Genomic DNA, 85956 nt, shown 5'->3' on the forward strand with positions numbered 1-85956 from the left:
ACAAAAAGATTGATGAATCATTAATCTGTCCACTCTCCTATTATATCAGAATAAGTTACTTGTCGCTTGCCTGCAATCATTTCAATTTTTCAGGTAAGCCGCAAGTGCAGGATATATCTTAACAGTCTGGAAAGGCAGACAAGATGAAGTTTAACGCTACTGAGCGCGAGCGCACATATAGCAGTCCTTGCAGGAGTCGTAAAGTTTTTTACCCCACCCCAACCCTCCCCTTATTAAGGGGAGGGAGTAAGAAATTCACAAATGATTTAGGATTGCTATAGCTGGGATAAAATCAGCTTCAACTGTGGAATCTGGATGCAGAGATGGTGTAAAATCGAGCTGCACCAGCATATATTACCAAAACAATTGTGCAAACACCTAATTTTTCAGAATTCAACCATCCTGTGGTCAAATCCCTGTTCCATCACACCGATCGCGAATTATTGACCCTGTTTCAAAATCATCCCGATCAGGGTAAGTTCTTTACCGCAATTTTTTGCCGCTACGCTCAAATAGTACATTCCCTAATTCGCCATTCTGTGCGATCGCCAGTCCAAGGAGATTACCTATTCGCCCACACTTGGCTGCACATCTATCACGAACTCCGAGGCCTCGATTTGCGCCGGGAAATCCCAGAGTCTGATGGCGACAATCTCAGTCTGCAAAACTGGCTCATTAATGTCACCGCTATCTGCATAAATCAAGCCGAATTGCCTCCTGTTGAGACTATTCATTATTCTTTACAATCCGCTTCACCCCCTCTCTGGTGTTACCTCAAACAAGCCTTAGAATTGTTAGCACCCCTACCACGTTTAGTTGTGTTGATGGCTCAGACTTTCCGCTGGAGCGAAACCAGAATTGCTGCTTATTTACAAGCAGAAGGTGAAGCTATTTCGCCCGCTCAGGTAAGGGCTTTACTGCAAAAAGGATATCAAACTCTGGAATCAAATTTGCCGGATGATATTCGAGCTATTTATCTCGATGAAAATCTCGACTATCAACAGGCACTTGTTTAGATATAGACATTTACTGTCGTAAAATTAACACCATCATAAACCTGCCTTTTCTAGTTGTCCGGGCGGGTTTTACCCGAAATTTTTGCTAAGACTAACAGCATACTCAACCAGCCCCTTCGCGAATACAGAGAAAAAATGGCAGTTTATCAAGTTCGGTTGGTAAATCAGGAACTGGCGCTCGATCGCACGATCGCCGTACCAGATGACCAGTATATCTTAGATATGGCAGAAGATGCCGGCATTCGCTTGCCCAGTGGATGCAAGCAAGGAGAGTGTTCTGCCTGCGTTGTCAAGCTGCTTGGTGGCGAAATCGACCAAAGCGAACAAAAGTTTTTGAAGTCCTCAGAATTGCAAGCTGGCTATGCTGTTACTTGTGTAGCTTACCCGCTTTCTGACTGCACTTTGTTAACTCATCAAGAACAAGTTTTGTATCAAACATCTCTTTATTTGAAGTAATATCGTTGACCGTTGGATCGGAATGATTTAACCTTACTAGAACGCAGAGAACACAGAGGGAGATAACAGAGATAAATAATTCCCCTGCTACCGGATTTGATATAAGGGGGGTAGGCACCGGGGCACTACCCTTACAGAATCATCGTTTTCTGGAGAATGAAACACCCCTACCCCCAAGGGAGGATGAGGGATATTCAGGAAGAATTCAACTGTCAACGTTCCAGCAATTGTAGCAGCCGCTGAAGCGGAACTTCTACCCAATCGACGCGGTAATTAAGTTCATACACTAACTCAGCAACCGTTTTTTCTAAGATGTAAGCATCGAGTAAAACTTGTATTTCCTGGATTGATTTTGGCAAGAAATTTGCATCCGCTGATTTCTGCAAATAACTCTTCAGAAAAGTCAGGCTAACCCAACGATCCCAAACCTTTGCCCACTGCTGCATCTCCGATAAATTTTGAGGACTAATCATCCCGCTTTCTACTTCATTGCGGAGTCCCAAAGTAACAGCATAGTTGAAAGATTGTAGCATTCCCGCTACATCTCGCAGGGGCGATCGCTTCATCCGCCTCTCGCTTAAGGGTCGATTTCTTTCTCCTCCAAAGTTAATAATCACAAACTCTTTGCCTGTATACAGAACTTTTCCTAAATGAAAGTCCCCATGGCAACGAATGCGCTCTGCCGTGATTTTCAAGTTCAAAATAGATTTGAAACGTTCCATCAGCAAGTCTTCCCGATTTAGCAGAATTTGTCCCAACTTTTGGGTTTCCGGTGGCAGTTGAGACAGCCGTTTTTTCAGTAGCAGCAAAGTTCTTCCTGCTAAATTTCTCATCTGTTGATAGATGGAACGTTGGTAAAATGAAGTGAAATTTTCTGGGGCAAAATCTGGATTTTGTGTATCGGAAGCTAATGCTAGGTGAAGTTCGGCTGTCCGCTGTCCTAAAAGTTCGGCGGAGGCTAAATAGGAACCGATTAGTTCGCGAGCTAATTCGGGAACTGCTAGGGATAAATCGGATACTAACGAGTTTGAATGCCGCTGCATTGGTGCAGTGCTGGCATGGGGTAAATAATTTTCGGGGTCCGTAGATAGGTTGTCTGCTGCATACTTGGCTTCTACTGCCATTACTTGCTCGAAATAGTCGCGCAATGTGTCTAAGGTATAGGACCAGGCATCCCTGCTATCGGGGACAAATTTTTGCAGGATACCCATTGTCATTACTGGTTTCCCTTCGGCCTGATATTCTAAATATCCGGCAATGGGAGCAAAGTGTTGAATCAAGTTGCGATCGGTTAAAAAGCGTCCGATTTCTAATTCTGGGTTGATACCTTCTTCAACTTTTCGCAATAGTTTAAACGCGAAGCGATCGCCATAACCTGCGGATGTATTCCTATGTTCTTTTTTGAATACATGAGGTTCTAGCTTTGACAAATCTGGTTCTGAGGCGAGTGCATTGTCGGGAATTCCTAGCACTTTACCAGCGACACCTTTGTAATTGCCAGAATGGGCGATCGTCTCTAGCAGAACACTGAGAAAAGCTTTGTCCGTGGCTGCATCAAATAGTACCCCAACTTCATTTTTTTCTAAAAATTGAATCCTAGCGATCGCCCGTTCGTCTACATCACCTTGAATCTCTTCCCAACCTACAGGTAAAATGTAACTTTCTGCCATCCCTTCAGTATAATTTAACTGCAAGAGTAAAATGTATACTGTTGATTCTAATCCCGAAGATTTTTTACATTCAACTGGCACAATTTCATCTATTTGCAAAGATTGAATCGTCCTATCCCTACCGATAAACCAAGGACTAGAACGCAAGTAATCCGGCAAAATAGGAACCAGTCCCTCTCTCAATTTACTGGTAGCAAAAGCAGTTTTCCAGTTGCCTGGGATACCTAATGTCGGCAGTTCCGTTTGAGGTAAGTGTAGGGAAAATTCTTCGGTTTTGACAGTAAGGGTAAACCAATAAAATGAGTGAGGACTCAAACTCAAAAAGTAAGCCGAATCGCCCACAGCCGGAAACTCTGTACGACCAAAAATCTCCACCGGAATAGCACCTTTGAAGGGCGAAAGGTCTAATTCTGCGGTCTGTACGAAGCGGGACAAATTCGCTACTACTAAAACGTGTTCGTCTTGATAAGTACGCACAAAAGCTAAAACTTTGCGGTTTTCTGGGTAAAGAAATTCGCAAGTTCCACGACCGAATGCTTGGAAGCGTTGGCGAATAGCTATGAGGCGTTTCATCCACCACCAAAGAGAATTTGGATTAGATCGTTGCGCCTCCACATTTACAGATTCGTAGTGATATTCAGGGTCAACAATTGGCGGTGCGTAGAGCCGTTGCTGGTTAGCGCGACTGAAACCGGCATTGCGATCGCCACTCCACTGCATGGGAGTTCTCACCCCGTTGCGATCGCCCAAATAAATATTGTCACCCATCCCAATTTCATCGCCATAGTAAAGCACAGGCGTACCCGGAAGAGAAAGCAGCAAAGCATTCATCAACTCAATCCGGCGGCGATTATTTCCCATCAGTGGAGCCAAGCGACGGCGGATACCCAAATTAATCCTCGCCTGGGTATCTTGAGCGTAAACTCGGTACATATAATCTCGGTCTTCATCGCTGACCATTTCTAGCGTCAGTTCGTCATGATTTCGCAAAAACAATGCCCACTGACAGTTATTAGGAATCTGGGGAGTTTGCTGGAGAATATCAATAATCGGGAAGCTATCTTCCATGTGTACAGACATGAACAAGCGCGGCATCAGCGGGAAATGAAAATTCATGTGACATTCATCCCCCTCAGCGTAATATTCAACCGCATCCTCCGGCCACTGATTCGCCTCAGCTAGCAGCATTCGGTTGGGGAATTTTTCATCTACGTGCTTCCGCAACTGTTTCAGAAATAAGTGAGTTTCTGACAAGTTTTCACAGTTAGTACCTTCGCGTTCGTACAAGTAAGGCACCGCATCCATTCGCAGTCCATCCACTCCCATTGCTAACCAAAAATTCACCACATCTAATATGGCGAGACGCACCGCTGGATTGTCATAATTCAAGTCTGGTTGGTGGGAATAAAAACGATGCCAATAATAAGCTTTTGCTACGGCATCCCAAGCCCAATTAGAAGTTTCAAAATCCTGGAAAATAATCCGAGCATCTTGATATTTTTCTGGCGTATCGCTCCATACATAAAATTCTCTTTCTTTGCTACCTTTAGGAGCACGTCGCGCTTTCTGAAACCAAGCGTGTTGGTCTGAAGTGTGGTTGACAATTAACTCAATAATAACTCTAATTCCCCGCAGGTGGGCTTCTTCTAAAAGATGTTTAAAGTCTTCTAAAGTGCCATAAATCGGGTTGACACTCATATAATCGGAAGTATCGTAGCCATCATCTCGGAGCGGGGAGGGAAAAAAGGGCAGTACCCAAATTGCTGTTACTCCCAAGTTTTTCAGGTAATCCAGCTTTTCAGTTAGCCCACGAAAGTCGCCGATACCATCACCATTGCTGTCGGCAAAAGCGCGAATGGGTACTTCGTAAATGATCGCATCTTTGAACCACAAAGGGTCGTCATTTAAGATTGAGTTTTGCATAATTATCCTGGGGAAGAAGGAAGAGGGTAGAAGGAATGGTGATAGCAATCTGATTTCATTGGCGATCGAGATTTTTTGGTTTCAGGAACCGCTCAGACACTGATGCGGGCTCAAATCGATCGACAGGTTGATAAATCCTGTAATCCTTGCTATTTTTCAAATCCAAACTTGTTGATTATAGCTCATAACACCCTAGCAATTTCTCATACTAAAGGCTGAGTCGTTCACGATGGTTTATGAAGACAAAACTTATAAATTATTAACAAAAAACTTGGCTAATCTGCGATATATCCTATCCTGAAATCAAGTCCTAATCTGTTTGCTGGTAACTTTTCCTTCGGCATCAATATTCTCAATAATCGAAATGCCTACTGCTAGTTATAGCTATTTTCTCCCCGTTTCCCTCCGTCTCTCTCCATCTGAAATTACTAGAACTCGGCAGTGGGAAGCATCAGGTGTGGCATTCCCTACCTACTGGACGGTTGGCACGACAATACACTATCTTGACATCCTCCGCAAACATTTGTTACATTTATTTACATAAAGCAACAAAACTTAAGGAAAAGCCGCCATGACTATCGTAATCGCCCTTTTAATCGTCGGTTGGGTAGCAGCCTCAGTAATTGGCACTCAAGCATACTTCCTGGGCGAACAGTCCAAGCCCATCCACGATCGCAATTGGAACTCAGAATCTTTTGAAAAATTGGCTGTAGCCGTCACCGGAACAGAGATTGATTACAGCCTTCGCGTTCCCGCCTACAGCCTGGATGCCTATGGTAGCAGCACCATGTCCAATTCCTAATTTGAACCATTTTCAATAATAGGTAATAGGTAATAGGTAATAGGTAATTGGTAATTGGTAATTGGTAATACCCTATACCCTATTCCCATCCCCCCTAGGGGGGGTTCCCATTACCTAATACCCACCTAACTGAGAAAGGCTAGAGAAACCGGGTTTGTAAGTCGTGAAATCATTTGGGGAACAGGCTTTTTTGCCTGTTCCTAACCAAGCTACAAACTGTTACCAACTAAGGCGGGACGAGACTCTATTTTGCGAAATTGCAAACTATTATTTTCACAATCGATCGCAATTGTATCACCCTCCACAAACGCATTTTCCAGAATCTTATTAGCCAGCGGGTTTTCCAACTCCCGCTGAATAGCCCGTTTTAAAGGACGAGCACCATAAACTGGGTCGTAACCAACATCTGTGATATGGTTTTTGGCAGCATCCGACAGTTCCAAGGTAATCTTTTGTTCCGCCAACAACCGTTCAATTCGCTTGACTTGAATAGTGACAATTTGGCGGAGTTCAGTTTTGCTCAAAGTGTGGAACAAAATTGTCTCATCCACCCGATTTAGAAATTCCGGCCGGAAGTGCGATCGCAACGCATTCATTACCCGTTTTAACATTTGTTCGTACTCTTCATCAGTCTCCCGTTCAGAAATAGGTAAACTTTCCGATTCCTGAGCACTGGGAGGATTCGCAACATCAGAAACTGGCGAAGCCGAAATTTCTACCGTACCATCATCATCAACTTTATAGTTGGTCTTTTGACTGGAAAAATCAGGGACTTCCTGCTTGCGAACGGTAGTTTTTTTAGCGGTTTTTCCCTTCTTAGAAAACACTTCTAAAATGTGGTCGCTACCGATATTGCTAGTCATCACAATCACGGTATTTCTAAAGTCCACCAATCGACCCTGAGAATCTGTAATTCTGCCATCATCCAACACTTGCAGCAAAATGTTAAATATATCCGGGTGTGCCTTTTCCACTTCATCAAATAACACCACCGAATAAGGATGTCTGCGCACTGCTTCCGAAAGTTGTCCCCCTTCATCGTAACCGACATATCCGGGGGGAGCTCCTACTAACCGAGAAACGTTTTGCTTCTCCATATATTCGGACATATCAATGCGGACGATCGCGTCATCGCTATCAAATAAAAACTCCGCCAAAGCCCGCGCCAACTCAGTTTTGCCGACACCTGTCGGGCCCATGAACAAGAAAGAGCCGATCGGCCTTCCGGGGTCTTTCATCCCCGCACGAGCTCGCCGAATTGCCGCAGCAACGGCTGTCACAGCCTCCTGTTGACCGATTACCCGGTGGTGCAAATGCTTCTCCAATTGCAGCAATTTTTGGCGTTCCGATTCCAGCAACCTGTTGACAGGAATCCCAGTCCATTTGGCAACAATTTCCGCAATATCACCCTCAGTAACTTTTTCCCTCAGTAGGGAAGAACCTTGAGATTGTTGTTTCAAAAGTTCGGCTTCTTTGGCTTCCCGATCGCGCACCGCAGTTTCCAATTTGCCGTACTTTAACTGGGCGGCTTTATTCAAATCGTAAGCCCTTTCTGCCTGTTCTATTTGCACTCGCAATTGGTCTTCTTCTGCTTTCAATTTATTGATGGCATCCAACAACTGCTTTTCGCCAGACCACTGAGAAGACAATTTTTCCTGTTTGACTTTCAAAATGTCAATCTCAGTTTTGATGCGTTCGATGCGGGGACCAATTCCCAAGGCTTGAGTACCTTTTCCCTCACCTTCGATGGACAATTTTTCCATTTCTAACTGCATCACCCGGCGGTCGATCGCCTCCAATTCCACAGGTTTAGAAGTAATTTCCATTTTCAAGTGGGCGGCGGCTTCATCTACCAGGTCGATCGCCTTATCGGGCAAAAAGCGATCGGAAATATAGCGAAAAGACAAAGTTGCAGCAGCCACCAAGGCCGAATCAGTGATTTTTACCCCGTGGTGGCGTTCGTAACGGTCTTTCAATCCGCGCAAAATCGAAATAGTATCTTCAACGCTGGGCTCGCCGACAAATACTTGTTGAAAACGGCGTTCCAAAGCCGGGTCTTTTTCGATATGCTTGCGGAATTCGTCGAGAGTTGTAGCGCCGATACAGCGCAATTCGCCGCGGGCTAACATGGGTTTCAACAAATTGCCCGCATCCATTCCTGAACCGGAACTACCGCCGCCGCCAGTACCGACAACGGTGTGCAATTCGTCAATAAATAGGACTATTTGCCCGTCGGAATCGATGACTTCTCGTAGGACCGATCGCAGTCGTTCTTCAAATTCGCCCCGGAATTTTGCCCCAGCAATTAAACTGCCCATGTCAAGGCTAAATAGTTGGCGATTTTTCAAAGATTCGGGGACGTCACCGTTAACAATGCGCTGGGCCAAACCTTCGGCGATCGCCGTTTTGCCGACTCCGGGATCGCCAATTAACACCGGATTGTTTTTTTGGCGGCGGGAAAGAACTTGGACTACCCGCCGAATTTCTTCATCGCGGCCGATTACGGGGTCAAGTTTGCCTGCTTTTGCAGCTTCGGTTAAATCGCGGCCGTATTTACTCAGGGCGTCGGAGTTAGCTTCCCCATCTCGATCGGGAGTTTTAGGGTTGCGGAGGCTGGATTTGTTGGTTTCGGAATTTTTTTCTGGGACTTTTGCAGTAGCGCGGACAGATTTGATGGCTTCTTCGAGTTTTGGGCGATCGATCGTACCGGGTGCCGGTCTGCGATCGTAACCAGGGCGTCCCGGCGGCCCATCGCCCCTAGTCAGCAAACGCCTACCAACTCGTTCATCTTCTATTAAGCCAATTAATAAATGTTCAATGGCGATAAAATTATCTTGCCAAGTCACTCTGGTGGCCTCGGCAACATCTAACATCACATCTAAGCCACGACCGAGGTAGAGTTGTTCAGCGTTGGCAACTCTCGGCTGTCGTTTGGCAAAGGCTTCTAACTGTTGCCCAAAGCGGGTGACATCTATTCCGGCCAGGCTGAGAATCGTGTTTGCTAAACCAAGCTGTTCTAGAATGGCGATCGCTAAATGTTCAACCTCTAGCTGCTGATTGGCAAAACGGCGCGCTACATCCTGGGATTTGACAATGGATTCCCAGGCTTCATCGGTAAATTTGCTAGGGTCTGTTGGCTGCACTTTGGTTCCTCGCAATCACAGGGATTTTTACTATTATAAATAGCTTCTTCTTCTTTTGAAAATATTAAGTTCACCCAAATGTTTATTATTTACTGACAATCATGCTATTTCCCACTTACCAATTTTTAGTTTTTTTTCTAATTCTCTTTAGTGCGATCGTCTCTTTAAAACACCAAGTGGACTTATATAAAATTGTCCTCCTACTTTCCAGTTTATTATTTTATTCCTTTTGGAGCTTCGATTTTTTATTTTTACTAATTTTAGCTACTACCTACAATTATATCATTCTCCGGGCTGTTTGCCACGGAAAACACAAAAAACTTGCTTTAATATCCGGTCTAATTTTCAACATTGCCAACCTCGGCATCTTTAAATATTGCAACTTTTTCGTAACTTCTTTATTTGACATCCTCAACCAACTCAAAATCTCCGCCAGTTTTCAAGTATTGCAAATTCTCATCCCCGTCGGTGTCTCATTCTACACATTTAGAATGATTTCCCATTTAATCGACTGCTACCAGAAAAAAATCTCCTGTCCCAAGTTTATAGACTACGCCACCTACATCACCTACTTCCCCCAAATTGCCTCCGGGCCCATATCGCGAGCTCCAGAATTTTACTCCCAGCTCAATTCTCCCCAAAAATACGACTATAAAATCGAAGAAGTTATAGTTTTAATTTTGTCAGGACTGTTTAAAAAATATACTTTATCCAGCTTTTTGTTTAACTTCACTCAACTGCCCTTCAAAGTTCCACAACAGTATAGTAGCATTGATTTAATTCTCGCCGTAATTTCCTATTCCTGTTTGATTTATGTAGATTTCAGCGGCTACTCAGATTTAGCCAACGGTATCTCCTGTTTGCTAGGTTTTAAACCTATTGTCAATTTTAATATGCCTTACCAATCCTTAAGCCTCCAAGAATTTTGGAAAAGGTGGCACATCAGTCTTTCCGAGTGGCTGAGAGATTACGTTTACATCCCGTTAGGTGGCAACAAACACGGCAAATTGAGAAAATATGTGAATTTATTGTGCACAATGGCGATCGGTGGATTTTGGCACGGTGCTGGTTTAAACTTTATTGTCTGGGGAGCTATTCATGGCTTAGGATTAGTTGTCAACCATTTATGCAGAGATCTACCTCAAGCTATCCACTTCAAAATAGACTATTTATATCCGAAAACAGCGAAATTTTTGAGTTGGTTATTTACCTTTAGTTTTGTCAGTGGTAGCTGGATATTTTTCGGGACACCCAACTGGGAAACAGCCATCCATGTGTTCCAAGGAATTATTCATTCTGCCGTCAAGAGTTTTCAATTTAACTTTTGGCAATTATATTTAGTCATTGCAGTTATTGGGGCTATTAATTTTTGGGGCGATCGCATCGCCCAAATATTGCTGATCGTATTTTCATTAAAAAACATTTTTTTTCGGGTTGTCTTAGTTTCCCTGTTCGTGTATGCTATTTTGATGCTGGGACCCAGTACCGTTCCGCCTTTTATATACTTTAATTTCTAAGAAATATGAGAGACAGGGAAATTCTGCTAATCGCTACTTCGGTAATTCTAACTTTAATATTTACCAACCTCTCCTTATTTCTCAAAAGTTTTTCCTCAACCCCTTTTGCTAGCCCAGAAATAAAACAAGCAGCAAGGCAGATCGAACTCGAAGGTTTTAGGAAATCGGAGCAAGATTTTTGGAGCAAAATCAAAGATATTAACTTAGATAGCCTCCCAGTCAAGTCAGCAAAAAATCGGGTTGAAACAGCCCAAAAAACTGCCCTACAACCCAAAAAAATAACTACAAAATCACCTAAAAAAAACACCCCAGCCAAACCAAAACTGACCAGACCTTATCGTAAATTTTTATTTATTGGAGATTCCGTAATGCTCGACTTAGGGACTCAACTTCAGTACAGTCTCAAGCAAAAGTATAATATTGCCGATACCAAAATTGACTACAAAGTATCCAGTGGCTTAAATCGGATAGATTATTATGACTGGTATGCCAGAACCAGTCAAATTATTAAGGATTATCAGCCCGATGTCGTGATTGTTTTATTTGGAGGGAATGACACTCAAGATATCGCTGATTTTCAAGGAAAATACAGGGTAATTTTGACTAAAGAATGGCAAAAAGCCTATCAAGAAAGAGTAGACAAATATGCCAAATTATTAAATAATTCCTCCGTGCGGAAAGTGTACTGGGTTGGTCAATCTAACTCTAACAAATCGGGGTACATTCAGGCTTTTCCAATTATGAACAATATTTATAAAAATGCGATGAAAATTTCCCCGAAAATCACTTTCATTTCAACTTGGGAAACTTTTGCAGAAAGTGGTAAATTTACTCCGGTAGTTGCTAACAAATCGGGGAAGCGAGGCTATGTAAAAGTGAATGATGGTTTGCACTTTACCTCCCACGGAGCTCAGATTATCAGCGACTTAATTGTTGACAAAATGGTGGCGGATCGAGTCTTACAAATTCCTAAAAAGCAACTGTAAATCCGATTATCTAAATTGTGAAGGAGCAAGGCCGAGCAGTCTGGGTTCCCAGGCTCAGCCTGGGAACTAGGAAACAGCTAGAACGCGAGCATTTTCCTATTTAGCTACTGTTGTACCTACTTTGCTAGCGATCGCTGCTAAAGCGTTGCGGTTGCATTGAGATGCACCCAACCCGGTTTCTAGTCGCATCTATTTTTCAGTTGCACTAATTCAACTTTATATCCATCGGGGTCTTCCACAAAGGCAATGACAGTTGAACCGTGTTTCATCGGGCCTGGTTCGCGACTAACTTTGCCGCCGCGAGCTCTAATCTCTTCGCAGGTACCGTAAATGTCGTCAACCCCGATCGCAATATGACCGTAAGCATTGCCTAAATTATACTCTTCAACGCCCCAGTTGTATGTTAATTCCAAAACTGTATGGTCAGACTCATCACCGTAGCCGACAAAAGCCAGAGTAAATTTACCGTCTGGATAGTCTTTTTGCCGCAGCTTTTTCATGCCCAGCACTTCGGTGTAAAATTTGAGGGACTCTTCTAAGTTTCCGACTCGGAGCATGGTGTGTAATAATTGCATTTAGCTCACTCCAAATTTTTTAAGCTAGATCCAATTTTACCCATTTCTGGCGAAAAAAACTCGCGCGGGGAACTTCACAATTGCCGCAAGTTGATAACTATCTATTAGCTTTACTGAATAAAAACCACCACAACTCCAAACCAATTAAAGTCAATCCACCTAGGGTGACACCGACTTTTAAACCTAAAGGCTGTTCAATAGTTTGAAATTGAGTGGTGGAATGAGTAGGTTCGATAGACATTTTAGCAGCTTGCACTCCCGATGCCATTGCGATCGCCATTCCTGCACTCGCGAGAGTTACCCCAATTTGACGAAGGTGCAACATTTTTTTGATTACTCCTAATTTAGGTGATATATTTGGGTTGAAAATTACGCAACCGCAAAGCATTAGTCAGGACGGAAACTGAACTAAAAGCCATGGCACCTCCGGCGATGATTGGACTTAGTAGCCAGCCAAAAATCGGATATAAAATACCTGCTGCGATCGGAATTCCAGCGATGTTGTAAATAAAGGCAAAAAACAGATTTTCGCGGATGTTGCGCATGGTGGCGCGCGACAGTTGAATGGCTGTAACTATGCCTTGCAAGTCTCCAGAAATTAGGGTTATGTCGCTCGCGGCGATCGCCACATCTGTCCCGGTGCCGATCGCAATTCCCACATCCGAAGCGGCCAAAGCTGGAGCATCATTAATTCCATCTCCCACCATCGCTACAATTTTACCTTGTGCTTGCAGTGCTTGGATTTTAGCTACTTTTTGGTCTGGTCTAACTTCTGCAAAAATGCGATCGATCCCAACAGCATGGGCGATGGACTCCGCAGTCGCGCGGTTGTCCCCTGTCAGCATCGCCACTTCTAAACCGAGTTTTTGCAGTGCTTTCACCACCCGCGCTGACGATGGTTTGAGGGCATCGGCAATACCCAGAATCCCCTCAATTTTGCCCTCCACAGCCATCCAAACCACGGTTTTACTAGCAGATTCCCAAGCTCTGGCGCGCAGTTCCAAATATTCAGTGTCAAAGCCTAATTCCTGCATCCATCTGAGTGTTCCCAGGGCGATCGACTTTCCCTCCACCACCCCCCGGACGCCACTTCCTGCGATCGCCTCAAAATCCTTAACATCTGTTAAACTTACCTCTTGAAATGCAGCATATCTCACCACAGCTTCACCCACAGGATGCTCGGAATTTCGCTCCACAGACGCTGCCAATTTCAGCAATTTTAGCTCATTGCTGTTAGCGATTCCTTTCATTGTCACAAAATCAGTGACAGTCGGCTTGCCTTCCGTGAGAGTCCCAGTTTTATCTAACACAATGACTTGAATTTTATGAGCCAGTTCTAAACTCTCAGCTCCTTTAATTAAAACTCCATTTTCTGCACCTTTGCCAGTCCCCACCATCACCGCCGTCGGAGTTGCCAAACCCAAAGCACAAGGACAGGCAATAATCAGCACTTCCACCATCGTAACGGTTGCCAAAGTCAAGTTTCCCGTAGCATTAAACCAGATGATAAAAGTAGCTAAAGCAACGGCTATTACGGCGGGAACAAACCAACCAGTCACCTCATCTGCCAACTTTTGAATAGGTGCTTTAGACCCCTGGGCATCCTGCACCATCTTGACAATTTGAGCTAAAAACGTATCCTGACCAATCCTAGTAGTGCGAAACTTAAAGCTGCCAGTTTTGTTAATTGTCGAGCCGATAACTTCGTCACCGACTTGCTTTTTGACGGGCAAACTTTCCCCTGTTACCATTGCTTCATCTATTGTGGAATAGCCTTCAATCATCTCTCCGTCTACGGGAATTTGTTCCCCTGGCCGCACCTGTACGATATCCCCAATTTCCACTTGGGCTAATGGCACTTCCAACTCTTGCCCGTTGCGAACAATCCGAGCCGTTTTCGCTTGCAAACCCATGAGTTTCCGAATCGCCTCCGAAGTCTCTCCCTTCGCCCGATTTTCTAGGGTTTTACCAAGCAAAATAAGAGCAATCACACTCGCTGCAACTTCATAATAAACGCTGGTTATCAAACCCTGAGCTAGGAAAAATCCGGGAAAAACTGTTACACATACAGAATAAAAGTAAGCAGAACTGGTTCCCAAAGCAATCAGGGTATCCATTGTAGCTAGGCGGCGTTTTAGCGATTTCCATGCTCCTCTATAAAATGAGTCACCACACCAGAATTGTACTGGTGCTGTCAGCACTAATTGCAGCCAAAAATTGTGCAACCATCCGGGAATAAATGGCAAATGCCAACCAGTCATAGCTGGAATGGAACCTGTAAATAGTAACAGGCTAATCAGACCTGCTGTCCACAATTTACGTTGCAAAACTTGAGATTCAGCTTGACGAGTTGCTTGCTCGGTGTCATCCTCGCCCTGGGTCATTTCTGGAAGCGGAAAAGCTTTGTACCCCGCCGCATCAACAGTTGCTTGAATTGTGGCTAAGCTAGTTTTTTGGGAGTCGTATTGGATGCTTGCTTGTTCCATGCCAAAGTTGACATTGCACTCAATGACACCAGGAACAGATTTAATTGCTTGTTCAATGGAAGAAGCACAGGAGGCACAACTCATGCCTTGGAGTTTGACTGTGAGATTATCCATATATCCACTCTCGAATTGGGAAGAGGAAATTGGCCGTTGCTAATACCATTTCTCTAAAATCGTGCAACAATCTTTGACCCCCTCTAACCCCCCCTTATAAAGGGGAGGGACAAGACTATTGTTGCATTCTTTTTTAAAATTGGTATAAGATTCTGCTGTCAAAGGGCTGGATAACCAACAGATGCGATGGCTTTTCTCACTTCATTTTCTGGCTTCACGCTTTGAATTGTCACCACTTTCGTTTTAATATCTGCCTCAACAACTGCGGCTGGATCGACGGTTTTGACTGCTTGTGCGATCGTATTGGCACAAGCTGAACAAGCGATTTTTGGAACTTTTAACTGTAGAGTCATAATTTCAACCTCACCATAAAATACTCTGCTCGTTCTCTTAATTAATTTCATTATACAGTCTCCTGTTAGCAGAAAAGTAAAGTTAATTTGAGATTTTAAATTTGTGAACAGCTCAAATTTCATCCTAATTTCATAGGCTCGTGATAAATTTAAAATAAACACCAGTTTTAACACTCTAAAATTTATGAAACCAATGCCATTAAAAACAGGATTGACAGCCCTGATATTCACCTGCACAGCAGCCCTAAGCAGTGGAGTGCTGGGGGCTTGCTCCAAAGACCCTGTAAGTCAAACTCAAGCCCCAAATATTACCACAGCAACCCCAGCCAGCAGCAAACAAGACGTGGCCCAGGACCACAAAATGGGTGGCATGAATCACAGTATGTCCATGGATTTAGGGCCTGCTGATGCCGACTACGATTTGCGATTTATTGATGGGATGACAGTGCATCATCAAGGTGCTGTAAACATGGCGAAAGAGGTGTTGAATAAATCCAAACGCCCGGAAATGAAAAAAATAGCAAATCAGATGATTGTCGCTCAAGAACGCGAAATTAATCAAATGAAAGAGTGGCGAAAAACTTGGTATCCTAAAGCTAGCAATACGCCCATGGCTTATCACGCTCCCATGGGTCACATGATGGCCATGACTCCCGAACAGATGCAAAGCATGATGATGAGCATGGATTTAGGTGCTGCGGACGCTCAATTTGATTTGCGGTTTCTGAATGCGATGATTCCCCACCACGAAGGAGCTTTGGTGATGGCCCAAGATGCTTTGAAAAAGTCGAAGCGGCCAGAAATGCAGAAATTATCCCAAGAAATTCTGACTTCACAAAAGCAAGAAATCGAGCAAATGAAAGAGTGGCGTAAAGCGTGGTACAAACAGTAACATAATTCCCTAAATTATCAAGTAAAAAAGCCTGAACGCGAATAGCATTAATCACACTATGTCTATTGTTCAGGAAAATCTTACTGGGCAAAATCGGGCAATTGAGGCAATCAAAAAGTGGCGCAAAGTGTTGTATTAATAATCACTTAAATCTATGATTCCGGTCACAACCTGTTTAGATACAGCTAAGTCGATATTTTTACGTAGAAATACTGTAGACAATTTAAAACGCATCCCTCTAAAGTATGAAAGTAACTAAAAATCTCTGATGACAGGGGAATAATTAATGATCTTGAACAGCTTGGAATTAAACACTACTCATCAATCTAAAGAAATGGTAGAAGACTTAGTGAGCGCCTTGACCAAGGAAATTGAAGCGAAATCAGGAACAGAAAAAAAATTACACCACCAACGGTTCAAACTAGGCAAAACTTATATTGATATTTTAGAAGCCGGCGGGCATCTGGGTTGCTGAGGTGAAATTTCATCCTAATTTCATGGGACTGTGAAAGACTAGGTTGAGGAGAGTATGTTTAGCTCTTGGTCATTGCTTAGCGATCGCTTCTGGGAAAACTCTAATAAGTAGATCTGGTTAATTCAGTTTACTTACTTAGTTGGGAAAAATACTAATCGCTAAACCGGTGGCACTCAACCCTATTTCAAGGACAATGCCAACGATGATATTTCACAAATATGCTCAATCTGCCGCAATTATTAGCAGTGGTTCTGCAACTTTATTCAGCCTGATTTTGCTAAGTTCTCCGGCCGCTGTTTTCGCCCACGCGGGACACGGAGATGAATTTCACCAAAGTGGCGAAACAACTCAAATTCCTACTGCTATTTCTGTCGATACTGAAACCTCGAAGCGAATTGGAATTAAAGTTGAGCCTGTGAAAGCTCAGCGCTTGTCTGTCGGGATTAAAACTACCGGACAAATTGAAAATCTGCCAAACCAAAAAGTAGAAGTTCGGGCTCCCGTTAGCGGCACTGTGGTTGAGTTGCTCGTCAAACCGGGGGACAAAGTATCAAAAGGTCAACCTGTTGTTGTTTTATCGAGTTCGGAATTAGGCCAATTGCGCGTGGATTCGATCGCCAAACGAGCCGAAGCTGAAGGCGATTTGCAGCAGGCGCAGGCTCAGTTTAAATTAGCTCAACAAAATTACGATCGCCAACTGCAAATATCCTCCGCAGAAATCGCCCAAGCCAAAAGCCAACTGACAGCAGCAACTCAGCAATACGAAAGAGAGCAAGAATTGGTAAACAACCGCTCTGTAGTGAAAGTTGCTCAAGAAAACTATCAGCGCCAACTACAAATAGCCCAGGCAGAAATAGCCCAGGCAGAAACCGAATTAACAGTGGCTAAAGAACAGTTTGAACGAGACAAAGAATTGGTAGCAGCAGGGGCGATCGCGCGACGGACAATGCTGGAATCGCAAGCTCATTTCGCCGAAGCCAAAGCCAATGTTGCCAAAGCAAAAAGCCGTCCCGAAGTTATCAAAGCCGAAACCGAAATTAAACAAGCCCAAGTAGACCTGCCGATGCGCGAATTGCGAGATGCTGAAGGCAAAGTTGCAGAAGTAAAAGCTCAACTTACCAAAGCTTTGAGTCGGCGGGAAGTTCTAGAAGCCGAGGCTCAACTCAAGGGGGCTAAAGCTGCTTTAGAAGTAGCTCAGTCCCGCGTTCGCCTCAGCAGTTCAGCCTATCAAGCGCGGCTGCAACAATTAGGAACTATTGCCAACGATCGAGGACTTGTGACTGTTATCGCTCCCATTGCCGGCACTGTAGCCGATCGCGAAATCACCCCAGGGGAATCAGTCAACTCGGCGGAAAAACCCTTGATGAGTATATTAAATGATAGCAGCGTTTTTGCCACGGCAAATATTTACGAAAAAGACCTAAATCAAGTAAAGCAGGGTCAGGAATTGACTGTAAAAATTGCTAGTTTTCCCAACCGCAATTTCCGGGGCAAAATTAGCTTGATTGGCTCGACAGTAGAAGGGGAAAGTCGGGCTGTGCCAGTGAAAGCTTTATTAGATAATTCTGAAGGAATTTTGAAGCCAGGGATGTTTGCCGAGTTGGAGATTTTTACTGAAAAAACAGCAGCAAATCTTTTAGCAATTCCGGTTTCAGCAGTAGTAGAAGCCAACGGCAAACAGTTAGTTTATGTCAAAAATGGCGATGCGTTTCAAGCTATGGAAGTCACAATCGGTAAAACTTCCGGGGATTTAGTAGAAATTAAGAGCGGTTTGTTTGACGGAGATTTAATTGTCACCCAGCGCGCACCTCAACTTTATGCACAATCGTTACGTGGCGGTAGCAAACACTCAAAAACTGAGGAAAAGAAGGAAGTTAAACCAACCAATTTTAATAGTTTTTCCGTGCCTTTGTGGGCGGGAATTGGCGGAGGTATGGCGATCGCCTCTGGGACTTTTGCAGCCGGTGCATTCTGGGGAAATCGGCGCAAATTGCCAGCAGTAGCAGCGGATTCTGGAAAAAATGGTTTTTCCATCTCCTCGGCAGCACTAAATGCGATTACAGTAGATGAATTGTCACAGGATGACAATCACCGCGTTAAAACTCAGGAGGCAGAAGCCAAAATTTCTCAGTAAAAATTTTGTTTAATCGAGCAGTTATAAATATATAAAATAACTTAAAAAGGCTCAATAGTAGATGGTAAACCAACTCGCATAAATAAACGTGCAAATGCCTGAGAAAAGTGTTCGAGGTATGGAGATTTTAACCGCCAGCGATCCTTTAAATTACTAGCGTGTTTCAAAACATATTCGTAAGGTAAGGTTTGGATATCTCTAAAATCTACAACCAGTGATTCTTTGTTATTAGCTGGGTTCGTTGGTGATGCCAGTAGATGCAAACCTTCTATTCTCCCTCTTAAAACTTCATTCCATTTTCCTTTTTTCTTAAATGCTTCGTTATTTTCCTCAAAATCTGAAATATGGTAAATTGCACAAAGCACTACCTGAGCTACTTTTTTATTATCCAAATCGCAGCTTTGGGTGAGAACAATTAAATCTAGTTCATTGAGTTCTATTTGTACGTCTTGAATTTCACTATTTTTTCCAAAAATTGTTGGATCGAATACTGGTATTGGTACGAGACACCCAGGCAGGTAATCACCTTGCCTGAGAGTTGGTTCTGATTCATTTACCTGCACCCAGAAAGGCTCTACCATCATTCTTCATCAAAAATATACGGCAGAGGTTTTTTACGCCCTTTAAACTGAGCGCGCATAATTACTCGTTCCGATCGCTTCGGCGGTACAGAATTGTAGTCTATTTCGCCAATGCTTTCTAGAGTTTGTAAGTATTGTTTTACAACTGTTAAATTCTGCAATAATTTATCGGTTAGGGCTGCAATTTCTCGTCCTTCAGGACTTTGTAATTGAGCTGTGGCTTTTGGCTCTAACACCAGTAATCTTGGTGACGATAAAACGCCATTAGGACGTAGGGGGGTAATTGTAGCCATTAGTTAATCAACTCCCTTATGCGTTCTGTAATACAAGCTTCAAAAGCTATGTTTTTTTGTTCGTGCATTTGTTCTAAAATATGCCAAAGCTCTATTTCATTAGAAGGAATATCTCCTTCCTTAAATAAATCTAAATCCAATATTATAGAAACAAAATCAGGTGTGGGAGGTGGAACTATTGCTTGATTGATAACCAGCATTGTTCCCAAGTCTTCTTGTGGGATTTGTAGCTGCATAAAGTAGCCACTTAATCCTTGCGGCAAATCAGGGGAAACTTCCGGAAATGTCCTCAAATACTCTTTGAGATCGCCAATCGGCAAAGGAATATCTAGCCTGTTAATATACCTGAGTGCTAAACGAACAATTGCTTCTGGATGTATCAGCGACTGATAGATATTCCACAGTCGCTTTGCTTCATCCCGAAAATTTTCCCAACAGTCGTAAGGGGCAAGCCGACTGAATGCGAAAGCATCTAAACGCAGTTGAAGAATCTGTTTTGGGTCGTCGCGGGAGGCTATATAGCCAATTGGAGATTGGCTCGCTGTTGCCCCAACACTAGCACCTGCCATAATTTGTCCCTGAAAAAGTAACACTTCTTCACGCTGAGGATACTCAGCTTGAATGCTTGAGTATACCTGCGCCAAGTTGTCAAGTTTAACTCCTGGTAAAAGTTTAACTTGTATATCAATCAAGGCTTCGGTGATTGGGGCGCGTGAGTAGTGTTTTGGTGCTTGCATACCAACTATTGTAAACTGCTTTGTCAAAAAGAGCAACACGGGTTATATTATTTGAGATTTCCCACTTTAGATGAATTATTAATCAACGTTGAAAGTTAACATATTTCATCCTAATTTCATTTTAGGGTGTCAATCTAAATTGAATAGCTATTTAACATCGATCGCCAAACGGTCGTTGGTAGTTATCGCCTCTATAAAATTCTAAAATGTTCAGCACTATTCTCAGATGGGTAATCAACCGCCGCTGGCTAGTCGTTCTCGCCACTATTATTATTAGTCTTTGGACATTATATATCATCCCCAAAATGCCGCTCGATGTCTTCCCGCCTTTCGCACCGCCACAGGTGGAAATCCAAACGGAAGCACCGGGTTTAGCGCCGGAAGAAATTGAGTCTTTGGTAACATTGCCGATCGAGAGCGCGATTAACGGCACTCCGGGGGTGACAGCAGTGCGCTCTTCCTCTGCTGTGGGTGTTTCTGTGGTTAAAGTTATCTTTGATTGGGGAACCGAAATTTATCAAGCGCGGCAGTTGATTACAGAAAGGTTGCAGCAAGCTCAAAGCCAGCTTCCTGCAGGAGTAGAAGCACCGCAAATTTCTCCGACAACTTCTCCGGTAGGCACTGTGATTACCTATGCTTTTACTTCAGAAACTACTCCGCTGATGGAAGTGCGCCGTCTGGTTGATTGGCAAGTTACCAATCGCCTGTTAGCAGTGAATGGTGTGGCTCAAGTGGTAGTTTATGGCGGTGAACAAAGGCAGTATCAAGTATTAGTTGAACCTGCGAAATTGAAAGCTTTTAATGTATCTTTGCAGCAAGTATCCGAAGCTGCGGCGGCGGCAAATGTCAACGCGCCTGGTGGCTATTTAATTACGCCGGATAAAGAAACTTTGATTCGGGGTGTGGGGCGGATTGAATCGGTGGTAGATTTGCAGCAATCTGCGATCGCCTCTCGCCAAGGAAGCGTCGTCAGAATTGGGGATGTCGCTGATGTCAAAATTGGTGCTGCTATCAAGCGGGGCGATGGCAGTTTTAACGGCAAAAAAGCTGTGATTGTGATGGTAAACAGGCAGCCGGTTGCTGATACTCCGACGGTAACTCAAGCTGTGGAAGTGGCAATGGCCCAGGTGCAGCAAGCTTTGCCCAAAGATATTAAAGTTACTGTTACTTTCCGCCAGGAAGAGTATATCAATTCTTCGGTGGAAAATGTGCGATCGGCTTTAGTGGAAGGCAGCATCATTGTCACTATTATTTTGATCCCGTTTTTGATGAATTGGCGCACTCTGGCGGTTGTTTTGCTGGATTTCTTTCTGACTTGGCTGTTGGCGCTGCTGGCAATGTATTGGCTGGGATTGGGGCTGAATACGATGACTTTGGGGGGGTTGTCGGTGGCGATCGGCACTGCGATCGATGATGCGATCGTCTATGCCGAAAATACCTACCGCAACTTGAGAGAAAATACATCATCTCCTCACCCTCGCCCGGTGATGGATGTGATTTTTGATGGCAGTCAGGAGGTTCGCGATTCGTTAATTGGAGCAACGGTAATTGGGATTGTGGTGTTTTCACCAATTTTTACTTTACCGGGTGTAGAAGGGCGAATTTTTACGCCGATGGGGATTACTTATCTGGTAGTTGTTGTGATTTCTAGCCTGGAATCGCTGTTCATATCTCCGGCACTTTGCGCTATTTTATTGCCTAACAAAAACATGAGTGGTGCGGAACCTTGGTTGCCGAGATTTTGCAAAAAGATCTATCATTTCTTTCTAAAATTGTCAATGCGCTATTCGGCGATTATTTTAACTATAGCTGCTGCGAGCATGGTGGCAACACTAATTATTTTGCCTTCTTTTGGACGAGTGTTTTTGCCGGAGTTTCAGGAGCAAACTTTGGTGAATACAATTCTACTGTATCCGGGGATGTCTTTGGAGGCGACAAATAGTGCGGCTTTTGCGATGGAAGATGCTCTTAAGGATGATACCAGATTTGCTTACGTGCAAGTGCGATCGGGCAGAGCTCCCGGTGATGCTGATGCTGCGGGTGTCAATCTGGCTCACATCGACATCGGTTTGAGCGAGGAGGGCATGAAAAATCGGCAGAAAACTTTGGAATCATTGCGGCAGGAATTTGGGAAATTGCCGGGAGTTGCACCCAATATCGGCGGTTTTATTTCTCACCGGATGGATGAGGTTTTATCCGGTGTCAGAAGTCAGATTGCTGTCAAAATCTTTGGCCCGGATTTAAACGAACTTCGCACCATCGGCGCTCAAGTAGAAGAGCAAATGAAAACTGTTGCAGGAATTGTAGACTTGCAACTGGAACCGCAAGTGCCGGTGCAGCAAATTCAAATTAAGTTTAACCGCCAAGCGGCAGGGAGATACGGTTTGAAAGTGGGAGAACTTTCGGAAATAATTGAGACAGCTTTAAACGGCAAAGTTGTGTCTCAAGTTTTGGAATTGCAGCAAACTTTTGATTTAGTTGTCTGGTTGCAGCCTGAAGCCCGAAATAACTTAGAAACTATTCAAAATTTGTTGGTTGATACCCCCCCTCTTTCCGCCCCTGATAAAGGGGGGGATGAAAGGGGGGGTAAAATTCCCCTCGCCCAAGTTGCGACTGTTAAATACGGTACGGGCCCAAATACGATTAACCGCGAGAATGTTTCTCGGTTGATTGTGGTGGCGGCAAATGCGAAAGGTCGAGATTTGCGATCGGTTGTGAATGAAATTCAAGCTAAAGTTAAACGAGAGGTGCAGTTACCGTTTGGTTATTTTATCCAGTACGGCGGTCAATTTGAGGCGGAACAAAGGGCTTCGCAGAATATTATGGTGTTTAGTGCGATCGCCTTTGTGGTCATTACAGTATTAATGTACCTTTCCGTCAAGTCAATTCCTTCAACTGCTATGATTATGATTAATTTGCCGATCGGATTAGTGGGAGGTGTAATTTCGGTAGCTTTGACTGGGGGCATCATCTCTGTAGCTTCTTTAGTTGGTTTTGTCACTTTATTTGGTGTTGCTACTCGCAACGGCTTGTTATTAGTAGACAACTACAATACTAAATTTGCGGAAGGAATGCCTTTTAATGAAGTAATTATTAAAGGCTCGATGGAACGGCTCAATGCTATTTTGATGACGGCTGCCACTTCAGCTTTAGGTTTAGCACCCTTAGTTTTAGAAGGCGGGGCTGGCAAGGAAATTCTGCAACCGCTGTCTGTAGTAGTTTTAGGAGGATTGTTTACTTCTACAGCACTGACTCTGTTAGTTTTACCAGCTTTGTATGTTCAATTTAGTAAATATTTATTAACATAAACTAATCACCCCTAAAATATAGTCTTTCTCAGTTAGGTGAGGTGAGCGTGTAATGGGTAATGGGTAATGAGGCACTTGTGCTGAGCATAGTCGAAGTATCGATAGTGTAAGTCCTGATAATTTCATTGTTGTGCGTGCTAATCTATAACCATAGTACGCAAACATTAAATCAAATGAAAGCGCTCAAATCAAACTTAGTTATTCTAGGCAGTGTCGGATTGTTGTTTGTAGGAGCTTGCAGTAAAGGCGACGAAGCCAGCGCTCCCAATAGCAGCCAAACACCCTCTCCTGTAGCCTCTGCACCTGCGTCTTCAGCTCCCAAGGCTGCTCCTGCGGGTAGTGCGACAACAAACCATCCTCAAGTATCTAAAGGGGGTCAAGTTGTCGAGTCTGGAGCCTACCACTTAGAACTTTTAACTCAAAAAGAAGCTACCGGAACTCACTTAGATCTTTATTTGCAAAAAGGTGATAACCACGAACCAATTCCCAATGCAAAAGTGTCAGCTCAAGTGCAATTACCAAATGGAAAACAGCAAACTCTAACCCTAAAATACGATCCTGATGGCAAACATTATGCTGTTGTTTTTCCCGGCAAAAATCCAGGCAGTTATCCACTCAAGGTGACGGCGGATGTTAACGGAAAAAAAGTAGACGCTCGTTTTACTTTTAATCAATAGACATCTCCCATAATTACTGTGTAACAGGCTCTCCAGCCTGTTTTTTACAATATTTTTGTGTAAATTAGAATTATGAGAGTTTTGCTAGTTGAAGATGAGCCTGATTTAGGGAAGGCGATCGATCGCACTTTGAAGCAGGAAAGATATATAGTGGACTGGGCCCAGGATGGCCAAGAAGCTTGGGGTTATCTGGAAAATCAGTGCATGGAATATACCCTGGCTATTTTTGACTGGTTGCTCCCAGGATTGTCAGGATTAGAACTGCTGCGTAGATTGCGTGGGAAAAATAGCGCTCTGCCAGTATTAATGCTCACAGCAAAAGACCGGATGGAAGATAAAGTAGCGGGACTAGATGCCGGGGCTGACGATTATTTAGTTAAACCCTTTGGGATGGCGGAACTGTTAGCAAGATTGCGGGCTTTGCAAAGGCGATCGCCCCAAATTCAGCCCCAACAATTAGAAGTAGGGAATCTCATTTTAGACTGCGGAAATCGCACAGTTTTTCGGCAGGATTCCAGGGGCAAAAATCAGACAGTTTTCTTGACAAACAAAGAATTTCAACTACTAGAATACTTCATGAAACATCCCAACCAAATTGTGGCCACAGAACAAATTCGGAATCAGCTATGGGAGGTTAGTGCAGATACTTTTAGCAATGTGGTAGCGGCTCAAGTGCGCTTGCTGCGGCGCAAACTGGAATTAGCAGGCTGCGCAAACTTAATTGAAACTGTACATGGTGTTGGCTACCGGATGAGAAATTAAATTAAGGCGGGCAAGATGCCCACCCCACAATAAAATTTAATGATTAAACCGCAGAGGGCGCAGAGAACGCAGATTGAGAGAAGAGAGAGATGAATAATTCCGATGCTAATGGATTTGCTATCATTAGATAAAACCGTTTCTCTCTTTTCTCCTCCTCTGCGTTCTCTGCGTTCTCTGCGGTAAAAAAAATCTCATGCCCAAGCAATTACCAATTACTAAAAAATGATAAAACGTGAATCAAAATAAATTATTTAACCGAACCCGATCGCAATTAGCCATTTCCTATGCCGCTGTAATGGGTTTGATTTTAAGCTTGTTGGGATTTGGCGTATACAAGGCGATCGCCCACGCTCATTGGGTAGCCATAGATCGCGAATTAGAATCCGTAGCCGGGACGCTGCACGACAGTCTAGAACTCAAATTGCAGCATCCAGGACGCTTGGAACCCATCGTAAATGAACTTTTGCCTAACCTCCGCGTAATTGGAATTAACGGCATTAAACAACCAATTCGCCCTCGGCATATTTTAAGCGCTATCAACCAAGGCTATTACTATATTCGTTTATTTGATGCTTCCGGGAAATTGATTGCTACAGCCGGGGCAGTTCCTGATGAATTACCCCCAGAATTTAATTCTAAATATTGGCAAACCGTGACTGATAGGCAAGGCAATCTCTATCATCAAGTTTCGGTATTTTTACATACAAAAGACCAGGAAGATTGGGGCTATTTTCAATTGGGTCGCAGTCTGCAAGACTTCAATGATTATCTCACTACAGTGAAATTGGTTTTAAAATTAGGATTACCGACAGCATTAATGTTGGTGGGTTTTTCTAGTTGGTGGCTGGCAGGATTGGCGATGAAACCAATTTACTCTTCCTACCGACAAATTCAACAGTTTACAGCGGATGCTGCCCACGAATTACGCACGCCTTTAGCTGCTTCTCAGGCGACAGTTGAATCGGCGCTGTTGATGCCTCAATTGGATGAAAAAGAGGCGCGGGAAATTTTGCGGACGATCGATCGCCAAAACCGACGATTGACTCAGTTAGTTGCCGATTTGTTGTTGTTGGCTCGCATGGATAATCAACCGATACCTCCTCGCCCTCAATGGTGTTGTTTAAATGACTTGGTGAACGATTTGGTGGAGGAATTAGCCGCCATGGCGATCGCTAGCGGGGTAGCCCTAACATCGGAATTGCGCGTACAGCAGCAATTAAATGTTGTCGGCGATTCCGACCAACTTTATCGCCTGGTTGCTAATTTAATTGTGAATGGGATTCAATACACTCCGGCTGGGGGAAAAGTAACAGTTATTGTAGATTGCAGTCACACTGAGGCGATAATTCAGGTGCAGGATACCGGGATTGGGATTGGGACGACTGAACAAGGGCGAATTTTCGATCGCTTCTACCGAGTAAATAGCGATCGATCGCGCCATACCGGCGGTTCGGGATTGGGATTGGCGATCGCCCAAACCATAGCCCGCGCCCATCGCGGTAGCCTCACCGCCCGCAGCGAATTGGGGCGCGGTACCACTTTTCTGCTGCGGCTGCCCCTGTAAGCTATGATGTGGGGGAAACCGAATCATTTTTTTGTGGTAATCCCTTTGGCAAAAGGTAGCGCGATCGCCCAAAATCATTAAATAGTCATTAGTCAGTTGACAGTTGACAGTTGACAGTTGACAGTTGACAGTTGACTCCGAAAGCAGTTGTTATTTGTTACTTGTTGTTTGTTATTTGTTGGACATAGCAACTAATAACTAATGACTAATAACTAATGACTAAAGACCAATGACTACTGACTCCTAACAATTACCTAGGGTAAAATTATGACAGTTTTAGAACAGGGAACAATCTCAATCCATACCGAAAATATTTTCCCGATTATCAAGAAGTCGCTATACACTGACCATGAAGTCTTCTTGCGGGAACTAATTTCTAACGGCGTAGATGCAATTGCTAAACTCAAAATGGTTTCCCGTTCCGGCGAATACAGCGGCGACATTGGCGAACCAGAAATCACCATTGCGATCGACAAAGAAAACAAAACACTCTCGATCACCGACAACGGCATCGGCATGACAGCCGATGAAGTTAGAAAATACATTAACCAAGTCGCTTTTTCCAGCGCTGAAGAATTTATTCAAAAATATCAAGGCAGTGGCGACGACGCCATTATCGGTCACTTCGGACTCGGTTTCTACTCTTCTTTCATGGTCGCTCAAAAAGTAGATATCGAAACCCTTTCTTACCAAGAAGGGGCCCAAGCCGTACACTGGTCCTGCGACGGTTCACCCGCTTTTGAACTATCAGAATCTACCCGCACCCAACGCGGCACTACAATTACCCTCACTCTCCAAGAAGAAGAACAAGAATATCTAGAACCAAGCCGCATTAAGCAGTTAATCAAAACTTACTGCGATTTCATGCCAGTTCCCATCAAATTTGAGGGAGAAGAACTCAACAAACACAAGGCTATTTGGCGGGAATCAGCCAGCAATTTACAAAAAGAAGACTACTTAGAACTATACCGCCACCTTTATCCGTTCCAAGAAGAGCCGCTGCTGTGGGTACACCTGAATACCGATTATCCTTTTATTGTCAACGGCATTCTTTATTTTCCCAAACTGCGCCCTGATGTCGATGTCACCCAAGGCAACATTAAGCTCTTCTGCAATCAGGTTTTTGTCAGCGAACATTGCGAAGAAATTATTCCGAAATTCTTGATGCCACTGCGGGGAGTCATTGACAGTACCGACATTCCGCTGAACGTGTCTCGCAGTTCGCTGCAAAGCAATCGCACGGTGCGGAGAATAGCTGATTATATCGCCAAAAAAGTGGGCGATCGCCTCAAGGAACTTTACCGGGACGATCGCAACGAGTACATCCGTTGCTGGCAAGATATCGGCACTTTTGTCAAGTTCGGAGCACTCAACGATGACAAGTTCAAAAAGCAAATTGAAGATATCTTAATCTATCGCAGCACCTACGAACCAACAGCCGTCAAGCCAGAAAGCGAGACACCAGAAGTGCAAGTGCAAGCCGAGGAAGGAGATTTGTGGCAAGATGTGACTCCCAAGTCCGAAACTTCCGGTTCAACCCAGCCTTACACCACCCTGAAAGAGTATTTAGAACGCAATCAAAAACGTCACGAAAATCGTGTATTTTACTGTACAGAGCCGGCATCACAAGCAACTTACGTTGCACTGCACAAAAGCCAAGGTTTAGAAGTGTTGTTCATGGATTCTTTCATTGACACCCACTTCATTAGTTTCCTCGAACGAGAATATTCCGATGTCAAATTCTCGCGAGTGGATTCCGACTTAGATGATACGCTAATTGACAAAGAAAAAGAAGCGGAAATTGTCGATCCGACTACCAATAAAACTCGCAGCGAACAAGTTAAAGAATTGTTCCAAAAAGCTCTGAATAAGCCAAAAGTGAATATCCGCACAGAAGCTTTAAAGTCAGACGCTGCGGAGGCGACACCCCCTGCGATCGTCCTGTTACCCGAAGCTTTGCGCCGGATGCGCGACATGACGGCTCTATTGCAGCAGCAAGCGGCCGAATTCCCCGAAGAGCACGTTTTGCTGGTGAATACAGCCCACCCGTTGATTCAAAATCTGGCTAATTTGAGTCAAGGTTCGATTATTCAAGGCGGTGGCGAGTCTCCCTCGGCCCAATTGGCGAGCATGATTTGTCACCACGTTTACGACTTGGCCCTGATGGCTCAGAAGGGTTTTGATGCTGAGGGGATGAAGGAGTTTGTGGAGCGATCGAATCAAGTATTGACAAAATTGACCGAACGTGCACTCTAATTAACCCCCCAACCCTCCCTTGCTAAAGTGGGGAACCAGAGGAAGGAGCAAGAATTTATTTCCACTGAAAAAGGGATAAATCAAGGCTTCTTCCTTCTTCCTTCTTCCTTCTTCCTTCGGCTATAATGAAAGGCTGCACGCAAAAAACACTAATCTGGAGGGCAATATGTCACGGAAATGTCAGCTAACGGGGAAGAAAGCGAATAATGGTTTTGCAGTTTCTCACTCACACCACCGCACTCACAAGTTGCAAGAAGCAAATTTACAGTGGAAGCGGGTTTGGTGGCCACAGGAGAAACGCTGGGTGAAACTTCACCTTTCCACAAAGGCCATTAAAACCTTGCAACACAAGGGTTTGGAAATTATGGCGAAGGAAGCTGGAATTAACCTCTACAAAATGTAAGACTAAGAAAGGACTAAAGTCCTTACTACAAACCTGTTGTTTAGGTTGGTAGTAAGGACTTTAGTGCTTAATACTGATTTCTACTTTTTAATAAATAAGTATCCATCACACCTTTACCTTTAACTTCGATTGCACGACGAATTTCAAATATATACTTTTCCTGCAATTGATGATAGGTTGTGGATGTCACCTGAATGGACCCCGGTAAGCCGTGGGATTCCATGCGGGAAGCGGTATTAACAGTGTCTCCCCACAAATCATAGATGAATTTTTTAATCCCAATCACTCCCGCCACCACCGGACCTGTGTTGATGCCGATTCTGATGCTAAAAAGTTGATTGTGCTGCTTACTAAATTCGGTAATTGCCTGTTGCATATCTATGGCCATTTTGGCGATTCGTTCTGCATGATCTAAGCAAGGAATTGGCAGTCCTCCTACTACCATGTAAGCATCACCAATGGTCTTAATTTTTTCCAAACCATGTCTTTCAGCTAGGTGATCGAAGGTGGAAAAAATTTCATTTAACAAGGAAACTAATTCCGTTGGAGAAACTCTCGCACTGAGTTGGGTAAAACCTACGATGTCGGCAAATAAAACAGTAACCTCAGCAAAAGTATCGGCGATGGTACTGTCTCCTTGCTTTAAACGCTCGGCTATTTGTTCTGGTAAAATATTCAATAACAACCGTTCTGATTGTTCCTGTTGCACTCGCAGTGCACTTAAAGTATCATTCAGAGCATTAGTCCGTTCTTTCACTCTAAATTCTAACTCTTCATTCAGCTTGTAAAGCTCCATTTCTGCCCGCCTGCGGTCCGTGATATCCGTACCGATTGCCAGCATTCCTGCGAACTTTCCGGCCTCGTCAAACAGCGGTTTATTTGCCCAGGATACCCAAACGCGATCGCCACTGCGCCGGATACTTTCATTTTCATTGCGCGTGTACTTTTCGGGATTTTGTAAAATATCTCTTAATTTTACTGTCAAGTCGTTTCCTATGGTATCTGTAGGGGGGATAATTGTTCCTACTGCATTTTTACCTAGTATTTCTTCTTCTTCATAACCAAAAAAATCCTGGGCAAATTCGTTAAAAAAGGTAATATTTCCTACCCGGTCTAATTTTAAAATAATACTATTAGCATTTTCCACTAATTCCCGATACTTAATTTCGCTTTGTCGCAGTGCATTTTCCGCTGAAGCACGTTCCGCTACAGTTGCGGCCAACAGCAGAGAGGTAATCACAATTACGCTCATAAAAGCCTGCAAAAATAAGATTGCTTGATTGATAGTTTGTGCTTTAGCAATAAAAGGACCAGCACCCTGAGAACCCCCCCAAATCGCGATGCTGGATACTAGGAAAGATGAGACGACAGCACCCCGTTGACCGAATTGAATTGTCGCCCAAATTACTAAGGGAAATGGCAAGTATTCCAGGGGATACCCGGAAAAGGTAGGGGTTGCTTTGGAACTATATACTACCCAACTGACTGCGATTAATGACATCAGGCCTATTCCTGCCCAGATGCGATTGATGCTGCTAATTTCGCGATCGGCTCTTGCTGGTTTTTGGTATAAAATCAACAACAGGGGAGCAAAAATCAAAACTCCTAACGTATCTCCCAGATACCAATTCCACCTAATTTCCCAATATTCTCTCCAGTCAACTAGACCAGTTAAACATAAGCGTATTGTCCCCAGAGTGCAGTTGATTTGAGTAGCAACTACAGCACCACAAAAAATTAAATTGACAACATCTATCAGCCGCTCCAGTGACTGGCGAAACTTTAATTTATTTAGTAAAAAAAAGGCGCACAAAGCTTGCAAACAAGCACAACAAGCAGAGACTAATGACAGGATTAAGGAGACATTCATGTCGATTTTTTCAAAAAAGAAAACCCCTAACGCTACTCCTGGCAAAAAGCGCCACCCAAACAATAAAAGTGCAGCTTGCGCAATTCCTGCGGGGGGCCAGACGCAGGTAGCTAATTTATTGATACCGGGAATAGAAACTGCCAGTTTTGCTCCTAAAATATAAACAAGGGCAATGGCAGCTACTTTGCCTAAATATTGCCAATTTATAGATTGAATAAATCGACTCAACTGACTATTGTTTGGGTTCATACTTAGTTGGATAATTTAAATTAATTCATTTGATGCCATTGATTAAATAAGTGTTCATCTTACCTTTGCCTTTCACTTCAATTATCCCTCGACTTTCTAATAAATACTTTTCTTGCAATATATCATAAGTTGCAGGTGTCACCTGAATACGTCCTGGCAACCCATGGGATTCCATGCGGGAAGCGGTATTAACAGTGTCTCCCCACAAATCATAAATGAATTTTTTGATACCAATGACTCCGGCGACAACGGGGCCACTGTTGATGCCAATTCTGATGCTGAAATTTTGGCTGTGGCTATGGCTGAATTGGGCAATTGCTTGCTGCATATCGAGGGCCATTTGGGCGATCGCCTCCGCATGATCGCTACGGGGCATTGGCAGTCCTCCCACTACCATATAAGCGTCACCAATGGTCTTAATTTTTTCCAAACCATGCTTTTCTGCTAGCTGATCGAAGGTAGAAAAAATCTCATTCAGCAACGAAACTAATTCCGTGGGAGAAATTTGGGAGCTAATTTGGGTAAAACCGACGATATCTGCAAATAAAACAGTAACATCAGTATATGTCTCGGCAATGATACTTTGGTCTTGTTTGAGCCTTTCGGCGATCGGCTGGGGCAGAATATTTAGCAACAGGCGATCGGATTTTTCTTGTTCTAAACGTAGGGCTGCTTCAGCTTGTTTGCGAGTGGTGATATCTTGAACAGTGCCTTCGTAATAGAGTAAATTTCCATAGCTATCGCAAACCGTATAAGTATTTTCAGAAATCCAAATAATGCTGCCATCTCGGCGGTAAATCTGAGATTCAAAATCTGATACTTTGCCTTGTTTTTCTATTAAACGGATAACTTCGGCGTGGCGATCGGGGTCAACATAAAGTTGTTGGCTAACATTAGTTAATGTACCAACTAATTCGGAGTGGGAACTGTTACCATAAATCCGAAGCAAAGCAGGATTAGCGCTGAGATATTCCCCATCTGGGGTAGTTTGAAAAATGCCGACGATCGCATTTTCAAAGATACTGCGATATTTTTCTTCCGCTTGTCGCAGTGCTTCTTCTGCTCGCTGGCGTTGTCGCGCTTCCACCGCAAAAGTCACGGAATCTGCTAAAGAAACAGCAAAACTTTGTTCTTCAATAGTCCAATAGCGCGTGTTTCCTACCTGTTCCAAACAGACAACTCCGGCGGTTTTTCCATCTATTTGAATCGGCGTATCTAGCATAGAAGTGATGCCGAAAGGAATCAAGTAAGAGTCGGTAAACTCTCTAGTTCTAAAATCATGACGCGCATCAACCGCAGCAATAGCCCGTTCTTCTCCCAGTGCTTGAAAATAGGCTGGATAGTATGCTTCCGCTAGTTCTAAACCCTCTGAATGGGAATTAGTTTTTTTATCGAATAGATCCAGACATTGAATTTTTGAGCGTTTTTCATCGTAGAGCCATATGCTGGAACGAGCAACTTCTAAAGTATTGCTAGCAGTTTCTGTAATCTTTCGTAGTGCTGTTTTAAAATCGCCATGGTTCAGGGCTTTATTTTTAGCCAATTCTATTAATGCCGACTTATGTTTCTGGAGCTGTATTTCGCTTTGTTGTAGAGCTATTGTGCGTTCTTTAACTCTGAGTTCTAACTCTTCATTCAGCTTATGTAGTGCTATTTCTGCTCGCCTTCTTTTACTAATATCCGTGCCGATGCAGAGAATTCCTACCAGTTTTCCCCCCTCATCAACCAGGGGTTTGTTTGCCCAAGCTACCCACACTCGTTCCCCGTTGCGCCGGATATTTTCATTTTCGTAACTGGTAAAGCGATCGGGATTTTCCAAAAGCTCTTGATAAATTAATTCTAAATTATTGCCTTGCATATCTATGTGAGGCAGAATTGTGCCTAGTGCATTTTTGCCGAGAATTTCTTCTACTTGATAACCAAAGAATTTTTCGGCAAACTCGTTAAAAAAAGTAATTTTTCCCTCACAGTCCAATTTCAAAATAATGCTGTTGGCATTTTCCACCAATTCTCGATATTTTATTTCGCTCTCTCGCAGAGATTTTTCGGCTGAGGCTCGTTCCGCTACTGTCGCTGCCAATAACAGCGAAGTAATCGTAACTACTGCCATAAAAGCTTGCAAAAATAAGATAGCCTGACTGATATTTGTCGCTTTAGTAATAAAAGGGCCTCCGCCTTGGGAACTCCCCCAAATAGAAATACTAGATACTATAAATGATGCCAAAACAGTACCGCGTTGACGGAATTGGATAGCACCCCAAATCACTAAAGGAAAAGGCAAGTATTCAATAGGATATCTCGAAATAAACACCTCATTTTTAAAGCCAAATACTAACCAAGTAACTCCGCTCAAGACAATCAACCATATCCCCTGATTAATTAAATACTTAGGATTCATCTTTAATTGTCTTTTCAGGGAATCAACTGCTGCTGCTGATAAAGGAGATAGTAGAATCAGTGGAGTTAAAATTAAAACGCCCATGGTGTCTCCCAGCCACCAATTCCAACGAACGTCCCAAAATTGTTTTCCATCTATTTTACCTGCTAAATATAGAGACAGAGAACCCAGCGTGCAACTAATTTGAGTAGCAATCATGCCTCCAAATAACACTAGGTTAACGACATCTTTGAGACGATCTAAAGAACGACGAAAACCAAATCGTTGCAACAAAGTTACGGCAACAACAGCTTGCAAAATAGCTCCTATGTTTCCTCCCAACCAAACCAGGAATATTTTTTCTGCTGGATTAACCAAATTCAGCAAATATACACCTAAAATGATGGCTGGCCAGACTCTGATCCCAAATAATAAGAGTCCAGCTTGTGCAATTCCTGCGGGCGGCCATACGGAGGCTGCAAAGGGACTAACACCTTGAATAGAGTATGCCAGTCTAGCCCCCACGGCGTAAGTAACAGCAACTAAAGCTACTTGAAGTAAGTATCGTCCAACTCCAGATTGAAGGAATCGCAGAAACTGATTTAAGTTCAGGTTCATATCGAGATTTAATTTTGAGTAGGTTGATATTTTTTTAAATCATAATAAGATAAAAAAACATCCTTTGTAGTGAGGACTTTAGTCCTATCCATGCTAACAGGAAACAACTGAAGTCCTTACTACTAACCTTAGCCCCGATGAAAATATCGTTTGTAGTGAGGACTATAGTCCTGTCCATCCTAACACGAACGGACTGAAGTCTTGACTACGAACCTTAGCCCTGATGAAAATATCGTTTGTAGTGAGGACTTTATTGCTTTAATTTTTCACAGTAAAGGAAAGGAATGAAGTCCTTACTACAAACCTTAAATTCCCGGAAAATATTTCATTGAATAGCTTCCTTAATCCATTGTTTTAAGGTTGAGTTTACTTCTTCAATGATAATTTCTTGGGATTTGTGAGTCGATCTTTCAACTACTTCAACTTTACCAGACTTGAGGGAACGACCGGGAACAATCCGATAGGGAATGCCAATTAAATCCGCATCTTTGAATTTAACTCCTGCACGTTCATCGCGGTCATCTAACAGAGTTTCAATGCCAGATTGATTGAGTTCTGCGTAGAGTTTTTCGGCGACTTCCATTTGTTGAGTGTCGGAAATATTGGGGATGCTGATGATAACGTGATAGGGGGCGATCGCCACTGGCCAAATTATCCCGTCTTTGTCGTAGGATTGTTCTACGGCAGATTGAGCTAACCGCGACACACCAACGCCGTAACAACCCATAACTAAGGGCATTTCTTCGCCTTGTTCGTTGGTGTAGGTAGCGCCCATTGCTTGAGAATATTTGGTCCCTAATTGAAAGATGTGGCCGACTTCGATGCCTCTGGCGGTTTGCAGTGTTTGTTCGGGATTGTGCACAGCCCGATCGCCTTTTTTGGCCTTCCTGACATCTACTGCTAAATTCGGTAGGTCAAATTCTTTGCCCCAATTTGCTCCCACAACGTGGTATCCTGATTCGTTCGAGCCAGTGACAAAGTTTGTCAAGTCAACTGCGGTGCGATCGACTAAACGCAAAAACTTGGGAGATACCCCCCCTTGCCCCCCCTTACCAAGGGGGGGATTTGAGTCTTGTTGCCCCCCCTTACCAAGGGGGGAATTTGAGTCTTGTTGCCCCCCCTTACCAAGGGGGGGATTTGAGTCTTGTTGCCCCCCCTTACCAAGGGGGGAATTTGAGTCTTGTTGCCCCCCGTTACCAAGGGGGGGATTTGAGTCTTGTTGCCCCCCCTTACCAAGGGGGGGATTTGAGTCTTGTTGCCCCCCCTTACCAAGGGGGGGTTGGGGGGGGTTCGAGGCAATGTAATCATCAGCAACATCGGGAGCCATATAACCAAGAGGCAAAGATTTAGCGGCCCATTTTTGCTGAGCTTCCGCATCTGGAACAGTCAAAAATAGGATAGTTTTTGCTTGATAATTTCCCGCTAATTTGGTTAATTCATTCAGCAATTTTACCTGATTAACATCTTGGTCTCCACGAAGGCTGACCAGTACCAATACAGTCATACCGCTGTCATAAACTGCCTCATAAAGTACATTTTTGACAACTTGAGTAGGAGAACACTTGAGAAACTTACAGAGTTTTTCAATGGTTTCAGTTCCCGGTGTTTCCCGCTTTTCAAAAGTTGTAAAAGACGAGGGTTCCGCATCAGCAGGTATAGACACAGCCTTTTCTAAATTAGCAGCATACTGACCATCTTCGGTGTAGAGAACTTCATCTTCCCCAGCTTCCGCCAACACCATAAACTCTTGGGAACCAGAGCCTCCAATGGCTCCAGAATCAGCATCTACTGCTCGGAATTGCAAGCCCGATCGCCGTAGCATATTGCTGTAAGCTTGAGCCATATCCTGATAAGTTTTTTTCAGGCTTTCTTCGCTAGTGTGGAAAGAATAGCCATCCTTCATAATAAATTCACGACCGCGCATCAAGCCAAAACGCGGGCGAATTTCATCACGAAATTTAGTTTGAATTTGATACAGATGTGTAGGCAATTGCCGATAAGAACGAATCATATCCTTAGCAACTGTAGTAATTACTTCTTCGTGAGTTGGACCCAATCCCAATTCTGTATCGCGACGGTCTGTGAGAGCAAACATGATACCTTCAGCTTGAGTATAGGTATCCCAGCGCCCCGATTCCCGCCACAAATCGGCCGGTTGGAGTTGTGGTAAGAGGCATTCTTGAGCGCCTGTAGCGTCCATTTCTTCCCGCACAATTTGGGAGACTTTTTTGAGTACACGCCACATCAAAGGCAGATAAGCGTAAATCCCGCTACCGATGCGGCGGATGTATCCCGCACGGAGTAATAGTTTGTGGCTGGGAATTTCTGCTTCTGCTGGGTCTTCCCGGAGGGTGACAAAAAGCATTTGAGAGAGTCGCATCGGTGATTTCCTTTAATGACTGAATGATTTTAATCTCACATTAACTTCTGATATTATCAGAGGTAAGGCAGATTTGATTAGACCTTTCCCATAATTATTGTGGAACCAGGGTACTACCTGTTCTCGAAAGTCTTTTTAGGAGATGTCTCTTAGATATTTAGCAGATATATATTAGATATATGAATAATTATTTGCCAAACTATCAATAGTAATCCTCCGTCCCACCCTACTGATTATACAGATCCAACGCTCCCCATTACTAGGTAATTTTCACCATCATCATCAAACAAAATCATAAGTTGATAGCGCACTCTACGATATTTACTGTAGGCTGTGGCGTAGTTTACTAATATTTATAATTGGTGGCGATCGCCTTCGGCATTGGATTTGCTGCTTTTAAACGAACTCTGCTTACTAAATTATTTTAAAACTAATTTCAGACTTTAGATGGATTAATTTATAAACCCAAGTTGCCATGATAAATGTATAGAACCATCGCCCTAAAAAACGATAATTTTGGATTGCTGAGTTACTAAGCATCTCTACTGATGTATGGCCTAAACGGGAAACTGCTACTGAGCAGTAACTAACTCATGATTCAAAAAATTTGAAAGTGGCAACAACCATCTAAAGATGGCAATATCCCCTTGCAAATATGGGGGATAGATTTCACTATGCCTAATTAGGCTGAAAATTTAGGAGGTAAATTATGTTAGAAAATGTACCATTAGACCACCCAGATATCGGAGGGCTAATGTTTTTAAGCCCACAATTCTTTGTAGCATTAATCGCCGGAGTCATTATGGCTTTTGGCTTCCAGTTTTTGTTAACCAACTTTTCGATTGCAGCCAAAATATCTAATTGGGATGAGGCTTTACCCGATGACGATGACGAGTCAGAAAGTTTAGGCACGAAATTTCGTAAAACAGAAAGTCTAGTAGGCGGTTGGATTTTAGTAACAGTCAACATAGCCTTATTTTTGGCTTGTTTTCTCGCAGTCAAACTAACTTCTATTGCTAGCGTAGATGGAGCGGCAATTATTGGTGTTGTTATCTGGGCTGCCTACTTTTTAACTCTGGTTTGGCTGGGTTCTAGCGCCGTCGGTTCCTTGATTGGTTCCTTGATGAAAACAGCATTTTCCGGCGTTCAAGGTGTCATGGGTACTGCCGGTGCAGCCATGAGCGGGAAGATGGCTAGCGACCAAATGGTAAATACTGTAGAGGCATCTGTAGCCGCTGTCCGCCGCGAATTGAGTTCGGCGGTAGACCCGGATAGCATTCGCGAAACGGTACAAGATTATGTTGGTTCTTTGCAGCTACCGAAGCTAGATGTCAAAGAAATTCGCGGTCAATTTGAAAAGTTGCTGGGCGATGCGGATATCAAATCTTTGGCGGGAAGCGATGTTCTGAAAAATGTTAACCGCCAGACTTTTGTAGATTTAGTTAGCAGTCGCACTGATTTTTCCAAAGATGAAATAAATCAAGTAGCAGACCAACTTGAAGGCGTGTGGAAGCAAGCATTCGGTCAGCAACAACAGCCACAAGACCCGAAGTTAGAGTTGGTTAACTTTCTTAAGTCGGCGGCACCGGATTTGCTGAAGTCTGATGAACTGAATGCCAAATTATCTCAAGTTTTGGCAACTACAGAAAACAAATCTGAGTCTAGCAATGGCATGAACCGAGCGATGCAGTTGGGTGTGGAAGCTCTAGTCGGAACTTTGCTGTCGCGGACGGATTTGTCGGATGTAGATGTGGAAAAAATTTCGGGTAAGTTACAGGAATTCACCGCTAAAGGAACGGAAAAAGCTAAATCTTTGGGGTCTAAGGTGGCGGATAAATTCCCTGCATTTTCTTTCCATACGGTTAAAGCTGATGTGGAGAATTATTTGCTAAATTCTCAGCCTTGGCATTTAAACAGAGAGACTATTAAGCAGGAATTTAGGGATGTTATTTACGACCCCGATGCTGCTCCTGGTGCTATTTTACACCAATTAGAAGTGTTGAATCCAGAGTATTTTGTCGGGATTCTCGGTCGCCGAGAAGGCTTTACTGAGGAACAGACAAAGGAAATTGCTGAACAGCTTGAAAGTGTCCGCCAGGAAGTGCTGGAAATTGTGCAACCTGCTGCTTCTGAGGAACAGTCTCAAGATTTGCGGAGTCGGATTGAAGATTATTTGCGATCGACTGGTAAGGAAGAATTGAATCCTGAAGGTATCGAGAAGGATTTTCAAGCGCTTTTGGAAGACCGGGATGCTGGTTTTGAGGCTTTGCGCGATCGCCTATCGCAATTCGATCGCGATACTTTGGTACAGTTGCTAGGTCAGCGGGAAGATTTCAGCCCGGAAGAAGCCGACCAATTAATCGGTCGCCTCGAAAGTTCGCGCGATCGAGTGATTTCTCAAGCTCAGGAATTGCAAGAGCAAGCGAAATCGAAAGCGCAAGAATTGCGCCAAAAGGTAGAAGAATACCTCCGCAATACTAACAAGGAAGAACTCAATCCTGAAGGTATCGAGCGCGAGTTTCAAACTTTGTTTGAAGACCCGCAAGCAGGCTTTAAGGCACTGAGGGAACGCTTATCTCAATTCGATCGCGATACCCTGGTGCAGTTGCTGTCACAGCGCCAAGACCTCAGCGAAGAACAGGTAAATCAGGCGATCGACCGGATTGAATCTGTGCGCGATAACATGATCAACGCGCCACAAATAGTTGCAGATAAAGCTAAGCAGCAGTACGAAGAAGTTACTGCTAAGATTGGCGAGTACCTGCGGAATACTAACTTGGAAGAACTCGATCCAGAAGGTATCAAGCAAGATTTGACCAAACTGTTTGAGAATCCGAAAGAGGGTGCTTTGGCTTTGCGGGAAAGACTTTCTCAGGTCGATCGCGAAACTTTGGTGAAGTTGCTTTCACAACGGGAAGATTTGAGCGAAGAACAAATAAATCGGACGATCGATCGCGTCCAGGATTCGCTCCGCAGCATTGTTAAATCTCCACGCCGCTTGGCATCTCGCGCTCAAGCAACGGTGCGGGATTTCCAAGGGAATTTGGAAAATTACTTGCGGAATACTAACAAGGAAGAACTCAATCCTGAAAGTATTAAACGGGATTTACAATTGTTGTTTAGCGAACCCGGAATGGGGATGCAGAATTTGGGCGATCGCCTCCAGCATTTCGATCGTTCGACTCTGGTAGCCTTGCTGTCACAGCGGGAGGATATTTCGGAAGAAGAAGCTAACAAAATTGCCGACCAAATTGAAACCGTTCGCAACCAATTTGTCGAACAAGTTCAAATGGTTCAGGACAAATTTCAATCAGCACTAGACGGTATTTTCGGGAAAATTCGGGATTATCTCAATTCCCTGGAGCGCCCAGAACTTAATTATGAAGGTATCAAGCGCGATTTCCGCAAAGTATTTGACGATCCCCAGGCAGGATTTGAGGCGATTAAGGAACGTGTAAGTCAGTTCGATCGGGAAACTTTAGTTGCTGTAATTAGCTCTCGTCCCGATATTTCCGAAGCTAATGCTAACAAGATTATCGACCAGATTGAAGGAGCACGGGACACGGTTCTGTCGCGCTCAGAACGCCTGCAAGAGTCCGCGAAAAAACGCATCAAACAACTTAAGGAGAAGGCTAAACACCAAGCAGAAGAAGCGCGGGAAGCTGCTGCAAGTGCTGCTTGGTGGTTGTTCGGTACGGCTCTCACTTCTGTAGCTGTTTCGGCTTTAGCAGGTGCGATCGCCGTCGGCGGCATTTCAGGTTTGCTTAGCTAAAGTTTAAAAGAGTTTGATCTACAATTCTCCTGATTATAGGCTAGCCAAAAGCTAGCCTTTTTTTGGACAGCCGATGCGTCAGCTTTAGATCCCAGCCTTCTTCAAAAAGTCTGGGCTTTATTTGTTGAGGTCCGATCGATCTACTAAACAATCTTAATCAGTCGCAGGTACAACAATGTTGTCCAATCCGCCTCATTCTTTGGTGGCAATTTTTTCAGTTTTGGGCTAATTTACTGCCATAAATTACGTTGGGGATCATCTCTGTCTTAAGCAAGATTCTAGGTGGAGTGTTTATTCGCTAACTTTTATTAAGAACTAAAAACAGTTTTCCAAATTAATCAGAGAACTGAGCAATAAATTACCTTTTGGAGGCTCGAATGACATTTACCACCACCAGCGCTTACGACCAAGGAAAAGCAGACATCAAGACCTTGAGTGTAGACGACCAATTAGGTTTACTGTGGTTTGTTTACACAGAAATGGGCAAATCTATTACCCCTGCTGCTCCCGGTGCTGCTGGTTCCGAAATCGCTCAGGGTTTGTTCGATCGCGTCAAGGAATTGCCCCACGAAGAACAACTGCAAGTGATGCGCGATATTGCTTCAAAAGCGAATACTGAGATTAGTCGCATTTATGGCTCCCTTAGTCCAGAAACTAAGCTGGCTTTTTGGTATTTCTTAGCAGTCGGAATGGACGAAGGAACTATTATTCCCGTACCTCCCGACTATCAGTTACCAGAAGCAGGAAAAGCTTTATTAGGCAAGATTGAAACCATGGATTTTCAGCAGCAAATTGATTTTCTGCGCGGTACTGTTTTAGAAATGGGTGCAGAAGCTGCTCCGGGCGCTGGCATTTAAAAAAATTAGCAATTTTTACATAATTTGTGCTCTCAGAACCCCTAATTATTTAATAATTAGGGGTTCTGAGTTTGATTTTGATTTTAGCAGTTGCTTAGTTAATAGCTGAACTCAACTGCTCTGTTGCCGACAACTTCCGGCCCATTTGCGATTAAATGTAGCTCTTCGCAGGCAACAGTTAGCAAAGGCTGACCTAAGTTGAACCGGGCAAAAGGGCTCTCTGGAGGTATTTCTAATTCGCCTCGAATCAATCCGGTGCGACATTGAAACTGTCCTTGAAAAAATAGCAAATTATTGCTGTTGGCACTGAAAACATTGCCACTCAAAGACAGCGGTAACGCCCAACCTTGTTGACTGTAACTGAGACTGCAAAGTTGACAGTTTCCTTGACGCACAGTGATGCGGTATCCCAGGGATGATGCTGGGATCGAATCGCTGCCTTCCCAACTAAATTGAGCTATTTCTTTAGGTAGTGCCCAAATCTCGCGCCCGCCTGCTACAGAGTTAGGATTGTCTACGTAAATGTGGGAAATCCAAGCGCCCCATTTGCCACCATAATTAACTATCCCACTAACTATAATTAATTCGTTATATTCCATTACGGAACCTAACCCATAGGAGGATATATAAATGCCACCCAGGGTTTTGCCGGGAAACACAGAGATGATTTCTAACTCCGAAGGAACCAGGGGGCGCACGAGTTCAACATCTACTAATTGTAAAGTGGCGATCGCGTACCCTTGCAACTTCCAAGGTGCAGGTGGATATATCATTTTAAATGCTTTTAAACTTCAGATTTTATATTTATTTTAGCTTAGGGTCTAATCAGAAATTAGATGAATATCTAAATTCTGTAGGAACGGGTTTCACCAACAATACATGGCTATAACTAAAGATTAAAACAAACCCGCCCCCACCAAGCAGTAAATCATCATGTAAATTCTTTGAATTAGTGGTGTGGGGGCAGGTTGATTGAAGGTGGGAATTAGATATTTTTCGTAAAACCCGCCCCTAATATCCGCGTTAATCTGCGGTTAAAAACCTCACAATCTACTTAGTAGCGTAACCAGTATTTACCAAAAACTCGCGCAACTTGCCAAAAAACTCAGTGCGATCGCGCCCTTGATACACTCTTTCCAATAACAGCCAACTTTCCACCTGCTGTCCCAGTACATACTGGTTCGCCATATAAGCAGCGAAAACCCCTTTAGCCTCCTTATTTTCACTTAAACGCTTGTTAGATTCCAACCAAAGTTCACAGGAGTTGGTATAGACTTCCACCGGATACTGCTTAGTTACATCCTGCATTTTACCTTGACGGTATTGCCAAATTTGCAGTGGTAGCCGCGAATCAGCATAACTTGTAAAAGCCTCGGCAAATCGCCCGTCTAGACTTTTGAACTCTGGGATATCATTTTTGCCAAAATCGACAATTTCATAGCTCACATTGCCCCAGAAATGCTTGATATGAGTGTATTTTTTGGTCGCCGAGTCGTAGCGATAAATAAACGAATAATTGCAGCAGTTAGAGCCGCTCTTGGTGGAGACCAACTCTGCCAACACTTCCGGTTCCTTGTCCCCATCAAAATCCCTGACTCGCAGCGATAAAAACCGCCCTTCAGAAACTTCTTCGCTGGTTTTTTGGTCCGGGTTGTCTACTAGGGAACGAGTCGGAATTAGCACAGGTTCGTCTAATAAAGTTTGACCATCACGGATAATTTTAATTCGCATATTTTTAGCGTTTTCCGCTTCTTTCACAAAGGAAAATTCCGCCCGAACTTTCTCAAATTCCGAGGTTTCTGTGGTTCTAGGCGGCCCCACATTCGGCGGAACTTGGGCGACATATTGGGAGGGAACTAAGGCTGTTTGTCCTGGTTTCGCAATTGCTTGACACAGGAAAGTTGCTACTTCGGCGCGAGTTGCGTTGCGAGTTGGTTCTAGTTGTTTGACAGCGGGATAATTGACCACCAGTTGTTTTTCGGCAGCGGCGGCGATCGCATTTCTTACCGGTTCTGGAATTTCCCGCACATCCTCAAAAGTTGCATCCAAAATTTCAGCCGCAGGTCCAGTGGGTGTATATTTCAATCCGCTGGTTAAAGCCACTAAAACTTGCCACCTAGAAATATTCAAAGTTGGGTTAAAAATACTGCCACTGTAACCAGACATAAAGCCTGTTTGATAAGCTTCTCGAATAGCTTGAAAAGCCCAATAATTCGTGGGAATATCTACAAAACTAATGGGATTACGGACAGTTTTTGCATCAGGAAAAGCCTTGCGAAGCATCGCCGCAAATTCAGCGCGACTGACAGGGCGATTTGGTCGAAAAGTGCCGTCTTCGTAGTAGCCGGTAATTATTTTTTTATCGGCTAAATCTTCGATACAAGCTTGAGCCCAATGGTCTTTCACATCCTTGAATTTAGCTTGAGCAAATGCCGGACTTAGATTTGTGCCCGGAAGCAACAAATTTCCCAGGATTATTCCCAAAGCTACCAGCAAAGCAATGAATGCTTGACTTTTGTGCGATCGAACCATACAGCATCCTCCTTTGTCACCACATTTGCGATCGAAACTTACGCAAGGTTTACATAGTATTAGGTATTCTACCCTGATTTAGCACTTATTGAGAATCTAAAGTAATCTCCATCGCCAATTGAGTTTTTATGGTCGATTCTTGAGGACTACCAGCACTTTTAACACTCATTTCGCTATTTGAATTCATAGAAACAGCAGAGCGAACAGGCATTAATTTATCCAACCGGATTGTGGATTCTCCCCTACCTTGAGAAGCCAAAGATTGGAGATTTATATTAGAGCCGGCCGGAAGTTGGGGCGAGTTGACACTTTGGGGTTTTGCTTGCTGTTCTAAACCTATATTCAAAACTGCAACTCCCTCTTGAAAACTCATCAATTCATAGGTAGCAATATTGTTGACATTAATTCCGTTAGAATTTAGCGGAAAATCCAATCTCCATTTAGCTCCTTTGCCGACTGCTTCTGCTGGCAGTTGCACTGAAAGTTGCTCTATAGATTGAGACATTTGTCTAATTATTTGCTTGAAGTTATTGTCAGCTCCTTCTGGCACAATAAAGTCACCTCCTTTACTGAAGCCGCGACTGTCCATGATGAAAGAGCCTTTCAATCCTACCAGTTTTTTGATGGAGGAACGCATACTTTCCAGGGCAGAAGGGGGAGCATTTGTATTATCGCTAGTGACATCTGCCTTAGTGTAAGAAAACTGATAGTGAATATCCCCATTGGCATCAATCTTAGTAGCTTCTGTTTCCATAGTCACCACGGATGTGGGAACTTTTATTTCCTGGGTAGACTGACCGCCAGCAGATATTTTCATGCCCATTTTGATAGTCATCAAGGTTGTTTGCTTGACATTCAGAGCGGGTTTTAAACGCATTTGCTGTCGCGGTTCTGCTCCCAGGTTGATGATTTGGATTTGAGGGGGTTGGGAGGTGCGAATGGGTATGGAGTTCTCCCTGGCTGGCTGCTGTGCTACAATTGGAGGCTGTGCAATAACGACAGTCGGCATCAGCTCGATCGCCCTTCCGGCACTCAAAAAACCAATAGATGCTATAAACAGTGCTTTTTTCATGAATTAATGCTGAAATGAGTTAATTTTTGACCTGTTGCCAAAGTTGTTCTATGCTAACAAAATTGTAACCTCTTGCCAAAAGCAAGGGAATAATTTTTGCCGCAGCCGCCGCCACATCCTCGCCACCGCAATAACCGTCATGCAGTACAATAATTGAACCGTTTCCAGTTTGCTCCATGACGCGGTTGACAACTGTCAAAACCCCCGGCCGCACCCAATCTTCCGGGACAACACTCCACATCACAGGGCGATATTCCCACTGTTTTAATAACTGGAGTGTTTGAGGGGTAAAAAAGCCATTGGGAGGCCGCACATCGCGGATTAATTTGGGGTCTAAATTGCAAGCTTGGGAAATTGCTTTTTGCGTATCTTCTAAACTTTGCTTTAATTCCTGTGGTTTGAGTTTGGGAAAGGATACGTGTTGGTAGCCGTGGAGACCGATCCAGTGTCCGCGATCGCAAACTTGTTTAGCCACTTCGGGGTGTCTGTCCACGCAAAAACCCAGCCAGAAAAAACTAGCTGTAATGTTATATTTGTCTAAAACTTTTAACAGTTGAGGCGTGTGCTGTCGGTGCGGTCCGTCATCAAAAGTTAGGGCAATTTTGCGACTGTTGGCATCTCCCGTCCACAAGCATCCGGGAAAAGCTGTTTTGAGAATCGGGTGAACAACTGGAAATAAAGGTGCTAGCTGCATTAATTAACCTATAAAAATTGAGTTAGTCTACCATATAAATCTTCCGAAAAACCCCGCTCAGACAGGTTTAATCAGCTTAATTAAATTTTAACTCCTTTGATAGAGTGCCTAGAGAAATACTACCTAGAGACCTCTATCTCAAGGTCGATGCGATTAGCCTACGATGTAATCATATACTAAAAATCGTAACTAATCAACCAAAACTGAAGGTCTTAAAAATGACAGAAGCATATTTAGCAGAACGTACAGTGTCAGCCGTATTTAAAGAAGAAGAACAACTAGACGGTGTGATTAGACGCTTGCTCGATCGCGGTGTCTCCCGCGACCACATTTCAGTAATGGGGAAAAATTTTCAGTCCAAAACTAAAATTGCTGGGTTTCTGACTAAAAAAGATGTAATTTTAGGTGGCTTGCGCAGTGGGGCGATTTTTGGTTCGTTATTTGGTTCTTTTTTGGGTTTGCTAACAGGTGTTGGCGTGTTGTTTATTCCCTTTGTCGGTGCTGTAGTATCGGCGGGTCCCTTGGGTGCTGTATTGTTGGGTGCAGCTAGCGGGGCGATCGCCGGTTCTGCGGGTGCTGGTTTAGTCTCGGCTTTAGTTGCTTTGGGAATGCCCGAAGACAAAGCAACTATTTATCAAACCCGCGTGGAAGCAGGAGAATTTCTGGTAATGGCAGAAGTTCCGGCCGACAGAAGTGGCGAATTTCAACTATTATTAGAAAGTGCGGGTGGCGAAGAAATAGCTATTAGTGAAATGACACTGCCACGAGCTTGCACAGGTCGTTGTAATAGTCCGGCAGATTTGTCTCCAGAAGTGCGATCGCACCTGTCGGAAGCAGCTCAAAAAACATTTATAGAATCCTACAACGCCGCCTTTGACGAAAGCAAAGACTCTATACAAGCGGAACACACCGCATGGGAAACTATTCATCAGCAGTACGAAGAAGACGAACATGGCGTTTGGACAAAGCCTTTAGTCAAAGTCTAGTTCCCAGAAAGTGGTAAATTAATAAAAGATAGAGTTTAGCCTCTAGAACTTCGGTTCTGGGGGCTTGTGCAATTTTAGATGGTAGATTGGGAAAAACAGAATGTGTAATAGTTGAAAACTTGCCTAAAGAAGGGTGCTATGGGAAAATCATACCATTTATCTAAAATCGTGTAACAATCTTTGACCCCCCCTAACCCCCCCCTTATAAAGGGGAGGGACAAGACTACTGTTGCATTCTTTTTTAAAATTGGTATCATTATAATACTAATGTTACTTTGTCAAGTACAATATAGATATTTACCAGCTCAAACTCAGTGGCTCAATGCAAAAATACCTCTGTACAATTTGCAATTACGTCTATGACCCAGAAGTCGGCGACCCGGAATCGGGAATAGCTCCCGGTACTGCCTTTGAGGATATCCCCGATGATTGGGTTTGTCCCACTTGCGGGGCACAAAAATCCGATTTTGAACCAGAATAAGCGAGAAAAGAATTGTCAAATCGAAGCCTTAAAATTACAGTGGTCGGTGGCGGTGCTGCGGGTTTTTTTAGTGCAATTACTTGTGCTAAAATGTACCCCCAAGCCCGCGTCACTTTATTAGAAGCTGGGAGGCAACTCCTGGCAAAAGTTCGCATCTCTGGTGGGGGCCGCTGCAACGCAACTCATGCTTGTTTTGACCCCGCTATTTTAGTACAGAATTACCCCAGAGGAGGGAAAGCTCTACGCGGTGCATTTACTCGATTTCAACCTCGCGATACTGTCGAATGGTTTGCTAGTCATTCTGTTACATTGAAAACTGAAGCAGATGGGCGAATGTTTCCCGTGACAGATGATTCGGCGACAATTGTTAATTGTTTGATCCGGGCCGCTGAGGATGCTGGGGTGCAAATTCGCACTGGTGATGCGGTAGTTTTAGTCAAGCAATTAACCTGGGATATCGGGGAGGACGGGCACGCACCGTCCACGGCCCCTAGGTTTGAAATTGAGTTGAAGTCGGGGGAGAAATTAAAGTGCGATCGCCTGCTTCTGGCTACTGGTAGCAATCCCTCTGGTTTCAAGTGGGCAAAAGATTTAGGCCACACCATCGAACTGCCTGTTCCTTCTCTATTTACTTTTAACATTTCTGATAGCCGAATTCAAGATTTAGCTGGCGTTTCTGTTGCTAATGCTAAGGTAAAATTGCCAGGAGCCAAATTAGAACAAAGCGGGCCTTTGTTAATTACTCACTGGGGTTTGAGTGGGCCTGCTGTACTCAAACTTTCGGCTTGGGGTGCGAGATTTTTGCACGATCGCCATTATCGAGCTCCTGTGTTAATAAATTGGCTTCCCCAATACAACCCAGAAGTTTTGCGACAGCAATTGTTAGGGGTGAAGTCCCAGTTGTCCCACCGATTAGTTGTCTCTAGTTGTCCGTTTCCGATTCCGCGCCGCCTGTGGGAACGTTTGACAAGTGCGATCGGCATTGACGAGCCAAAACGCTGGGCTGATATCTCCAATAAAACCCTCGACAAACTCCTCCAAGAGCTCGTCCAAGGCGAATATCAGATAACAGGAAAAGGCGCATTTAAGGAAGAATTCGTCACCTGTGGGGGCGTTAACTTAAAAGAAGTCGATTTCAAAACTATGGAAAGTCGTCGCTGTCGGGGACTTTACTTTGCTGGGGAAATCTTGGATATCGACGGCGTAACAGGTGGTTTCAACTTCCAAAGTGCTTGGACTACGGCGTGGCTGGCTGGAAGTGCGATCGGCACATGAACAGGCGAATTACTGGCAAATATTAAAATTTGTGTTAATTTCTAGATGAAACGGATAAATTGTGCGTCCTGTTCAGCCTGTAAAAAAAATTCGCAGTTTTGCCTAGTCAACATCGGGTCAAACACATGAAAAACTTAAAGCTGAAAACCCCAGAAGTCGATCGCAACTTGGAATGCCATTTTGACTCACCTTTCATCGAAACAAATGGCTTACTGGAACTCAACCCAGAATTTACAACTCCTGAATTTTTAACCAACTGGAATTTTGAGACAAACCTCTACGAACAACCTGTTTGGATCGACCACTTTGTCATCACATTTCCCAGTCGCACAGCCTTAGAAAAATACGCCCAATCTTTCCGCCCCTTCGGCGCAAAAACAGTCGAAGGACCAGACTTATTTCCCATTAACTTTTGTGCGGAAAACATCAATATTCCCTCGGATTTGTGGCTGCATTTAATGACCTTATTAATGCCAGCCGGCGGCTTAGTCGTATTAGATGCACCCCACGCAGCAGGCGACCAAACATACCGCTTCCAGCAACAAAGAGGATTAGAAGCAGTTCACCACGTCGCGATTCGAGTTGAAAACGTGCAAAATGCTGCTATAATATGGCACAAGAAAAACTTCAAACCCCTATCCCAGCAGCCTCTAAATTCCAGCTCCTTAACTCAGTGGTTCCTGCAAAACCCCGCCGGACAAATCATCGAATTAATCGAACGCCACCCCGGCAACAACGCCACCTTTGACTGCAAAAACATCGCAGGTTTACGCCTCAGCGAAGAAGTTCGGCAAGGGATTATGTAAGGAATGTAACGGATGGAAAGAAGTCCGAGGGCAGAAAGAAGAAAATTCCCAAGGCCCAATTCCCGATGCCCAATCCCCCATTTTCCATTACCAATCACAAAATATATGGTTGCAATCAAAGTTCCCAAAGTCACAATTCAACCCCCAACCTTCAACTCAATAGAAGCCGAACGCAGCCACCGCAAACAGCGTCTAGCAGCAGCATTTCGATTATTTGCCCGCTTCGGATTCAGCGAAGGAATTGCCGGACATATTACCGTCCGCGATCCCGAACACCTAGACCATTTTTGGGTCAACTCCTTTGGAATGCACTTCAGTTTAATTCGAGTCAGCGACCTAATTTTAGTCAATCATAAAGGCGAAGTTGTCGAAGGAAATAAACCCGTAAACGAAGCCGCTTTTGCCATTCATTCCCAAGTCCATAGCGCGCGGCCCGACGTAATTGCCGCAGCCCACGCCCATTCTCCCTACGGTAAAAGTTGGTCGAGTTTGGGTCGCCTCCTAGACCCCCTAACGCAAGATGCTTGTTCTTTTTACCAAGACCACGCTTTATTTGACGATTACACCGGAGTTGTTTTGGAAATCGAAGAAGCTAAACGCATTGCCAAAAGTTTAGGTGAGAAAAAAGCGATTATTCTCCAAAATCACGGACTGTTAACAGTGGGTGAAACAGTAGATGAAGCGGCTTGGTGGTTTATTGCCATGGAACGTTGTTGTCAAGCGCAATTAATGGCAGAAGCAGCGGGAAAACCGATTTTAATCCAACCAGAATACGCGCATTTAACTCAGCAGCAAGTGGGCTCGCATCGTATGGGATGGTTTAGCTTTCAACCGCTTTACGATATGATAGTGCGTCGAGAACCTGACTTGTTAGATTAGCATTAGGACTTATACCAGTTTTTTATGAGGCTGCATAGAATCTGATCCCCCCTAACCCCCCTTAATAAGGGGGGAACAAGATTCTCCTCAAAGTCCCCCTTATTAAGGGGGATGCGAGGGGGATCGAGATATATGCAACTTCACATTAAATTGGTATTATCCAAAATCTGAGGGGAGCATCCTTTTTTATCAGAAAAGTGGGTTTAAAACCCCGTTGTTCTAGAACTGCTTTTCTTGTTCGCGGAAGCGGGTGGTGAGTAGATCAATCTAGGCTTCAATACCTGGTACTTTGCGATAGATATCTGGCAGGGTTAACTCACAATCAACACTAGGCAAATAGAGAAACTGCGATCGTTCTACCCCTACTCTATCTGTCACTTCATGTCGCAGCCATAGACCATCCTTAAGGGTGTAATGAACAATCTGTTGCTCAGTCTGGCTGACTAACACATAGTCTTCTAATGTGGAACAGGTTTGGTAATCGGCAAACTTTTCCGTACTATCAAAATTTGCCGTAGATTTTGATAATACTTCAATAATCAGTTTAGGGTAGCGGATAAAATCCTCGGTGGTCGTGATGTCCTCTGGATGGCAAGTTACAACAACATCGGGGTAATAGTAACAGTCTGCTGTTTCTAGCCTCACCTTAATATCCGATGCCATGACAAGACACGGCTGCTCTTTCAGATGAACATTGAGCAGTGACGATAGATTGCCAGCAATCACCACATGGGGTTTTTTAGCCCCAGCCATGGCGTAGACACGCCCCCGACGGTACTCGTGCTTGATGGGGCTGACACGCTCAGCTTCTAGGTAGTCTTCGGGGGAGATGTAGAAGTGTTGGGCAACCATAGAATGTGAAGATGACTGAGAAGGGCTATAGTGTTTTATTGTACTAATTATTTCAAAAATTTCCTTCCATTTCCAAGTCTTCAATTATCTGCAAACCGCGCGGATCGCCGACTCGCAACAGCGAAGATTTAGCATCTTCTCGCACGCCCATATCTTCGTCTTCTTCTAAAGATTCAATCAAAGCATCGATCGCCCCGGCATACACTACATTATTCGGCAATTCGCGGGCTAGTTGCCCGATCGCCCAAGCAGAGTTACTTCGCACAGCAGACACAGCATCTCGGCGCAGCGATTGAATCAACGGCGGAATCGCAGCAATCACCACATAGTAACCAACCTTTGCCATCTGACCTAGGGAACTGGCAGCCCACAAACGCACCGCTGAAATATCAGTTTTCAAAGCATCAATTAAAGGTACTAAAGCGCGATGATCCCGGCAATTGCCCAGAGCCCAAACTACTCCTTTGCGAACGTAACCGTTCCAATCCCGGTTTAGTTGGTCAATCAGGGGTTCCACAGCATCGGGACTCGGATTTCTGCCCAAGGCATAGGCTGCGCTCACCCGCACTAAGGGGCAGCCGTCTCTCAACAAAATAATTAAATGTGGAATTGCTCGCTCCTCTTGCAATTCGCAAAAAGCCCGCGCCGCCATCATTCGGTGCTGAGCTTCTGGAGATTCGAGTAAAGGCAGCATTTCCTCTGGATCTGGCAGCGGGGGTTCGGATTCTTCGAGTTGATCCAAATAGCTTTCCAGTTCCAAGTCGGTATCAATGGCGATCGGGTAGTCGTTATTGTGCATAAAAAAACTTTACTGCACTGAGGATGCTCCTGGGCAACTCAGTCGGTTGGCTGTTGTCGGTTGGCTGTCGTCGGTTGGCTGTTATCTGTTGTCTGTTGTCTGCCCCCAATCAGGAATAACGAATAACAACTAACCAATTATAAAGATTTTATCATCGAGAGGGAATGACTTTTATATCCTAATTTTTGATACAGATTCAATGCGGGCTGATTACTCATAAATACTTGCAAACCAATTTGTCGATCGCCCCTTTTTCTTACCCAATTTTCCGCATGATTAACTAAGGACTTACCGATTCCCAAACGGCGGTGTTCCCGCGATACATACAGCAGAAAAATGTGAGAGTAGCGTTCTCCGGTGCATTGGTCGATCGCATTTCCCAACCACAAACATCCCACAGCCGATTTGAGATTTTGAACTTGAGATTTCGGCTTTGGTTGAGAAGATGGAAGTGCCGATAAATTTGCTTCCTCTTCCCCCATGTTGTTCTGACACTCCACCAACCAAAGCGGTGTCTGCTTGGAAAAATATTGCTCAACTGTTTGAGCCAAATGTCCCAATTCCCCATCTGGGTAAAGCTCTCCATAGGTCCGGTGCATAAACTTTACCAAAATTGCCCGATCGAGTCCAGAACCCGATCGCAGCCCATAGCCCGGTATCAGATCCCCAGACATCTGATTAGCCAACACAGTTCGGGGAATAGTTGAAGCCCAACAAAATCTGATGCACCGAGGTCGCTTGCTTTTGTTGACTCACTTCCTCAATCGGTGCTGGGGCAGCCATGTCGGCTGGCAAAAAGATGCGAGCGCTCACTGCTACGAGGGCAGCGAAAAATACTAATACTGCTATCAATGGAGCAATGTATTGACGAATGATAGTCATAAGCGCAAAAATCTTAATTGGGAAGTTGATAATTTAAAGTATACCATATAAAGGCGAGCGGTTATAATTAATTTAAATGCACAATTAGGTCGCTGACTGGGCGGTCCTCAATACCAACAAACACCAAACATAATATTATGAGTTCCTCCCCTGCGGTTTATGAAGCTCTAGCCAAATCAATTGTTTATTTGAACGATCGACCAGACTCGCAAAATCTAGTTGCCCGTTTTCTAGACACTAACGGCTACTATATCGATCGCATCTTCGACGATACCCAAACGGGTCTGTATGCGATCGGCTTCGGTGCAGTAGATCCCAAAACCCCCCCCGTTCTGGTATTTCGGGGCACCGACTTTATCGGCGACGATGCTATATTTTCCGACTCGCCCAACATTGGTTTTGCCGAATTTGAAAACAACAAAGATGCGATCGAAAACTGGCTCCAAGAAATCAGGGAAAATACATCTCAAAATCCCAATCAGTTATTACCGGATACCATCGGTCACAGTGTAGGTGGTGCTATAGCTCAAATAGTCGCCACCGAATTTAGTTCGATTACTGGCGATATATTTACTTTCAACTCTCCCGGAGTCTCAAAAACTACAGTAAACGCATTTAAGAAAAACCTGACCAGAATTGGCAATAAAAATGTTAATCACTACATTGTCAGCGGAGATATCATCAGCCTGTTTGGCGAAGAATTTTTACCAGGAAAAGTATTTTTTCAAACTTTTACAGACCCCAATATTGAACCACTAACTGTCTTAGCCAAGCATCGCTCAGAAAAGCTGCTCACTAATCCCCCACCAGGTTTTTTCCAAAGGCAAATTGCTGTAGAAGACTTGAACAGTCCAGAATTGACCTATAACAACGACTCCGATTTTAATGAATTTATAGCGGCGATGAACTTTGCCCTACCAGAAGTGTCAATAGCAATCAGAACCAGAGCAGGTGCAGAAAGTTTAAGAACATCTCCAGAATTCTCTTTACTGGAACTCATCAAAGAAATTCAAATTGGTTTAGCTCCCCTACAACCAAACTATTTATTAGGAGACGATCGCAACAATGCAGCCACCGGGGGCAGTGGAGATGATACGATTATCGGCAACGGCGGTAACGATACTCTCAGGGGCAATAGAGGTAACGACAGTATCACTGGCGGTGGCGGAGACGACTTCTTATACGGCGGCAGAAATAACGATTATTTAAACGGAGGCGACGGAGACGATTTGATTGCCGGCGAGTTGGGCAACGATGTTTTAATTGGTGGCAGTGGACGCGATCGTTTTGTATTAGAATCCGGTGGAGGCTCAGATACGATCGTAGACTTTGAAGACTCTCAAGATTTAATTGCACTGTCACGGGGTCTAACTTTTGCTCAAATTAAAATTACTCAAGGTAATGACGGAGTTTTAATTAGTCTCCTGAATAATGGCTCCATTCTTGCTAATATTACTGGCGTATCTGCCAGTCAGATTTCGCGACCAGATTTTGTCCAGATTTAGATAATTTCTGATTCCTGTGAAGATTTTAGTCATCATCGGGAGCGATAATCACTAAAGTCCTGAATCACATGAAAATTGTACATAAGTAAATCTACTTAATTAAAGGCAAAATAGAGGTGACTAAAAAGCTTGCTGTCTGAACATTGTTCCTTATTGCTTTTTTATTCTACTTAAACGATCGCTAGTGTAAACTTAATTAAGTAGCTGAAACAGCAATCCCAAATCAACATAAAGGAAATAACAAAAATATGGCTTCTTCCCCCGCAGTTTACGAAAATATAGCCAAGCGATTAGTTTATATAGATGACAACCCCCAGTTACAACCTGTTGTTCAAGGTGGTTTAACCGCCGCCGGCTATCGAATCGATCGCACCTTCGACGATCCAACCACCGGATTTCACGCGATCGGCTTAATCTCCACCACCCCAGACAAACCGCCAGTTTTAGTATTTCGTGGCGGTGATACGGCGATCGACGATGTTGCATTCGGAGACAGGCGAGGTGTGGGTTTCAACCAATTTGAAGCCAACAAACAAGCATTAGAAAATTGGCTGACACAAATCAGTCAAGATACCACAAAAAACCCCAACCGCTTACCACCAGACGTTCTCGGCCACAGCTTGGGCGGTGCTTTAACCCAGCTAGCAGCCACCGAATTCACATCCGCGATCGGAGATGTTGTCACTTTCAATTCCCCCGGAATTGCTCGAAATACAGTCAATACATTTACCCAAAAAGCCGGCGCAGGCAAGAATGTAACTCACTACATTGTCAGCGGAGACTTTGTGAGTTTGGGTGGAGAAGCTTTTCTACCCGGACAAGTTATTTTACAAACATTTACCGATCCGGTTATCAATCCACTCTTAGTCCTAGATAAACATACTCAATCAGGCCTATTAACAACTCCCCCTCTAGGTTTAATTCAGACAGAAATCTCGGTCAACCAGTTGAGCAGCCCTGACTTTACTTTCACAGATTCCGACTATTTAGAGCTATTAGCTGGCTTAGATTTTGCCTTACCAGCACAGGGAGCAGCACTGAAATCACGCAGCACCACAGAGCAATTGAGAACCACACCTGGAGCCTCTTTTTTTGGAGTTATAACTCAAATCCAAGGTGCTCTAGCGCTGTCTCAACCTAATAACTTAGTAGGCGACGATGCCAACAATACAGCCTCCGGTTTTGCCGGGGACGATGTGATTGTTGGCAACGGGGGAAACGATACTCTCACTGGCAATCGTAACAATGATATCATTAGTGGTGGTAGTGGTAATGACCAGCTATTCGGCGGCAAAGGAGATGATAATTTAAACGGGGATACAGGGGACGATACCCTCGTTGGGGGAGTCGGTTCAGATCTGTTAATTGGCGGCGCGGGACGCGACGTGTTCGTGTTAGGAATAGGGGCAGGTAATGACACCATAATCGACTTTCAACAGGGTGAAGATTTAATCGGTTTGACCAAAGGTCTTACCTTTAACCAACTCACAATTAATGCCAGCGATTTTTCAACTCTGCTCCAATTTACCAGCACTGGTGAAGTTCTTGCCAGTTTCATTGGTCCTCAAGCAAACACTCTGACAGCTAGGGATTTCATCTCCATTTAATAGAAATCTACCCCAAATATTGATTGTGTGGCAGGCAACCAGCCTGCCCTTTACTGATTAATCTGGATCGTCCAGTCCAGGTCTGGGCATAGATGCTAATTTTGATTCATCTTCTAGTGGCAAAAAGAAGATTGTCATCATACCTGGAATCACAGCCAGTGCACTCATCAAGAAATAATTTTGATAGCCCAGATTCGCCTGCAAATAGCCACTAAAAACCCCAGGAATTAGCACTCCGGCGGCCATGAAGGCTGTGGTAATTGCATAATGGGAGGCTTCATATTCCGGGCGGACAGTCCGCATCAGGAACACTGTATAAGCAGCTACGCCCAGCCCATAGGTAAATTGCTCGATCGAATTTACGACATAAGCCCATTCAATCCCCGGTTGATTGATTGCCAACAGCCAATACAGCACGTTAGTAGAGTTTTGCAAAATAGCCGTCGGCCACATCCATTTTTTCAGTCCTTGTTTCGCAATTAAATAGCCCCCTAACAGCCCTCCAATTAACAGAAACATTACCCCTAAAGTACCCGATAACAAGCCCATATCCGAGGTAGAAACCGCTAATCCTCCTTTTTCCACTTTATCCATTAAAAATGGAGGAGCCATTTTAAAAGTCAAGGCATCTCCCAATCTAAAAATCAAGACATAAGTTACAATCCAACCAATTTTATCTTGCTGAAAATAGGTGATAAATGACTCCAAAAAAGTGGTGGTTTGCCGAGGTGTACCCGCTTCCTCCGCATAATTTCTAGGATAGGGCAGATACCACCGTTGAAAGAGATAAATCAGCACAAACATAATGGCACAAATGCCAAAAGCTGTCGCCCATCCGTAGCTAAGGGCAGTCACGTTAAAAGACGAACCCAAAAAAGACAACTGAATGTCTTGATATACTTTGGTATCGCTACCATTTCCCGTCACTAAATACTGTTCTGCTAGTTTACCAGCCAAAAAAACCAAGACACCGCTACCGACAATGACAGCACCTCTATAAGCCGTGTTGCGCACCCCGACAAATAGTGCTTGTTGGTCTTTATTAAGCGTGTTTAAATAAAATCCGTCAATGGCGATGTCGTGAGTAGCCGAAACAAAGGCAATGGCCGTAAAAATGACCAGCGATATCATAATAGGATGGGGTGTTAACACACCAAAAGCTAGGAAAGCGAACAAAAAAGCACAAAGGATTTCCATGTTTAAAATCCACTTACGCTTAGTTGAATACAAATCAACTACGGGGCCCCACAAACCTTTTAACACCCAAGGAAAAGACAAAAGACTTGTCAATCCGATCAGTTCGTTGCTGGTTCCCAAACCTTTCAAAAAAATCACCGACATTAAATTAACGACGGTGTAAGGGAGACCTTGGGCGAAGTATAATACTGATACCCACAATCCAGCGTTATGTTTTTTTTCCATTGCCAAGATATTTTACCTAGTTACTTATGAGATTTACTGAGTGCGATCGGCATTTTCCGGGATGTCAAACTGCTTGCATCACAGTATATGGCATTGCGATACCAACGGCCGCAATATAAGCTTTGTATCTTAGCATCATTACACCTCAGAAATGCTTTGATTTGTCGATTGACACTCTCAGGTCTAAAGACGCTGAGATTCTTAAGAAATTTCGTTCTTAATATCCTGATTGCTCAGGTTCCCAAACTCACCACGTTTGCCTGTCCGGCGTGGTGATATCTTTTGGGCGTTTAGGTGTTGAACACCAGGTTTCGCGGAGTCCCCGCGTACCATTTTCAAAGCTCGATCTCCAATCGTTTTTGCAGCGCCAATATCGGCGTGTTCGTGATATCCACATTCTACACAGATGAATTTTTCACCATCTCTATTTGATTTGTCGATCTGACCGCAATTCCTGCATTCTTGACTAGAATGTTTGGGATTAACTTTGATTACGATTTTTCCTTGCTTTGCAGCTAGATACTCAATCTTTAATCCCAAATCTCCCCAACTTGCATCGGAGATAGCACGATTCAATCCCTTTTTTCTGGATTGCCCGTTCTTCAGAAACCTTCCAGTTTTCTCATCACTTTTTACCTTGCATCGACGCATCATCCCAGAGATATTTAAATCTTCTATGGCAATCACATCGACGTTACGAGATACTATTAAATTCGCAGCTTTCCATATTGCTGCTTCATAAAGTCCATGATTGGTGTTATTCCCAGCAGTGGAGATTTTGCCAAATCCCATGATTCTGCTGGCTTGATCTCCAGCAAAGCAAGCAGGGTTAAGGCTGAACGTTCGTTAAGCTGCCCTTTTGGAAAGCCAAGTGCTGCAAGTATTTCTAAAGCTTCATTGATGTGATTTTCGCTAGTCATTTGGTGATTTTATAACTAATTTATTGCGTTCAGTAGTTGTTTTTCGACAAGTTCGTCAATTTGGCATTGTGTCGGAAATATTTCTCCCATTTGATTACCAAGTAAGAGTAATTGCTCTAGACTAGGATACTTCAAACTCCGCAAATCTGTAGCATTGACTTGAGTATGCCCGCTGAAGAGTCGAAAAAACCTATCTACAAGGTTGGAATTCAGATAAATTGCCAATCCTCGCGCGAGGATGAGGTCTAGTCCGCGTCCATGTTTGTGAAAGTAATTCAAATGATTTTCAAAACCAACCCTAGAATTATTAATTTGGTCCGCATCCCAAACTACTGCCACGATTCGCTTTTTCTCTTCTTTAGATGAGAAACGCTTGACCAAAACATAATGTTCGTTAGGAACGAGTAAAGGAGCAGTTTTATCGTTAACTGCTAAAGCTTGATGTTTTTTCGTTAGTGTGGGATATTCAACATAACCAGCAGAAAAGTGGGCGGGATAAATCAGGGGAACAGTACCATAATCTGGTTCTATTCGCAATTCAGATAAAACCCTAAAGTCAACAACCTTGCCTGTTGAGACTGTTAAAAATAGTTCTTTGAGAGTGAAACTAAATTGTGCCATTTTATAGACTATTTTCTGGTCTATAGAATTTGGCAAAATACGAATAAATTGCTCTGAATCACTAGGATTAACTAGCTCGTCATAGCGCAGTGAGTGAGATGAAATTAGGTAATCGCCAGCAGTTGTGCTTGAGTTGACAAGTACAGTATCTGGCTTTTCTATTTGTTTGGTAGCGCGAACAATCATAGTTTCTTGCAAAACTGCATCATCGGCAAAGGGCAACCGTCGCGATTCAAAGATGTGTAATTGACGTAAAGCCATCATTTGTAGCAATACTTTGCGAAAATCTCGAAAGTATAAACCGTTGCAAAAGCTACGCGGAGTAATCGATACTAATTCACCATTTGGTTTGAGTAAGTGAGCGGTGGCAACTATAAAACCAGCATAGAGATTACTGGTTTCTACTCCTATAGAACGAAGCAAACTTCGGACTTGGGATTTAGCATTAATCTTGGTATAGGGAGGATTGATAATTGCATTGGTAAATTCCAGCTTTAATGCCTGTGTAAATAGATTAGGGTGTAACATATCAGCAGCGTCTTGAATGAAATCTAGTTGACGAATATCATAGGTAAAAGATATACCTGCACTGTGACATTCTCTACTGCACCAGTCTAAAGTTTGTTTGAGATATTCAATCAAAATAATGTCAATTTCATAAGCTGTAATGTGCAAGGTACGAGGTTTTTCGGGGCGCTGACACAGCTCGCAAACAACTGCTGCTAGCAGCGAACCAATACCAGCACCGGCATCTAACAGCGATATATCGGGACAGTTAAATTCAAACATTCTCGCCATTAAAACTGCCACGGATGAAGGTGTTAAAAATTGTCCTTTTTCTCCTCTCTGGCTTTGTTGCAACTTCCGGGTTGCTTCTGGGCGCAACAAGTCTACTCTTTCTAGGAGATTGCTGGCAGTTGTGTTTTTGTCAGCCGGAAGGGTTCGTGTTGGAAAATGTGGTGATATCATTTGTTGAGAAAAAGTCTATCTCTACTTGAGCTTATTTTCGCCTAAATTGGATGAGTGTTATTGAACCGCGAAGACGCGAAGGACACGAAGGAAGAAATAGGAAGTAAATAAAATCTTCTACGGGGAAGGGAGTAAGAGGCAGGAGCGCCTTTTCCTGCATACCGTGTGTTTTGCAATCAGGATTTTACTTATTTACCCACTTAATATAACATTGTGCGAAAATGTCAACCGGACTCTCAAATCAATAGTCCGTAAACAACAGTTAAACGCTCTCTCACACAATTCTGATGCGTAAATCCAAAACATTCTTTTTGTCAAGCCTGTTTTCGATCGGCTTAACAATCAGTTTTCTCCTGACTCCAGGCTGGTTATCACACTGGTTTCCGAATCGGGCGATAGCAAATCCCCCCCCACAAACCCAAACTTCGGAATTTCGAGCCTTCTGGGTGGACGCATTTAATCCGGGCTTCAAAACACCTCAAGAAGTCACCAAATTGATTGCAGATGCTAAACTGGCTAACGCCAATGCGATCGTCGCCCAAGTTCGCCGCCGTGGTGATGCTTTTTACACCAGTGCGATCGAACCACGCACCCTCGATCCTAACGTTCCCGTCGGTTTCGATCCACTCCAAGATTTGATTGACAAAGCCCACGCCGCAGGTATGGAAGTCCACGCTTGGATGGTAACGCTACCAGTAGTTTCCGGCGGTAAACTGCCCGCGGGTCACGTTTGGCAACAACACGGACCTAATGCTCCAGGAAGGGACAATTGGGCGATGCTGACTTACGGTGGGGAATCGAAAGGTTTTCTCGATCCGGGCCATCCAGATGCCTTGGATTATACTGTTTCCGTCTATTTGGACTTGCTGAAGCGTTACGATGTGGACGGCGTACAGTTGGATTACGTGCGCTATGGCGGGCCGGATTGGGGCTACAATCCGACTGCGATCGCCCGTTTTAACCAGCAAACGGGGCGCACTGGTACACCGAAACCAAGCGATCCCGCCTGGATGCAGTGGCGGCGCGATCGCGTGACGGAATTAGTGCGGAAGCTTTATGTAGAAGCCCTGGCGATTAAACCGCGAGTGAAAGTGACGGCGGCGACGATCGCCTGGGGCGACGGCCCGAAAAATGATGAAGGTTGGTATAAAACGCAACCTTACAAAGAAGTCCTGCAAGATTGGCGGGCTTGGCTGGAAGAAGGGATCGTCGATATGGCGATGCCGATGACGTACCAGCGCGAGTACAAGCCGCAGCAGAAACGCGGTTACGACAATTGGATTGAGTACGCTAAAGACCATCAATACAACCGCCAAATTGCGATCGGACCTGGTAATTATCTCAACTACATTGAAGACACCCTAGCCCAGATTCGCCGCGCCGAAGCGCCATCTGCTAAAGGAAATCAAGTCGCAGGCACGGTGCTGTATTCCTACGCTAGCAGCAACGTCTATGCTAATGTCGAACTGCGATCGGGCGGTAGTGGCGATTTGCCCCGTCAGCCCTGGAAATTCGTGTCCCAGAGTAATGATTGGTTTTATAACGCCCTGTCCCACCCCACTCAATACGTGGACGGCGCTACGGGCAGAACTGTTCAAACTCAGCCTGTGTGGGCTACTCCGGCGGAGATTCCCGATATGCCTTGGAAGTCGCGGCCGACTATGGGTGCGATCGCGGGCAATTTGCAACAGTGTTCTAGAACTTGCGACGGTGCGAGCTTGACATTACAGGCGATCGATGCTCCCGCCAAAGTGCGTCAACTCCGCACCGATGGTAAAGGATGGTTTGGGGCGATCGAGCTTTCTCCTGGTTCTTATCAGTTGAAAGTTGATGGAACTCAAATTCAACAAACTGTTAATGTTGCCGCAGGTGAGGTCGCAAAAATGAATTTGTAGTAAAGATTTCACTCTTTTCTACTCGTTCCCAGGAAGAGCCTGGTAACGCAGATAGGCGAGGAAGAGTCTCGCTTACATCGGTTCCCAGGTTCTGCCTGGGAACCCGTTAAGCTACAATTAAATTATTCCACATCATATTATAAATTTAGTGAGGGAACTATGCTCATCACAGAAGCCCCTTTCACGCTCCGCAAATGGACAGTTGAAGAATATCACAAGTTGGGAGAAATAGGATTTTTTAACCCAGAGGAGCGAGTGGAATTAATTGCAGGAAATATTATCCAAATGAGTGCAAAAGGAACTGCTCACACTTCAGCCACTAGACGTACTGCTAGCGTGCTGCGCAATCTTCTGGGAGATCGGGCTGCTGTTTATACCCAAGATCCGATCGCCCTCGACGACAATTCTGAGCCTGAACCGGATATCACTTTAGTAATAATAGATCCGTTGGATTATGCGACTCACCATCCAACTCCTTCAGAGGTATATCTGATTATCGAAGTAGCAGATAGCAGCTTAACTTACGATCGCCAAGTTAAAGCGAAAATTTACGCGCGATCGGGAATTGCCGATTATTGGGTATTAAATGTGAACGATCGGCAACTTCATGTTTTTCGAGAACCTGCTGAAAATGGGTATCAAAGCGAATTGATTCTTGGGGAAAATGGGAGCATTTCACCGCTGCATTTTCCGGCTGTCAATATCGCAATTCCCGAAATGTTGCCACCAATTAGATCGAATTGAAAACGGCTGTAGCAATTCTATAGCAATTCTAAATCATTTGTGAATTTCTTGCTCCCTCCCCTTAGTAAGGGGAGGGTTGGGGTGGGGTAAAAAACTTGCGACTCATTTAGGACTGCTATATTTATTTTTGAATTAGATTTTTTTGTATTAACCGCAGAGGGCGCTCTTGGCGCAGAGAGAGAAGAGGTTGGGATAGAGAGATTGGCTTTCCTCTGATTCTTCTCTTCTGCTTTCTGTTGTTAATCGCTTTCGAGAATCGCCGCCAGCAAAGCTTGCTGAGCGTGCATCCGATTTTCCGCCTGATCCCAAACCCGCGATTGACTCCCTTCAATTACCCCATCCGTAATCTCTTCATCTCGGTGCGCCGGCAAACAGTGCAGTACAATCGCATTCCCATCGGCTAACTCCACCAACTCTTCATTTACCTGAAAAGGCTCAAACAAAGGAATCCTACTTGTCGCTTCCTCTTCCTGTCCCATACTTGCCCAAACATCAGTATAAATTACTTGAGCTTCCTTAGCAGCCGCTTTGGCATCAGCAGTCACAGTCACTTCTGTCTTTCCCTTCGCAATCGCCTTTGCCTTTTCCACAATCTCAGGATTTGGCATAAAGTCTTGAGGACAAGCAATTCTCACATTCATCCCCATCATTGCACAGCCCAACATCAGCGAATTCGCCATATTATTGCCATCGCCAAAATAAGCCAAAGTCACCCCTTCCCACTTGCCAAAACACTCTTTTACTGTCATTAAATCCGCCAATACTTGACAGGGGTGTTCGTCATCAGTCAGCGCATTAATTACAGGTATTTTTGCATAATTAGCAAAAGTTACTAAATCCTTTTGATCGAAAGTCCTAATCGCTAAAACATCCAAATATCGGTCTAATACTCTGGCTGTATCCACCAAAGGTTCCCCACGGCTGACTTGAGTAACATTAGGATTGAGGTCAATAACTTGACCTCCTAATTTATACATTGCCACCGTAAAACTCACCCGTGTGCGTGTTGAAGCTTTAGAAAATAACAAGCCGAGAACTTTATTTCGTTTCAGCTTCACCATTCCCGATTTCAGGCTCGCACCTAGGTCTAACAAATAAGTTAATTCGTCAATACTTAAATCTGCTAGACTTAATAAATCTCGCCCTTTTAATGAGTCCATATTTACCCCCACACGAGTTTTCAATTATACGTTAAATCTGCGCCCGCAGAGCCGAGCTTTGTTTTTGTTCCCACGAGGTTTCCCTGGTTTCAACTTGCGGGTAATTGCTCGATCGCGCGATCGATCGAATCGCAACCTTGTTCCACCGTTTCTACCACCGCCAACAAGCCCCGCAATTCCGCTGCACCGGGGAATCCCTTAGCATACCAGGTTAAGTGCTTGCGCGCTTGAGACACACCGCTGTCACCCTTATATTCCCACAAAGCCCGCAAATGTTCCTTAGCACATTCGAGCCGTTCAATTGGTGTCGGAGTTATCTTTTCCACACCAGTTTTGATGAAATAATCCACCTCTCCCACCAAGAAAGGATAGCCCAAAGTTCCCCGCGAACACATCACTCCATCCGCCCCTGTTTCTTCCAGACAGCGTATCGCCGCCTCAACAGAAAAGATGTCTCCGTTGGCGATCACAGGAATCGATAAAACTTCCTTAACACGACGAATCCATTCCCATTTTGCCTGGCCGTTGTAACCTTGCGATCGAGTTCGACCATGGACAGTAATCATTTTTGCTCCCGCATCTTCCATCCGTTTGGCAAAATCCAAAATATTAATTTCTTTGTCCGTCCAACCAATGCGAGTTTTCACAGTCACAGGAACATCTACAGCTTGCACAACTGCCCGCACAATTGCCTCAGCAGTTTCTGGAGCTCGTAGCAAGGAAGAACCGCCACCATTTTTAGTAATTTTGTTAACCGGACAGCCCATATTAATATCAACTGTATCCGCCCCTTCTGCCACTGCCTTCTGTGCCGCTTCTGCCAAAAAATCTGGGCGACAGTCAAATAATTGAATGCTAATTGGGCGTTCATTCGGGTCAACTTCCATAATTCTCGGCAGTTGCTTGACGTAGTGCAAACCCGTAGCATTCACCATTTCGGTATACATCATTGAATCCGGTGCGTAGCGGCGCACCAAGCGGCGAAATACTAAATCTGTAACACCCGACAACGGCGATTGCAACACGCGACTGTTTACTTCAAAATCGCCGATTTTCAGAGGAGTTGCTAATCTTTTTTGTAATTCTGGAGAGAGAGTAAGCATAGTCGATTGGTTCTGAGATAGTAATTGAATTCTAATATCTGTATATTGTACAACATTAAGTATTTATACTTTAAAAATTAAAAAACGAATACAAGGCCCACAAGAAATTCACTATTTGTGGAACAGGTAGTTCAGTCTGTGATGGAAACAGGTACAAGATGTGAGTTTTGAACTACAATTGGTTGATTCGCGATGATGCCGATCGAACATTAAAAAAATTGTAGAGAATTCCTATGGATGCCACAGCACTCTGGCAACGCTATCAAGACTGGCTTTACTATCACTCTGGATTGGGACTTTACCTCGATATCAGTCGCATGAGCTTCGACGACGCTTTCGTCACTACAATGAAACCCAAATTTGACAAAGCTTTCAAAGACATGACAGCTTTAGAAGCAGGGGCGATCGCCAATCCCGACGAACACCGCATGGTAGGCCACTACTGGCTCCGCAACCCCGATATCGCCCCCACCCCAGAACTCAAACAAGAAATAGTCCAGACGCTACAGCAAATCGAAACATTTGTCAAGAAAGTTCAAAGCCGCGACATCAAGCCACCCTTCGCTCCCCAATTTACCGATATCATCTCCATCGGCATCGGTGGTTCCGCCCTCGGCCCCCAATTTGTCTCCGAAGCTTTATCCCCAGACATTCCGCCCCTAGCCATACATTTTATCGACAACACAGACCCAGCAGGAATCGATCGCATCCTCAACCAAATCAAAGACAAACTCGTCAGCACCCTAGTAATTACCATCTCCAAATCCGGCGGCACCCCCGAACCCCGCAACGGCATGATCGAAGTGCAAAAAGCCTTCGCCACCCAAAAACTCGACTTTGCCAAACAAGCCATAGCCATCACCGGAGTAGACAGCCAACTAGACAAATTAGCCAAATCCGAAGGCTGGATTACCACCTTCCCCATGGCAGATTGGGTAGGAGGCAGAACTTCCGAACTCTCCGCAGTCGGACTTTTGCCAGCAGCTCTGCAAGGCATAGACATCTCGGCAATGCTCGACGGTGCTAAAGTCATGGACGAAGCCACCAGAAACACCGAAATTAAACACAATCCCGCCGCCCTTTTAGCCCTGAGTTGGTATTTTGCCTGCAACGGACGTGGCGAAAAAGATATGGTAGTTCTCCCCTACAAAGATTCACTCCTATTGTTCAGTCGCTATTTGCAGCAATTAGTTATGGAATCTATAGGAAAAGAGAAAGATTTAGACGGCAACACCGTGTATCAAGGCATAGCAGTCTACGGCAACAAAGGCACAACGGATCAACACGCCTACGTCCAACAATTACGAGAAGGCGTCCCGAATTTCTTCCTCACATTTATTGAAGTTTTGGAAGACAGACAAGGCATTTCTCCCGAAGTTGAAACCGGGGTAACATCGGGAGATTATTTGTCGGGCTTGTTCCAGGGAACTCGACAAGCTTTGTCGGAAAATCAACGAGATTCAATTACTGTCACCATTCCTCAAGTCAATCCTCGCACAGTAGGAGCCTTAATCGCTCTCTACGAAAGAGCCGTAGGTTTTTACGGTTCCTTGGTCAATGTCAACGCCTATCACCAACCAGGTGTCGAAGCAGGCAAAAAAGCCGCCGCTGCTGTATTAGACTTGCAAAAACAGGTACTGGAAGTTCTCAAACAGTCGTCCACTCCTCTCTCTGTCACAGAAATAGCCAAAAAAGCAGGAAAGCCAGAGCAAATAGAGACAATTTACAAAATTGTGCGCCATTTGGCAGCCAACGGTCGAGGTGTTGTTTTAGAAGGTAATTTTGGGCAACCTGCTACTTTGACTACAAGCTATAAAGGAAGTTAAACAGTAAAATTAAAAATTAAAAGTGAAATTAGTCATTTTTAATTTTTAATGCTCACTGTTTAACTTTTAATTCCCCCCATGCCATTGACAATTCTGGTTGCTGATGATGATTTTGCGACTCGCTTGTCGATTAACGATTACCTGGAAATTTTGGGTTATTCGGTCATCCCTGCTGAAAACGGCAAAGAAGCTCTCGGCTTAGTAGAGGAATTTCAGCCGCACTTGATTGTTACCGACATTACAATGCCTGAAATGGACGGCTACGAGTTCGTGCGGCGAGTGCGGACTCGTCCAGCCTTCCGCTTGCTACCGGTGATTTTTTTGACGGAACGGACGAGTTCTCAGGAGCGAATTCGGGGCTATCAAATGGGCTGCGACAATTATCTGGCCAAGCCTTTTGAACTCAATGAGTTGGGAGTGGTAATTCGTTCTTTGTTGGATAGATACGTACTCATTGCCCAAGCCTTACCCTCCCAGAGAGAAACTGTTACCACAGAGGAGCGCCACCAAGTCAAGGGGACGGGAGAATTAGATTTTTTGACTCAAAAGTCAGAAAGGGGCGATCGCCCTTCTTTTACCCAAAATTCACCGAATTTGACCCAAAGAGAGCAACAAGTGCTGAATTTACTCACAGAAGGTCTGTCTAATATTCAAATAGGCCTTGAGCTCCACCTCAGTCCCCGAACCGTGGAAAAGCACGTCAGCAGCTTGTTCAGAAAAACCGAAAGCAACAATCGTGCAGAACTCGTTCGTTTTGCGATGGAACACCATTTAGTGGGGAATTGGTAATTGGTAATTGGGAATTGGGAATTGGTAATTGGGAATTGGTAATTGGGAATTCCTCACCAATAACAAATAACCCTTCGACTTCGCTGGCTGGCGACGGCAATAACTAATAACTAATAACTAATAACTAATAACTACTGACTGCTGACTTCTGACTTCTTCAAATACTCCAACAAGCCCTCGCAAGCATCCAGCAACAAATTAATTACGCGATCGAATCCCTCAGACCCGCCGTAGTAAGGATCTGGCACTTCTTTAAGGTCGTATTTTTGGCAAAAATCGCACATCAACCGCACTTTTTCTTTATATTTTCCAGCGCTATCTAGAGCAAGAATATTTCGATAATTCTCCCGATCCATTGCCAGAATCAAATCAAAATTCTCAAAATCTTTCCTTTGAAATTGGCGTGCAGCACCTAACAATTCAATGTCCCGCTTCCTCGCCGCCACAGCCATCCTACTATCAGGAGGACTGCCAATGTGATAGCCCGCAGTTCCAGCAGAATCGCAAGTAATGCGATCGCCCAAACCGGCTTGTTGAATCAAATGATTCATAATATTTTCTGCAGAAGGCGATCGGCAGATATTTCCTAAGCACACAAATAATAATTTAGTCATTAGTTATTAGTTATTAGTTATTAGTTATTGGTTATTGGTTATTGGTTATTGGTTATTGGTTATTGGTTATTGGTTATTTGTTATTTGTTATTTGTTATTTGTTATTGGTTATTTGTTATTGGTTATTGGTTATTTGTTAATTCCAATGTCATATTCCTATTACCCATTCCCGATTCCCGATTCCCCAGTCAGTAGTCATTAGTCACAAGACTATTGACTACTGACTAACAACTTAGAAACCGGGGAGATTAAGTCCGCCAGTCAGTTCTTCCATTTTTTCTCGCATCGTCGTGGTTGATTTAGTGTAAGCATCCAGCATCGCCACCGTGACGAGTTCAGAAACCACATCCGCACCTTCACCAAGCGCATCAGGGGAGATTTCCACCCGACGGGGTTCTTGGTTCCCGCTGAGAAAAACTTTAACCAGGCCACCGCCGGCAGTTCCCTCAATTTCCATTTGATCCAACTCTTCCTGAAGCTTCTTAGCTCCTTCTTGAACCTGCTGAGCTTTTTTGAAAGCTTCAGTTAGTTCTTTCATTTTGCCCAGGCCGAAGCCAAATCCTTTTCCTGATTGTGTCATAACTACTCAGCGATGCTCAATTAAAAACAGTGTGCCGTTGGTTGATTACTTGTTGGCACTCTCATGTGTAAAGACACTGAGATTCTTGATTCGTTGAGGCGACTTGCTGACACGGAATTTCTCCAGCATCAGTAGAGATCGTCCTCTCCACAAGCGTTGAGGGTTTCCACCCAAGTTTCGATCTGCCCGACCGTACGTAATCCCTAATTTCAGATCATGCCCGCTTTATAACGGAAACTCTCCCAGTATTCTAACTTCTGGCTCCAACAATAGCGACCACCGCTCTTGGACTTGCTCTTGAACGTGGCGGATCACTTGAAAAATATCATTAGCCGTTGCCGACCCACAGTTAAGAATAAAATTAGCATGGCGTTGAGCTACTTGAGCCCCGCCAATTTGATATCCCTTCAGTCCTGTTTGCTCAATTAACCAGCCTGCCGCCTTCGGACTGGGGTTGCGGAAAACAGAACCGCAGCTAGGCAAGTGGTAAGGTTGACTCGTCCGCCGCTGGCTGAAATTATTGTTAGTTTCTGCCATTACAGCCGCTCGATCGAATCCCGGCTGTAACTGAAAAGTGGCTTCTGTTACGAGTCGATCGCCCCCTTGCAGCACCGAAGTCCGATAACGGTAGCCCAACTCTTGGGGAGTCAGAATTTCTACCTTACCACTTGGTGAAAGGACGCGAGCATTTACCAAAATATCCGCTGTACAGCCCCTGTGTGCCCCGGCATTCATCACCACAGCACCTCCCACAGTCCCCGGTATACCCACAGACCATTCCAGGCCTTTCCACCCCCGTTTAGCAGCCAACCAAGCGAGACGGGGAATAGATTCCCCAGCCCCAGCAGTTACTTGACCTGTTTCTGGATTAAAACTCACCTGTTTCAAGTATCGAGTACCGACGACCAAACCGGACAAACCCCGATCGCTCACCAACAGATTAGAACCAGCACCCAGTAGAGTTACAGCCAAGCCCTCAGAGTCAGCCCAGGCAAAACTGGCTTGCAAAGCTTCTATACTGCGGGGAGCAACGTACCATTCTGCTGGTCCACCGACTCGGAAGGAAGTCATGCTTGCCAAAGACACTTGAGAGTTAATCTTGCAGTCAGTTCCCCCCAAAGAAATAGGAGAATAAACTCGCCGATAGCCCTTAACAGAGGAGTCATTCGAGATAGTCACCATTTTGAAATTCCTTAAAATACCTTCGAGCAAAGAATTGGTTGAGAGTCTATTTATTGATTTTTGTGAGTAGGAAAAGAACTACTAGGCACACAGAAGTTTCGGTACTATCTGCACCGCCATGAAAGTCCTTCGATCCCACGGGAGCTAGCTAATGCGGGCGATCGGCTCCTTGATAAAAAGCCATCACCTCTGGAATAATCTGATTGAGATTTCCAGCACCCAAAAATAGAGCCAAATCCCCCGGTTGCAAACTTTGGGTTAAAAACTTAGTTACTGATTCCAAGGAAGCCTGAAACTCCACCTGTTGCCCTTCTTTAGCAATTAAATCAGCCACCATTTGCCCACTAATTTGTCCTAAATTGGGTTCCCCAGCACTATAAATCTCGCAAGTAACCACCAAGTCAGCATCAGTAAAAGATTGGGCAAATTCTGGCAAAAAAGTCAAAGTCCGGCTGTAACGGTGAGGTTGAAAAATGGCAACCACTCTTCCCGATTTAGGATTTTCTGCGCTACCTTCTATACGCAACCTAGCAGCAGCCAAGGTGACACGAATTTCGCTAGGATGGTGGGCGTAGTCATCCACAAACAGGATGTCATTGTGAAAACCCCGCACTTCAAAACGGCGGCGCGCCCCTTCAAAGCCAGCCATGGCAGAGGCGATGGCCGAAAAATCTAACCCCAACAATCGACCCACAGCTACCGCCGCTAGTGCATTGCTGAGATTGTGTTTGCCTAGCAGCTTCAACTCCATTTCCCCCAGGAGAACTCCTCGTTCCCAAATCCGAGCCCTGGTACTGTCGGCACCATACAGGACATCATCTGCCGTGTAGTCAGCACCGCTATCTGGTTGCAAGCTGTAGGTAATATTTGGTTGGATGCAGTCTTTGACAATTTGGTCATCAATGCAGCCCACCAAAGTTTGGCAGTTTTGGGAAAACACCTTAAATGTGTCTATTACCTGGTCGAGGGTATCGTAATGGTCTGGATGATCCAGTTCCACATTTGTCACTACGCCAATTTTGGCTACCAACTTGACAAGGGAACCATCGGATTCATCAGCCTCCGCCACTAAGTAGGGGCCCTCCCCCAACCGAGCATTCCCTTCCCAAGCATTTACCTCGCCTCCTACGACTATGGTCGGGTCTAGACCGGCGGCCATCAGCATGAAGCCGATTAAGCTGCTAGTGGTAGTTTTACCGTGAGTACCTGCTACGGCGACGCTTTGGTAATCTTGAATCAAGGCTGCTAAAACATCCGATCGATGAAAAATCGGACAGCCCAAATCTAAAGCAGCTCTATATTCGGCATTTCCCTGGTGAATTGCCGTCGAACATACTACTTGGGGCAGTCCCAGTACCGACCTAACTCGTTGGTCACTCCCATGGGATGGGAGAGCTTCGGCTGTCGCCACAGAAGCCCCTACCCAATTTTCCCCTACGGAGGATACGGGTTTTTCTGGCTGACCTGCGGGACTATGGTCAAGTGTCAGCTTTTGAAATAGTTCAAAATTGCTAGCGTCTTGACCCCAAAAAATATGAGCTCCCATTCCTTGCAAGCGCTCAGTTATGTGGCTCGATTTAATATCCGAACCGTACACAGGCAAGTTACGTTTCGCTAGAATATAAGCAAGGGCTGACATTCCGATTCCACCAATGCCGATGAAATGAAATGGTTTACCACTGAAATCAACTGAACTCGGCATTTTCGCTCCTCACGCACCACACCACGCCAATCACACGCGATATGATATCAAGAATTGTTTTTTCAGGATACATTTCGCTATATATTTTTGTACAAAATTCTCTGCTAGTCCCTGGATATTGGGATTGGTAGAGATACTTTTCTTGTATCCTATATGACTTGGTACCGAGTAGATTTCCGGAACAGTCATATCTCTTAACTTGCAATTTAGCGAGGATGAGCTTTGGGGGTCTGGGGCAACTGACGGATTTTGGGCGATCGCATATTCCTGTATGATTTTTCCCCATCCTCTTGCTGTGCTGGGATACGGCAGCCATGGCCCCGCGATATTTTTACGCCAGATGTGGGGTGAAACCCACAAAGATTTACCAAGACTACCACTTTGTATGAAAAAAGTAGCGATTTTGGGGGGGACTTTCGATCCGGTGCATTGGGGGCATTTGTGGATGGCTAACAGAGCCGTCTGTCAATTGGGTCTCGATCGCGTAGTCTGGTCGGTCGATCGCACTCCTGGACACAAGCTGCACAGTGTTTTGGCAACTTTTGAACAAAGACGGGAAATGGTAGCTCTGGCGACAGCACAGCGACCGGATTTTGGACTTTTACCCCTAGATACCAATCCCTCTACGGCCGGGGCGATCGACTCTCTACTGTATTTGCAAAATTTGTATCCAGAGGCTCAGCTCTACTGGATTATTGGTGCTGATGCTTTCCAAACTTTACCCAAATGGCCGCGGTGTGGGGAAATTGGGCGGTTGTGTGAGTGGTTGGTGGCGGGACGCCGGACAGGGGGATTTGAGGAGTTGCAGAGGGAAGTGTCGATGGATGCTGCGGCGGACAAGATGCTGGAGACGAATACAGTTTGTGCTGTGGTAGCCCAAAAAATGAGTCTGAGGGGAGTGCAGCTCCGCTGGCAGGTTTTGGCTATGCCGGAGATCGAAGTTTCTTCCACAGCTATCCGTCGTTACTGTCGTCAAGGTCGAGCGATCGGGCATTTAGTCCCAGAGGCCGTAAGGACTTATATTGTTAACCATCAGCTTTACCAGAGCTGAGGCTATAACTGGATTTAACTGATTGTTCATTATAGACAAAAAGTTAGAAAGGATCTGCCTTTGCGGTATGATCTTGTTTCATAGTCAATTCTTAAATTTTTCCAAAATTTTACCCTAAATTAGGGGCTGCCATCGTTAGGAGGTACTAAGGTGATTCGAGTCGCGATCAATGGTTTTGGGCGTATTGGGCGCAGTTTTGCGCGCTGCTGGCTGGGCAGAGAAAACAGCGAACTAGAGTTGGTAGCTATTAATGACACTTCCGATCCCAGAAGTAATGCTCACTTGTTGAGATACGACTCCATGATGGGAACGTTGAAGGGTGTGGACATCAGTGCCGATGAAAATTCCATTACCCTCAACGGCAAGACAGTTAAATGCGTGAGCGATCGCAATCCCCTAAACTTGCCTTGGAAAGAGTGGGGTGTCGATCTCATTATTGAATCAACAGGCGTGTTTGTAGACCAAGCTGGAGCCTCAAAGCATATCACCGCCGGCGCTAAAAAAGTGCTGATCACCGCTCCTGGCAAAGGGCCAGAAGTGGGAACCTACGTGATGGGAGTCAACCACCATAACTACAAGCACAGTGACTACACAGTCATCAGCAATGCTAGCTGTACCACCAACTGTCTAGCTCCAGTGTTGAAAGTCCTCCACGAACATTTTGGCATCGTCAAGGGCATGATGACCACTACCCACAGCTACACAGGCGACCAACGCTTGCTGGATGCTAGCCACCGCGACTTGCGGCGGGCACGGGCTGCTGCGATGAATATTGTGCCGACATCTACCGGTGCAGCTCAAGCTGTGGCTTTGGTGATTCCAGAATTGAAAGGCAAACTAAATGGGATTGCCATGCGCGTACCCACTCCCAATGTGTCCGTAGTTGATTTCGTCGCTCAGGTAGAGAAAAAGACCTTCACCGAGCAAGTAAATCAAGTATTCAAGGAAGCAGCCGAAGGCTCCATGAAAGGAATTTTGGAGTACAACGATTTACCTTTAGTTTCTTGCGACTATCGAGGCAGTGATGCTTCTTCCATTCTAGATTCCAGCTTGACCCTAGTGATGGATGGCGACATGGTAAAGGTTTTGGCTTGGTACGACAATGAATGGGGCTACAGTCAGCGAGTTGTTGACTTGGCTGAATTAGTCGCCCAAAGATGGGAAGGCTAGAAGCCTGACTTGTTTCTACTGGTCTACTGGTCTACTGGTCTACTGGTCTACTCGTTACCAGGCTCTGCCTGGTAACGCAGAACCAGAGGCTCTGCCTCGAAATTGGGGCATATCCAAGCGAGGCAAGACCTCTAGACATGGGTTTCCCGGAAGAGCCTGGGAACCAGTGACATCTGCCTTGTCTGCGGAGGCAAAGGAAAGTTTTTATAGAATTCATGTGGGAACATCCTGAGAGGGCCTGCGGTCTGGTATGTTCGTGGGTGGTGATGGCTTGAGTTCATTGGGGGCGATGGCAAAACTTACTCCAAATTGTGGTAGGCTTCTGGAAAACAATTTTGGCAGTAGGTTGCCCTAGGGCGAAGGGGAGTTTTAGCAATTCCGTTGGGTGGAGTTTCGGGCGATCGTCGAGGAATTTGAGCAAATAGGATGGGGTGAAAATAGAGAGTAAGAACGCTAACTTTTATTAAGTTGTGCTGCAATTGCTAAATATAATCGCTGGTTGAACGCTAAATTTGATATTGTCGCCCAGAAGTCCACATTTTCATCGTTAGCTGCGCCAGATAACTTGAGAGTTTGCATTTTGAGGAAAAAATGAGTAAGTGGACAAGAACCTTTACTTTTAAAGGTAAAGAGTTATATTACAATCGAATAAAATTCAATAATCCGACAGAAAGAGCGGTAGAAATTTCTATCGCTTTTGATTTTATTGCCAATCTGGAAAATACTCAAAAAATCCTAGAAGTGGGCAACGTACTCTCTCACTATGAAAACTCATTGAGCGAAAACATGGGTGTGAGAACGAGACGAATTATAGATAAATTTGAAGTAGACCTGGGTGTAGAGAATGAAGATTTGATGGACCTGCCCTCAGCGGAAAAATATGATGCAATAGTATCAATTTCCAGTGTAGAACACATAGGGCAAGCCGGAGATCCTTCGGGAGGCTATGGCGAAAAAACCGAGGCGCGCGATCTCGAAGGTCCCTTGAAGGCGATCGCCAAAATATACGATCTGCTGGCTATGAATGGAAAAGCCTTGATAACCGTTCCTTTTGGCAGACTTACAGATGCAGAGTGGTACATTCAATTTAGCAAAGAGTATTTAGAAGTTTTATGGAAAAAATATGGCATTCCTAAAGAGGCTATATCTGCAAACTATTTAAAGCTAATAGATAGAGAAACAGCAGACGATAAGCATTATATGCTTTGGAGAGAAGTAGATGTTCTCGAACTTACGGATAGCGAATACGGATGGCCTTGGTCACAAGCAAATTCAATTGCAATAATAGAAATATCCAAGGTTTCAAGCGACTTTAATCTTAACTTAAATGTAGAACCAACCGATTTATATTACCATATGACCTACGAACAACGGAGAGAGTTTGAACAGTGCAAAGTCCAACTGCATCAGAGTCAAAGAGAGTTGGCGCAGTCACAATCGCAATTATATCAAACTCAGGCAGAGCTAGAGCAATCTCTGACCCAATTGAATCAAACTCAAAAAGAGTTAGAAGTAGTCCAAAGTCAAATTTATCCCGTTCAAGGAGAATTGGAACTCGCGCAAGCTCAGATTTATCAAACTCAGGAGGAGTGCGATAGATTTCAGTCGCAACTATATCAAGCTCAGGAAGAGTTGGAAAAAGTTCATCCCCAACTACATAAAACTAGAAGCGATTTGGAAATATCCCAGTCACAACTTTACAAAACTCAGGGAGAGTTGGAATTAACCCAAGCTCAACTTTATCAAGCTCAGGAAGATCGCGATCGATTTGAGTCGCAAATGTATCAGGCTCAGGAAGATTGTGAATTAATACAAATTCAACTCCATCAAATTCAGGAAGAATTGGGACTATCCCAAGCCCAACACCATCAAATTCTGGGAGAATTAGAAATATCCCAAGCAGAACACTATCAAACTCGGCAAGAATTGGAACAGTCACAGTCGCAACTGTACTCGACTCAGCAAGCCTTGGAACTATCCCAAGCCGAATACCATCAAACTCGGCAAGAATTGGAACAGTCACAGTCGCAACTGTACTCGACTCAGCAAGCCTTGGAACTATCCCAAGCCCAACACCATCAAACTCGGCAAGCATTGGAACAGTCGCAGTCCCAACTTTACTCGACTCAGCAAGCCTTGGAACAGTCTCAGTCACAACTGCACCAAACTGCGGGGGAATTAGAGAGATGGCGTTTTGAGGAAAATACGGTCAAAAATTCAGCTCAAAGCAATCAGGTCCAGTACGGCGTTCTAGTCTGGGAAGCCTGGTATGCTTATCGCAACAACGATAAGACTGGGATGTCTCGTTCTCTACAGAAATCCTTGAATTGTACGCCTTTCTCACGGACAGAAACAGTAATGAATTGGTTAGAAAATTTTGGTCGCTTTTCTTTAGAAAAAGGTGAGTATTTTGATACGAACTCCTTGAGCAATTCGCTGGAATGGAAAGAATTGATCCAGCGTGTTCTGGCTGTTAAAACCCAAGTAGGGCGGATCTAGGTTTAGGTGGCGGGAACATTAGTCTTAAATCCAAGTCTTCTGTTCAAAATAGCCACTTGAAAGCTCTAATAACACGGGCGTTATATCGTCTGTTTGTAGCTCGGCGATTAAAAGTGTTCAGGGATAGTGTCGCATCAATAAAACCTGCTGCGGTTTGGGTGAAGAAAGTTAGTTCATGTCAGACTCAAGCTTGTAGACGGGCGATCGCGAACATCACCTGGTATATTTATAAAAACTGGGATGATCGGGTCTTGTATGGTGGCAAGCCTGTCTGAGTTAGAAATTACACAATTTAGTTCACAGATGCTGACAAAAAACACAGAAAAATATCTGGATTTTGAAACCTGTAAAGAGGTACTTGCTAAGATCCGAGAACAGAACCGCAAGATAGTTCTCTGTCATGGGGTGTTTGACCTGCTTCATCCAGGTCACATTGCCCATTTGCAAGAAGCCAAAGCTTTGGGAGATGTCTTGGTAGTTTCCATTACCGCAGCTCCTTATGTCAACCGAGGCCCTGGGAGACCGGTTTTTTCGGACGATTTGCGACTTTATTCTCTTGCCTCTTTAGCTTGTGTAGACTATGTGTTATTGGCTCCTGTTGCCACAGCTTTAGATGTACTCGATCGAGTTCAGCCAAATTTTTACTGCAAAGGTCACGAATATGCTGACCACAGTCAAGATGTTACTAAAAATATTGACCGGGAAGCCGATCGAGTTCAAGCCTACGGTGGTGAAATTCGCTATACAGGGGAGATTGTCTTTAGCTCCACAAAGCTGCTGAATAACTACACGGATGTGTTGCCACCGCATATCAAAAGCTATGCCATCCAATTAAGCCAACAATACCCTTTTGATGAAATTCGCAAGGGCGTTGATGCGATGCAAAAACTCAAAGTCTTAGTGTTGGGAGATGTCATTATTGATGAATTTGTCCACTGTACAGTGCAGGGCTTGACTTCTAAAGGCAGAGTTATTTCGACTCGCTTTTTGAAAAAAGAACAGCATTTAGGAGGTTCTTTGGCTATTGCTCGCCACATTGCTAGTTTTGTAGACTCTGTAACTGTGGCTGGTGTCGTGGGAAATGAACCCGACATTCACAGCTTGATTTTGAATAATATAAATGGCGGTATTCGGCTAGATTTGCAATATGAAAATGGTGCAGCTACCGTCACTAAACGCCGTTACATTGAGCGGCAGGGAATGAGAGATAATTACAGCAAGTTGTTTTCTATTAATGAGCTGCAAGAAGAAGGACCTGCTCCCAGTCAGCGCCAAAATTTGTTAGATCGTTTGCGGAAAACGATTCGGGATTATGACATGGTGGTGGTCGCCGATTACGGACATGGATTGCTGGATGCTGAACTCATGGATTTGGTTCAAAGTGAAGCTCCATTTTTGGCTTTAAACTGCCAAACAAATAGTGCAAATTACGGCTATAACTTAATTACTAAGTACCGCCGAGCTGATGTTTTTTGCTTGGACGAACAAGAACTGCGCTTGGCTTTTTCGAGCCGTTACGGCGACCACAATTATCTGCTTAAAGGCTTGTTCCAGCATCTAGATGCTCACCAAGGATGGCTGACTTTGGGTTCTTCAGGAGCGTTGGGAATGAATGCTAAAGGAGAAGAAGATGTGAGTCCGGCAATGACGTTGGCGGTGAAGGATACAATTGGGGCGGGTGATGCGTTTTTTGCTCTGGCTAGCTTGAGTGCGAAGTTGGAATTACCGATCGCAGTTGGTTCCCTGCTGGGGAATTTGGCTGGGGCGATTTCAGCTAATACTCTTGGGAATGCTGAACCAGTAGAAAAAGCTCGGTTGTTGAAATTTGCTACTACAGTTTTAAAGGTATAGAGATGTCATCTTTTAACAAACCCCAAGCAATTTTGTGCGATCGCGATGGCACTCTGATTGAAGATAGCCACTTCCTGTGCCACCCCGACCAAATTGAGTGGATTCCGGGAGTGCTGGAGGCACTAAAATTCCTCAAGACTCAGGACATCTCAGTATTGGTGGTGACTAATCAATCGGGTGTCGCTAGGGGTTATTTCCCAGTTGAGGCAGTGGAGGCAGTTAATGATAAAATGCGGCAGGATGCTGAAGCTGCGACCGGGGCGATCGCCGATTTTTATTACTGTCCCCATCATCCGCAAGGTCAAGTTATCGAGTATAGTTATGTTTGTGAGTGTCGCAAGCCGTTGCCTGGGTTATTTCTCCAAGCGATCGCCGATCGCAGTTTAGATCCGGCGCGGTGCTGGGCGATCGGGGATAGACTCAGGGATGTAGAGCCTGGTTTGCAGTTGGGTATGAAAGCTTTTCTGGTTGAAACTGGCTATGGAATACAGGAACAGCAAGACTTGTCTAAATCTCCATTTTCCGAGCAAATAACCGTAGTTTCATCAATGCCAGAAATTATTAATTTAATTTCAAATGAGAGTAATTATCCGCAGTTAAAAAAGTTTAACGTAACACATTAACTGGGATAATTAATATTAGAAATCTGGAAGAAAGGCAGTCAAGGGTTTATTCGCCCCCACGGGTGGTCAGAAACCGGGTTTTTTATCGAATCTGCGATGATCCAACAAAGTTTTTCGTGAAAAAACCCGGTTTCTAGGCCCCCATGCGTCCAGGACTACCAAGTTGAAAGTAATTGAGGAATTTAGGGTGAATCAAATGCAACAAGTTTTAGTCACAGGCGGAGCGGGTTATGTGGGGGCTGTTCTAGTCCCTAAACTCCTGCAAGCTGGATATCGAGTGAAGGTTGTGGATTTGTACATCTATGGAGAAGATGTTCTATCCTCCGTCAAAGATCATCCAGGGCTAGAAGAGATTAAAGGAGATATTCGCGATCGCCCGCTGCTCGAAAAAATTATACCCGGATGCGATGCTGTTATCCATCTAGCTTGCATTTCCAACGATCCGAGTTTTGAATTAGACCCAGACCTCGGTAAATCGATTAACTACGATGCTTTTGTTGACTTAGTAGATGTCGCCAAAAACAGTGGAGTCAAACGGTTTATCTATGCTTCTTCCTCCAGCGTGTACGGCATCAAAGAAACCGAAAATGTTAACGAAGAACTGCCACTGGAACCTTTAACAGATTATTCCAAGTATAAAGCAATGTGCGAAGATGTGTTGCTGGCAAACCGCGAACCGGGGTTTGTTACGTTGATTCTGCGGCCGGCAACCGTCTGCGGTTATTCCCCTCGTTTGCGGCTGGATTTGACAGTGAATATCCTGACTAACCACGCTGTCAATAATGGTAAAATTACCGTGTTTGGCGGCGACCAAAAACGACCAAATATTCACATCGAGGATATGACAGACCTTTATATCAAGTCCCTCGAATTGCCTGATGAGGCGATCGACGGCAAGATTTTTAACGCGGGTTATGAAAATCATACTGTGATGCAAATTGCTCAAATGGTGCGAAATGTGGTAGGAAAACAAGTAGAGATTGTCAGCACGCCGACCAATGACAACCGCTCTTATCACATTTCATCTGAGAAGATTAAGAGAGAACTGGGGTTTGTACCGCAGCACACAATTGAAGATGCAGTGCAAGATTTGGTGAAGGCTTTTAATGCTGATTTGATTCCTAATCCGATGACTGATAGCCTTTATTACAATATTAAAGTCATGCAAGAAATTCACCTGAAGTAAGTAAATGGTTGGCAATTAAGCTGATCCAATTTGTCTATAAAATTCAGGTAAAATAACCATGCCTCCCGAATTGCCGAAACAACTATTTTTCACAATGCTCCGCATCCGCCTGGTAGAGGAGAAAATTGTTGAACTTTATCCTCAACAGGAAATGCGCTGCCCGATACACTTGTCTATCGGTCAAGAAGCGATCGCGGCTGGCGTTTGTGCCACGCTTTACCCGACTGATGCCGTTTTTAGCAATCACCGAGCTCACGGTCACTATTTAGCAGCCGGAGGCAACTTAAAAGCTTTTTTAGCTGAGATGTACGGTAAAGCCACGGGTTGCTGTCAAGGCAAAGGCGGCTCTATGCACTTGATCGATTTGGATGCCGGATTTATGGGTTCTGCTCCCATTGTCGGCGGCACAATACCTGTGGCGGTAGGCGCTGCTTTGGGAGTCGTCATGCAAGGATTAAACAAAGTAGTGGTAGTATTCTTCGGTGAAGCAACCACAGAAGAAGGCGTTTTTCACGAAAGCGCTAATTTCGCTGCGTTAAAAAATCTACCTGTGGTTTTTGTGTGCGAAAACAACTTGTACTCCGTGTACACGGGGATGAGCGAACGCCAACCGTTGGGGCGAGAAGTGTATGCTCTAGCAAAGTCTCACAATATTCCCAGCTTTCAAGGGGATGGAAATGATGTTGGACAAGTTTATCAGATGACCGCTGAAGCGGTGCAACGTGCAAGGAACGGTGGTGGGCCAACTTTTCTGGAGTTCAAAACTTATCGGTGGCGGGAACATTGTGGGCCGAACTACGACAATGACTTGGGCTATCGCACGGAAGCTGAATTTCAAGAGTGGAAAGTGCGTTGTCCCATTCAACGCACCCAAGCTCACTTACTAGAACAAGGGATTCTGACAGCAGAAGACCTAGAGGAGATGATAAGGGTAATCTCCTCTGAGGTAGAGGAAGCGGTCAGCTTTGCCAAAAGTAGCCCCTTCCCAGATCCGCAAATTCTCTTCCAGCATATCTACGCATGAATCCGACTATGACCCAACGCGAACTAACCTTTGCTCAGGCAATTAAAGAAGCTCTTACTCAGGCGATGGTCGCAGATTCGGCCGTCTATGTCATGGGAGAAGGGGTTCCCGATCCTAAAGGCATTTTTGGCACTACTTTGGGACTGCGGGAGAAATTCGGCAAAGAACGGGTGCTGGATATGCCGTTAGCTGAAAATGGTATGACTGGCGTGGCAATTGGTTCTGCACTGGCGGGAATGCGCCCGGTTTTGGTGCATCAGCGAGTAGACTTTGCGCTACTGGCGATGGATCAAATGGTGAACAACGCCGCTAAGTGGCACTATATGTTTGGTGGCAAAGCATCTGTTCCCCTGGTGATTCGCCTAGTCATCGGTCGGGGTTGGGGTCAAGGGCCGCAGCACTCCCAAAGTCTGCAAGCTTGGTTTGCTCATGTGCCGGGGTTAAAAGTGGTGATGCCGACAACGCCTTATGATGCTAAGGGCTTGCTGATTGCCGCGATCGAAGACAATAACCCTGTCATATTTTTTGAACATCGCTGGCTGCACCAAATTTTTGGCCCAGTACCAGAGGAAATGTACCGCGTCCCACTTGGCAAAGCTCGGAAAATCCGAGAAGGTCATGATGTAACGATTGTTTCAACTTCTTACATGACGCTGGAAGCGTTGCGGGCTGCTGAGTTGTTGTCGCGAGACGGGATAGAAGCAGAAATCGTGGATGTGCGATCGCTCAAACCCTTAGATACCGAAACTATTTTGGAATCAGTACGCAAAACCGGGAGACTGATTGCAGCCGATGCAGCTTGGCGAACCTTGGGTTTTGCCAGCGAAATCCTAGCAATTGTGGCAGAAGAAGCTTATCCTTTTCTTAAATGCAGTCCCAAACGTATCGCTCTTCCTGATGTGTACGCACCATCTAGTCCGGCGATCGCCAACGATTACTACCCCCGCGCTGTTGACATTGTAAATGCTGCCCGCACGATGATGGGTTTGGTCGTACAAACAGAAACACAATTGGGAATTGTGCGGGAAAATCCCCTGGATGTTCCAGATAAAAGATTTACTGGGCCGTTTTAATACTCACCCAATTAAACTTTATTAACAATGACAACGATCCATCCTCCAATTATCGAACCTAAATCCCAGTTAGAGCGAATCCCCTACGTTGATTTAGCCCAACAGCACGCACTAATCAAGTCCGAAATCTTGGCAGCTATTAGCGAAGTGCTAGACAGTGGGCAGTTTATTTTAGGTGAACAAGTATCGGAATTTGAGCGTCAATTTGCAGAAATGTGCGGTGTCCGCTATGCTGTTGGCGTTAACTCAGGTACGGATGCCTTAATTTTTGCCCTTAAAGCTTTGGGAATCCGCAGTGGTGATGAAGTAATTACAGCACCTAATTCCTTTATTGCTTCAGCAACCTGTATTAGAGTTCTAGGAGCTAAACCGGTCTTTGTGGATGTACGGGATGATTATAATATCGATCCCGATAAAATTGCGGCAGCTATTACTTCTAAAACTAAAGCTATTTTACCAGTTCACCTCACAGGCCGTCCCTGCGATATGGAGCCTATTTTAGAATTGGCAAAAGAGAAGGGATTATATGTGGTGGAAGATGCGGCTCAAGCAGTCTTGGCTGAATATAAAGGTCGGCGAGTCGGTTCATTTGGTACAATAGGCGGGTTTAGTTTGCATCCGCTGAAAACTTTAAATGCTTGCGGCGATGGCGGCGTTATCACCACAAACGATCCTGAACTGTACGACAAGTTGAAAATTATGCGGAATATTGGTCTTCGCACCCGCGATGACTGTGTGATGTGGTCGCATAATTCTCGCCTAGACACGATGCAAGCTGCAATTTTACTGGTAAAATTACGCTATCTCGAAGCTTGGACCCAACAGCGCCGCCAAAATGCCTGTTATTACCAGGCTAGACTAGCAGGAATTGAGCAGGTGAAATTGCCGTTGGAAAAAGAACATGAAAAGTGCGCTTACCACACTTTTGTTATTCAAGCAGAACGCCGTGAAGAACTGCGGCAATTTCTGGGAGAAAGGGGAATAGGTACATCAGTTCACTATCCAGTTCCTATCCACTTCTCTACTGTCGGAAAAGAGTTAGGATATGGAGAGAATAGTTTTCCCGTGACTGAACGACAGGCTAATCTAATTTTAAGTCTGCCAGTAAATCAGGGGTTAACAGAGGAGCAGTTAGAGCGTGTTTGCGACAGTATTCAAGCGTTTTATGGTAGTAATTGAAGGGTAAATATGTTAACAAAACAGAGAATGCAAGTCAAGTTTTCTTACCTCGACCGGCAGTTTGCGAATGTTGATGATTATCTGGCGGACGTGCGGGAATTGGTGTTGAGCGGCGATTTTACGCTGGGAGCTCCTGTGACTGAGTTTGAACGTCGGTTTGCTGAATTTTGCCAAATGCCTTACGCGGTTGGGGTGAATTCGGGTACTGATGCTCTGATTTTACCGATGAAAATGCTGGGGATTGGCCCTGGGGATGAGGTAATTACCACCACTAATACTTTCATTGCTACGGTGGGGGCGATCGCGATGACGGGGGCAACTCCTGTATTTGTGGATAATGATGAAGGTTATACGATTGATGTTAACTTAATTGAGGCGGCGATTACTCCCCGGACCAAGGCGATTTTACCAGTCCACTACACGGGTAATGTGGCAGATATGCCTGCGATTATGAAGATTGCGGAAAAACATAATTTGCTGGTTATTGAAGATGCTTGTCAGTCAATTACAGCGGCTAGAGATGGCAAGTATGTGGGTAGTTGGGGACAAGCGGCTGCTTTTTCGCTGCATCCGTTAAAGAATTTGAATGTTTGGGGTGATAGTGGGATAATTGTGACGCGATCGCAAGAGTTGTACGAAAATTTGCGATTGTTCCGCAATCACGGTTTAATTAACCGCGACGAAGTGGCAATTTTCGGTCACAATTCTCGTTTGGACTCACTACAAGCCGTGATTGGCAATCGGTTAATAGACCAAACTGAGTTTATTACTAATACCAGAATTGCTAATGCGAAACGGCTGGATGAAGCCTTTGCAGATTTAGGGGAGTTCATTCACATTCCCCACCGTCCAGCTAATGTCAAGCACGTTTACCACCTCTACATTTTACGGGTGGAACATCGAGATGAACTACTGACTTATTTGCAGGAAAATGGAGTTGAAGCTAAAATTCATTATCCGATTCCCGTTCACTTGCAAAAAGCGGCTGCTCATTTGGGCTATAAGAAAGGTGACTTTCCGGTAGCGGAGAGAGATTCGCAGGTATCGATCACTTTACCAGCTCATCAACATCTCACCTCAGATGAAATTGATTATATGATCGAGTGCGTGCGATCGTTCTATCTACAAGGAGAGATGAAATGAGTAAAACGACTTACGTTGTAATTGGTAGTAATTGCTTTACGGGTTGTCACATTGTAGATGCTTTGTTGGACGATCCCGATAATAAAGTAATTGGTGTTAGTAGATCGCCTGAATATAAAGACTTTTTCCTGCCTTACAAACAACGCAAAAATCCTGATTTTACTTTCCACCAAATTAATAGTGTCAGGGAATTCGATCTCCTGATAGAACTGCTAGACGCAACCAAGCCGGAAGTGGTAATTAATGTGGCTGCTTTGAGTGAGGTAGGGTTGAGCAACTACAGCCCGGTTGAGTATTTTGACATTAACACGACGGCGGTGGTAAAGTTATGCGACCAGCTTAGAAGTCGGGATTATCTCAAGTCCTACGTTCACATTTCATCAGCGGAAATTTTTGGCAGTTGTGCGGATAAAGTAACGGAAGAAACGCTGTTTAACCCCAGTACGCCCTACGCTGTTTCTAAAGCAGCCGCGGATATGTACCTGAATACAATCAGCAAGAATTTTGGGTTTCCGGCGATTATTATCCGATCGACAAATGTGTACGGCAGGCATCAACAACTGTTTAAGATTATTCCGAGAACAGCAATTTACCTAAAAATGGGTAAAACCATTGAACTGCATGGGGGAGGAACCTCGGTTAAGTCCTTTATTCATGTCCGAGATGTTGTCCAGGGTTTATTGTTGGCTTTGAAGCAAGGGAACCCAGGAACTTATCACTTTACCGTTCCGAGCGATCGCACTATTGCTGATATTGTAGGTCAGGTTTGTGCTGGCATGGGGTATGATTTTGAAAAATGCGTTCAGGTTGTAGGTGAGCGATTGGGGCAGGATTCCCAATATCTGCTAGACTGTTCAAGGGCCGAACGGGAACTTTGCTGGCAGCCTCAAGTCTCCTTTGAACAAGGGGTGCAAGAAGTGATAGAGTGGGTTGAAAGTAACTGGTCTGCGATCGAGCAGGAGCCGTTAGTCTATATCCATAAAAATTAAGAGATAGGCTGCATATCTGAAAGGATGAAAAATGAGAGTAAGCTATTTTGATACGGCAAACAAACTGAAGCTAGAAGGAAGATGGGAGGAAGCGATCGCCTCCTATCGTCAAGCGATTGAGGAAAACCCAAGTTTTTATTGGTCTTACCACAATTTGGGGGATGCTTTGGCTAAGCTGGGCCTTTGGGAAGAAGCTGTCAATGCCTATCAGATTGCGATCAAACTCAACTCATCTTCACCTTGGGTTCATTACAGTTTAGGAGAAGCTTGGGAAAAAATGGGTAGATTGGATGAGGCGATCGCTTGTTATCAAAAAGCTTTAGAATTAGAGCCAGAAGAGTTGGAAATTCAGCACAGTTTGGGGAAAGCCTTGCAACGGCGAACTGAGTTGGATTTGGCGAAGGTGATAGCGATGTATCGGCGTAGTATAGAGCTAAATCCTGGTTCTGTGGAAGCTTATCAAAATTTGCTAAGGTTACAGCCACATTCCTGGGAACTGTGGTGGCAATTGGCACAAGTTCTGACACAGCAGAATCAGATAGAAGGGGCGATCGCGGCTTATGAAAAAGTAATTAATCTCAATCAAAGCTATATTCCTGGATATCAAGCCTTAGTGGAATTGCAACCAGAATCTTGGGAGTTGTGGTGGCAGTTGGGGCAGTTATTAGAACAGGAGAATCAGAGAGAAGGGGCGATCGCAGCTTATCAAAAAGTTATAGCTATTAATAATGCTCACATCCCAGGATATCAAGCCTTAGTGCAATTGCAACCGGAATCTTGGGAGTTGTGGTGGCAGTTGGGGCAGTTATTAAAAGAGGAGAATCAGAGAGAAGGGGCGATCGCGGCTTATCAAGAAGTGATTAGCTTAAATCCCGACTATATAATAGCTTATGAAAAATTAACTCATTTACAACCGAGTAATTGGGAAAATTGGTCTGTATTAGGGTCAAAATTAGAAGGGAAAGGGGAAACGGAAGGGGCGATCGCGGCTTATCAAGAAGTGATTAGCTTAAATCCCGACTATA

At 44.5% G+C, this 85956-nt stretch carries 69 protein-coding genes; 39 read left to right on the top strand and 30 right to left on the bottom strand.

Annotation, left to right across the window (positions count from 1 at the left end; translation table 11 throughout):
* Positions 1 to 368: 368 nt before the first annotated feature.
* Both AAFP14_RS14400 and AAFP14_RS14405 read left to right on the top strand, forming a co-directional pair.
* Positions 369 to 1016 (top strand): RNA polymerase sigma factor, encoded by a 648-nt coding sequence (locus tag AAFP14_RS14400; protein WP_341732935.1) that lies wholly within the window; start codon positions 369 to 371, stop codon positions 1014 to 1016.
* A 135-nt stretch (positions 1017 to 1151) separates the two neighbouring features.
* Complete coding sequence (locus tag AAFP14_RS14405) at positions 1152 to 1472, top strand: 2Fe-2S iron-sulfur cluster-binding protein (protein ID WP_341732936.1); 321 nt, start codon at positions 1152 to 1154, stop codon at positions 1470 to 1472.
* Positions 1473 to 1684: 212 nt separating this feature from the next.
* Here AAFP14_RS14405 and treS read toward each other — a convergent pair whose 3' ends face one another.
* The gene (treS, locus tag AAFP14_RS14410; RefSeq protein ID WP_341732937.1) at positions 1685 to 5065 is read right to left on the bottom strand and encodes a maltose alpha-D-glucosyltransferase; all 3381 of its coding nucleotides are present in this window, start codon (positions 5063 to 5065) and stop codon (positions 1685 to 1687) included.
* A gap of 571 nt (positions 5066 to 5636) precedes the next feature.
* On the opposite strand from treS, the gene AAFP14_RS14415 reads away from it, so the two are divergent.
* Positions 5637 to 5867: a photosystem II protein, Psb35-related gene (locus AAFP14_RS14415; protein WP_341732938.1), complete on the top strand. Its 231-nt coding sequence runs from the start codon at positions 5637 to 5639 to the stop codon at positions 5865 to 5867.
* Positions 5868 to 6076: 209 nt separating this feature from the next.
* Here the strand turns inward: AAFP14_RS14415 and AAFP14_RS14420 are convergent, their stop codons facing one another.
* Complete coding sequence (locus tag AAFP14_RS14420) at positions 6077 to 9010, bottom strand: ATP-dependent Clp protease ATP-binding subunit (RefSeq protein WP_341732939.1); 2934 nt, start codon at positions 9008 to 9010, stop codon at positions 6077 to 6079.
* A gap of 176 nt (positions 9011 to 9186) precedes the next feature.
* Between AAFP14_RS14420 and AAFP14_RS14425 the strand changes: the two genes are divergently transcribed.
* Positions 9187 to 10527 carry an MBOAT family O-acyltransferase gene (locus tag AAFP14_RS14425; RefSeq protein ID WP_341732940.1) on the top strand — a complete coding sequence of 447 codons (1341 nt, stop codon included), beginning with the start codon at positions 9187 to 9189 and terminating at the stop codon, positions 10525 to 10527.
* A 5-nt stretch (positions 10528 to 10532) separates the two neighbouring features.
* Positions 10533 to 11513 (top strand): SGNH/GDSL hydrolase family protein, encoded by a 981-nt coding sequence (locus tag AAFP14_RS14430; RefSeq protein WP_341732941.1) that lies wholly within the window; start codon positions 10533 to 10535, stop codon positions 11511 to 11513.
* 179 nt (positions 11514 to 11692) lie between these two features.
* Here the strand turns inward: AAFP14_RS14430 and gloA are convergent, their stop codons facing one another.
* The 4 genes from gloA to AAFP14_RS14450 form a co-directional block, all read right to left on the bottom strand.
* Complete coding sequence (gene gloA / locus AAFP14_RS14435) at positions 11693 to 12088, bottom strand: lactoylglutathione lyase (protein WP_341732942.1); 396 nt, start codon at positions 12086 to 12088, stop codon at positions 11693 to 11695.
* Between the two features lie 97 nt (positions 12089 to 12185).
* Entirely contained in the window at positions 12186 to 12413 is a 228-nt protein-coding gene (locus tag AAFP14_RS14440; RefSeq protein ID WP_341732943.1) for a hypothetical protein, read from the bottom strand.
* Between the two features lie 19 nt (positions 12414 to 12432).
* Positions 12433 to 14688 carry a heavy metal translocating P-type ATPase gene (locus AAFP14_RS14445; RefSeq protein WP_341732944.1) on the bottom strand — a complete coding sequence of 752 codons (2256 nt, stop codon included), beginning with the start codon at positions 14686 to 14688 and terminating at the stop codon, positions 12433 to 12435.
* 158 nt (positions 14689 to 14846) lie between these two features.
* Positions 14847 to 15041 (bottom strand): heavy-metal-associated domain-containing protein, encoded by a 195-nt coding sequence (locus AAFP14_RS14450; protein WP_341732945.1) that lies wholly within the window; start codon positions 15039 to 15041, stop codon positions 14847 to 14849.
* Between the two features lie 184 nt (positions 15042 to 15225).
* On the opposite strand from AAFP14_RS14450, the gene AAFP14_RS14455 reads away from it, so the two are divergent.
* The 3 genes from AAFP14_RS14455 to AAFP14_RS14465 all read left to right on the top strand — a co-directional run bounded on the left by AAFP14_RS14455 (position 15226) and on the right by AAFP14_RS14465 (position 18542).
* Positions 15226 to 15933: a DUF305 domain-containing protein gene (locus tag AAFP14_RS14455; RefSeq protein WP_341732946.1), complete on the top strand. Its 708-nt coding sequence runs from the start codon at positions 15226 to 15228 to the stop codon at positions 15931 to 15933.
* Between the two features lie 286 nt (positions 15934 to 16219).
* A complete protein-coding gene (locus AAFP14_RS14460; RefSeq protein WP_341732947.1) occupies positions 16220 to 16408 on the top strand; it encodes a hypothetical protein in 189 nt (62 codons plus the stop codon).
* Positions 16409 to 16601: 193 nt separating this feature from the next.
* The gene (locus AAFP14_RS14465) at positions 16602 to 18542 is read left to right on the top strand and encodes an efflux RND transporter periplasmic adaptor subunit (RefSeq protein WP_341732948.1); all 1941 of its coding nucleotides are present in this window, start codon (positions 16602 to 16604) and stop codon (positions 18540 to 18542) included.
* 41 nt (positions 18543 to 18583) lie between these two features.
* Here AAFP14_RS14465 and AAFP14_RS14470 read toward each other — a convergent pair whose 3' ends face one another.
* The 3 genes from AAFP14_RS14470 to AAFP14_RS14480 are packed head-to-tail and all read right to left on the bottom strand — an operon-like array spanning position 18584 to position 20153.
* Complete coding sequence (locus AAFP14_RS14470) at positions 18584 to 19126, bottom strand: hypothetical protein (RefSeq protein ID WP_341732949.1); 543 nt, start codon at positions 19124 to 19126, stop codon at positions 18584 to 18586.
* A complete protein-coding gene (locus tag AAFP14_RS14475; protein WP_341732950.1) occupies positions 19123 to 19416 on the bottom strand; it encodes a hypothetical protein in 294 nt (97 codons plus the stop codon). The genes AAFP14_RS14470 and AAFP14_RS14475 overlap by 4 nt, the downstream gene beginning before the upstream one ends.
* On the bottom strand, positions 19416 to 20153 hold the full coding sequence (locus AAFP14_RS14480; RefSeq protein ID WP_341732951.1) for a TIGR04255 family protein: 738 nt from the start codon (positions 20151 to 20153) through the stop codon (positions 19416 to 19418). The genes AAFP14_RS14475 and AAFP14_RS14480 overlap by 1 nt, the downstream gene beginning before the upstream one ends.
* 206 nt (positions 20154 to 20359) lie before the next feature.
* Between AAFP14_RS14480 and AAFP14_RS14485 the strand changes: the two genes are divergently transcribed.
* From AAFP14_RS14485 to rpmB, 6 genes are all read left to right on the top strand, one after another.
* The gene (locus AAFP14_RS14485) at positions 20360 to 23461 is read left to right on the top strand and encodes an efflux RND transporter permease subunit (protein WP_341732952.1); all 3102 of its coding nucleotides are present in this window, start codon (positions 20360 to 20362) and stop codon (positions 23459 to 23461) included.
* 173 nt (positions 23462 to 23634) lie between these two features.
* A complete protein-coding gene (locus tag AAFP14_RS14490; RefSeq protein ID WP_341732953.1) occupies positions 23635 to 24138 on the top strand; it encodes a hypothetical protein in 504 nt (167 codons plus the stop codon).
* Positions 24139 to 24210: 72 nt separating this feature from the next.
* Positions 24211 to 24900, top strand: a complete 690-nt coding sequence (gene rppA / locus AAFP14_RS14495) for a two-component system response regulator RppA (RefSeq protein ID WP_341732954.1) — start codon at positions 24211 to 24213, stop codon at positions 24898 to 24900.
* A gap of 232 nt (positions 24901 to 25132) precedes the next feature.
* A complete protein-coding gene (gene rppB, locus AAFP14_RS14500; RefSeq protein ID WP_341732955.1) occupies positions 25133 to 26464 on the top strand; it encodes a two-component system sensor histidine kinase RppB in 1332 nt (443 codons plus the stop codon).
* Between the two features lie 267 nt (positions 26465 to 26731).
* Entirely contained in the window at positions 26732 to 28720 is a 1989-nt protein-coding gene (htpG, locus tag AAFP14_RS14505; RefSeq protein ID WP_341732956.1) for a molecular chaperone HtpG, read from the top strand.
* Between the two features lie 166 nt (positions 28721 to 28886).
* Positions 28887 to 29123 (top strand): 50S ribosomal protein L28, encoded by a 237-nt coding sequence (gene rpmB / locus AAFP14_RS14510; protein ID WP_341732957.1) that lies wholly within the window; start codon positions 28887 to 28889, stop codon positions 29121 to 29123.
* Between the two features lie 67 nt (positions 29124 to 29190).
* On the opposite strand, the gene AAFP14_RS14515 is transcribed toward rpmB, so the two are convergent.
* From AAFP14_RS14515 to proS, 3 genes are all read right to left on the bottom strand, one after another.
* Positions 29191 to 31242 carry an adenylate/guanylate cyclase domain-containing protein gene (locus tag AAFP14_RS14515; RefSeq protein ID WP_341732958.1) on the bottom strand — a complete coding sequence of 684 codons (2052 nt, stop codon included), beginning with the start codon at positions 31240 to 31242 and terminating at the stop codon, positions 29191 to 29193.
* 25 nt (positions 31243 to 31267) lie between these two features.
* Entirely contained in the window at positions 31268 to 34237 is a 2970-nt protein-coding gene (locus AAFP14_RS14520) for an adenylate/guanylate cyclase domain-containing protein (protein ID WP_341732959.1), read from the bottom strand.
* A gap of 325 nt (positions 34238 to 34562) precedes the next feature.
* Positions 34563 to 36617, bottom strand: coding sequence for a proline--tRNA ligase (proS, locus tag AAFP14_RS14525; RefSeq protein ID WP_341732960.1), 2055 nt, complete (start codon positions 36615 to 36617; stop codon positions 34563 to 34565).
* 709 nt (positions 36618 to 37326) lie between these two features.
* Between proS and AAFP14_RS14530 the strand changes: the two genes are divergently transcribed.
* Together AAFP14_RS14530 and AAFP14_RS14535 are read left to right on the top strand one after the other, a co-directional pair.
* Complete coding sequence (locus tag AAFP14_RS14530) at positions 37327 to 40389, top strand: MFS transporter (protein WP_341732961.1); 3063 nt, start codon at positions 37327 to 37329, stop codon at positions 40387 to 40389.
* 377 nt (positions 40390 to 40766) lie between these two features.
* Positions 40767 to 41246, top strand: a complete 480-nt coding sequence (locus AAFP14_RS14535) for an orange carotenoid protein N-terminal domain-containing protein (protein ID WP_341732962.1) — start codon at positions 40767 to 40769, stop codon at positions 41244 to 41246.
* A 98-nt stretch (positions 41247 to 41344) separates the two neighbouring features.
* On the opposite strand, the gene AAFP14_RS14540 is transcribed toward AAFP14_RS14535, so the two are convergent.
* From AAFP14_RS14540 to AAFP14_RS14555, 4 genes are all read right to left on the bottom strand, one after another.
* Positions 41345 to 42019 (bottom strand): acetoacetate decarboxylase family protein, encoded by a 675-nt coding sequence (locus tag AAFP14_RS14540; RefSeq protein ID WP_341732963.1) that lies wholly within the window; start codon positions 42017 to 42019, stop codon positions 41345 to 41347.
* Between the two features lie 277 nt (positions 42020 to 42296).
* Positions 42297 to 43778, bottom strand: a complete 1482-nt coding sequence (locus AAFP14_RS14545) for an S-layer homology domain-containing protein (RefSeq protein ID WP_341732964.1) — start codon at positions 43776 to 43778, stop codon at positions 42297 to 42299.
* A gap of 85 nt (positions 43779 to 43863) precedes the next feature.
* Entirely contained in the window at positions 43864 to 44850 is a 987-nt protein-coding gene (locus tag AAFP14_RS14550; protein WP_341732965.1) for a hypothetical protein, read from the bottom strand.
* A 19-nt stretch (positions 44851 to 44869) separates the two neighbouring features.
* On the bottom strand, positions 44870 to 45544 hold the full coding sequence (locus tag AAFP14_RS14555; protein ID WP_341732966.1) for a polysaccharide deacetylase family protein: 675 nt from the start codon (positions 45542 to 45544) through the stop codon (positions 44870 to 44872).
* Between the two features lie 218 nt (positions 45545 to 45762).
* On the opposite strand from AAFP14_RS14555, the gene AAFP14_RS14560 reads away from it, so the two are divergent.
* From AAFP14_RS14560 to AAFP14_RS14580, 5 genes are all read left to right on the top strand, one after another.
* Positions 45763 to 46530, top strand: coding sequence for a ChaB family protein (locus tag AAFP14_RS14560; RefSeq protein WP_341732967.1), 768 nt, complete (start codon positions 45763 to 45765; stop codon positions 46528 to 46530).
* A gap of 322 nt (positions 46531 to 46852) precedes the next feature.
* A complete protein-coding gene (gene rd, locus AAFP14_RS14565) occupies positions 46853 to 47011 on the top strand; it encodes a rubredoxin (RefSeq protein WP_341732968.1) in 159 nt (52 codons plus the stop codon).
* A 12-nt stretch (positions 47012 to 47023) separates the two neighbouring features.
* Positions 47024 to 48286, top strand: coding sequence for a BaiN/RdsA family NAD(P)/FAD-dependent oxidoreductase (locus tag AAFP14_RS14570; RefSeq protein ID WP_341732969.1), 1263 nt, complete (start codon positions 47024 to 47026; stop codon positions 48284 to 48286).
* A 125-nt stretch (positions 48287 to 48411) separates the two neighbouring features.
* The gene (locus tag AAFP14_RS14575) at positions 48412 to 49092 is read left to right on the top strand and encodes a hypothetical protein (RefSeq protein ID WP_341732970.1); all 681 of its coding nucleotides are present in this window, start codon (positions 48412 to 48414) and stop codon (positions 49090 to 49092) included.
* Between the two features lie 105 nt (positions 49093 to 49197).
* Positions 49198 to 49971: a class II aldolase/adducin family protein gene (locus tag AAFP14_RS14580; RefSeq protein ID WP_341732971.1), complete on the top strand. Its 774-nt coding sequence runs from the start codon at positions 49198 to 49200 to the stop codon at positions 49969 to 49971.
* Positions 49972 to 50238: 267 nt separating this feature from the next.
* On the opposite strand, the gene AAFP14_RS14585 is transcribed toward AAFP14_RS14580, so the two are convergent.
* The 4 genes from AAFP14_RS14585 to AAFP14_RS14600 form a co-directional block, all read right to left on the bottom strand.
* Positions 50239 to 50823: a Uma2 family endonuclease gene (locus AAFP14_RS14585; RefSeq protein WP_341732972.1), complete on the bottom strand. Its 585-nt coding sequence runs from the start codon at positions 50821 to 50823 to the stop codon at positions 50239 to 50241.
* 52 nt (positions 50824 to 50875) lie between these two features.
* Positions 50876 to 51622, bottom strand: a complete 747-nt coding sequence (locus AAFP14_RS14590; RefSeq protein WP_341732973.1) for a HEAT repeat domain-containing protein — start codon at positions 51620 to 51622, stop codon at positions 50876 to 50878.
* A 137-nt stretch (positions 51623 to 51759) separates the two neighbouring features.
* Positions 51760 to 52296: a GNAT family N-acetyltransferase gene (locus AAFP14_RS14595; RefSeq protein WP_341732974.1), complete on the bottom strand. Its 537-nt coding sequence runs from the start codon at positions 52294 to 52296 to the stop codon at positions 51760 to 51762.
* A gap of 4 nt (positions 52297 to 52300) precedes the next feature.
* On the bottom strand, positions 52301 to 52504 hold the full coding sequence (locus AAFP14_RS14600; protein WP_341732975.1) for a hypothetical protein: 204 nt from the start codon (positions 52502 to 52504) through the stop codon (positions 52301 to 52303).
* A gap of 137 nt (positions 52505 to 52641) precedes the next feature.
* Between AAFP14_RS14600 and AAFP14_RS14605 the strand changes: the two genes are divergently transcribed.
* Both AAFP14_RS14605 and AAFP14_RS14610 read left to right on the top strand, forming a co-directional pair.
* Positions 52642 to 54009: an alpha/beta hydrolase family protein gene (locus tag AAFP14_RS14605; protein WP_341732976.1), complete on the top strand. Its 1368-nt coding sequence runs from the start codon at positions 52642 to 52644 to the stop codon at positions 54007 to 54009.
* A 248-nt stretch (positions 54010 to 54257) separates the two neighbouring features.
* Positions 54258 to 55616: a Tle-like phospholipase domain-containing protein gene (locus AAFP14_RS14610; protein ID WP_341732977.1), complete on the top strand. Its 1359-nt coding sequence runs from the start codon at positions 54258 to 54260 to the stop codon at positions 55614 to 55616.
* Between the two features lie 57 nt (positions 55617 to 55673).
* Here AAFP14_RS14610 and AAFP14_RS14615 read toward each other — a convergent pair whose 3' ends face one another.
* The 4 genes from AAFP14_RS14615 to AAFP14_RS14630 form a co-directional block, all read right to left on the bottom strand.
* Positions 55674 to 57038: an MFS transporter gene (locus tag AAFP14_RS14615; protein WP_341732978.1), complete on the bottom strand. Its 1365-nt coding sequence runs from the start codon at positions 57036 to 57038 to the stop codon at positions 55674 to 55676.
* Between the two features lie 201 nt (positions 57039 to 57239).
* Positions 57240 to 57725: a transposase gene (locus AAFP14_RS14620; protein ID WP_341732979.1), complete on the bottom strand. Its 486-nt coding sequence runs from the start codon at positions 57723 to 57725 to the stop codon at positions 57240 to 57242.
* A 20-nt stretch (positions 57726 to 57745) separates the two neighbouring features.
* The gene (locus tag AAFP14_RS14625; protein ID WP_341732980.1) at positions 57746 to 57958 is read right to left on the bottom strand and encodes a hypothetical protein; all 213 of its coding nucleotides are present in this window, start codon (positions 57956 to 57958) and stop codon (positions 57746 to 57748) included.
* A 15-nt stretch (positions 57959 to 57973) separates the two neighbouring features.
* On the bottom strand, positions 57974 to 59548 hold the full coding sequence (locus AAFP14_RS14630) for an Eco57I restriction-modification methylase domain-containing protein (RefSeq protein WP_341732981.1): 1575 nt from the start codon (positions 59546 to 59548) through the stop codon (positions 57974 to 57976).
* A 287-nt stretch (positions 59549 to 59835) separates the two neighbouring features.
* Here AAFP14_RS14630 and AAFP14_RS14635 point away from each other — a divergent pair, with 287 nt between their 5' ends.
* Positions 59836 to 61443, top strand: coding sequence for a family 10 glycosylhydrolase (locus AAFP14_RS14635; protein ID WP_341732982.1), 1608 nt, complete (start codon positions 59836 to 59838; stop codon positions 61441 to 61443).
* A 159-nt stretch (positions 61444 to 61602) separates the two neighbouring features.
* Positions 61603 to 62187, top strand: coding sequence for a Uma2 family endonuclease (locus AAFP14_RS14640; RefSeq protein WP_341732983.1), 585 nt, complete (start codon positions 61603 to 61605; stop codon positions 62185 to 62187).
* A gap of 239 nt (positions 62188 to 62426) precedes the next feature.
* On the opposite strand, the gene argF is transcribed toward AAFP14_RS14640, so the two are convergent.
* On the bottom strand, positions 62427 to 63347 hold the full coding sequence (gene argF, locus AAFP14_RS14645; protein WP_341732984.1) for an ornithine carbamoyltransferase: 921 nt from the start codon (positions 63345 to 63347) through the stop codon (positions 62427 to 62429).
* Positions 63348 to 63436: 89 nt separating this feature from the next.
* Positions 63437 to 64450: a tRNA dihydrouridine synthase DusB gene (dusB, locus tag AAFP14_RS14650; RefSeq protein ID WP_341732985.1), complete on the bottom strand. Its 1014-nt coding sequence runs from the start codon at positions 64448 to 64450 to the stop codon at positions 63437 to 63439.
* A 233-nt stretch (positions 64451 to 64683) separates the two neighbouring features.
* Between dusB and AAFP14_RS14655 the strand changes: the two genes are divergently transcribed.
* Positions 64684 to 66276 carry a glucose-6-phosphate isomerase gene (locus tag AAFP14_RS14655; RefSeq protein ID WP_341732986.1) on the top strand — a complete coding sequence of 531 codons (1593 nt, stop codon included), beginning with the start codon at positions 64684 to 64686 and terminating at the stop codon, positions 66274 to 66276.
* Positions 66277 to 66354: 78 nt separating this feature from the next.
* Entirely contained in the window at positions 66355 to 67065 is a 711-nt protein-coding gene (locus AAFP14_RS14660; RefSeq protein WP_341732987.1) for a response regulator transcription factor, read from the top strand.
* A gap of 131 nt (positions 67066 to 67196) precedes the next feature.
* On the opposite strand, the gene AAFP14_RS14665 is transcribed toward AAFP14_RS14660, so the two are convergent.
* The 4 genes from AAFP14_RS14665 to murC form a co-directional block, all read right to left on the bottom strand.
* The gene (locus AAFP14_RS14665; protein ID WP_341732988.1) at positions 67197 to 67679 is read right to left on the bottom strand and encodes a low molecular weight protein-tyrosine-phosphatase; all 483 of its coding nucleotides are present in this window, start codon (positions 67677 to 67679) and stop codon (positions 67197 to 67199) included.
* Positions 67680 to 67911: 232 nt separating this feature from the next.
* Positions 67912 to 68259: a YbaB/EbfC family nucleoid-associated protein gene (locus AAFP14_RS14670; RefSeq protein ID WP_341732989.1), complete on the bottom strand. Its 348-nt coding sequence runs from the start codon at positions 68257 to 68259 to the stop codon at positions 67912 to 67914.
* Between the two features lie 225 nt (positions 68260 to 68484).
* Complete coding sequence (gene murB / locus AAFP14_RS14675; protein WP_341732990.1) at positions 68485 to 69441, bottom strand: UDP-N-acetylmuramate dehydrogenase; 957 nt, start codon at positions 69439 to 69441, stop codon at positions 68485 to 68487.
* Between the two features lie 148 nt (positions 69442 to 69589).
* Positions 69590 to 71143, bottom strand: coding sequence for a UDP-N-acetylmuramate--L-alanine ligase (murC, locus tag AAFP14_RS14680; protein ID WP_341732991.1), 1554 nt, complete (start codon positions 71141 to 71143; stop codon positions 69590 to 69592).
* 271 nt (positions 71144 to 71414) lie between these two features.
* Here murC and nadD point away from each other — a divergent pair, with 271 nt between their 5' ends.
* The 12 genes from nadD to AAFP14_RS14740 all read left to right on the top strand — a co-directional run.
* The gene (gene nadD, locus AAFP14_RS14685; RefSeq protein ID WP_341732992.1) at positions 71415 to 72194 is read left to right on the top strand and encodes a nicotinate (nicotinamide) nucleotide adenylyltransferase; all 780 of its coding nucleotides are present in this window, start codon (positions 71415 to 71417) and stop codon (positions 72192 to 72194) included.
* A 150-nt stretch (positions 72195 to 72344) separates the two neighbouring features.
* The gene (locus AAFP14_RS14690; RefSeq protein ID WP_341732993.1) at positions 72345 to 73364 is read left to right on the top strand and encodes a type I glyceraldehyde-3-phosphate dehydrogenase; all 1020 of its coding nucleotides are present in this window, start codon (positions 72345 to 72347) and stop codon (positions 73362 to 73364) included.
* Positions 73365 to 73955: 591 nt separating this feature from the next.
* A complete protein-coding gene (locus AAFP14_RS14695) occupies positions 73956 to 75863 on the top strand; it encodes a hypothetical protein (RefSeq protein ID WP_341732994.1) in 1908 nt (635 codons plus the stop codon).
* A gap of 255 nt (positions 75864 to 76118) precedes the next feature.
* Positions 76119 to 77714 (top strand): PfkB family carbohydrate kinase, encoded by a 1596-nt coding sequence (locus AAFP14_RS14700; protein ID WP_341732995.1) that lies wholly within the window; start codon positions 76119 to 76121, stop codon positions 77712 to 77714.
* Between the two features lie 2 nt (positions 77715 to 77716).
* The gene (locus tag AAFP14_RS14705) at positions 77717 to 78337 is read left to right on the top strand and encodes a D-glycero-alpha-D-manno-heptose-1,7-bisphosphate 7-phosphatase (protein WP_341732996.1); all 621 of its coding nucleotides are present in this window, start codon (positions 77717 to 77719) and stop codon (positions 78335 to 78337) included.
* 196 nt (positions 78338 to 78533) lie between these two features.
* Entirely contained in the window at positions 78534 to 79523 is a 990-nt protein-coding gene (locus tag AAFP14_RS14710) for an NAD-dependent epimerase/dehydratase family protein (RefSeq protein WP_341732997.1), read from the top strand.
* A 58-nt stretch (positions 79524 to 79581) separates the two neighbouring features.
* Entirely contained in the window at positions 79582 to 80547 is a 966-nt protein-coding gene (locus AAFP14_RS14715) for a thiamine pyrophosphate-dependent dehydrogenase E1 component subunit alpha (RefSeq protein ID WP_341732998.1), read from the top strand.
* An 8-nt stretch (positions 80548 to 80555) separates the two neighbouring features.
* Positions 80556 to 81620 (top strand): alpha-ketoacid dehydrogenase subunit beta, encoded by a 1065-nt coding sequence (locus AAFP14_RS14720; RefSeq protein ID WP_341732999.1) that lies wholly within the window; start codon positions 80556 to 80558, stop codon positions 81618 to 81620.
* Positions 81621 to 81647: 27 nt separating this feature from the next.
* Positions 81648 to 82799, top strand: a complete 1152-nt coding sequence (locus tag AAFP14_RS14725) for a DegT/DnrJ/EryC1/StrS family aminotransferase (protein ID WP_341733000.1) — start codon at positions 81648 to 81650, stop codon at positions 82797 to 82799.
* Positions 82800 to 82826: 27 nt separating this feature from the next.
* Entirely contained in the window at positions 82827 to 83942 is a 1116-nt protein-coding gene (locus AAFP14_RS14730) for a DegT/DnrJ/EryC1/StrS family aminotransferase (protein ID WP_341733001.1), read from the top strand.
* Positions 83939 to 84931: an NAD-dependent epimerase/dehydratase family protein gene (locus tag AAFP14_RS14735; RefSeq protein ID WP_341733002.1), complete on the top strand. Its 993-nt coding sequence runs from the start codon at positions 83939 to 83941 to the stop codon at positions 84929 to 84931. Before AAFP14_RS14730 ends, AAFP14_RS14735 begins: the two co-directional genes overlap by 4 nt.
* A gap of 31 nt (positions 84932 to 84962) precedes the next feature.
* On the top strand, positions 84963 to 85956 hold a 994-nt coding region (locus tag AAFP14_RS14740), incomplete at its 3' end, for a tetratricopeptide repeat protein (protein WP_341733003.1).

Origin of the sequence: Microcoleus sp. EPA2, from assembly GCA_020882975.1 — a bacterium.
Classification (GTDB): Bacteria; Cyanobacteriota; Cyanobacteriia; order Cyanobacteriales; family Microcoleaceae; genus Microcoleus.

What these genes read in the sequence shown, in the direction of transcription:
- AAFP14_RS14405 (WP_341732936.1), top strand. Translation starts at nt 1,152, where the DNA reads ATGGCAGTTTATCAAGTTCGGTTGGTAAATCAGGAACTGGCGCTCGAT.
- treS (WP_341732937.1), bottom strand. Translation starts at nt 5,065, where the DNA reads ATGCAAAACTCAATCTTAAATGACGACCCTTTGTGGTTCAAAGATGCG.
- AAFP14_RS14415 (WP_341732938.1), top strand. Translation starts at nt 5,637, where the DNA reads ATGACTATCGTAATCGCCCTTTTAATCGTCGGTTGGGTAGCAGCCTCA.
- AAFP14_RS14430 (WP_341732941.1), top strand. Translation starts at nt 10,533, where the DNA reads ATGAGAGACAGGGAAATTCTGCTAATCGCTACTTCGGTAATTCTAACT.
- gloA (WP_341732942.1), bottom strand. Translation starts at nt 12,088, where the DNA reads ATGCAATTATTACACACCATGCTCCGAGTCGGAAACTTAGAAGAGTCC.
- AAFP14_RS14440 (WP_341732943.1), bottom strand. Translation starts at nt 12,413, where the DNA reads ATGTTGCACCTTCGTCAAATTGGGGTAACTCTCGCGAGTGCAGGAATG.
- AAFP14_RS14445 (WP_341732944.1), bottom strand. Translation starts at nt 14,688, where the DNA reads ATGGATAATCTCACAGTCAAACTCCAAGGCATGAGTTGTGCCTCCTGT.
- AAFP14_RS14450 (WP_341732945.1), bottom strand. Translation starts at nt 15,041, where the DNA reads ATGACTCTACAGTTAAAAGTTCCAAAAATCGCTTGTTCAGCTTGTGCC.
- AAFP14_RS14455 (WP_341732946.1), top strand. Translation starts at nt 15,226, where the DNA reads ATGAAACCAATGCCATTAAAAACAGGATTGACAGCCCTGATATTCACC.
- AAFP14_RS14460 (WP_341732947.1), top strand. Translation starts at nt 16,220, where the DNA reads ATGATCTTGAACAGCTTGGAATTAAACACTACTCATCAATCTAAAGAA.
- AAFP14_RS14465 (WP_341732948.1), top strand. Translation starts at nt 16,602, where the DNA reads ATGCCAACGATGATATTTCACAAATATGCTCAATCTGCCGCAATTATT.
- AAFP14_RS14470 (WP_341732949.1), bottom strand. Translation starts at nt 19,126, where the DNA reads ATGATGGTAGAGCCTTTCTGGGTGCAGGTAAATGAATCAGAACCAACT.
- AAFP14_RS14475 (WP_341732950.1), bottom strand. Translation starts at nt 19,416, where the DNA reads ATGGCTACAATTACCCCCCTACGTCCTAATGGCGTTTTATCGTCACCA.
- AAFP14_RS14480 (WP_341732951.1), bottom strand. Translation starts at nt 20,153, where the DNA reads ATGCAAGCACCAAAACACTACTCACGCGCCCCAATCACCGAAGCCTTG.
- AAFP14_RS14485 (WP_341732952.1), top strand. Translation starts at nt 20,360, where the DNA reads ATGTTCAGCACTATTCTCAGATGGGTAATCAACCGCCGCTGGCTAGTC.
- AAFP14_RS14490 (WP_341732953.1), top strand. Translation starts at nt 23,635, where the DNA reads ATGAAAGCGCTCAAATCAAACTTAGTTATTCTAGGCAGTGTCGGATTG.
- rppA (WP_341732954.1), top strand. Translation starts at nt 24,211, where the DNA reads ATGAGAGTTTTGCTAGTTGAAGATGAGCCTGATTTAGGGAAGGCGATC.
- htpG (WP_341732956.1), top strand. Translation starts at nt 26,732, where the DNA reads ATGACAGTTTTAGAACAGGGAACAATCTCAATCCATACCGAAAATATT.
- rpmB (WP_341732957.1), top strand. Translation starts at nt 28,887, where the DNA reads ATGTCACGGAAATGTCAGCTAACGGGGAAGAAAGCGAATAATGGTTTT.
- AAFP14_RS14515 (WP_341732958.1), bottom strand. Translation starts at nt 31,242, where the DNA reads ATGAACCCAAACAATAGTCAGTTGAGTCGATTTATTCAATCTATAAAT.
- AAFP14_RS14520 (WP_341732959.1), bottom strand. Translation starts at nt 34,237, where the DNA reads ATGAACCTGAACTTAAATCAGTTTCTGCGATTCCTTCAATCTGGAGTT.
- proS (WP_341732960.1), bottom strand. Translation starts at nt 36,617, where the DNA reads ATGCGACTCTCTCAAATGCTTTTTGTCACCCTCCGGGAAGACCCAGCA.
- AAFP14_RS14530 (WP_341732961.1), top strand. Translation starts at nt 37,327, where the DNA reads ATGTTAGAAAATGTACCATTAGACCACCCAGATATCGGAGGGCTAATG.
- AAFP14_RS14535 (WP_341732962.1), top strand. Translation starts at nt 40,767, where the DNA reads ATGACATTTACCACCACCAGCGCTTACGACCAAGGAAAAGCAGACATC.
- AAFP14_RS14540 (WP_341732963.1), bottom strand. Translation starts at nt 42,019, where the DNA reads ATGATATATCCACCTGCACCTTGGAAGTTGCAAGGGTACGCGATCGCC.
- AAFP14_RS14545 (WP_341732964.1), bottom strand. Translation starts at nt 43,778, where the DNA reads ATGGTTCGATCGCACAAAAGTCAAGCATTCATTGCTTTGCTGGTAGCT.
- AAFP14_RS14550 (WP_341732965.1), bottom strand. Translation starts at nt 44,850, where the DNA reads ATGAAAAAAGCACTGTTTATAGCATCTATTGGTTTTTTGAGTGCCGGA.
- AAFP14_RS14555 (WP_341732966.1), bottom strand. Translation starts at nt 45,544, where the DNA reads ATGCAGCTAGCACCTTTATTTCCAGTTGTTCACCCGATTCTCAAAACA.
- AAFP14_RS14560 (WP_341732967.1), top strand. Translation starts at nt 45,763, where the DNA reads ATGACAGAAGCATATTTAGCAGAACGTACAGTGTCAGCCGTATTTAAA.
- rd (WP_341732968.1), top strand. Translation starts at nt 46,853, where the DNA reads ATGCAAAAATACCTCTGTACAATTTGCAATTACGTCTATGACCCAGAA.
- AAFP14_RS14575 (WP_341732970.1), top strand. Translation starts at nt 48,412, where the DNA reads ATGAAAAACTTAAAGCTGAAAACCCCAGAAGTCGATCGCAACTTGGAA.
- AAFP14_RS14580 (WP_341732971.1), top strand. Translation starts at nt 49,198, where the DNA reads ATGGTTGCAATCAAAGTTCCCAAAGTCACAATTCAACCCCCAACCTTC.
- AAFP14_RS14585 (WP_341732972.1), bottom strand. Translation starts at nt 50,823, where the DNA reads ATGGTTGCCCAACACTTCTACATCTCCCCCGAAGACTACCTAGAAGCT.
- AAFP14_RS14590 (WP_341732973.1), bottom strand. Translation starts at nt 51,622, where the DNA reads ATGCACAATAACGACTACCCGATCGCCATTGATACCGACTTGGAACTG.
- AAFP14_RS14595 (WP_341732974.1), bottom strand. Translation starts at nt 52,296, where the DNA reads ATGTCTGGGGATCTGATACCGGGCTATGGGCTGCGATCGGGTTCTGGA.
- AAFP14_RS14600 (WP_341732975.1), bottom strand. Translation starts at nt 52,504, where the DNA reads ATGACTATCATTCGTCAATACATTGCTCCATTGATAGCAGTATTAGTA.
- AAFP14_RS14605 (WP_341732976.1), top strand. Translation starts at nt 52,642, where the DNA reads ATGAGTTCCTCCCCTGCGGTTTATGAAGCTCTAGCCAAATCAATTGTT.
- AAFP14_RS14610 (WP_341732977.1), top strand. Translation starts at nt 54,258, where the DNA reads ATGGCTTCTTCCCCCGCAGTTTACGAAAATATAGCCAAGCGATTAGTT.
- AAFP14_RS14615 (WP_341732978.1), bottom strand. Translation starts at nt 57,038, where the DNA reads ATGGAAAAAAAACATAACGCTGGATTGTGGGTATCAGTATTATACTTC.
- AAFP14_RS14625 (WP_341732980.1), bottom strand. Translation starts at nt 57,958, where the DNA reads ATGACTAGCGAAAATCACATCAATGAAGCTTTAGAAATACTTGCAGCA.
- AAFP14_RS14630 (WP_341732981.1), bottom strand. Translation starts at nt 59,548, where the DNA reads ATGATATCACCACATTTTCCAACACGAACCCTTCCGGCTGACAAAAAC.
- AAFP14_RS14635 (WP_341732982.1), top strand. Translation starts at nt 59,836, where the DNA reads ATGCGTAAATCCAAAACATTCTTTTTGTCAAGCCTGTTTTCGATCGGC.
- AAFP14_RS14640 (WP_341732983.1), top strand. Translation starts at nt 61,603, where the DNA reads ATGCTCATCACAGAAGCCCCTTTCACGCTCCGCAAATGGACAGTTGAA.
- argF (WP_341732984.1), bottom strand. Translation starts at nt 63,347, where the DNA reads ATGGACTCATTAAAAGGGCGAGATTTATTAAGTCTAGCAGATTTAAGT.
- dusB (WP_341732985.1), bottom strand. Translation starts at nt 64,450, where the DNA reads ATGCTTACTCTCTCTCCAGAATTACAAAAAAGATTAGCAACTCCTCTG.
- AAFP14_RS14655 (WP_341732986.1), top strand. Translation starts at nt 64,684, where the DNA reads ATGGATGCCACAGCACTCTGGCAACGCTATCAAGACTGGCTTTACTAT.
- AAFP14_RS14660 (WP_341732987.1), top strand. Translation starts at nt 66,355, where the DNA reads ATGCCATTGACAATTCTGGTTGCTGATGATGATTTTGCGACTCGCTTG.
- AAFP14_RS14665 (WP_341732988.1), bottom strand. Translation starts at nt 67,679, where the DNA reads ATGACTAAATTATTATTTGTGTGCTTAGGAAATATCTGCCGATCGCCT.
- AAFP14_RS14670 (WP_341732989.1), bottom strand. Translation starts at nt 68,259, where the DNA reads ATGACACAATCAGGAAAAGGATTTGGCTTCGGCCTGGGCAAAATGAAA.
- murB (WP_341732990.1), bottom strand. Translation starts at nt 69,441, where the DNA reads ATGGTGACTATCTCGAATGACTCCTCTGTTAAGGGCTATCGGCGAGTT.
- murC (WP_341732991.1), bottom strand. Translation starts at nt 71,143, where the DNA reads ATGCCGAGTTCAGTTGATTTCAGTGGTAAACCATTTCATTTCATCGGC.
- nadD (WP_341732992.1), top strand. Translation starts at nt 71,415, where the DNA reads ATGATTTTTCCCCATCCTCTTGCTGTGCTGGGATACGGCAGCCATGGC.
- AAFP14_RS14695 (WP_341732994.1), top strand. Translation starts at nt 73,956, where the DNA reads ATGAGTAAGTGGACAAGAACCTTTACTTTTAAAGGTAAAGAGTTATAT.
- AAFP14_RS14700 (WP_341732995.1), top strand. Translation starts at nt 76,119, where the DNA reads ATGGTGGCAAGCCTGTCTGAGTTAGAAATTACACAATTTAGTTCACAG.
- AAFP14_RS14705 (WP_341732996.1), top strand. Translation starts at nt 77,717, where the DNA reads ATGTCATCTTTTAACAAACCCCAAGCAATTTTGTGCGATCGCGATGGC.
- AAFP14_RS14710 (WP_341732997.1), top strand. Translation starts at nt 78,534, where the DNA reads ATGCAACAAGTTTTAGTCACAGGCGGAGCGGGTTATGTGGGGGCTGTT.
- AAFP14_RS14715 (WP_341732998.1), top strand. Translation starts at nt 79,582, where the DNA reads ATGCCTCCCGAATTGCCGAAACAACTATTTTTCACAATGCTCCGCATC.
- AAFP14_RS14720 (WP_341732999.1), top strand. Translation starts at nt 80,556, where the DNA reads ATGACCCAACGCGAACTAACCTTTGCTCAGGCAATTAAAGAAGCTCTT.
- AAFP14_RS14725 (WP_341733000.1), top strand. Translation starts at nt 81,648, where the DNA reads ATGACAACGATCCATCCTCCAATTATCGAACCTAAATCCCAGTTAGAG.
- AAFP14_RS14730 (WP_341733001.1), top strand. Translation starts at nt 82,827, where the DNA reads ATGCAAGTCAAGTTTTCTTACCTCGACCGGCAGTTTGCGAATGTTGAT.
- AAFP14_RS14735 (WP_341733002.1), top strand. Translation starts at nt 83,939, where the DNA reads ATGAGTAAAACGACTTACGTTGTAATTGGTAGTAATTGCTTTACGGGT.